This is a genomic window from Paenibacillus nuruki (assembly GCF_963311185.1).
GTDB lineage: Bacteria > Bacillota > Bacilli > Paenibacillales > Paenibacillaceae > Saccharibacillus > Saccharibacillus nuruki.
In genome coordinates this window covers 150,001-265,343 of record NZ_OY725677.1, presented here as the reverse complement: position 1 = coordinate 265,343, position 115,343 = coordinate 150,001, and the positions used below count along the sequence as shown (strand labels likewise).

Genomic DNA, 115,343 nt, shown 5'->3' with positions numbered 1-115,343 from the left:
CCGATCAGGCTTAATATTCACAATCGATTCTCCATCCAGTTCGATATTACCTTTGTCCGGTACATATATGCCTGTAATCATATTGAAAAAAGTGGTTTTCCCTGCGCCATTGGGTCCGATCACTGCTGAAATCTGCCCTTTAGGAAAATCAAAATTCACTCCGTTTACAGCTGTCAATCCACCAAAGCGCTTCATCAGATTAGTCACTTTCAACACATTATGTTCTTGGTGATCACTCATTCATATGCTCCTTTCTAATTGAATATTGCCCGATTGATTCGCTATTTCCCTTAGTCCGATCGACTTTAATCGGGTTGTACCTCTGGCTTGGATAACGGTGGAGATTGATCTTTGACTGCTTCTGGAGGAAGTCTACGATTTCTAGCAGCAATCAATCCATGAGGACGGAAAACAGCGACTAGAATTAAGATCATACCGAAAATAAAGCGTTGCATTTTAGAAGGAGATAACGCATTCGGCACTTCAAAAATCCCCTGCTGAGACAATTGATTAAGCCAGCTTGTAAATTCAGTTAATACCTGCAAATTCAGAATCGTCACTAGACTTGCTCCTAAGATCACACCGGGTACACTACCCATTCCGCCCAATACGACCATCACTAGAATCGTAATTGACTCAATTAAAGTAAAGCTGGTCGGATCAATAAAGGTCTGCTTCGCTGCAAATACCACACCCATCATCCCTGAAAAAGAAGCACCAATTGCAAAAGCCATCAACTTGGTACGGATTAGCGGAATACCCATCGACTGAGCAGCAATTTCATTTTCACGCACTGCTTTCCATGAACGACCAAGACGTGAATGTTCTAATCGCCTTACAGCAAAGATCACAATTAACAATATCCCGATCACAATAAAATAAAATTGATGCGGAAAGGTGAATTGAAAGCCAAACAAATCAGGCGGTTGAATCGAAGATAAGCCCATCGCGCCGTTTGTAATATTGACCGGCTTTTCTAAATTATTAAAAATAATACGAATGATCTCCCCGAAGCCCAGTGTCACAATCGCTAAATAATCACCTTTGACACGTAGCACAGGCAGACCGAGCAATATGCCGAAGATCCCTGCAATAAAGCCCCCAATAAGAATAAAAATCCAGAAGCTTCCACCGGATAACGGAAAGAGTTCACCCGAGATAAAATTATTGGCTTGCCCTGTCGCAAAAATGCCGTATGTATAAGCCCCTACAGCGAAAAAAGCAATAAATCCCATATCCAACAATCCTGCAAATCCTACTACAATATTCAGCCCGAGTGCCATCGCTACATAGATACCGCACTGGGTCGCCACTTCCATATACGATTCACGTGAGGTGCCGCCTGAAGTGGCAAATGGAATTACAATCACCAATAAAAAAGCAGCAATACTCCATTTCATCCCGTTACTAAAAGACGTATAGTACAACAGCAACAGCGAAGCCAGCATCAAAAGAAAGGCAGTGACCGAACGATCGATCAGATAGACAGCGCCTGCGGTTACAAGTATAAATGCAGCTAATAATAATCCTTGTGCAAGTTTATTCGCTTGCAATATCGTTTGTATCTTTCCCATCGGTGTCACCTACACTTTCTCTTTGATTGCTTTGCCGAATATACCCTCCGGTTTGAAAATCAATACGATGATCAAAATCATAAAGGCAAAAACATCTTTGTACTCTGCTCCAAAGTTACCACCTGTCAAAATGCCCAGATTCGATGAAGCAAACATTTCAAGTACACCCAGCACGATCCCGCCGAACATCGCACCCCGAATATTTCCAATACCTCCAAGCACAGCGGCTGTAAATGCTTTGAGCCCTAGAATAAATCCAATATACGGATCAATCGTTCCATATTGTTGTGCAAATAACACCCCTGTTGATCCACCCAGAGCAGAACCGATAAAAAAGGTTAATACAATTACTTTATTCACATTAATAGACATCAGCGAAGCTGTTTCTCGATCTTGCGCAACTGCACGCATCGCTCCGCCCCATTTGGTACGATTCACAAAAATATCAAGCCCAATCATTAATACAATCGCAATAGCAAAAATAAACAAAGTATTCGCTTTGACGGAAGCATCAGTAAACCAGCTGGATATCGAAGAAAGAGGTAATTGATAACGTTGATCAAATAATTGCGGAGTACTGATAATATAGTTACCTGTTTTGAGTTCAGCAATAAATCGAATCACATCTTGCAAAACGAACGAGACACCGAATGCAGAGATCAATAAGATTAACTTGGGCGCTTTGCGTAACGGTCGATAAGCTACCCTTTCAATCCCGACACCAAGCGCACCGGTGACCAGCATAGCAATCAGAATAATCAGTACATACGATAACCATGCCGGCATGCCGGTTAACCATCCTGCTCCTTGAAAAATAAAAAGCACCGCTGTCCCTACAAATGCACCGGTCATAAAAATCTCACCATGCGCAAAGTTAATTAATTCGAGAATACCGTATACCATCGTATAACCGAGTGCTACAACCGCATAGATTGCGCCTAGCGCCAGACCATCAATCAATACTTGAGGTAAAGTTTGCAAAATACTTGAGAACATTCAGTTACTCCCTTCATACGTTCATCGTCATTTAGCTATAGGATGATTTTGCAAAAATTCTCTAAAACAAAAGCCAAAAGATGTGTATATCACAGCACATACCTTTTGGCTTTTGGTGTACATCAAAGTTCTTATTTGGCAGGTTGAGCAATCTCTGCTTCTAGTGACCCTGGATAAGTGGCATCTGCGAATTTGTAAATAAAGACTTTCGCATACGCATTGTCTCCAATATCATCAAAGCTCACTTTAGTCGCGACACCTTCAAAATCTTTGGTCGCACGCACAGCATCTCGTACCGCATCACGAGCAGGTGCTTCTGTTCCTGAACCCATCGCTGTTTTGATTGCATCTAACATGACCGTCATCGAATCATAAGCATAGACAGAGTACCCTTCTGGATTTTTACCAAAAGCTTCTTTATAACGTGCTGTCCATTCTTGTCCATCTGGCAATTTACTGATATCTCCTGCTACTGAACTGTACAATGCCCCTTTAACATCTGCGCCAGCAATATCCACTAACCCTGAAGAATCCAGCGCATCTCCGCCCATAATAGGAGCCATAATCCCTTTATCTCGTGCTTGCTTAATCAATAGACCTGCTTCTGCATACAATCCACCGAAAAATATAAAATCGGGCTTTTGGGTAGCCGCAATATTAAGTACACCATTGAAATCTTTTTCACCGACGGTGATTCCTTCATAACCAGAAATAGTTGCTCCTTGCGCTTGAGCCGCATCACGAAAAGCTTCCGCCAATCCCTGACCGTAAGCTGTTTTGTCCTGTATAATAAAAATGTTTTTGGCACCTACTGTTTTGACAGCATATTCAGCTGCCGCAGGGCCTTGAAAATCATCACGTGCCACAACACGGTTTACCACTTTGAGTTTGCGATCTGTAAGTTCTGTAGCGGTACTTGCAGGGGAGATCATCGGAATGTTGTATTTTTCGTAGACAACCGAAGAAGGGATAGATACACCGGAGTTCAAATGTCCAATAACGCCTAGTACTTGTTGATCTGCACCGATCAATTCAGCATTGGCTACCCCTTTTTTGGGATCACCTTGATCATCATAAGGAACCAATTCAAGCGAGTATCCTAATTTGCTAAACTCTTCTTTGTGATCTTCCATCGACATCTGAGCGCCAAGCTTAATCGCTTCGCCTTGGATAGAGCTACCACCGGATAATGGGGATTGCGTAGCAATTTTGATCACTTTATCACCTGTGCTTGCAGTCGAACCACCAGCTGAACCCGAAGAACTTGTTGCTCCATTTCCACACCCTGCCAGTAATCCTGTAATCAATGCTGCGACCATCAACCCACTCCACTTGCTTCTCATCATAATCCCCCTTTAATAATGTTAACTTTAGTAACACATTAAATTAACTATGTTGCTTATTTCTTACATCAGTATAACGATATCCATTATATTATTCAATTAGAATTTATTTCTTCTTATCCCAAATAATATAATTAATATTGATTATTAACTGATTTATGCTTATTATACTGTGAAATTTTAGGTTATCAATACTTATTTTATTCTTTTTAACTGATTTATGAATTAAAAGGTTATTATTTTATAAGACCTCGCTACCCTTTTATCAATGTGAGCTTATTGCACATAATCCTTTAATATCTTTATAAATAAAGCTTAAATAGCTTTTTATGTTATTTTATGTAACATTTATTTCAGAAAGAAAAAGCCAGAATATGATCTTATCTTCGTGGTATCCAAAGATAAAATAAATTCTGGCTTCACTACAGAATAACTTTAAAAATAACAACCTCAGTCACACAACAACTTGAGTTTTTTCACATTTGGCAACTTACTTATTATCGATCTGTTCAACCGTACAACCTAATCCACGCAGAATATAAACAATCAGTTCTTCTAGCGGATCGCCTTGTTCTACAAGCTGAATATCTAATAATGTTACTATCGTTAATGACTTGGCTTCATTACTGCCAAATAAAATACTGCCCATCACCTGCAAAAAGGTATGATCTAGCGAATGAAAATGGAATACACCTTGTTCCCGACCTGCTTCTAGGTAATGGCGAAGTAACAACCATACCGGAAGAGTATACTTTTGAATGATATCGATCCGCTCCGAATGTAACGTAAATTCCTGATGTACAATATCCGAAATCTCAGGATCAGATTTACAAAAGCGATACATCTGTTCAATCAATCGCTTCATACCTTGAATCGGATTCATTTCTTCATGGCGAAGCTGTTCTGAAAATACGGGAATCGGGATAAATTCCTGTAACATCGCTTCGAATAAAGGCTCTTTCCCACCATAATAGTAGGACACTAGAGAGATATTCGCATTTGCTTCTTTGCAGATTTCTCGTACCGAAGTCGCTTCAAATCCTTTAGTTGCTGCTAATTTTTTGGTTGCTTGTAAAATTCGCATTTTAACATGGTCTTCACCTTTATCCACCACGTTCACTTCCCTGCCTCTAATTCCTTAAAGCCGAAAATAAATCCATTTGCAATAACACTCTGCAATGTTAACGATTTCCAGCTCATATTCTCTCTATAATACCATCAAGATTCGGCAACCGCTACCAATGGTGAGACAGGCATCTTATCTTTGCGTAATGACGTTGCAATAGCGATCACAATAAGAGCAAAGACCATAATTAGTATAAGTGCCAGACAATCTTTGCCTACACCGGTGCCACCGAATAATAGATTCATTAACCCTTGTACAGCATAGGTCGCTGGAAAAGCAGACCCGATCCACTGGTAAAAGTCAGGTAGTAATTCGCGCGGCATCATCGCTCCCGAAGACACCAATTGTACGGACAAAATCAAAATATTAAATAACATTCCTGCCATATCAAATACAAATAAAAACATCTGTGCAACCAGCATAAATGTTAATAAGAATAGCGCTTGGAAACCCCATAACGCCATAAACCCATGCCCCAATTGCCCACCGAACAAGGCGACGAGAGAAGTCCCTACCAGTGACACTACAATCGAAGCGCCTGCGGTAACTAACAAACGAACCGACATGCGTGACCAACGTCCGAACCGACTTGCCAGTGCTTTGGATGAAATTTGGAAATTCTGTCCCATAATCATTGCTCCTACATAGGAAGCCAGGATCATCATCATTGGAACCATCTGGTTATTCATGCCTTGTACAGGATTAACTGATTGAATATCCGAGACAACACGCTGAGACATCATCGTTGCCGCTGTTTGTGCTTGATCATCGGCAAGTTGTCCAGCAAATACACCTTTAAGCCCACTTTCAACAGCCGCTCGATTAACAGTGGCTGTCACTTTGTCCGCAATCGAAGTCATCATATTTTTGATCATAATTGGATTCGATTCATTGATAAAATAATGCAATTGCGCAGGAGTCTGAGATTGAACAGTTGATGAGAAATCAGCTGGAATCTCAATAATCATCTGTACATCACGTTGTTGCAATTGTTGCTGAGCTTCAGCTAACGTCATTCCTGTCTGCACGCCAACAGGTAGTGAAGATTGTAGATTGGTAATCAACTGCTCTCCGTACACTTTATCTTCATTAACAACAGCTACCTTCAATTGATCCAACCGATCTGTTATCCCGTGATAACCTGTCATCCATACAATTGTAAAAATAAGCTGAAACAAAATCGCTGTGGCAATCCCTACTTTGGTTGTAGGTAATTTCATAAATGCTGCAAAAATAGATTTCATATTTCCCCCTGTATCGGCTATGTCTACCGTTCACTTTATTTTATATATTTAAACAATCGTTTTAAACGACTGTTTGATAACTATAGATTTTGAAAACGATTACTGTCAATCTTTATTTTAAATTTTACATATGTATGGTGTTCGGACAATAAAAAAGGCATCTAGCAACTTGCACCAGATGCTTAGAAAATATGTAATTCTATATAAAAAATATACATATCCTATACTACTTTAATCTGTACTGACCTTAACGTTCTCCTTTTAACATGTCTATCATCAATTCTCCACCTAATCGAAATCCATATGTAAACGAACCTGCACGATCCATACTATTTAACTGGTAATACAAGTCCCACATGGTTTCCAGTTCTAACCATTCTTCTGGAGAAAGCTTCACTTTCCACTCTGCCATTTTCGCTGATATTTGCTCACTGATCTGTGTATACTCTGCGTTCTGAGATACTGTTTTTTCATCAGGACGTAAGTTTCCGTAATAGATACTTTCTAACAGACTGCTCATGGTTTTGTATCCTTTCTGTAGTTGATATCTAATCATCTACAATTTATTTCCAAATACATCTAACTCTAATTTTATTTTATGCGAAAAACGCATAAAAATCAATATGCGGTTTCTGCATAATCTAAAATAACTTTGGGTGATACAAATGTATGTAAGAATTAGAAACTTACGAGAAGATAAAGATTTGACTCAACAACACATGGCAGAGCTATTAAACGTAACTCAAACTACTTATTCCCGATACGAACGTGGTGAATTAGATATTCCAACTGCTGTGCTGATAAAATTGTCTAAATTTCATGAAGTGAGTATAGATTATTTATTAGATCAAACAGATAATCCTAAATTAAAAACAAAATGAATACAATTAAGTTACAAATTTTGGTGATTTATAAAAAGGATTGTAAGATGAAGTGAGGCAAATACTTCATCTTACAATCCTTCAATTATAAATTAACTCTTTCAATAAAAAAATAATTATTTAGCCTTAAATTCTTCTTTTAACAATTCAATGTTGCATGAGTTTACATCAAAAAGAACTACATTATAACCAGTAGATATCAAAGAACTAGGATATTTCACACCATCATATTGTAAATAATCTTTAATATATAATGCAATTAATTGAGTAGGTAGATATTCAAATATTTTTTCAGATATAGTAACCGGAAGCGAAAAATTTTCACTTATTATTTTTCTAAAATCATTAGTTTGCTTCTTAAGATTTTGCTCATGGGTTAGATCTAATAAAGTTAAGTCCTTCTTAGGTGTGAATTTACCAACAGTAATTCTAGTATCTGGTTCCTGATGTACTTCATAAAGACAAGTATTAATATCACTTGCTATATAAAGCATAGGTAACCCAACAGGATTTAATCTTCCTCCTTTAGCATTTTCAGCAGGAGGTGCTTTGATTTCTTCAATTTTACTATGAACTCCTGGTCTACCTCGATAAAAAATATCATTAATATTGATTTCACATGTATGCATAGATTTTATATAGTCATTAAGAGTTACGTCAATAAATTTAATATATTGATTCCATTCAGTCTGTACAAAAGCATCATTAACAACTTTAAATGTAGTACTTAGATCTGTAAAATTATCATCTTTATTAGGTAATTCAGATGAAATCCATTTATTATATATAATTTCATCACTCATTATTATTACCTCCCAAAAAATTCGATATAATTTATGATTCAAATACTAATTAGAATTAGAATATAAATTCATTTAACAAGTCTTATACGAGGTTTATTTAATGAGTAAATCTCTTTAAATTCTAATTTATTTAAAAATGTTGCTGTGCTCAAATCATCAGTTGAATAGTTCAAATCAACATGGTGAACCTCAAGTATCTCTTCAATTACGGAAGGCTTTTCGAATGGTAAATCTAATTCTATTGGTTCTCTAGTTCTATAGCCTGCTTTGCTCATTTGAGTCCATAAATATCTTGATTGTCTTTCAGTAATTTTATTTAAATCAATAGCTTTTTTAAGTAAAGCGTTCATGGAAACTCTCCAGTAAGGTTTTAGAGCAGCTAATTTAGGTAAATTTATTCCAGTGAGTGAATGTGCAATTTCTTTAGTAGGAATCAAAAATTCAGAAGCAAATCTATCTGCTTGATTCTCAATATCTATATTTTCACTTGGAGGTTTACGATGCATAATTATATGTCCAAGTTCGTGACAAAGAGTAAATCTTATTCTATCCATAGTTCTATCATAATTAGTAAATATAAGAGGAGGTACTCCTGGATTATTCAAACAAATTGCATCAATATTAGCACCTTCAAAATCAAAAGGGATTACTATTGCTCCAGCGTCTTCTAATATGTCTACTACATTGCGTATCGGACCGTTTGGTATTCTTAAGCTTGCACGAGTAATTTGTGCTATTTTTTCTATATCATTATCATATTGTTCAGGATCAATATGGAATAGTGCAGGTTCATCAAGTTCTACAGATTTTAATAATGTCTGGATTTCCATTCTTCTCAACTCAAGACGAGCATAAACAGTACTCAATTTGCGTTGTGGTACAGCTTGTTTCTTTCTATGAAAAAATTCACTTATACCCACTCCATAAATTTTCTCATCTCTCTGAAAAAATTTATTCGGGTAATTTAAAGCATTAGAAATTTTATCTAACTCTTCTTGCGTTATAGCAATTAAACCATTCTCGATTTTTGAAAGTTTACCTTGAGAAAACCCTAACTTTTTAGCCAGTTCACTTTGACTAATTGTCCTTGACTCTCGCCCAAGTACAATCAACTGACTATTATAATTAACATTATTTATTAATTGCATTTTCATCACCAGCGTTAATAGATTTGTCTTTAGCTCGTACTCTTTTCTTTCTTGTTGAAGTTTCAGAAGCTGCAGGAAGAGGGAACAATGCTGGTTGTAAGTCTGTTGCTATTCCTTCGTCAGTAATATTCCAATCCCAAATATTTACTGATCCATATTTATAAGTAATAAATATTCTATCAACATTAGACTGTAAGTCATTCAATGTATAACCAGCAAAAAGTAAACCATCTGGAGGCATGTCATCTAAATCTAACTGTAAAGGATCCTGGTAATCATAAGCTATAGCTTGTTTAGTTGATATACCACTTGAATTAAGTTTTTCATCAAACTTTTTAAACCTAATAACAATAATACCTTCAATAATCAGCATATACAGGCCTTTACTCTTCTTAATCAAAACATTAGGTTGATTTTCAAAACGTTGTTTTATTTCTTCAATTATATTGTCATGACAAATCGAAGCTGCCGTACGAGATGAATGTTTATGTCTTATAGCTGCATAGTCTTCACCTATGTAATAGTCTTTCACACCTTTGTTTATTGCCTCCTTAACCTGAATAATATACGGATCAAGAATTTGCATTGCTTTACTTTTTAACAAAGGTTCCACTATAATCGCCTCCTTAGTAATTATACTATACTAACAATCTAATACTTTGTCAAAACGGACGTAAATTATTCCTATAAATATTTCTAAAACAAAAAAGATATATGTTTTTATTAATTAATTTTATACTTAGTTAGAAGAAAATTAGTAAACAACTATCTTTTTATTGATATTTTAAATTATAATAGCAATATTTTTCTCTAATATTTTTTAAAAATTTATTGACTATAAGACTCTAAAGTCCTCATACTACTTTAAATTCTACAATTAGTTGAAAGGCTAGTAATTTAATAAAATTTTTTATATTTAAAAAGAATTTTCACTTTTATATACATAAAAAAGAGCTACCATCGCATAATGATGGTAACTCTATCTTCTATTTACTTCATCCTCAATTCAGCGCCGCAAATGTCTCTACCAATGCCTCATTCACATCCACATGCGTATATCCCAAATCTCTTGCCACCGCCGCATACGTCATTCGACCCGCCGCTGTGTTCACTCCTAATTTCAAAGCAGGATTACTTTCCAGTGCTACTCTTAATCCTTGCTTCGCAATCTGTACAACATAAGGTAGCGTTGCATTGGTGAGTGCCATTGTCGATGTTCTTGGCACAGCACCCGGCATATTTGCTACAGCATAGTGTACAACACCATGCTTCACATAAGTCGGTTCGTTATGCGTCGTAATCCGATCAATCGTCTCCACAATGCCGCCCTGATCGATTGCTACGTCGACAATCACAGAGCTAGGCGACATGGATTGTACCATCGCTTCTGTTACCAATTTCGGTGCTTTTGCTCCAGGAATGAGTACTGCTCCAATCACTAGATCTGAAGCGGCTACCGCTTCTGCAATATTGTAAGGGTTGGAGATTAACGTCTGGATCGATGAGCCAAAGATATCTTCTAATTGACGCAATCGGTCTGGGTTCAAGTCCATAATGGTGACATCCGCTCCCAAGCCAATAGCCATTTTAGCAGCATTGGTTCCGACAACTCCACCACCAATAATCGTTACTTTTCCTTTTTTCACACCCGGTACACCACTGAGCAAGATACCTTTCCCTCCATGAGGGCTTTCAAGGAACTGTGCACCGATCTGACTTGCCATACGTCCAGCCACTTCGCTCATTGGCGTGAGTAATGGTAAGGTACGGTTCACTTCTACCGTCTCATAAGCAATCCCGATCACTTTGTGCTCAATTAGAGCAGTCGCCAGCTTCGGTTCTGCGGCGAGATGGAGATACGTGAATAGAATTAAGCCTTCACGAAAATAACCATATTCGGAGGGTAACGGTTCTTTCACCTTTAACACCATATCTGCGGTAGCCCACACTTGAGAAGCTTCGTCCAGCATCTGTGCTCCTGCTTGTTCGTAGACACTATCGGTAAATCCACTACCTGTGCCTGCTCCAGATTGAATATAGACCTCGTGCCCTGCTCCGCTCAATGTTGCTACACCCGCAGGGGTGATGGCTACCCGATTCTCGTTATTTTTAATTTCTTTCGGGACTCCAATTCTCATGCCAGTTCCTCCTTTAAGGTACGTGCTTGCTCTACCTCATCATTATAGGATAGATAAAATGTCATGTAATCGTCTAATTATCCAAATTTGAAGGTTTTGGTTTGTGTAAAAATACAAAAGATTATCTAAGATGTCATATAATCTAACTCGATCATTTTCAATACGCAAAAATACTAAAAACTTAATCAGAAATTTCACATGATAAGACAATCTTTATACTACATATATACCCTTATTGAGATTCTTCTAATAGCAAAAGCTTGATTTCCAAATATAAAGTTACTTTTTGCGCCATACTGTTCAGATCGATCTTGCCTACTTCAGCGATTCGTTTAAGTCGATAATTTAAGGTGTTGGTATGCACATGCAATTGTTGTGCGGCTAATTTGGCATCACTATTGTGATCTAAAAATACAGCTAATGTATGCAGTAAGTGACTATGATGCTCTTGATCATAAGCGGTTAGCGTATCCAGTGGCGAAGTATATGCTGGAAATTGCTCGGCTTCTTGCTTCATTGCATACAGATAACGGTAAAACCCTGCCTGCGGATAATATAAGATCGAAGATGTCTCAGGTAATCGGCGGTGTAACATCAATAGATGCTGTGCTTCGTTATAACTACGACTGATCTCTAGCAATGATTGCACCACACTACCTGCTCCATACTCAATAGAAGAATGTGGCAGTAAGGTATAGAGACGATCTATTAACGGAATAATCGTTTTTTCGACAGCAAGAACTGAAGGAGCTGTTTTGGCTGTACTACATAATAGAATCAATCGATGTTGTTCCCGTACATGAAGAACAATGCGTACAGCATGTTCGTTAGCGGCTTGAGATGCTTTTTCTAACCAATCGTTTATTGGCGCGCCATCCTCTTGTTCGATCATAAGAATGTATGAATACGCAGGCATTTGAATACCGACTTCACGGGCTTGGATGAGAGCTTCTTGTTCTGAAGTAAACCGACCTTTTAATAAACGATTGAAAAAGTCGATACTTTGTTTACGCTTTTGCATTTGAATCATTTTGGATGCGGCGAGGTTAGCACTATATTTTAATTGTTGGATTTGCTCGGGGGTAAACGAACCGTTATTTTCAAGCAACCAGATATAACCGATCACTTCATCATAGTGTCGGATTGCGATTGCCATTCGATTATTGAGACCCACCTGACTCATCCCCTGCACATGTACCGGTTCCCATGTGTCTAGTAGTTGTTGCATAGCTCCTGATTCGTACAAGGCTTGCACCACATCTGCTGGTACTTTGCGACCTACAATCGTAGCGATACGTGCAGGATCGGAATTAGGATCATGAGAACTATATGCCAGCAGGCGATGTTCTGCATCTTCTATCGTTACAGGGGTATCCATCACTTCGCTTATTTTTTCGACCAATGTTTGTAAATTATCAATATCCACTTCGTTGATTTTTGGGATCATAGTACACCACCTGTAGTCAGCAATTTTACCCGTTCGATACATGATAGGCTTTATTGAATATACTGTTTTTTTCTGGAATTTACAATTCTGGATAATTCAATTGACATTCAGTGCAAAAAAACCTGTTGCTCCTGATCCACCACATGAAGAGTAGCAGATCGAACAACAGGTTTTAGATAGAAATCATATCATTAGATGATTATTAATAATCGTGGAAGAAAGTTCGACATAAGATATTTTTCCTGACAAAAATCACTTTTTGATTATGTCAGAAGAAGTCTTGCTTATAGTGACAAGCACTGAATGTTAATCAAATTCGGCCTCAGCTTCAATATCTTTAAGCCATTTGCGATTTAGTGAACGGCGATAAAGCCAGACAGCCACTAAGCCTGCGATAAATGTAAGAATCATACGCACCGGATCGCCTGCGCTTGCAAGTGGTAACCACAGTAGAAGCGTGATCCATACTTGTGTCTGTGTGATCAATTTCACCGTTTCCAGACGTTGCGATTCAGGGGGAATCGGATAGATCGACAACCAGAGCGTATCGGTATGTTGCTTACGCAAACTGGTCATCTGCATACCTGCTAATAGAATAAATAGCAGATAGACAACAATCCCGAACCACGATTCACGAGTGATCAAAACAAATACCACACCGATAATCACAAAGCGGATTAAGATCGGTAATAATTCTCCGCGCACTAATGTTTTGGAAACGAGAAAACGGAATGATTTGGCAGGCACCCATGGTACTCGATTCCCGACAAAAGATAACCAGCGACGATGGCTGACTTTACGCTCCCCATTCGGTACATCGACAAACCAACCAAGTAGACGCATCACACCTGCGGCATGATTTTTTTCAGTCGCAATCAAACGTTCCCAGGGTACCGATGCTTTGCCAGGAATACGCAATAGCACGATATAGACGAGAGCGATCACGACGACTGCAATCAGTGCAGTCATTAGTGGCAACCAGAGAAATGCCGCCAGTAATCCGATAATCAACACATAACGCAATAGACGATAACCAACACGAGCAGCCGCTGTATTCATACGCAATTCTTGCCAGCTTCCATAACTACCGAGCAATTTGGCAATAATCAGCACAATCACAAGTAGACTTAACGACTTGGCATTCATGTCTGCTCGGACGTAGAACGGAAAAGCGACCAGTGCTAGAATCAACAACCAGATCGTTTTCCCAATCACACTACTACGCCATGCTGGAGCAAAGTATTCACGCATTCGCACTTCGAGTGGCAACATAAAGACAATATCTGCTGTCCGCATATACGTACGCACACTGCCATAAATCGCTAATGGTGTAAATAAAATCAGTAATATCCAGTGTACAGGCAGACCTTGAGGTACATTTTGCAAAAACGTGGTATACCATGCTGCAAATACAATGAGCAGAAAAAAAGTGACGATTGCGAGTCCGCTTTGCATCACATAGCGTAAATAAGGAAGCACTTCTCCCCAAAAAGCTTGTTGCCTCTGCTGACGTAACTTGAGCAGATCATTCATAATTACAGTCCATCCTGAACCAGATCATAGAAAATCTGTTCGAGTGGTACGTTCTGCTGACCCGTCTGCTCACGAATCTGCTCTAATGTCCCTTGAATAATCACTTTTCCTTTGTGCAACACAATAAATCGATCACAATAATTTTCGATGGTGGACAAAATATGTGAACTCAGCAAGATCGATGATCCACTTTCTTTGGTCTGTACCATAAAATCAAGCAATGAACGAATCCCCAGCGGATCAAGTCCTAGAAAAGGTTCATCAATCACATACAATGGAGGAGCCGCTACAAAAGCACACATAATCATGACTTTCTGCTTCATTCCTTTAGATAAATGCATCGACAGACTGTCTTCTTTGTCTCCCATATTAAACAACTTGATCAAATGAGCGGAACGTTCTTCATAATCCGCTTGGCTCACATTATACGCACGAGCGGTAAATTCAAGATGTTCACGCACCGTCATTTCTTCGTACAATTGCGGAGATTCCGGTACAAAAGCAAGTGAAGCACGGTACTGCTCGGTTTCTTTTGCCAGTGTAGAACCTTGAATCCGAATCTCACCTTGTTGCGGCGTCATCAATCCCAAAATATGCTTCATGGTTGTACTTTTTCCTGCACCATTCAGACCAATCAGTCCAATCATCTCACCGCGACCGACTTCAAAGCTGATATCATGCAGGACAGGCTTACCACGACTGTATCCACCACTCAGGTGATCCACGTTAAGTATAGCTACCTGTTCCATTATTGTTACCTCACTTTTCGTCTTGAGATGCAGCCCGTTTTTCTTTTAACCATTTCGGTGCACCTTTACTTTTGGTATCTACTTTTGGTTTACGTTTCTTTTTATCTGTTTTCGGATTCACTTTAGCCGCAGGTGGTGCTGTTCTCGGTTTAGGTGAACGCTCTGCCGGGCGAGCTGTTGGTGTACTACTGTTCATATTCGATTCTGTCGTCACAGGAGATTCCACCGATGAACGAGGTTCAGCAGATTTGGTTTCTTTTTTGACCGCTGGTGTAGACGTAGGACGAACAGAACGAGCTGCCGCCGCTTCTGCACGCGAAGCACGATACGATTCTTCACGTTCTTGTTGTTGCTCCAGTGTCAGTACAGCTCCACCTTTTAATACATGCTCTTGCAGATCAATATGAAGAGCATCGGCAAATTTACGCATAATAAACCGTTCACGTTCGGTAATAATCGAAGCAGCTACCCCTTGTTTACCCATACGTCCTGTACGTCCACTACGATGTACATAATGATCAGTGTCAAACGCAGGATCAAGACTAACGACCAGATTCAAGCCTTCAATATCCAATCCTCGCGCCGCTACATCTGAAGCGACAAGCACTTTGATTTTGCCTTCTCTAAATTGAGACAATACCGTACTACGAGTTACCTTGTTTGCATCTCCATACAATACGCGCGCAGATAGACCCAGATGGTTCAGCTTCGCTTCCACTTCTGCAATATCATTGGTATCGTTCACGAATACCAGTGAACGTGGAGAATTGTAATGGCGTAATACACGTCGTAGAATTTCTAACTTATCTCGTTCTTCAGCTACAAAATACACATGTTCAATCCCTGCGGATGTACGTGTATCTGGTTCGATACCGATTTCGAGCAAGTCATTCATTTCACGATTCGCTAGTGTCAAAATCTCTTCGTTCACTGTAGCGGATAAAAACACCAGTTGACGATCTTTGCGTGTACTGCGGATAATTTTCTTCACATCTCCGCCACCACCAAGTCCAATCACTTGATCGACTTCATCGACAATCAGTGTGTTCACGAGGTGCATTTTTAACTTGCGTAGATTGATTAATTCACTAATCCGTCCAGGTGTACCGACAACGATTTGCGGATGACGTTTGAGCTTCTCGATCTGGCGCTTCATTGCTGCTCCACCGATCAGACCCAGTGTCATAATGCCGTGTTCTGCTCCATAACGCTCACTTTCACGTACGATCTGCATTGCTAATTCTTGCGTAGGCGCTAAGATCATCGCTTGTAATTGCTTGCGCTCTGGATCGACCTGTTGTAACACAGGTAACAAATAAGCCAGTGTTTTACCACTACCTGTTTGCGATTGAGCGATAGCATCTTTTCCTTCAAGCAAATGAGGAATAGCCTCCGCTTGTACCGGAGACGGCTCCGTAATTCCATAACGTTCCAGCACATCGTTCAACCATTCATGGATGCCTAGTCCGAGAAAATTCACATTTGATTCCATACATTTCATCCTTTCAAGCCCTTGAATCATTTCATAAGTACAAACTATTCAACACTTGTTTATATTCTAAAACATTGTAAACAGACAGAGTACAACACTCTACTATTATATGCGAAAACAGAGAGGACACCAAATATAATCATAACGCACCAAAAACCGGTTCTATGCGAACCGGCTGGATCACTCTTTTTAGTGTAGAATGCCTTTATTTTCGATCAAACAAACGATATGTTAACCGATCAATAAATCGTGGGAAAAGTCCGTATATACGCATAGCAGGAATCGCTATTCGTGGTAAATCCAGTTCTTCTTTGCGCTTTTCCATCACTTTCACAATATCCCGAGAAACTTTATCTGTTGTCATCATAAATTGGCTCACATTTTTGACATAATCCCCTGAAGGATCTGCACGATCAAAAAAGGCTGTCGCAATCGGCCCTGGATTAATAGACGAAATTTTGATCTTCGTTTCTCTTAATTCTTGTCGCAAGGCATTGGTAAATCCGAACACCGCATGCTTAGTTGCTGTATACGAGGTCGATTTGGCTGTCGGGAATTTACCCGCCAGTGAAGCGATATTCACAATCTGTCCTGTACCTGCGGCTAACATATGAGGAAGCACGGCTTGTGTACAACGTACAATACCTAGATAATTGACATCGATCATCGTTTGGTAATCTTCGATCGGCATTTCAGCTATCGTTTTAAATTGTCCGTAGCCAGCGTTATTAAGCAAAATATCGATCTTACCGTATTGCTTGATGACTTGTGCGACTACACGCTTCACATCCTCATCTTGCTGAACATCCATTCGAATAATCTGATGCTCACCTTTCAATTGTCTGGATAACGTCTGAAGCTTATCTTCAGAACGTGCTGTCAGAATCGGAATCGCTCCTTTTTCGACTAATAATGAGGCAACTCCTGCACCTAGCCCGCTAGAAGCACCTGTGATAAGAACAACTTTATTCGCAAGTTTTACCATATTGTCGCAGTAAACATACTGCATTCCTCCCTTTTATCACCAACCCGAAATCTATAAATTACCAGTAACCTCTATACCCTCTGCTGACTGTAACCGTTCACTAATCCATGTATGAAATTGTTGCAAAAACAGCTGTAGTTCTTCCTCTTCTACATTCTGTTGTTGCAATTCTGCTAAGATATCCATCCATATTTCTTTACCAATAGGATTATCCCAACATGGATCGAATTGATTCATCGTTTCCATCGTGTATGGATGTATCATTGGAAATCGTTTGTCCAATAACGGACGAATATAATTAAAATCTTCATTATATATAAACAACATATCTTTGAATGAAATCTCTGTTTGATTTTCTTCCTTGTTAAAAGGGGATAAATGAAATCCTATATTTCTTTTGGGCCCTTGATAACGGTAGATCAGTACAGGTATCGAATTGTTCGCTTGCTTTGCCATGTTCCTCCTCCTGCATGTCTTGATGGTAAGACTTTACAAAATTCTTTTTCATTATACTTTGATCCGTCTGAACTGCCAAATCATCTAAAGATCTATTGATTTACTTATAGGAAATTATTTCCTAAACATCAAGAAAACATGTTATATTTTAGTCAGTTATTTGGCGATTATCTTAGTGATGGAAGATGTTGTGATAATACTGCCAAGCGCTGGATGGTAAGATATTTTGCTTGGCAAAAATCATTTTTGACTGTACTAGAAGAAGTCGCGCTTATACTGCCAAGCGCTGGATGTAAGATATTTTGCTTGGCAAAAATCACTTTTTGATTCAACTAGAAGAAGTCGCGCTTAGACTGCCAAGCGCTGAAGGTAAGATATTTTGCTTGGCAAAAATCATTTTTGACTGTACTAGAAGAAGTCGCGCTTATACTGCCAAGCGCTGGATGTAAGATATTTTGCTTGGCAAAAATCATTTTTGACTGTACTAGAAAAAGTCGCGCTTATACTGCCAAGCGCTGGATGCAAGATATTTTGCTTGGCAAAAATCACTTTTGATTGTACTAGAAGAAGTCGCGCTTATACTGCCAAGCGCTTAGGAGGGGTTATATATGTATTGTAATCATTGTGGGGCAAATCAGCCGGATCATGCTGTTTTTTGCAGTCAATGCGGAGCCAAGCTTCAGACGCAATCCGAATCCACAGTACCGAGTGAGCAGGAGATAGATAAAGAGCAGACTCCTGTCGATTATTTAGATCAACTTCGTTCTGATCAATCTTCAAATCATACCGATTCCGAACCTGCTCTTCCTATTGCTAATAAACCGATTCATCGCGCAGAACCTGCATCATCGACTGTATCTGTACCACCATCAGGATCACCACCCTATCGGTCTACTTCTCCAGCCCGTCATCTTACATGGATTATACCGACTGTACTTTTGCTGGGGATTGCAGGTACTTTATTTTGGTGGTATCAACATCAACAAGATATCAATATGCAAGTCACTCAATTGCATCAAGAAGCCAGTCAGCTGGCATTGAGAGGGCAATATGAACCAGCTCTTGCCAAAATCACGCAAGCGACTACATTACGACCCACCTATGCTGTATTAACAAAAGATCAGACTATGATTGAGACAGCGAATCGTATTCATACTAAATTGGAAACGGTCTCTTCTAATCTTAAACAAAATCAACTTCAACCTGCTGAGAAATCATTAATCACTTTGCAAAAAGCGTTAGATACTCGTAAAGAATCTATATTTGAGCAAGAAAAAACACTAGCTAATCGCAATCAAGATTTGTTAGCTGTCCTCAAAGTGAAAAAAGAATTGGATCAATTAGATACGATTGATGCGCTGGCATACAAGCTAGACGAAGTGGATCGACTGAACAATCAAGAAGCCAAAGAAGTACATCAACTGATTATTAACAAAATCATCACGATCAGTATGAAAAATGCTGAAAAACTTCTCCAACAGAATGATTTTAGTCAAGCGACAGCAGCCGTCAAAGCAGGGCTACAATATTCTAGCAAAGACGAAAAATTGTTATCTTTACAAAAACGTATCACTTCTGAAAAAAAAGCTTTTGAACTGGCTGAAAAACAGCGTATTGAACGAGCGATTCAACAAGCAGAAGAAGAAGATTTGAAAAACCGAACAGCCGGCGTAGAATTATTGAATGTAGATACACAACTGAATGAATACGGTGATATTGAAATCTATGGCGAAGTTAAAAATGTAGCCACCAAACCGATCTATTCAATCACTGTCTATTATTCCGGTTATGATGCGGCAGGCAATTATCTATTCTCTTCTTCAGCCTCAGTAGAACCTTACGATCTAGAACCCGGTGCAACCGGATCTTACAGTGCTTATGAATATGATTGGTATGAAGAAGTAACTGTGCAGATTGATAATATAACATGGTATCTGGAATAAGGAGGAGCCTATATGAATAAAGCATGGATATTTAGCAGTATTGCCAGTGTCGTGATTATAGCAGCAGGTATAGGTTCCTTCTCGTATATCAATCGTACAGTGCCTACTCAATTACCGAATAAGCCTTTGTTAGCAAGTACGACTGCCCAAACAGCCAGTCAAACAAACACAGGCACTTCGACACTGAAAGATGTTATTTTTAACACTCAGAAAAAAGTAGTGATGATTGAATTGGAAGATGGATCACTAGGATCAGGATTTCTGTATAACGATCAGGGAGATGTTATTACTAATGCGCATGTCGTGGCAGGGGCACTGAATGTTAAAGTCAAAACAGCAGATGCTCGCACCCTAACAGGCAAAGTGATTGGTATCGGAACAGATACGGATATTGCAGTGGTTCGTGTACCAGAACTGGTAGGCACTGAACCTTTAAAGTTAGCTCAAAAAGGTTCGGCGGATGTAGGCGATAATGTACTGGCACTGGGTAGCCCGCTTGGCTTACAAAATACGATCACTACAGGCATTATTAGCGGAGTTGGACGTGACTTTACGATCGATCCTTATGTGTATACCAATCTGTATCAAATCTCTGCACCTATCGCTCCCGGTAATAGCGGAGGTCCACTGATTCATGCAGACACCGGTGAAGTGCTGGGTATCAACTCAGCGATGGCAAGTGAATCCAATACGATTGGATTTAGTATTCCAGTAGCCGAGATCCAAAAAACTGTACAAAACTGGTCTAAAACCCCAATGAAAGATGTACCAACTACTTCTGCATCTTCTGAAAATGTCGATGATGAGATGCCTTCTGTCCAAGATGAAGCGCAGTATATAGTCAGTTACTTTTATGAAAGTCTAAGTATGCAAGATTATGTAACTGCCTACTCTTTACTCGGCAGTCGCTGGCAAAGTAATCTATCTTATGCTGATTTTCGGCAAGGATATATCAATACAGGGGCTGTCTCTATTGATTCGATTATTGCCACCAAAGACGGAGAACAGGTGAAAGTCACTGTAGAGATCACCGCCGAAGAGCGCAAAGATTCTGGTACTGTCTACAGTTCTTATAAGCTCCATTATATTTTGGCATATGAGAATGATATTTTGAAAATATTAAGTGGTGAAGGTAAAAAAGTGAGCTCTTAACGCTATGTAGCCTATGTTATCCGTTGTTGCACCTTTTTATACTCTCATACCAAAAAACCTCTTTAACCATAGTGACTATGGTCAAAGAGGTTTTTTGATTCTCTTGTAAAGATAAGAGATCGTACTTGAATAGCTTCCCGATTAAGAGATCATTACTTGAATATCGAGTTCTCCGATTCCATCCATTAACAAAGGAATTGTTAATGCTTTGGTGGACACAAATCCAGTCATGGCACTAGTCTTCATTACCTTTGGAGGTGTAATGTCTACTGTAACGCCTTGATTAGACAAAATGGTACTTGCATTACCACTAATCATATTACCTAACTCTGAAATAGCACTTTGGCTCATCTCATCCATTTCTGTAATGACAAAGCCGCCCATCATTGCTGAAACCATACGTAACGCTACAGCTTCTTCAATTCCGAACATAATATCACCACTCATTTGCCCGGTCATTCCGATTTGAATCCAGATATAACCGTCTACTAGTTCCATATCCTTGATACCAAGGCTTCCTGTAGAAGGAGCCACTTGTACTACTTGTCCAATGACGAGTCGAGCAGCTTCCAAAAATGGATTGATTACTTCCGCTTTCATAATTCGTTTACTCCCCTTTACAATTGGGTTCATATTTAAATACAACTTTTGACCTATGATGTTAATGGATATTATACCTTATAACCTAGTTCAAATCATCTAGAATCATTGCTGTATATTCCATTTTTTAAGTTTTTTTGTAAATCTACTACTAATAATCTTATGAATCGACATTTTCTAGTAAATTTGTTGCTCTTTTTTTATGGATCTTAGGTCTTTTTAACTGTCTTTATCTATTATCGGTCGCAAGCACTGATTTATGTACATTTTATATGAATAGATTTTAAACATTTCTTAGTACATTGATGCTTTTTGTGTAATCCCCTATAATTTAAAATAGGTATCGATTGTTGAATACTTCATCGGTTAGGCAAGTATTTAACAATTTGGCATACATAAGGAGGAACTCATGAATATCAGTCAATTGGAAACCTTATTGACCATTTCGAGGACAATGAGCTTCCGTAAAGCAGGAGAACTACTTAATCTGACTCAACCTGCGGTATCTGCTCAGATCAAAAGTCTGGAAGATGAATTCAAAACGGTACTGGTCGATCGTAACCAACCGGTTACATTAACCGATCAGGGTGTTGTTTTTTTAGAGCATGCTGAACAAATGTTAGCGATTGTTGAACAATTAAAACAGCGGTTATCTGACTTGGATGAGACTCCGCAAGGGCGGATTACGCTTGGCACTCCAACTTCGATTGCAATTCAAATTTTACCGAGAGTGCTTTCGTATTTTCAGGATCAATTTCCACTGATTCAGACGATGATTCATTCGATGTCTTCTTCCCAGGTTTATCATAGTGTGGAAAATGGTCTGGTTGATGTAGGTATCAGCTACCTGATCGAACGCAATCCGAATTTGAATACTTCGATTTTGTATTATGATATGTTTGAGTTAGTCGTTTCTCCACAGCATCCTTTAGCTCGTAGTAAAAAAGCACATATTCAAGATCTACAACAGTTACCTCTTATTATGTTATCTCCAGATACGGTAGGTCGCCGATTTGTAGATGAAGTATTCAAAGAACATGGGATTGAACCTCAGATTGTGATGGAGCTGTCTAGTAGTGAAGAAGTAAAACGGATGGTTGAGATTGATCTTGGTGTCGCGATTATCTCCAGACAATCAATTACCAGTGAATTGCGTCATGGTACACTGGTGATGATTCCAATGCCAGAATTCGAGGTAAGTCATCCTGTAGGTCTAATTTATAAATCAGGTCGATATTTGAACTCAGCCATGCGTCAATTTCTAGATGATCTCAAAGGCATGCCAGCCGATCAATTTATCAGTACAGAGTAAGATATTTTGCTTTGCAAAAATCATTTTTGATTCACTATACGAAATTGCGCTTATACTGCCAAGCGCATAAGGAGCGATTTTTATGAAATTTGATCTTCATACCCACCATTATCGTTGTGGACATGCGGATGGCGATATCCGTGATTATATTGAAGCTGCGATTGCTGCGGATATTCAGGTGATCGGAATTTCAGATCATACCCCTTTTTTCGGCAGTGACAAAGAACAAGCTTTCCCGCAGACTGCTATGGGCAAAAGCGAGCTTCAACATTATGTAAAAGAAGTATTGGATCTCAAAAAAGAATACGAAGGCAAAATTGATGTGTTATTAGGAATCGAATCCGATTATTTCCCTGATTATGCTAAATTATATCAAGACATTTTGTCTCAGTATCCTTTTGATTACATTATCGGTTCGGTTCATTATAGTAGTGGTTATAGTATTTTCGATCGTTCTCGTTGGAAAGGCATGAATTCCGCCGATCAGATTGCGACCAAAGAAGAATACTTCCGAATGATCGCTGAATCTGCACGTAGTGGCATGTTCCAGATTCTTGGACATATCGATGCAATGAAAAGCAATTATCCTGACTTTACTCAAATTGAAGCTCCACAAGCGATCGACCGTACATTACAAGTGATTGCCGAATGCGGTGTAGCGATTGAAGTGAATACCTCCGGGAAGATCAAAGTCTGTGGACTCTGGCATCCTGTTGATGAAATTCTAGAGCGTGCTCATCATTTTGGCGTCGATATTTCATTTGGCTCTGATTCGCATATCCCTCAGCGTGTGGGTGATGATATTGATAAAGTCGCTCAAAAATTGCGTGAGATTGGCTTTACTGAATGGGTTTATTATAAGCAAAAGCAACGTCATGCTGTAGCGCTTTAAATATTTTCAATTCATTTTTATAGCCATTTTTGATTATCTTTTTTAAACAGGGAATGTATAGATATTAAATGATAACTGTACATGTCCGATAGATTTTCAACTTACTCCAATCTTTTGCTATATGCCGCTTAGCCGTACAAGTAGTATATCCAGTATAAAGATTGGAGTTTTTGTTATGTATTTCTTTAGTTTTTGTTTTTATTCGGCGGGATAATAATATAAAAGCGCAAAAAAAGAGACCTGCACTCACGCAGGTCCATCATATATTCAAAAAGGGGGTCTTGAGAACAATCTTACCTTTTCTCTATTGAGATTGAGTTGCAACACGATTGCAGTTGTATAACAAAATCTTACTCTTTATGTACAACACGTTCTCGATTGACCAATATAATACCGCTTGCTACTAAGATTAGAGCAAGCGCCGCCCAGATCGATAACTTTTCATCTAACCAGAGAGCCGATAACACCACTCCAAATAATGGCGTTAAAAATAGATACATCGACACTTTGCCTACTTTATTGTATTTCATCACTGTATTCCAGAGAGCGAATGCTCCAGCAGAGAGTACGACAAGGTATAGAAGCATCCCTACAGCCGCTAGATCCCAGTGGAAAGGAAAAGGATGTCCTGTTAAGGAACCGATGACAACCAAGCCTAGACCACCCCAGAACATCTGACGACCGGTAAGACTCAGTACAGGTTCAATCCCTGCTTCACGGCGTGCTAGCACATTCCCCCAGCCTCCCGTCAGGGCAGATAATAACATCAGCAGTTCACCCAGTCCAAAGCCAAAATGTACATTGCCTCCACTTTGCCCAAAGCCCATGACCGCAATCCCTGTAAATCCTAGCAACAACCCGAACCATTTGCGCATCGATAATCGTTCGGTCTGATCAATCCAACGAATCGATAACATTTGAAATAGCGATACAGAGCCAGCAATAATCGACATCGTCATGCCTGATCCCAAGCCAAGTGCTGCATATACAAAAATATACTGTAATAATGTCTGAAACATTGACAGGCTGATTAATCGCTTAGCCGGAATATGAGGAATCGGTTGCCCTTTAGGATTTAAGATTTTGGCTAATACCATCAATAATAGCCCTGCCAGTGTAAAGCGATATCCTGCAAATAACCATTGCGCAAAAATATCATGACTTTGTATCCCCAGATGAGCATAGCTTAACTTGATAAAAGGCAGTGCACTCCCCCACAAAATGGTAGCGATCAGTGAACTGCTCCAAATACCAAGCGGACGGGTGAACCACTGTTGTCCGTTCATGAAGAGGAAGCGCCTCCGCTTCTTTCCTGACTGTGTGTATGAGAAGCGGCACGTTCTTTGCGCAACAAGTATTCCGTATGAGCGATAGAATAAATCATAATGCCCATCTCTTCCCAGTAGCTCTGAATCCCTGCATTAGAAGATGGTTGTTGTGGACGCATTCCATTTTTCTCAAGCACCCGTTGAGACAGAGCATTGTCTGCATGACAACGCCCCACAATATGCGATAGGCCCATATCTTCAAAGCCAAAATCAACCATGCGACTGGACGCTTCAGCAGCATAGCCTCTTCCCCAATGACTACGACAAAGAGCAAAACCGATCTCTGCCCGTGCTGCCCGTTCATCCCATCGTTGAAAAGAACACACGCCATATAAAGTACCATCGTCTTTGGATGTGATTGCAAAATGCATAGAGCTCAGACTGCGAAAAGCTTCTTCTACTCTGCGTCCCAGACGATCTGGCTGTAATGACTGATATTCCTTACTCTCTTTCGCTCCGTACAAATATTTCATCACTTGTGGATCACTGGCACATTCCCACCAGATCTCCACATCCTGTGCAGTTAGACGGCGTAATTTGAGTCGATCTGTATACAGATCAGGAAAGCCCTTTTTCAAATCCTGTTTACTCAACATCGCCATTCCTCCTATATTTAGTCTTGCTGCATCGCACGGTATACGCCGGTGCGTAGTTCTTTGATATAGTAATCCAGTGCTGGAATATTCGCATCACGGGCATCTTGTACCGCTTGTTCGATATCATACGGCACACGAGCAAATTGTAACGAATAAGGAGCTATCTCTTCCGATAAATATTCCCCTTCTAGAATCGCATAAGAAGCTGCGGGTATATCTAGTGGATTCCCTACACTCCCTGTATTAAATAATAGTCGACCTTCTAGATGTTGCATATATGCATTATGGATATCTCCATAGCCTACGATATCGGGAATAATGGATTCTTGCGTCGTTGGATTCACTACAGGTGCAAACATACCTAAACGGCGTTCTAGATCATCCCATGGTTGCACACGATGAAATACATTTTCAGGGGATGCATGGACTAGCGATACCCATCGTCCACTTAGTAAAAATTCATGGCGAAATGGTAATTCTTCCAAATACTTGACTCGCTCCGGTCCCAATTGCTGAGCTTGCCAGCCAAATAATTCATCATCACCGCTCATCCGAGCAACAAGCTCTTCCCAATTGCCACGAATAATCACTTCACAACGTTGCGCAACTTCATCCGTAATTTTGACAGCATCAGGTCCTTTACCCACTAGATCGCCAAGACAAAAAATACGCTTAATCCCTCTTTGATCAATATCCGCTAATACCGCCTGCCATGCTGGATAATTACCATGAATATCAGACACCAAAGCAATACGTTCCATCCTTCATTCCTCCTAGCGCTTGGCATGATAAGCGCGACTTCTTCTACTTCAATCCATCATGTAGTTCAATCTATCGTGATTTTTGCTTGCAAAATATCTTTCTTTCAGCACTTCGCATATAACTGCAACTGCTTATTTTTTATTGATCTGCTCGTCTAAGCGTAAATATCGTTAATTCCGGTCGACACATCAATCGAATAGGGACTTGAGACGTTCCGATGCCTCGATTAACATAGAGTGGTAGCTGACGCTGTGGCCCTGCTTGATACCAACCCATAATATATTTACGTGAACCACGAGGAGTAATCACAGCGCCGAACCACGGTAATCGAATCTGCCCGCCGTGACTATGACCTGATAATTGTAAATGAAAACCAAAGTTAATCGGAATCTTATCCGCATAATCCGGTTCATGCATCAATAAAATGCGACAAGCATCTTCAGCAAGATCTGATGTTGCTTTGTTCACATTCGGCTTTCCTAATAACTGATCATCCAGACCAATAATAGCAAGCGTTCCGTCTGGCCGCTTAATCTGTATATTTTCGTTGGTTAACATGGTGAATCCGCCTTGTTCCATCATCTCCGAAACAAGCAGTACATCGTTTAAATAATCATGATTACCGAGGACTGCAAATTTACCTAACGGTGCAGACATTTTCTGAAGCGCTCCTACTCCTGCACGTAAAGGGTTTGGATCATCATCTACCATATCTCCAGTAAAACAGATCATATCTGGTTTCTCCGCCATAATAATATCGGCTAACTTTTCCAGATCGGCGGCTTCTTTTCCCATCCCTAAATGAACATCGCTGAATTGAATCAATTTCATTCCATTTAGACTTGGAGGAAGCTGAGGTAATGCCAGATCAATATAGACTTTATCTAACCAGTTGGGTTCTCCTAGCCAGCTGTATCCGGCTGTTCCTAGTCCAAGCGAAGCCACGACCAACGTACCTCGCTTGAGAAATTGCCGACGTGTAATTTCATATCTATGCTTAAAATAAAAAGGAATTCTTATCGGATTGTAAAATGTGTATAAAGAGCAATAGGCATTCAGGCTAAAATTCCTCCTTTGGATTCGGCTGCCCTCAGGCGGTTGAATATATTATGTTTATTGTGCCGAATCCAGCAGCTATCGTCAAATTTACGATAGTGGACTACTCTTTTTACAATCAAATACATATGTAAAAATGTATCTCTTAATAGATATATATCCTTTCTTCATCATTAAGAGATACCCCTAACAATAGATCATCAATTACGATTCAGCAGGAACAAATGTAATCGTCCATGTTTGTTTGTCAGCATCGGCAAAAGCTTGTGCTAGACCGGATTGTTGAATATGTGTTTTGCTAACTTTGCGATAGATTAATTCCAATTCAAAAGGAGCTTCAAATGGAAATGGAGCAAGGCTAATACTATGCTCATCTACCCATCGTGGCATAATCGCTTGATCGTTAGTGAACGCGAACTTTTTCCCGACTTCAAATCCTTCTTTCCACCATTCTTGCTCATTTTCTTTGCTCACTCCAGGATCATTCAAGCAGACATAGAGTGAAAGATCATCGCATAATTCCAAGATGGATCGGTGAAATTTGAGTGCTTTTTCGTTAGGATTCAACTGTGCTTTGATCCGTTCCTGACGCTCTTTCTCTTCTTGCACAAAAGCGATTCCAAATGGATCTTCTTCACCATAATGACCGACTAACGCGGCATAATGATAACTGGCAAGCATTCCTCCGTACGGAGTCATATTTTCCAATTCGTTAATTCCATATCTGTAAAAAACCAGCTTCGCCGGTTCTGGAAAATGCATAAACGAAAATGGAACTTGCTTCGCATCATCCCATAGTGGAATTTCATCTAATGGAATCCAACCACGATCATGTTGTTCACAGCCAATAAGCACTTCATCCCAGCGTTCATCTTGTTCAATATATTCAGGCTTCCAATGACGAGCAAATTCTCCCGATAGCTTCGCATGATCATGTTGACGAATCATAATAAAAGCATCTTCATTCTCTCTCCAAATCATAAGTATACCCCTTTCGATATCAGTCATTTCTATAGGATGTAACTTCTATTATTCATTATTTATCCTTAACGATGCGTTTCCAACCATCCTGCGGCATAATCGACCAGTCCACGCTGCTGAATCAACTTCGTTTGCGCTTTGGCAATCGTGCCTTGAACGAATAAATCTGGGCAATCTTGTTCAAAATCGGCTCCGATCTCATCGAAATCATCAGAGTCAAAATTCAAATCTTTGAATTTCACCCACTGTTTACCGTTATCTGTCATCATCGGTGCTTTCATCGTAATCTCTTTTTTACCATGCCATTCTGCAAAATATTCTGCTAAATGAATCGATGTATTCGTATGATAAGTCGTCCCCAACATCAATATATACCCATTTGCATTGTATAAATCTTGCAACGGAGAATGACTTCCCAATCCAAAATCCAGATCGTGATCGCTCATCCATTCTTCTGCATGTTTGCCCCATGCTGCAAAAGAGACTTGCGGATGTGCACTTCGGTATACTCCTTTTTGCTTACGGAATGTCTCCGCTATAACACCCATCCCTGTCGTCACTGTAAAATCAGGATCATAAGGCGGCATACTGTCACGAATCAGATTCCACCAACGCTGTTCAGCAGGTGGATACATCCACCCTTTGGGATCGGTTAATTGCGAAGTCTGGGTCGGCATAATTAATGTACCTGACTCTCCCAAAACAGCCTCTAACGCTAAGATAACGGTTTCAGCACTGCCGGGAATCCATCCTCCAAGACTTTTCAAAGAAGAGTGAACTAGAATATTCATCCCTGCTGTAATCCCTAATGCTTTAAATTCATCGACTAATTGATCGTAACTTATCGGTCTTTCACTGATCATCAACATCACTCCTATCGATCACCGGCTCAAGATAAAAGGCGGGTTTCCGCTTTTACACGGAACCCGCCTGATTAGTGGCTTACTATCAACCCGGTATAATCGTATATACGACTATACTATTATACACCCAACCAACGTTTGAACATATGCTTGGATGTGTCTTTATTCATTTCAGCAATCGAAGTTGTCAAAGGAATACCTTTTGGACAAGAGCGTACACAGTTCTGCGAGTTACCGCATCCCTCAATACCACCCGGCTCCATCAATGCATCTAGACGATCTTCTTTATTCATCTCACCTGTTGGATGAGCATTGAACAGACGAACCTGAGACAATGCCGCTGGGCCGATAAAGTCTGTTCTGTCATTCACATTCGGGCAAGCTTCCAGACATACGCCACAAGTCATACATTTCGACAATTCATATGCCCATTGACGTTTTTTCTCTGGCATACGTGGTCCTGCACCCAGATCATACGTACCATCAATCGGAATCCATGCTTTTACTTTTTTCAGTGCGCCGAACATACGGCTACGATCAATAACAAGATCGCGTACCACTGGGAAAGTTTTCATTGGAGCGATATGAACGGGTTGCTCTAATTTATCAACGAGAGCAGAACATGCTTGGCGTGGCTTACCATTGATCACCATCGAGCAAGCTCCACATACTTCTTCCAAACAGTTGGATTCCCAACAAACAGGTGCTGTTGCTTTACCTGTGTTGTCTACAGGATTACGTTGAATCTCCATCAGCGCACTGATAACATTCATCCCTGGACGATAAGGTAATTCAAATTCTTCTGTATATGATGGGCTATCCGGCTTATCCTGACGGGTAATAATAAACTTGACGTTTTTTTTGGCCGTTACATTAGCTGGGTGACTCTGTGTTGAGACTTCCGCCATTTCTAATGCCCCCTTAAATTAATCACTTTACTTGAGAATGCCGTCTTGGTGACTTAATCTTTAGAATAATCACGAATACGCGGTGGAATCAAGGATACATCCACATCTTCGTACGAAATCTGTGGACCATCTGGTGTCCATGTCGCTTTCGTCGTTTTGAGGAAATCTTCATCATTACGTGTTGGGAATTCAGGCTTATAGTGAGCTCCACGACTCTCATCACGCATTAATGCTCCAAGTGTCATAGCTTCAGACAATTCAAGCATATTCCACAATTGACGGGTAAACGCTACGCTAGGATTATTCCAACTGGATGAATCATTCATATTGATTTTGGTATAACGTTGCTTCAACTCTTTGATCTTGTTGATCGTAGCTTGAAGCTTATCGTTATAACGAACAACTGTCATATTATCAGTCATCCACTCGCCTAATTCTTTATGCAAAACATAAGCATTTTCATTGCCTTGCATATTCATCAGGTGATTATATTTATCTTCTTGCTGTTTGCGAACTTGATCGTACATCGTTGTTGGCATATCAGCAGCCGATTTTTTCAATCCTTTAATATATTCCACTGCTTTTGGACCTGCAACCATACCACCGTAAATCGCAGATACTAACGAGTTAGCACCTAGACGATTTGCTCCATGATATTGGTATTCGCATTCGCCAGCAGCGAATAGACCTGGAATATTGGTCATCTGATTATAATCTACCCACATACCGCCCATGGAATAATGGACTGCCGGGAAAATTTTCATCGGAATCTTACGAGGATCATCGCCCATGAATTTCTCATAGATTTCGATAATTCCACCTAATTTAACATCCAGTTCTTTTGGATCTTTATGCGAAAGATCCAGATATACCATGTTCTCACCGTTAATACCCAATTTCTCATCCACACACACTTGGAAAATCTCACGTGTTGCAATATCGCGGGGAACGAGATTACCATAGGATGGGTATTTTTCTTCTAAGAAGTACCACGGCTTACCATCTTTATACGTCCAGATTCGTCCACCTTCACCACGTGCAGATTCAGACATCAGACGCAATTTGTCATCGCCCGGAATCGCTGTTGGGTGAATTTGAATAAATTCTCCGTTCGCATAATGTACACCTTGTTGATAAACAGCACTTGCAGCTGTTCCTGTATTGATCACCGAGTTGGTTGTTTTACCGAAAATAATACCCGGGCCACCTGTTGCCAAAATAACAGCATCAGCCGCAAAAGTAACCACTTCCATATTGCGAAGATCTTGCGCACAAATTCCACGACATGCGCCTTCATCATCCAATACAGCGGAAAGGAATTCCCAGTTCTCATGCTTGGTTACCAGACCTGCCGTTTCCCAGCGACGTACTTGCTCATCAAGGGCATACAACAATTGTTGACCTGTTGTTGCACCTGCATAAGCAGTACGGTGAAACTTCGTTCCGCCAAAACGACGGAAATCAAGCAATCCTTCTGGTGTACGGTTGAACATCACGCCCATCCGATCCATCAAGTGAATAATACCAGGTGCTGCTTCACACATTGCTTTAACAGGTGGCTGATTCGCTAGAAAGTCACCGCCATATACAGTGTCATCAAAATGGACCCAAGGTGAATCGCCTTCACCTTTTGTATTTACAGCTCCATTGATCCCGCCCTGCGCACATACGGAATGTGAACGTTTGACCGGTACCAATGAGAATAAATGTACATGAACGCCTGCTTCTGCTGCTTTGACAGTAGACATCAATCCAGCCAGACCACCGCCCACGACAATAATATTGGATGTTGCCATAACGAGTTACCCTCCCCTTAGCCTACTGATCCTTAGATCCTATCTACCTTAAACGAACAGCAGAACGGTTCACTTGCCACCGTTCATTCCTTTAACTCTGTTCGACTACGAGCTGTACTGTGCATCATTTTGATCAATGAGACATCTGCTGTGCCATCCACTGTTGTATTGAACAGTGCCGCACGGATCTTGCTATATGCTTATGCTACAAAATGACGAATCGTTTGTAGCGCAACCGTTGGATCTTCGAACTCCATATTGCGGAAAGCAACAAGAGATAGAATAAACATAATTGACACAATAACGAAAAGCGTCATACACACGTATGAGGATACACGTTGTGCTCTCGGTCCTACTGTAATTCCCCAGCTTACAAGGAAAGACCATAGACCATTTGCAAAGTGGAACGAAGCTGCCAATACACCAATAGTGTAAAGAACGAAGGTTACCGGGTTGGTCACGATATTGTACATAACTCCGCCGAGCTGTTCATGAGTGACATTACCGAGTGCAACTTGGAAACGAGTCTCAAATACATGCCATACAATATACACAAACGTGATTACACCTGTAATCCGTTGAAGTGTATAACGCCAGTTACGTTCGTAACCGTAATTCGCATTGTTTGGCTTCGCTTGATAAGCGATATAGAGACCGTATACTCCATGATAAATCAGTGGTAAAAAGATGAATAAACTTTCCAAAACCAATACAAGTGGCAAGTTATTCAAAAATGCCACACTTTTATCAAAGGATTCTTTTCCGCCTTCATATGCAGAAAAATTGGTAATCATATGCTCAATAAAAAAAGCTCCGAGCGGAATGACCCCTAGCAGTGAGTGTAACCTTCTGGCGTAAAACCCTTTCATGAATGACGTTCCCCTTTCATAATAAGAGCGTTTTCATAGTGACAGTCATTGGTTAATGCTGTCCCAGACGTGGATCAACGAGAGATATTCGGACCTTCGTTAATCTCCGCGTAGGAAGTCCCCATCTTCCGTAGCTTTACAATCTGTTCACAATGCTCTAAGACTGTGAACAACTTGTGTCACTTTTTATGTTACTCTACTTTGACTTATAATGGAATTGCAATATAATTATTAATTGTTATAACTAAAACGCATAAGAGGAAAGGAGAAATTCCAGATGCTTGAAGATATTGATATATTTGCGGTCGTTGTGGAACAATCTAGCTTAAATCAGGCTTCCAAATTATTGAATTTATCTCAGCCTGCTCTTTCTCGTAAAATTTCTAAATTAGAAGAAAATCTAGGTGTCTCATTGTTCAATCGTAATGGAAAGCGACTTGAATTGACTTCAATTGGACGATTAACCTATACATTTGCATTAGAACAGCGTCAGCAGAACCTCAAGTTCTTGCAGAGCCTTAACCGCTATAAGTCTGAAGATCAGACCACAGTGACCTTTGGCGCCAGCCTGACGACCTTACAGACGACGTTGCCACCACTTGTTAGTAGCTTTACTCGTAAACACCCTTATGCAGAGCTCAAATTAATTACCGGCAAAACGCATGAAATTGTAAATGCCGTCCGTGATAAAAAAGTAGATGTCGGTATTGTAGCGTCCTCGATCCATGAATCGGGTCTTACTTGCGTTCCTTTATTTGATGATCATCTTGAATTAGTCGTCCCGAGCAATCACCCGCTTGCAGATCATCAAGAGACTACAATGCAGGATCTACAAGGTTTGGCTATGATTATTTTCTCAAAAGGCACATGGTACCGTAAATTAATAGATGATGTATTTCATCGGTATACGGTGATGCCCGACTTACGTATGGAAATTGATTCTTTTGAAGCGATTGTACGTTTATTGCCTATTTGTATGGCTGCTGCATTATTGCCCAAATCCTATGTTGGGAAACAGTTATTGTCAGGCAACGAGCTGGTCTCTCTTCATATTCCTGAACTAGAGCAGACACGCCGCACCACCTGTCTCCTTTATAGTGAAAGTTCTGATCTAGGCTCAGCAGCCAGACAATGGATTATTGATACCAAAGAACAATTTGAGACGATAAATGATCCTATTCGTTTAGATGAATAAATATGCCCTTTTAACCAATCATAATCTTACCTTCAGGATAGCGATATAGTTCTTTGTCTTGTTTGGGAGCGAGTGCCCAGACCAGTGTAATCATGCCTACCCGTCCAGCAAACATCAACAAACAGATCACTAATTTACCAGTCGTACTTAGATTGGGAGTTAATCCAAGAGACAATCCAACCGTACCGAAGGCAGAAGTGGCTTCAAATAAAACACTCATAAAGTCAGTCGCTTCTGTCATCGTAAGAACCATCGTAGCCACAATCACTAACGATAATGAAAACACTGTAATCGTTAATGCTTTATAGATCCGATCTTTGTTGATCCGAAAATAAAATAGAACCACATCTTCTTTTCCTTTGACCATACTGATGACTGCTCCAACAATCAGTAGAATCGTTGTTGTTTTGACACCACCGGCTGTTGAACCCGGCGAACCTCCAATAAACATCAGAATAATCGTCAGGAATAAAGTAGCTTGTCTTAATTGAGTTAGATCCAGCGTATTCGCGCCTGCTGTTCTTGTGGTGACCGATTGAAATAACGAACCCCATATCTTACCATCCCAACTCAAGCTTCCAATCGTTTTTAGGTTCGTAAATTCAAATATGAAAACCAGTACAAACCCTCCAACAAGCAGAATAGAAGTCATCCATAATACAGCTTTGGAGTGTATTGATAATTTACGATGTTTGCGATATTCAATCAGATCAGACAATACAACAAATCCGAGTCCGCCCAATACGATCAAAGCCATAGATATGATATTGAATGCTGGATCGGATACATATCGGGTAAAGCTACTATAATGACCGAACAAATCAAAACCTGCATTATTAAATAACGATACGGCATGAAAAGCACCATAATACATGGCTTGTCCAAGAGGAAAATCTGCCATTAAGCGTAGCGTAAATAAAAATGCAGCAATCAATTCAATAGCAAATGAATAATAAATCACTTTTTTTATTAAACGAACAATACCTTCCATATCTCCTTGATTCATGGCTTCTTGCAACACTAGACGTTCTCGTAAAGAAATACGTCTTCCAAACACCAAAGCAAATAATGTAGCAATGGTCATAAATCCGAGTCCACCGATTTGAATCAGACACATAATCACCACTTGACCAAAGGTCGAGAAAAAAGTGCCTGTATCCACAACGACTAGACCTGTTACACAAGTCGCTGAAGTCGCTGTAAAAAAGGCATTTAAAAAACTCAACCCTTCTCCACCTTGATGCGCAACAGGTAACATCAATAAAAACGTTCCTAATAAAATACAGATAGCATAGCCTAAAGCGAGAATACGAGGTGGTGTCCAAACTTTTATTGCAAAAACATTTTTCAAAATCTATTCAACCTCTCTATTCTCTAAATATGACTTATTCCAATCTGTTCACTGCTTCTGATTATAGTGGCTCTGAAGACAGACGGCTATAGCGTTTTGCAATCAAAAAAAGATTACGTTACACTAGCATTTAGTAGTATACATGCGAATAGCTTAAGTATAAAGAATTTGTGTACACCAAAATATCTTTCTCTATGCTAACTAGGTATTTTTAAAATTGAAGGAGGACATTCATGAACCCCACCGGACAACCCGTACAGCTCAAACCGAATTACAAAATTCTCAGTGTACTCGCTGCTGTCGGACTGGTATTATTTTTGCTTTTACAAGTATTCCCTTCCACTGCTTCAGATACGTTAGAAGTGCAACAAGTGAATATCATCAGTCAGGAAAAAGCGATCGAAAGCGCCAAAGCGTTTGCCAGTGACACATTAGTATTACCCGATCTTCCCGCCCCTTCAGTAACGTATCATACGAATGCTGAATTAAGCGGTTATGTAGCCAAAGAAAAATTAACACAGACGTATATGAAGGAGTTAGAAAAAGTAGCTCCTTATGATGTATTCCGTGTTCATTATCCAGATGTGGGTACTGGAGATGCACTTGATATTGATGTACATATGAATACCGGTAAAGTGGTTGCTTTTTCTATGTATGACAACCAGACAGGAGCATCACAACCGTTCAGTCTAGATCCTACGGCAACTACGGAAAAAGACGAATCTGTTACACTGGCTGAAAAGCAAGAACAAGCACAACCTATTTTAAAAGCACTAGGATTTGTTGCAGGACAATTAACATTACAGACTAAAGGTAATGAGCAAGATTTACTGTATACTGCCGCAGATGGCAAATTAGGTGATAGTCAATTACAACTCAAGTTCACCTATGAATATGGACAAATTCGTTCCTTCCAACCGGTATTGACTCCACCGGATACGTATACGGCTTATGTAAAAGAACAGACTGCTTTAGCTGGCTGGTTAACAGCTTTGGGTTATGGATTGTTCACTCTTGTACTCGGTGTACTCGCGATTGTATTCGGCGCACTCAAACGCAGACATACTTCATTTAAACGGGGTATTGTGCTAAGTGTAATCTATTGTGCAATTTCTATATTTAGCGTTGTGAATATGTGGCCTATTTTAGTAGATATTACTTTAGGTGAATCCAACAAAATCGTTTCTTATGTGATTATCGGTCTACAATTAATATTAAATATATTGATGGCAGTTTTACTCTACTTCTCTTTTGTAGGTGGAGATGGATTATGGAGAGAACGAGGAATCAATATCTGGCCACGTTCCAAAGAAATCGGTTATGGTAAATATGTATTGCATAGCGTAGCTGTAGGTTACTTGTATGCACTCATTTTACTAGGTGTACAATCCATTATTTATTTAATCTTAGAAAATGCGCTAGGTGTCTATTCTGCTACCGATGATACGAGTTCGCCTTATAATATGATCTATCCAGCCTTATTCCCATTATTAGCATGGATGGCAGGGATTGGCGAAGAAGCGGTCTACCGTCTATTCGGAATTGGCATGTTGAAGAAACTGTTACGCAATACATTTGTGGCTTGCTTTATCACGACAATGATTTGGGCGCTTGGACATACGTTATATCCAATCTATCCAATATATTCACGTCCGATCGAGTTACTATTTATCGGTTTATTGTTTAGCTTTATCTTCTTACGATATGGTTTTATTGCAGCCGTATTTGCACACGTTATATTTGATAGTATATTGATGTCGCTCAGTCTGATTAGTATGGGTGGAATCGTCAATATCTTGCTCGGTGCATTCTATATTGTTTTACCCGCTATTGTGGCTATCATCATCTATACTTTTACCAAAAATAAAGGTGTCGAAAATGCTTATCCACCTTATGTACCGCCTGCACCTATCCCTCAAGTGTATTATGATCCTACACAAGGACAGCAGCAGTATCCAGATCATCCGCAACAATTTCAACAGTATTCTAATCCAGTTCCACCGTCTGAACATGACAATAAACCAAAAGAGTAGCCATTAGGCTACTCTTTTTTTATCTATATTTTGTTGATTGTAGGGAGCTATTATAATCATTGTATTGATATTGTTGGTGCATTTATTCTTCTTTTAAAGCATCCAAAATCTGCTTCGCTAATTTGTCCCCGATACCCAACTGGCGGAAATCGTCTACACTGGCTTCTCTGATTTTTTTGAGTGAACCAAAGTGCTTCAGTAACAGCTTACGACGTTTGTCTCCGATTCCTGGGATACTGTCCAATTGCGAAGTAATCATCGATTTACCCCGTTGTTCACGGTGGAATGTAATCGCAAAGCGATGGACTTCATCTTGAATCCGTTGCAATAGATAAAATTCTTGACTATCTCTTGCTAAGTTCACCGGTTCTGCTGGATCGCCCACCATCAATTGAGAGGTACGGTGCTTAGAATCTTTGACCAATCCACAAACTGGAATAAATAGACCTAGCTCATTTTCCAATACATCGGTTGCCGCTGAAATTTGTCCTTTACCACCATCGACAACGATTAGATCAGGCATCGGTAGATTTTCTTTTACCACACGTTCGTAGCGACGGCGAATCACTTCACGCATGGTTCCGTAATCATCTGAACCTTCAACGGTACGTACTTTGTATTTACGGTATTCTTTACGAGCAGGCTTACCATCTATAAATACAACCATCGCAGATACCGGATTGGTTCCTTGAATATTCGAGTTATCGAATGCTTCAATACGTTCCAAACTTTCTAGACCAATCGCTTGTCCTAGATTACCTGCGGCTTTGGACGTACGTTCTTCATCACGTTCAATTAAGCGGAATTTTTCGTCCAGAGACACTCTAGCATTATCTTGTGCCATCGTTGTCATCTGCTTTTTGAGTCCACGACGAGGGATCAATACTTTAACCCCTAGCCATTGTTGGAGAGCGGCTGCACTGCTTGAAGGATCAGCTTGTTCGCCACTTTCTGCTTGTGCATCCTGTTGTTCATTAGTAAGTGCTTCTTCAGAAGCATTAGCAGCTTCTGCTTGCTCTACAGACTGTTCTGTCGTGTGAACAGCATAAGCGGTTCCTTCTTCTGCTACACGGTCACTCATTATTTCTGAGGTCGCTTGCTCGCTATCATCCAATCCTGCTTGTTCTGCATGATCTACAGCTTCATCCTGAACATCATTTTCTTCATCCACAATCACTTCTTCAACAGGCAACATAATCTCCTGTGGCATCGCTGGATTTTCGCTATAATACTGAGTCACATAAGACATAAAGTCATTATACGGCTCTCCATAAAAAGGGAACACAGAAGCATGACGTTCAATCATTTTACCTTGACGCATATACAGAATCTGTACACACATCCAGCCTTTATCGACAGCAAAACCAAATACATCACGATCTTTGGCATCTGCCATCGTGATTTTTTGTTTTTCCATCAGAGCGTCGATATTAATGATCTGATCACGCAATTCTTTAGCACGCTCAAAATACAAATCTTCAGCGGCTTCTTCCATTTTACGTTGCAACTCTTTTTTGATCTCTTCATGACCACCACTCAAAAACTTACTGATTTCTTGCTTAATCTCATCATAGGATTGTTGAGGCACTTCGAACTCACAAGGTGCCAGACATTGCCCCATATGATAATACAAGCAGACTTCTTTAGGCATCACTTTGCATTTACGCAACGGATACATACGGTCTAACAATTTTTTGGTCTGTTGTGCTGCAAACGCATTAGGATACGGCCCAAAATATTTGGCTTTATCTTTTAAAATACGTCGCGTGACTTCCAGACGTGGATGCGCCTCATTGGTAATTTTGATATATGGAAAAGTTTTATCATCTTTGAGCAGTACATTGTATTTAGGCTGATGCGTTTTGATCAGATTACATTCTAAAATAAGTGCTTCCATATTGCTTCCAGTCACAATATATTCAAAATCACGAATATCAGCAACAAGACGTTGCGTTTTACCATCGTGACTTCCTGTAAAATAAGAGCGAACTCGATTTTTGAGTACTTTCGCTTTTCCTACATAAATAATTGTACCTTCACGGTTTTTCATTAAATAACAACCCGACAGATCGGGCAACAATGCTAGTTTGTTACGAATATTGATCATCGCTTGTTCTTGCTCTTGAATAAGATCCATATGAGAGTCCATAAATCTCTCCTTTCTAACGATATAGAACAAATGTACCCTAATTATACAACTAAAAAACCCCCGGTGCATGACCGGAGGTTTTACATAAGCTTAGTCGTATACACTCACTTATGTCTATTGGTAATTCATATGACTTATGATAAAGACTCTTGATGAGTAAATCGGCAGGATTTACGTGTATATGGAATTACTAATTATTGGTGTTTTGCAAGAATAGATTTAAGAGCATCTTTAGAATTCAAACCTACTACTTTATCTACAGGTTGACCGTCTTTGAAGAAGATCATTGTAGGAATACTCATAACACCAAAACGTGAAGCTGTTTCAGGGTTCTCATCTACGTTTACTTTAGCGATTTTAACACTGTCGCCTACTTCTGTAGATAACTCGTCCAAGATTGGAGCAAGCATTTTACAAGGTCCACACCACGGTGCCCAGAAATCCACCAATACTGTTCCTTGTCCTTCAACTTCGTTTGTGAAAGATTGATCAGATACATTAACGATAGCCATGTGAAATATCCTCCTTGAGTAACTTTTATTTTGAATTAATATTATTTAAACATTAAACAAGTATTGTCATTGCTGACTCTTTTATTATAACACAACATTGGTCATTCCGAAACAGATGTTACGATTTATTCATAATTATCTTTCAATTAGTAAGTATTGTATCATAAATAACGAAACAGGCATACTAGCTATTGCTCATTCCGCCCCGTTTGTTTTCACCTTCAACCCGGATCACTTTTACAAAAGGACTAATTCGGTTCATCAAGCGTTCGCCTTTGTAGAACTCTTCACCATCTTTATTCGTAAAACTCAAATGCTTTTGCAGATCAGCCAATGAATAATTAGACGTGTAAAAAGTAGGTTTGCGATTCATTCGATAATTCAGAATCGAACCCAATACATGATCCCGTACCCATGAACTTAGATTTTCAGCTCCAATATCATCAAAAATCAATAGATCGGTATGCTTCATAATATCCATCGTTTCTTTCATCCGATTATTATCCTGGAACATTGACTTCAAGTCTTCTACAAAGTCAGGCATATACACAATGACACCGGTATGACCCACTTTGGCTAATTCATGTAACAGATACGAAGCCAAAAATGTTTTACCTGTTCCAAATCCACCTTCTAAATATAAGCCATGTGGCGATAATCCATTTTGCTTGGTTTCACTAATATATTGAAAAATCTGTACCACAGCAGGTACACGATTCGAATCTTTAGCTACAATTTCTTTGGGATTATACCCTTCATTCAGCGCGCGTTCATCAATATAGAAGCTATGAATACGCTGTTTGACCTGTTGCTCATGTTGTCTTGTCAATTGTTTATGACAAGGTGTTTTGCGATCGTATAACTTGGGTCCCGACTCTGAAGGCTCTACACTTAATTTGGTGTAATGTCCTTGAAAATCATTGGGACAGTTATCCAATCCCGGGCAGTTATCACAATGACCACGGTCGCCTACATATTGATACAGCTTACTAAGGTTCGTCATGAGTTCCTGATCGGTAAGCTCTGGATGCTCTGCTCTTAGTTCTAGCACAAGCGGATCACTGAGTAGACGCGCGGCAATCTTTTGTGACTCTTCCCGAAAGCGCGGACTTTTCATCTGCCGTAACAGATCACCGAGGGATTCCATGGCAGTTTGCCCCTTCCTTTTACATTCACTCAGCTATTGGTCTTTTGGACACGATCTTGTCCGGATTGCATTTGTTCAGCTAACCGCATCGCTTCTGCAATTTCTTCATCAGACACGATACTTGAACCTTCACGCGCACTTTTGACAATTGGAATCTCCGGTTTGGCATTAGGCGCTCGATTGTATGTTCGTGTATTGGTACGTTTATTACCGCCAGCGGTTCCACCTTTGGCTTGTGATTTCGCTTGATCACTGATTTTGAGATCTAGCTTATTCTGTTCTCTTACATAACGAACCGCTTTTTCATACGTATCGACTTGTTGATTAAGCATATTCGTCACGACCCAATCGACAAATTTACTACTTAATCGTTCCCCGGGTTGAGACATTTTGATTGCCAATAAATAATGGATCAGTACATTAACCACTTCTTCAGACAATTTATAATTAATATCGACATGTTCGAATATATCATTCACACTGTTAGGCACGCTACCGGGATAGAACATTTCCAGAACGCGCGTATATGGTTCATTGCGTAAAATTGTATTATATTGATGAATATCGCATTTGCTTGTAAATTGACGAGGTACTTCCAGATAATACTCCATTTCGACTGCATATTCTACAGGTAAATCTTGCGATTCTTCTTTTTTCTCTTCTCGTAATGAGATCACTTTAGCTTCGTGAATCTGGCGTTCTTCTTGACGCTTTTTCCCTTGACGGAATTGCAGATTAGCACGGCGCTGAATCTCATCTTCAGCCAGCTCACCTTTGGCATCAAAAACACCATCTTCATCTAACATCCGGCAAATATCTTGAATATCCAAACGATATTTATAAGCAATATAACTCAGTACATTCATCTGCTCTGGAAGAAAGCGTAATTTTTCTACATATATACGGTTACGAGACCCCCGCGGGAAATAACGAATAATATCTGCATAGTTAATCAGATCATCTTCACTTAGCTTCGGCTGACTGCTACGCTGTTGTGCACTCACTTCAGTTAGCGCCTGTTCTAATTCATAATCGATCACATGCGTATTTAATTCAAAAATATCATAAAACGGTTGTGAAATATTTTCTTTCTGAACCGTACTATCACCCCAGCCATCAGGCTCTTTAGCTAAAAAGCGTTCCCGTAAAGACAACACAGCGAATTTGCCGATTTTGTCCCGTAATAACAATGTTAAATGTTGTGTGCGGAAAAACTCACTTGGTGATAGCGGCTGTTGTAATTCATATTCATATATATAATCATCCTGATCGGGAAAGTATACTCGATTGGTCTGTAATAAGCCTACAGCTTCTAATAAAGAAGTCTGTTCAACCAAAAATTTACGTCCATGTTCCCCCGGTTCAAGCCCTAAAGTTAAAAATAAACGACGCTGTTGTTCTATAGGCGAATAACCGACTTGCTGTGCTTCGACATGTTCACACAATAATCGATACACACTAATCGCAAAAGCCCCTGTTAACGGTTGATAAACCAGACTGAGCATCCGTTCATCCAGCGCACCTATACCGAATTCGCGGTATACGCAATATCGATGATTTTCAGTAAAATGAAGTAGATTCTTAATGCGCATGATCCGCCCCCTCTCTTTTTGCTCCTGTGCATGCGGAATTCTATTCTAACACAAATCTTGAAATTTCAATGCTGAAAAGAAAGGTGAATTTGGAACATAAACACCCTCGATCTCCATAACAATCATCCTTTTGCGCCATTACGCTAGAAATGAATATATTTTATACAATGATCGATTGAAATAAACATAATGATGAAGTAACCATGAACAGACTGTGAAGTCAATTGCTCTGTATCGACTCCTTCGGTTACAATAGATCAAGATGTGTAAGCACGATATGACCTAAAAACGGATTCCACTAATATATAGGAGTGATTTTATGAATGAAGCAGTAGCAACGCTTGAAGGCTGGTATGCATTACATGATTTTCGCACTATTGATTGGCATGCTTGGAAAGCAGCAGATGATGAAGAACGTGCCGGTGCAATCGACGAGTTAAATGCACTGATTCATGATTGGCAAGCTGTCAGCAACGATGGCAGTGGGAGTACGGTTATTTATACTGTTGTTGGACAAAAAGCTGACTTTATGATGATGCATCTACGTGAAACGTTAGAAGATTTAAATGCGATAGAAAATGAATTTAACAAAACCACTTTCGCTAGCTTTACGAAGAAATCTTATTCATATGTAAGTATCGTAGAACTTAGCAGCTATATGGCTAGTCATGTGGAAGGCGATCCGATGGAGAATCCACATATTCTGGCTCGCTTGAAGCCAGCTCTACCTGATTCTCGTTATATCTGTTTCTATCCGATGAACAAAACGCGTAATCTAGGAGACAACTGGTATATGCTTCCGATGGATGAGCGTCGTGAAATGATCCGTAGTCATGGATTGATCGGACGTAGTTATGCAGGTAAAGTGAAGCAAATCATTACGGGTTCCGTTGGATTGGATGATTGGGAATGGGGCGTAACGTTATTCGCTGACGATGCACTTCAATTCAAAAAACTAGTATACGAAATGCGCTTTGATGAAGCAAGTGCTCGTTTTGGAGAATTTGGTTCTTTCTATGTCGGTAGTATGCTAGACACCGCTAAATTCGAAGAAATGCTCAAACTTTAAAATAATTCAGTCTGCATCACAAAATAAATACGTATAGAATTAAAAAACCTTTTTGCTATCTTTATGGATAGTAAAAAGGTTTTTTATTTGAGCATTTTTAGAATATATATCTATTTATTAGTGCTCAAGGCTTAAAAAATAAATAAAAAATCCCTAATCACAGATTTTCGTGTCGAAAAATATACATAAATGCAGATCAACTGACGATATAAGGAACAATTACAAATCAAATTTATCCAAGAAAGTCATTTTATATACGTATAGAAAAGAGGGGTACTTATGACGTTAAAAGTAAAATTGATCTTGTTAGTAATGGCTACTGCGATTCTAATCGCTGTTCCGATTGGATGGTCAGCGCTGTATATTATCAAAAATGAATCCACCAAATCTATCAATGCTACGCTTCAAAATACAGTATCCCAAGCAGTTACTCAGGTGAATGGTTGGATCAATACCAATAGCAAAGTGATCGAAACTTTGGGTTCTGTAATTAACAAAACCGTTCCTATCAATCAGATCACTTTAAAGCATCTGCAAGTCTATCAAGACCCTTCTAATGCAGGGAGTATATCTGATGTCTATTTTGGACTGGAAGATGGCACTTTCCTAGATGGAAGTGAATGGATTCCTGACGCTGGTTATGATGCAAGACAACGTCCATGGTATCAAAAAGCCAAAGAAACCAATACTTTGTCTATTAGTGACCCTTACCTTGATGCCACTACCGATGGTTATGCCATTTCGATTGCTGTTCCTTTAACCAACAATCAAGGTACATTTGCTGGCGTATTATCTGAAGATATTTTACTTTCAACAATTACCGATTATATTAACAATATTAAAGTCAGTGGTGGATTTGCGTTTTTACTCGATCAACATGGGAATGTAATGTCTCATCCTGATGCTACTTTTATCAATAAACCTCTTAAAGAACAAGCCGACTATAGTGCTATTGCCGATACATTAATCAGTCAACCGTCAGGCAGTACCGAATACAATTATAAAGGCGAGCCTCAATTATTGTATTACAGTAAAATTCCGGGTACCAACTGGATCGTTGCTTCTTCTACCTCCAAACAATTAGCTTTTGCTGAATATACACAATTACGAAATCAATATACGATTGCTATTATTGCATTGACCTTATTATTTGTAGCCTTTGCATTCTGGGTAGCAGTTCGAATCGTCAAACCGATTATTGGACTGAAAAAAAGTGCTCAACAATTAGCAGAAGGCGATCTTACTGTACATGTTCCAGTCAAAGGAAAAGATGAAGTTGCAGAACTCGCTATTGCGTTTAATACAATGTCTACAGCGCTTCGTCATTTGATTCAAACGGTGTCGCAATCGGCTCATGGAGTTAATTCTGCTTCTCATGAAATGTATAATAATGCTTCAAATTCAGGCGATATTGCCGGACAAATTTCTACCGTTATTGAAGAAATTGCTCGGGGTGCTGTTGAGCAAGCTGAATCGATTCAATCCGGTGCTGAAATGGTGATGACGATGACCGATTCACTGGAAACGGTAGCGGCAAGTGCTGATCAAGCGGCTCATATGATTAAAGAAGTCAATGAAGCGATGGATCGAGGCACGCAAGCGATAGCGCAACAGACGATGCTTTCACAAGCAGGACAAGCTTCAACCGAGCGTGTCGAACATTCCAATAGTATCTTAATTCAGAAATTAGATGAAATTGCTCAGATCACAAATGTCATTCGAGCGATTAGTAGCCAAACGAATCTACTTTCTCTGAATGCAGCGATTGAAGCAGCTCGTGCAGGGGAACAAGGCAAAGGGTTCGCTGTTGTGGCAAGCGAAGTCCGCAAACTAGCAGAACAAGCTTCTCACTCGGCTTCGGATATCGATAACCTATTGATTCAGTTAAATGAAGCAGGCAAACAAAGTTCATTAGAATTGTCTTCGTTCCGTACTACAACGACTCAACAGCAACAGTCTGTCGATGAAACTAAATATTCATTTGAACATATTCGCCAATCGGTCGATGGGATTATTGCTCGTATAGGTCATGTGTCTGAAGGGGTTACGACGCTTAAATATAGTGCTAATCAAGTATCTGATGTCATTACAGGGCTTGCAGCTGTATCAGAGCAAAGTGCAGCTTCTACAGAACAAGCAGCTTCTTCTACTTTGGATCAGACTCAGTCGATTGCAAGTATCTCTACTTCATCCAAACACTTATCTGAAAGTGCTAATCATCTATTACAAGAAATTGGACAATTCAAAATCGAAACCGATGACTCATCCTCTACTTCTTCTTCAATCCATAACAAGTAAATATAGTGTGTTCAATCAAGAGCCAAGTTCTATTAATGAACTTGGCTCTTTTATTATATGTAAATTCATGCACACTTCACCTTCTCACCATTTTTATCCATTTTAAAATTGAATCATTAATTATTAGGTATAAAGAATCATTTATGTGACAAAAATAGCAAATATGGGCAGAAATTTGTCGGAAAAGATAACCAAATGCAGTTGGAATGACGATATAAATAACAAGCAACTAGACGGTATTCATATTCGTTCATTATTTTATATACGTAGAGAAAAGAGGAGTATGTATGACTTTAAAGGTGAAATTGATTTTGCTTGTTATAGCCACTGCGATTCTTATTGCTGTTCCGGTAGGCTGGTCTGCACTGTATATCATCAAAAAACAAGCAACTCAATCTGTAGATGCAGATGTAAAGAAAACAGTAACTCAAGGGGTAACCCAGATCAATGGTTGGATTAATACCAATAGTAAAGTAGTCGAAACATTAGCTTCTGTGATTAATACTACTGTTCCTTTAGATCAAATTACATTAAAACATCTACAAGTCTTTAAAGATGAAAGCAATGCCAAAACAATCTCTGATATTTATTTCTCGTTAGAAGATGGTACTTTTCTAGATGGTAGCGATTGGGTAGCTCCTGAAGGTTACGATGCTAGAACAAGACCATGGTATCAAGAAACCAAAAAAGCTAACAAACTATTTATCAGTGCTCCTTATGAAGATGCCGGTACCAAAACGTACAAAGCTATATTTATTGGCGCTCCTCTGAAAGATCCTCAAGGTAACTTTGCTGGTGTTATTGCGGAAGATATCTTGTTATCTACAATCACCAGTTATATCAATACACTCAAAACAAATAACGGCTTCACATTTTTGATCGATCCTAATGGTAATGTAATGTCTCATCCCGATGAATCATTTGTAAACAAGCAATTGAAAGATCAACCGGATTATAGCGGTATCGCCAATACATTACTTAGTCAAAATTCAGGTAGTGTTGAATATACTTATCAAGGTGATCCTCAATTACTATATTATGAAAAAATTCCAGGAATCAATTGGGTTGTTGCTTCATCCACTTCCAAAAAATTAGCTTTTGCTGAATATACTCAATTACGCAATCAATACACAATCGTGATTATCGCCCTTACTTTATTATTTGCTTTACTTGCTTTCTGGGTAGCGGTTCGGATGGTTAAACCTATTATCTTGCTTAAGAAAAGTGCACAGCAGTTGGCTGAAGGTGATTTGACAGTTGTTGTAGCAATTAAAGGTAAAGACGAAATTGCACAGTTAGGAACTGCTTTTAATACCATGTCTGCCGCTCTTCGTAACTTAATTCAGACCGTTGCGCAATCTGCGGTAAGCGTGAACAAAGCTTCTGATGAAATGTACAATAATGCTTCTAACTCGGGGGATATCGCCGGACAAATTTCTACCGTTATTGAAGAAATTGCTCGTGGAGCAGGAGATCAAGCAGAATCGATCCAATCAGGTGCTGAGATGGTCATGGATATGACCGGATCCCTTGAAAAAGTAGCTGCAAGTGCTGATCAAGCGGCTCATATGATCACACAAGTGAACGAAGCAATGCAACGGGGAACACAAGCGATTTCACAACAGACTGCACTTGCTCAAGCAGGACAAGAATCGACACAACGGGTAGAAGCATCGAACACCATTCTATTGAAAAAATTAGACGAAATCGCACAAATCACGAATGTTATCCGTGAAATCAGTAACCAGACTAATCTATTATCCCTCAATGCAGCGATTGAAGCGGCACGTGCAGGTGAACATGGAGCAGGATTTGCGGTTGTTGCAAGTGAAGTGCGTAAGCTAGCAGAACAAGCTTCTCACTCGGCTTCGGATATTGATGCGCTATTGATTCAGTTAAATGAAGCAGGTAAACAAAGCTCGTTGGAACTTTCTTCATTCCGTGATACTACCGTTCAACAACAACAATCGGTAAATGAAACGAAAGATTCATTTGAACACATTCGTTATTCTGTAGACGATATTATTTCTCAAATTGGTCATGTATCTGATGGTGTGACTTCTCTCAAATCAAGCGCAAATCAAGTATCCGATGTTATTACAGGGCTTGCTGCGGTATCCGAAGAAAGTGCAGCTGCTACCGAAGAAGCTGCTTCATCCACTATCGAACAGACTCAATCGATTGCAAGTATCTCTACTGCATCCAAAAATCTGTCTGAAAGTGCGAATCACTTATTAAAAGAAGTGGGACAATTCAAAATTGAGAGCGATTCTACTCCATCTTCTTCAGCACCAACTTCAAATCAATAAGTTAGATAAAAAACAAAAAAAGCGAGGTTCCTCAACAGGAACCTCGCTTTTTAGTTAGCATTTCAAATCAGACTTCTTCAGACAAATCCTGATCACGTTCTAATGATGCCATATATTCCTGATCATCACGATCTCGTGCACGGCTTTTGTCTTTCAAACGTTCGATCGCTGGTAAGATTAGAATATCGATTTCTTTTTGAACAGGATAAGCAAGATCATAACGACCCTGCTCTTCCAAAAATCCACCTACTTCTATTAATCCGTTATAACGATCCAGCTCTTCACGCGTAAGAAGCCCACGTACCTGAACGCTACAATGACGCATCTTATAAGAATTTTCCTTTTTTCATAACAAGCGATACGCCGCCAATGATAAACAAGTAACGGATATCGATTACTTTTTTCAATTGAGCTGCTACAAAACCTTTAAGTTTGCGATCTCCAACAACACCTACTGCTTCGCCTTTACCAAGCGATGCTACAGTACCTTTGTTGCTGAATACGAATGCTTTTGGTTTTTGTCCACGAATAGCTGCTACGATGTTTTGTGCACAAAGTACACCTTGTTGCATCGAAATTTGAGCTGTTGGTGGGTAAGGACGACCTTCTTCATTGAACATCAATGAGCTATCGCCAATGATGTATACATTTTCGTGTCCTGGTGCACGCAAGTATTCGTCAATTTTAACACGTCCGCGCATTGCTTCGAATCCAGCTTGTTCTACTAGACGGTTACCACGGATACCACCTGTCCATACGACAGTGTTTGCATGGATTTTTTCAGAATTTTCACCAACGATAACACCGTCAGTTAGACATTCTTTGATCGCAACACCAATTTTGAATGTTACGCCTTTGTTTTGTAGAACTTTCATAGCATATTCAACCAATTCAGGATCGAAACCTGGCAATGCTGTTGGAGCTGCTTCTACATTGTACAATTTAACTTCAGAACGGCTAATGCCATGAGTTCTGCACAATTCTTGTAGACGATCAGCCAATTCACCGATAAATTCGATACCTGTGAAACCTGCGCCACCGACTACGAAAGTCAAACGCTCTGGTTTTTTATCTACTTTGTAAGCTGTAAATTGAGCTTCAATGTGATCACGGATTTTACGTACAGAGTTGATACTGCGAATAGTCATCGCATTTTCAAGCATACCCGGGATACCGAAAGTTTCTGGTTCGCCACCTAGGCAAATGATCAAGTGATCATAAGACAAAGTTCCGTCTTCCAAAATAACTTTTTTCTCTTGTGGGATGATTTCTTGTACGTTTGATTTTACAACATCAATTTTGAACTCATCCACCAATTTGGAAATTTGCTCACGCGCGTTATCCAATTTGTCTGTACCTGCTGCTGGCATGTGCAAGTGTGTTGTAAAGTAATGATAGTCATGGCGGTTAACCAAAGTTACGTCAGCCTCATTATAATTTAGATCTTTTTGCAAACGTTGTGCAGCAAGAATACCTGCATAACCTGCGCCCAAAATAACAATTTTAGGAATGCTACTCATATTCATTTTCCCCTTCCAATGATTCACTTAGAATGTATTTCATTGAAGTACATCGCCTACATTAATACTTGGTAAAGATCATTAATAATAGACTTTGCACTGAAACGATAAAATCAGTTAAAATAGTTAATACCCATATATAACCATGATTGCTCCGTATACCTTCATAAAATTGTGAAAATATACACAACAGTAGACAAATGATTATATTCACCTATAAAAGTGCAATAGGATATGTCACATTATATTGTACTCTTTCTAGCGAATATGTTCAAAAAAATTTATGTTTTCTGAAAAAAATGTTTTATTTTCGTCACAAAACATCATTAGCCCAACTGAAATGATATCTATTTTTCTTTGAAATATCAAGAGTAAATTTAATTTTTTATCTATCTTTTTATATATTTTTGTGCATACGAAAGATATTTTTTGTTTACTTTGCGCGTTCCAATAAAAAGGATATGAGCTGTTTTGAGAATTGTCGTTTTAAAAATATTCTCTTTATGATATATAATTGGGTGAGATCGAACTAATTTACGGAGGTGCTTGTGAAGTGTCATCTACAACAAACAACGAACTAAGCGATATTATTATTATTGGTGGAGGGCCTGCCGGGATGTTTGCTGCTTTTTATGGCGGTATGCGTCAAGCGTCAGTGAAACTAATCGAAAGTATGCCTCAACTAGGCGGACAATTAGCTGCCCTTTATCCTGAAAAATATATTTATGATGTAGCTGGATTCCCGAAAATTACAGCGCAAGAACTGGTAAACAACTTACAACAACAAATGAATCATTTTGATTCTGATATTCGTTTGGAAGAAAAAGTACTTAATGTAGAAAAGAAAGCAGATCGTCATTTTGTAGTGACTACTGATAAAGGTACACACGAAAGTAAAGCAGTGATTATTACAGCAGGCGTAGGTGCATTTGAACCTCGCCGTCTTGATTTACCGAACGCAAGTCATTTTGAGAAAACAAATCTACACTACTTTGTCAGCGACTTGAGCCGTTTTGCAGGTAAAAAAGTATTGATCAGTGGTGGAGGCGACTCCGCAGTTGACTGGGCATTGATGATCGAACCGATCGCTGCTGAAGTATACTTGATCCATCGCCGTGACAAATTCCGTGCCCACGAACACAGTGTAGAAAACTTGAATGCTTCTGGCGTCAAAATCATTACACCTACAGAAATTACTGAACTACACGGTGAAGATACGATTGAACGTGTTACTCTTTCTCATGTAAAAACCAAAGAAGCACAAGAAATCGAAGTCGATGATGTTATCGTCAACTTTGGCTTTATCTCTTCATTGGGTCCGATCGCTGAATGGGGCATTGAGATCAATAGTAACTCTATCGTGGTCGATTCTCGTATGGAGACCAATGTAGAAGGCATCTTCGCTGCTGGCGATATCACGACTTACCCTGGTAAGCTCAAATTGATCGCTGTCGGTTTTGGTGAAGCGCCTACCGCTATTAACAATGCTAAAGTCTATGTAGATCCTGATGCGAAATTGTCTCCAGGACACAGTAGTAATATGAAAATGTAGTTCCGTTTTATCCCTGCTCTTTTCTTCACTGGATCAAGAATCCATGGGGAAAAGAGCATTTTTTTGTGGTTTTGCGAAATGTTCACCTTTTACTTGGATTACACCTCTCAATATGTCGTATAGTAAACATAAGATTATTTAAAATTTGCAGGAGGTGCCTTTCGTGAGTGTTGGTGTGTTTATTTTTCTTCGTATTATTATCGTGCTCGTATTATTAGCCATTGCTGGACTTGTATTTGCATTGAGTCGCAAATTTTTCAAAGAAAGTCGTAAAGGAGCAGGAATCGGCTTTTCTATTTTTGGACTACTGATTATTTCATTGATTGTACAAACGATATTTAACTTTAGTCTGATGAAGTAAATTAAAGGAGGTATGCCTGTGCAGTGGTTAGCGATGATCACGATGCTAACCGATCATTTGGGGTATGCTTTCTTTCCCGATGAACGGTATTTGCGTGTTTTTGGTAGAATAGCTTTTCCGATCTATTGTTATTTTCTAGTACTCGGTTATCAACGTACACGAAATGTACGCAAATATACGATTCGGTTACTCCTAATTGCAGCTTTATCACAACTTCCTTTTATGTACGCTTTTGATATTACTAATTTAAATGTGGTCTGTACATTATTTATTTCCTTGCTTTTAATGATTGTAATTGATAAACTATCCCTGAAATATTTTCCGGTTTCGCTTCTTCTAATTCTTATTGTAGGTTGGTTGGCAGATCAGCTACATATGGATTATGGGATGTACGGCGTTCTGCTTGTATTGGTATTTCGTTACACGACCGGGTATTGGGTGATTGTCGCTCATTTGGCACTCACTGTTGTTTTTGTCCTGTTTGGAGGGTTTTCAGATATTCAGGTATTTAGTGTGCTGGCTACGGCTTTAATTGCTATTCATCTAAATTTGTATCCAAAAACAAAGCTTTATTCACCTCCACGCTGGATATGGCGTTCTTTTTATCCCGCACATTTAGCTATTATTGCGATCATACGTTTGGTATTTTAACAAATACAAATCGGGAATATATCACTTCCCGATTTTTTTCTGTCTTTTCGTAAAAAACCATCGCCTTATGAGTGCATCTTAGAGTATAATCGTTAGCGGAAGTCATCTGTCGGCTATAGGCAGTTTTAAATATAGGAAGGGGAACCCCCATGAAATCGAACAAGAAACACACACTTACTGAAGATATGGACTTTTTCACCGCTGGACTGTCTGGCAGTCTTATTACAGTATGGCAGGAAGATCCTGCTGGCGTATATTGTGAAATTGGACGTGGTTATGTAGAAGCTTATACGAACGAAGCTGTTCGCGTGCGTAACTTACAATCTGGAACCAAAAGCTTGTATTCTCGTGAATCAACAATGTTTCAAACCGATTGATTCATACTTAATATGATATCCAAAAGCCAGTTGTCTGCTTTTTCTTTATGAAGAGGAAGCGAGAAACTGGCTTTTTTGTGTTCTTAAAGTGAATGTTCATTTGCAGTTCATATTCTCCTTTTATACTACGTGAAGAGGCATAAGATATCGTCTGAATCGTTTATCTAATGCTCATTCACTTTAGGAGGAATCTATTGTATGAAAACATTAAAAGTACTTTCGAGTGTCGCTTTGTCCGCAGCTTTATTGGTGGGATCGATATCTATAGGAGCAACAACTCATGCCGCTACAACGACCCCATCGACCACGGCTGCTCCCAAAGATGCCAAAGCCATGAACAATGTATTGATCGGTAAAATAAAATCAATCAGCGGTAGCAAAATTACATTGTACAAATCCTCCACTCAACCGGATATACCCACAGGAACAGCAGGATCAAAAGCTCCAGTAGCAGGAGAAGCTCCTCCAAGTGGAACAGTGCCAGCCGCGCCGCCTACAGGTTCCGCTCCAACAGCAGGAACAGGTACTACTCCACCTGCTCAGACGTTTAGCACAACAACGACAAGTGTGACTGTAAGTAGTGCTACAAGTATCGTAAGTGTGACACGTTCTGCGGGTAGCACCAAAGCCACTCCAACGAAAAAAGCATTATCCAGTCTTAAAGCAGGTGATATTATTTTCGTTACACTCGCTTCTGGTACTACCAAAGCCACCAAAATTGAAGTTATGCCTGCTACCACTAGCAAATAATCGATATATTGATTCATTTAAAATATTTTTCATCTCTATTTTCCCACAAAATGTAAAGAGTATCTTGTTGAAACAAGCAGGCAGTGAACCGTTGAAGTCAGCGGCTCGCTGCCTTTTTCTTTGATTTACTCTTGTTTAGACAATAATGTGGAATATCTTACTTTTTAAGGTTTCATTCATTTTTAGTTCACATTGAGTTCACAATCGCTCTCTATACTTCCGTTTATAGGACGTGCCTTTTGAAATGTCCTTCCAATCCAAAGGAGGTTTCTTTATGAAGACACTTAAAGTATTATCTAACGTCGCTTTTTCAGCAGCTCTCATTGCAGGTGCTGTAGCAGCCCCATCGGCATTTGCAGCATCTTCTTCCGAACAATCTACATCAGTACAATCTCAACAACGTCAGGTACTTGCAGATGCACCTACACTACCAGATGGAACCACTCCAGTCCTTCCCGCTCCACCTGCACCAGGTAAACTAGATGGCCCAGGACTTAAAGGAGAAAGAGCCGATGTTATCGGTGAAATTAAATCAATCAATGGCAATCAAATTACGATCACTGCACCTGAAAAACCACCACTACCTGCAACTGATCGCAAAGCGAACTATAAATCGGGTTCTAAAAATACGAAATCTTCTAGTCGCTCATCGGTTAGTAAAGATACGTATAGCAAACCACAAGGTCTTTTGCCAGAAGGAACAAGCGTCACGATCAATGTCTACAGTGGTACCGATATTGTGAAAACTTCGCACAGTCCAGAAAAAGGACATGTGGAAACGACCATCTCCTTATCGGCTCTTAATGTTGGAGATCATATCGCTGTGACACTTGCATCCGATACAAGTAAACAAGCGACTAAAATTGAAATTCATGAAGCTCCGCAACCACCAGCAAATGGCGGAACTCCACCGACACCTCCTGCACCTAAAGACGGAAGCACTCCGCCAGTTCCACCTGTACCAGCAGATGGAAGTACGCCTCCTACACCACCTGCTCCACCTATAGATGGAAGTACACCACCGACTCCACCGGCAAATGCTTCTGCTCCAGTAGCTACCCAAGAATCGTCTTCATAACGTAAAAATAATGATCTAGATTTAGTTGTATAGCAAAAAGAGTGAACCATCGTGTTCACTCTTTTTTGCTGTATTATGAATGATCTGTAGATGTTGTATCTGAGGAAGTATCTTGACTCGAAATATCACCTTTCATCTGACCACTATGCATACCGCCCATACCAATAAATAGTTGAATCTGATCGGCTACGGAAGAATCTTCTGTATTTAACCAAACGTTGATGACATCATCTGCTTTGAGATCGGAAAGGGCTTTGGTCGTTGTCGTCATTTCATTATTCTCCATCGCCATTGTAGAGAACGTTGTACTGTCGGATACTGTAATCGTAACAGTCTCGTCCGAGAACATATCTTTCCCACCCGTGCTCGCTTGTTCAGAAGAGGCTGGAGCTTGTGAACCTTCATTGACGGGTGCTTGAGCAGACTCTCCGTCTGGCGTAGCTGGAGGGGATTGTCCGCCATCTGCTGGGGAAGCACCTCCATCACCGGGTTGTCCTTCTGGTGGAGCATTCATACCTTTGCTTCCACCTTGCCCCATCTGAGAAGGATCTATTGTAGACTTGTAGATGGTAATCGTATTACCGTCAATAGATTTGATTTTGCCCATTAGATCAGCATTCGCTTGTGCCGTGCTATCTCCCGAAGAAGATGACGTGTTGGTAGATGTCGCTGTTGCAGAAGCATCTGCTGTATTGGTTGTTGGCTCTGCTGTTGATGACGTTTCACTATTTGTACTGCATCCCGCTAACAGAGCGATCGCCATCGTGGTTCCTAAAAGGAATGTCCATTTCTTCATATGAATTGCCTCCTTGTGTGTAGCCTGCCATCTGATCATGATGTGTAGGCTGTAAAACTATTGTAAAAGAGGCATGTGAACTTCTTATGAATAGTTGCTAAATAGATGTTAACGTTTCTTTTCATGTATAATTTATATACGATCTATCAATTCTATACATAACGATGCAGAATGGAGTGTTAACGATGTTAAACGTATTGAGTCCTACCAATATTGCAGAAGAATTAGCCAAAATTACAGAACACTGGTCGCCACGAGTGATCGGGCAAGTAAACGATCAATATGTCAAAGTGGCAAAAGTTAAAGGAGAACTGGTCTGGCATCAACATGATCATGAAGATGAATTATTTCTAGTTGTTTATGGAAAGGTTATTATTCGTCTACAAGATGCTGAAGATATCACTTTAGAAAAAGGAGAATTTTATGTTGTTCCCAAAGGAACGATGCATAACCCGTTCGCTGAAGAAGAATGTGGATTAGTCTTGATCGAGTCGGTAAGTACCAAGCATACCGGCGATGTAGAATCTCCGTTAACCAAGTCGATCGAAGATCAATTATAAGATCAATAAAGATATCTATACACACATCAAGGAGCTGTTGCATATGTGGAGTAAAGACGGAAGTATTGCACTGATTGGAACGTTTTTATCGATTATTGGCAATATTATGATCATTGCTGAACATCCTTATGGCAGAACCGTATTGCTTGTGAGTATTTATGTAATGATAGCAGGATGGATTTTCTTAATGATTCAGAAATACCGTAAACGAAAAACTATGATGTAAATACAAAAAGCGAAGCCTATGAAGATTAGGTTTCGCTTTTTTCGTATCTATTGCTAGCTATACATCTTGTATACAAAAAAAAGACCCTGAAATACGTAAATGTACGCTTTCGGGGTCTTCTCATTTAATAATTATTTACGAAATGATCTTAATCTTCACAAGGTTGAGCCAATACTTCGTCTTCTTCGCGTGTACGGAAACTTGATCCGCAACCACAAGTTGCTACAGCATTTGGATTATGAATGGTAAATCCACCACTCATACCGGATTCTTCAAAATCCACTTCCAAACCGTTCAAGTATTTCAGGTCTTCTTTATCCACAACGACTTTCATCTCTTGAATAGTCATATATATATCTTTATCCGTTTCTTCGCTATCAAAGCCCATGGCATAAGAGAATCCACTGCAACCACCAGGGTTTACGCCGATGCGTACGAATAGACCGGGTATGTCTTGATCTTCCATAATGCCTTTCATACGTGAAGCTGCTGAATCACTAATTGTAATCAATGATATCCCCTCCTTTTCTTTTTCATTATACTCTTCTGTTCCACTGCACTCAAGGCTTATTCATTATGCACAATCTCTCATTTTTTAAGTAATTGTATTGCCCGCGTTACATGAGAGGTTTATAATGGGTAAGTGAAGGATGACAGGAAATGTCGAAATTCTGTCAAAAACCAAACATCGTTACACCTTATGTGCCGTTGTAACTTTTTTCACATTAATTCTTCAAATCAGGTGACTATGTTATGTAATTTGTTGTATATTATATAGTATGCGTTCAAAGATGAAGTTATTTTGGCATTTTTATTGTTAGGATTGACAGCATATATGGTGTGCTTTTTTTAATTGCTATTATTCATTGACTCCTTATTGGTGTAAGACAATGACAAGCACGTCTTACAAGATTCGGACATCACAGAAGATAGACAGAAGTTTTAAGGAGAACAGGAGGAACCTAGCATGTCTACTATTATTACACCACAAACCGATACCCGTATGGCAGAAATTTTCCATAAAGTACGTACAGGTGAGCGTTTATCTATTGAAGATGGGGTATATCTATATGAGAGTGATGATATCCTCACCATCGGACAAATGGCAAATGAAGTGAACTTACGCAAAAATGGTAAAAAGGTTTATTTTATCGAAAATATGAGTCTATATTTTACCAATGTATGTGAAGCTCATTGCGCATTTTGTAACTTCCGTAAAGACGAAGGCGAAGAAGGTTCATACACATTAAGTGGTCAGGAAATGGTTGATTATGTACAACAACATTACCATCCTGGCGTTCGTGAATTCCATATTGTAGGTGGACATAACAACAATGTACCTTTCCAATATTATGTTGATTCTCTTCAAGCGCTCAAAGAAGCTTTTCCAGAAGTGGTACTCAAAGCATATACAGCAGCTGAGATTGACTTCTTTACTCGGATCAGCGGATTGAATATTGAACAAGTACTCACAAAGCTACGTGAAGCAGGTTTGCAATCGTTGACCGGTGGTGGCGCAGAGATCTTATCTGATGAGTATCGTAAAAAAATGCGTGTCGACAAAGCAAACGTTGACCGTTATCTAGAAGTGCATCGTACTGCTCATAATATGGGTATGCGTACACACACCACCATGTTATACGGTTCGATTGAAAGTTACGAAGACCGTGTACGTCATATGGTACAAATTCGTGAGTTGCAAGACGAAACAAATGGATTCCTTGTATTTATTCCATTGTCTATGCAACCGAAAAGTAAAAATGCAAGTATTATGCGTCGTAACTCGGCTTATGAAGATTTGAAAACAATCGCAATCAGTCGTCTGATGCTTGACAATATCGATCATATTAAAGCGTACTTTATCAATATTGGTACTCAATTGACTCAAATGGCTCTAACTTTCGGTGCTTCTGATGCTCACGGTACGATTATCAAAGAACGTATTAGTCATGCAGCAGGTGCTTTGACTCCAGAAGGTTTGACTCGTAAAGAGTTGATCTGGTTGATTAAAGGCGCAGGTCGTATTCCTGTAGAACGCGATACATTCTACAACGAAATTAAAGTATACGAATAGTCTTTAGATCTATTCAACATCTCATCATACCCCGGGCTTTACTTAATCATACAGTGGATTCGTTTTAGATATCCTATCGCTGTATCTTAGAAGTAAAGCCCGTTTATACGCCTGTAAGCTGGCAATATGTGGCTTTTTGGGCAAAAAAGGCATCACCCGGCTCACCGCTTTGCCTTCTCTGCGCCGGATGACTTGCCTCTATGTTTATGATTTTTGAAATCATTATGACTACGGGGATCATGTACGATTCTCATCTATTTATTATCTACCAGAAGGAGAAGATATCATGAAAAATTTAGTTATACTCGGTGCAGGTTACGGCGGCGTTACATTAGCCCACGAATTATTGGATCATAAGATTCCAGCAGACACACAGATTATTTTAGTAGATCGTATGCCTTTCCAGGGGCTTAAAACAGAATATTATGCTTTAGCAGCAGGAACAGCTTCTGATCTTGAGTTGCGCGTTAAATTTCCTACACATGCTAAAATGACCACTAGATATGGTGATGTAACAGGCATTAATTTAGAAGATAAAGTGATTTCATTTGAAGATGGCGAACCGTTGAATTACGATCAAATGGTGATCGCTTTAGGTTGTACCGATAATTTCCATGGTGTACCCGGTGCTGCTGAATACACAAGTACTATTCAATCATTCACAGCTACTCGTGATACGTACTTAAAAATAAATAATTTACCTCCTCAAGCTACAGTGAATATTGTTGGCGGAGGATTAAGTGGAATTGAGATTGCGGCTGAAATTCGTGAAAGTCGTGAAGATTTGAATGTGCGTATTCTGGATCGTGGTGAGCGTCTATTGTCTTCATCTCCTCCACGCCTATCTAAATATGTAGAAGAATGGTTCCGTGAGCATAATGTAGAAGTACGTAACCATATCAATATTAGCCGTGTAGAAGGACATTGTGTCTATAACGGTGAGTCTGAGCGCATTTCAGCAGATGTAACGGTCTGGACAGCAGGTATTCGCCCTGTACCATTGATCGATGAGTTAAATGTCAATCAGGATAACTCTGGACGTGTCATTTTGGACGAACTGTATCGTATTCCAGGTCGCCCGGAAGTATTTGTATGTGGAGATTGTGCTTCCCTTCCTTTCGCAGCTAGTGCACAAGCAGCAGAAGCTCAAGCAGAACAGATTGCTAATGTAATTGTAGCCGGTTGGAAAGGGGAACAACCGAAAGTGCAACCACTGAAACTTAAAGGAACTTTAGGAGCATTAGGTAAAAAATCCGGTTTTGGTACAGGATTTGGATTCGGTGGTAAAAGCTCTGTTACCGGTAAAGTACCTCGTCTACTGAAAAGTGGCGTGCTCTGGATGTCCAAACATCATTTCGGTTAGAATCCTATCTTCGTGATTTCCTTTGTGATGATGAACTATTCATTGGTGCTTGAGCATAAAAAAAAGCTGATCTCAGTCTAAATCGAGATCAGCCCAAGCATCAGCTTCATTAACCTTTTCTAAAATTAACGTATATAGTGTATCCGCATCTTCCGATGCAACGATTTCTCCGTTGACTAAAGCATAAGGCATTGCATAACATTGACCACAATTGCCCAGACAACCGTATTCTATAATATCATAATCAGGATCTGCTTCTAATTTCTTCATTACCTGATCTGTACCGGTATGCATATTACTCTGGCAAAACTCTATAATCGGTCTCATATGTGTATTCCTCCAATCGTTGTACCTTGAACATCATACACTAAAATGTGTCTGAATATGCACCTATATTGTCATTTTTATAAAGAAATTTGAAATGAGTATAAAAATCATTGCGTAAATGCTGAAATTTTGGTGTATTTATACTATAATATAGTTACGAAAGGAGTTGAACAATATGAGTGAAAGTGTACAGGTTGAAATGTACGATGAAGTATTGGAAGTTCTGGACAAATTGCGTCCATTCTTGCAACGCGATGGCGGCGACGTTGAGTTGGTAGACGTTGAGGATGGTATCGTTAAGCTTAAGTTGATGGGAGCTTGCGGTAGTTGCCCAAGTTCGACAATCACGCTAAAAGCGGGTATCGAGCGCGCCCTTTTCGAAGAAGTTGAAGGTGTGCAAGAGGTTGTCCAAGTATTCTAATTCAGACTTTTTTATACAGAGGCAACGATTGATTGCCTTCGCTTCATAACAAAAAGCGTCTTGTCTTCCTTTGGGAAGCAGGACGCTTTTTTTGTGCTTATACATGTATTCACTTTTTACTGTAAGCCCTATCTATTCGGTTCATCCTTTGATATATGGACGAATCGGATCAAGTCCACCCGAGATATCCATGATATTACCTGTAATAAAGTCAGAATCGGAATGACATAGATAAGAAATAACACGCGAAATGTCTTCTCCACTACCCGGTCGACCTCGCGGCGTTTCTTCATCAACAAGATGTAGGACATCGGCGATCCGTTTTTCTTTGTTATCCCCACGAATATCACCCGGACAGATCATATTAACAGTAATCGCATTTTCTGCTTCTTCTACAGCCAATGTTTTGGTAAACGAAACCAATCCTACTTTGGCTGCGGCATATACAGCACGATGAGGCCATGATCTCGATTCAGCCGCATGTCCAAAACCAAAATGAATAATGCGTCCCCATTTCTGCTGACGCATATGAGGTAATACACGGTGATCTAGCAACATCGCACCGATCAGATTTCCTTGCATTAACGACATGATTTCTGCACGCTCATAATCAGCAAATAGACGGCGTTCCCGGATAAAAGGGCCTGCGTTATTGACTAAAATATCAATACCGCCCAGCTGTTGTTCCACTTCGTCTACAAGGCGATCTATATCGGCTTCAAGCGAAATATCAGCTTGTACAACAATACAGCGTACTCCCATTTTTTCAATACGAGACTGTAAATGTATAGCTTCTTCATGACTATTCATATAATTTAGAGCGATATCACAGCCTTGACCCGCTAGCGTAAGCGCCGTCATTTTACCTAATCCTTTGGCACTGCCTGTAATCAGGGCAATTTTACGATCCAAAAAAGTTCCTCCTCTAGAACATCTATTACATCTTTTCGATTGTTATGATCTTTTATAATGGTATACGTTGGAATCATAGCTTTTGGATGATACCCATTCTTATATAGTGTACAGACCCTAACCTATAGATGTCAAAAGGTTCAGTACATCAAGCTTTGCCCCACTCTACGAAATCTCAAAAGATCGTTTATAATAGTAGTATTCAGCTTATGAAGTAGGAGGTATTTGAATGAATACAAGTAAGACCAATGCGATGCGCATTTTAGACAAAGCCCATATTCCATACACCATTATTGAATATGATAATAAAGACGGCAAAATTCACGGTAATGCGGTTGCCGTCAAAATCAATAAGCCACCTGAAATGGTGTTTAAAACCTTAGTGACTCAAAGTAAAGATAACTTATTTATTTTTGTTATTCCGGTTGGCGCTGAATTAGATCTTAAAAAGGCAGCCAAAGCAGCTGGAGAAAAGAAATTAGAGTTATTGCCTGTGAATGAGTTGCAGAAATGGACAGGTTATATTCGAGGAGGCTGTTCTCCAGTAGGTATGAAGAAATTGTATCCTACCTTTATCGATCAAGATGCGATGTCACTTGAAACGATGATCGTTAGCGCAGGCAAAATAGGCATGCAAGTAGAGCTTTCTCCATCACAACTTGTGGAAGTGACACGTGCGATATCTACATCTTTAGTTCATGATACGGAGAACGTAGACGATCATGGAGATACGATATAAGTTTTTTTTACAATAAATATACATTTCTAAAAATACAAAAAAGAGCCTAACTTCTGGAGTGAAGTTAAGCTCTTTCTGTATACTTTCAGTGAGGATATGGACTTAAAATGCTGGAATAACAGCACCGTTGTACGTATCTTCAATGAATTTTTTTGTATCATCAGATGTTAAAGCTTTTTTCAATTTTTCGATAGCCGCATCGTTTTGGTTATCTTCACGAGTTACCAAGTAGTTAGCATAAGGTGCGCTACTTGTTTCTGTCAACAATGCTGTTTTAGGATCGATTTTAGCTTCTAATACATAGTTCATGTTGATCATACCCAAGTCCACTTGACCCAATTGTCGAGTGATAAAAGCTGCATCCATCGGTGTGAATTTAAAGTTTTTTGGATTCGATGTGATATCTTTGACAGAAGAAGTGATGTTTGTTTTGTCTTTCAATTCAATCAATCCGTTGTTCGCAAGCAAAATCAAAGCACGTGCTCCATTGGATACTTCGTTAGGAATAGCGATATTTGCGCCATCTGGCAATTCATCGATAGATTTATACTTTGTAGAATAGGCACCAAAAGGTTCGATGTGTACAGGTTGTACTGCTTTAAGTGTCATACCACGTGATTTATTTTGTTCTTCAAGGTAAGGCAATGTTTGAAAATAGTTAGCATCTAGTTGTTTACCGTTCAATTGAACGTTAGGTTGGATATAATCTGTAAATTCAACAACTTGTAAATTAACGCCTTCTTTAGCAAGTGCAGGTTGAATATGCTTCAAGATTTCAGCATGAGGTACAGCTGTAGCACCGACTTTCAATGTCACTGCCTCTGCTCCACCTTCAGTGGTTCCTGTAGCTGCTGTGTTATCAGCGGCTTTATTACCACAAGCCGATATAATAGCTACCAACATAATACTTAGTACAATTAGAGTCCATTTTTTCATCTTCTCTACCCCTTTATTGGTTTGGTATTTTAATTCATGCTATTGATATGCTGAACATCTTATTGTTGTCGATCTGACTACCTGAATATTCAGCAGAATTACCATATATAGACGATTCTTTATCTATATTTATCTTCTAGAGAAATGAACCACTAGACGATCGCCAAGCATTTGTAGAATCTGAACAATAATGACCATGATGACTACAGCCACTAACATAATCGCCGTATCATAGCGATAATAACCATAGTTGATCGCAAGTGTTCCGAGTCCTCCAGCACCAATCATTCCTGCCATCGCTGTATTTGATACTAGAGCAACGACAGTCACTGTCAATCCAGCAAGTAGTCCTGGCATAGCTTCGCGTACAAGTACACGTGTGACGATCTGCCAGAGAGAAGCTCCCATAGCATTGGCTGCTTCAATCACGCCACGATCCACTTCGCGCAGTGCTGTTTCTACCAATCTGGCAAAAAACGGGGCAGCTGCAATGACTAATGGAGGAATCGTTCCCAGTACTCCGATTGTTGTACCTACTAGAATTTGCGTTAATGGCAATATGGCTACGATCAAAATGATAAACGGAACCGAGCGCAAAATATTAACGATAAATGCAATCACCGCATAGAAATAACGTACCCATGCTACCGTAGAACGTCCTGTAATAAATAGTAATATACCTAGAGGCAATCCTAAAATTAAAGTAAATAACCCGGAAGCACCTACCATTTTGAGTGTATCTAGCGTTGCTGTACCGAATTCATTCCAATCGATTTGTGAAAAATCCAATTCACCCATCAGTTGATCACCTCCACATCCAGACCTTCAGCAGTCAATCCATCGAGTGTACGCTTAATGTCTCCTTCTGTTCCTTCAAAGCGAACAATCAGTTGTCCATAAGGTACATTTTTTAATGTTGAAATCGTTCCTTGCAAAATAGCAAAATCGACACCTGTGTGACGTACCGTTTGCGAAAGAATCGATTGATACGTTTTGTCACCTAAAAACGAAACTTTAACAGTTAAAGAATTGGGAACATTCGGCGCTGTCCAAGACGTGTTCAATAGTTCAGCATTATTGGATTCATTTAAAATAAAATCACGTGTCACTTCATGCTGTGGCTTCAAAAAAACGTCAGTAACAGGACCCTGTTCTACAATTCCACCACGATGAATAACAGCTACTTTATCGCAAATGCTCTGAATCACATGCATTTCATGTGTAATCAAAATGATTGTTAAATTAAACCGCTCATTGATATCAACTAATAATTTGAGAATCGAATTGGTGGTCTGAGGATCAAGTGCCGAGGTAGCTTCATCACAAAGTAATACATCAGGGTCACTTGCTAGTGAACGGGCAATCCCTACACGTTGTTTCTGTCCGCCAGATAATTGCGCAGGATATTTACTTGCATGATTCTCAAGTCCAACCAGAGCTAATAATTCTTTCACTTTTTCTTTAATTTTACGTTCTGGTGTTTTGACCAAGCGTAAAGGAAAAGCGATATTCTCATACACCGTTGCTGAAGATAATAGATTGAAATGCTGAAAAATCATTCCTATTTTACGTCGTCTCACTTGCAACCGTGCTTTGTTAAGCTTGGTCATATCAACGCCATCGATCCATACTTCACCGGAAGTTGGACGTTCAAGTAAGTTGATACATCGGATTAACGTACTTTTACCTGCACCCGAATGTCCAATCACACCGAAAATCTCACCTTTTTCGATCTTCAAATCGATACCGCTTAACGCAGGACTTAGATTTTTACCTTTGCCATACGTTTTAGTTATATTTTTTAACTCAATCACAGATGGGTGCTCCTTCCTTCTATCTCTTCATTCCTCAAGCGATATTACATTAATCATATATAAACCATCGAATAAGTCGGATATATTTTCATTATAATATATGTCGGTATTCGCTTCTCTCTTCTTTATACAAAAAAAGAACCCTTTCGCAGAAAAGGGTTCTCTATTATTAGAGATACTTCCTTCTCATCTGCCAAAATCACATTGCATTGACTGCACATGCCATTTTGAAGGAATTAGCACCATGACATTTTGGAAAATAGATTGCTACATTCACTGCAATCTATTTTCTAAAATCGGTTGCCGGGTTTCATCGGGCCAGTCCCTCCACCACTCTCGATAAGAAAATATGAAAAATTCGAATGAAAATGAAAATCTTTTCTCAGTATATTGAACTTCACACGCTTTGTCAAAGCAAAAATAAACATTTCCTAAGGAAATTAGAAATCTTTTATTATTTAATAAAGTCGTTATACACAATCAGTATTGATTTTAAAGTATCCAGAAGCATATTAATAGTGTTGCTTTTATAGATTCTGTCCTATTTTGCTACGTGTACCACGACTTAATTGCCATACTCGTACACTCATATAACATAACACACCGAACAAAATCTGAATCAATAGCGTATGCAACATACTGGAGAAGAAATACCATTCAGGTACTTTCATCGTTACAATATTCAACATTCCGCTTAGAATCTGCATAATGATAAAGACGATAGCTGTTACACCTAGCTTACGAATACCCGGATTATACGGATGACGACGGTAAGCATAGTGTGCTAGAACCGCAATTACGATTAACAGACTATATGCTGCTACACGATGGAAAAAGGCTACAGCTACCCCGCCGGATAATTCCGGTAAGATTGAACCGTTACACAGTAGTACTCCTGAACAACCACCTCTAGAATTGGTATGAGTTACAAAAGCACCTGTATACACTACCATATACGTATAGATCGTAGCAAACCACGTCAGATTACGCATCCCTTTACTCACCGGTGGTTCATCAGGAATCGGTAAATCTCCTTTTTGCTGATCCATCCGTCTTGCTCCAAGTGCCATCATCGACGAACTTGCAAAAGCAATCATCGCAAATCCAAAGTGGAGCGCCATAATAGGAGCAGATTGTGAGAATACAACAGCCAATGCGCCCATTACTGCTTGAACTAACACAAATAGTAATGTTAATGATGCATATACTTTAAGCTCACGATGCTTATTAAAAAAGATAAATCCGATAAAAGAAAATAATGCTGTTAAGCCCGCTAAAGCACTAATTGCCCGATGCGAATACTCGATAAGTGAAGAAATCGTATACGCTGGTACAAATTTGCCATGACATAGCGGCCATTCTGTTCCGCAACCGAGCCCTGAACCTGATTTCGTTACTACAAGTCCCCCCATTGTTGCTAAAAACATAACAACACAGGTGATAAAGCTCAACCATTTTAGATGTGTAGTTGTTATTCTGAACTTTCTTGCCATTTAGAGAATCACCCGCTATTTTATAATAGTGACATTGTTTATAGTCACTATCTATTATAACGAATCACCAGTAATTACTACCGCATCCTTTGTGACAAAAAATGATCAATATCTACACAATACTATGTAACTAACTTTTATAGATATAATGTGTTCTATCTAAGATAGAATTATAGACTATTCATGTTATTTTACTTGATGAGATGCTTGGAAGTATTTCCACTATATCCTTCTTGAGCAATATGCCCATCTTTAAAAATAGCATAAGAATATGTGGTGTTAGGTTCATCTTTAAAAACTACATTAGCACCATAAGGCGCATTGGATGATGTAAATGAATATGTACCTTCAACTTTTTCAATGTTGTATCCTTTATCATAAACTAAATAAGCTTCAATTTTTTGTCCTGCTTCTTTTTTTGTAAAAGGATTGCCATGTAAACCTAAATAAACAGCGGCTACTCCAACAATAACAATTACTATTAAAAAACTGGTAATAATCATTCCTTTTTTTGACATGATATCCACCTCCTGAATGTATCGTAACAAATGAAAAGTCAGGTAAGCAAATATTGACATAATTTATAAACCAGTTCGCACTAAAAATCAATATACAGTCAAAATAAAAAGACGTACAACGATAGCTGTTCAAAGCATATCTTTGTACGTCTTTACTTATAAATATAGATGTACTTATAGCAACATATAGTTATTATATATTTCTATTTCAACAAAATCTTTTTATTCTGCTGTTGTTGTAGCCAATGTCTCATACACAGCGACAGCACGATCTAGAAATTGTTCAATTTCCTCACGAGATTTGCGTGCTTTGTTAACGAAACGGACTAATTCTTTGCCATTCGCATACGTGACAAAGCTAGGGATACCAAGGATATTCTGTTCTTGGCTCACATCACCTGTTGCTTCTACATCCACTTCAACAAGCGTTAGACGATCCGCATATTTACTTTCTACTTCAGGCATAAATGGATCAATATATCGGCAATCTCCACACCAGTCTGCTTTAAATACAGCGACAGTTAATTGAGAAGAATGAGTGACAGTTATAAAATCTTCTTTGCTATTAATCATTTGCATAATGATATTCCTCCTAATTCTTTTGTAGACGCATTAATGGACGGAAAACTTTTCGTAATACTTTAGGGTATGAATCCAATTCATTAGCTTTAACCACTCTTAGTAAAACAAGCATGACTGGATATACCAATAGTATCGCTATTCCTACCATACAACAACCGATAAAAAATGCAACTCGATCATTCATATAACCTGTTAATAAAATACCTACTTGGTTAAGCAATAGACCGATTCCGCCAAGCACTACTACAGTGACGATAAATCCGATCCAACGATTGCCTAATACAGAGAAAGTCACAATTTGGCGTAATGAACGAATATTCAACCATGTAATCGTAATAAAACATAATGCTGTTCCTGCAATAATACCGTAGATTCCAATAAACGGAGCCAATGCAAAACTAACAATTAATTTGACAACAATACCGATCATCACATGTACCATTGATTGATTTGCTTTATTAATACCGATTAACATTGAATTGGTCGTCATCATCGTAATCTGGAAAATTGTCCCCAGTGTCAAAGCAGCAATAATGCCTGCTCCTTCTTGAGTACTAAATAATAATCCATTTACCGAATACGCTGCTGTACTAAAAATTAATACAATCGGCACACCTGTAAGTACAGAAATTCGTAATGCTAATGTAATTTGATTTTTCAAATGTTCCATTTTGCGACTAGCAAACGCAGCTGAAATAATAGGAATCAGCGATTGACTCAGTGCAATCGCTAGAATCGGTGGAATACCTGCTACACTTTGTGCTCTAGCTCCCAAAATCGCCAGCACATTGGTAGCCATAGCATCTCCTAATTGTCCAATCAATAAAGGTTTTACTAATATACTATCAATAAAATAAACGGCTGGAATCGTCAATGAAGATAGAACGATAGGAATCGATAATTTGAAAATATCACCATAGATTTGTGTTAATGGAATAACGGCATGATCTTTATCTGATCTAGCATCGATACCTTCTAATTTATCTTGTTTACGCATTTTGAAAGCATAATAGATCATTACTGCAAACGCACCTATACTCCCGAGCACACTACCAAAAGAAGCACCGGCAGAAGCTTCTACACCACCATACCCTAATTTTAAAATAATATAGGCTAACAAAATGGCTGTAAACACGCGCGCGATCTGCTCAACAATTTGAGAAATACCGCCTGCAATCATTAAGTTACGTCCCTGAAAATATCCGCGCATCATTGCAATCATCGGAAATAGTAATAATGATGGAGCAATAGCTCGAATAGCTAAAATCGCTTCAGGCACTTTAGAGCTGTATACAGCAAAAAATGGTGCAAAAATATACAATCCTACTGTCATAATGACACCAATCACACCTGCAAATAACAACGCTGCAAAGTAAATGCGTTGTGCTTCCGCAGGTCTACCTAGCGCATAACGCTCAGATACCATTTTACTCAGTGTACTTGGAATACCTGCTGTTGCTACAGCAAGTAACATCAAGTATAAATTGTTAGCTACCGTAAATGATGCATTACCTGTTACACCTAACATATGCTCTAACGGTACACGTTGTACCAAACCCAGTACACGTGCAATTAAAGCGGCTGCTGCCAAAATCACGGTTCCTCTGACAAATGACTCTGTTTTAGACAAAACGGCTCCCCTTTTCTCACGCCCGATCTCAACCATACCAAAAAACCGGAAGGCTGAAAGGCCTTCCGGTCTTGGGCTTTTTCAACAACCTCTATTATAGACAACCTATAGTCATCTAAGCAATGCGGGTTATTTTTTTAAAATACAAAAATCCAGAGAAAGAAGATAACGATCATCGCTACTTGTAAAATAATCTTCACAACCATGCTGGTGAATAATCCAAGCATCGTGCCCCATGCAGCTTTGAGCGATTGCTGAAAATCTTTACCTGAAATCAACTCACCGAGAATTGCACCGATCAATGGACCCAAAATCAGACCAAAAGCAGGAATAACAAACGGTCCAACAATCAATCCAATCGTTGATAAAATGACGGTGAGCTTGGTTCCTCCGAACTTTTTGGTTCCATAAGCACCGACGACGTAATCGGCTACAAACAGCACAATCACAATTAACGTCTGAATAATCCAGAACCAGACATTATATTCAGCGAATGAGAAAAACCATCCGTACACGAAAAATCCAAAATAAATAGCTAATGCGCCAGGTAATACAGGATAAACCGCTCCTGCGATCCCGACTAAAAATAAAATAATGACTAAACTCCAACCGAGAATTTCCATCGGTGTGGTTCACTCCTCCCAGTAATCTTCTATACCTATATACTCGAAGAGAGCCTGATCCGTTGCAACTTTTTTTAGATCAGAATATAATCGCGAATGACTTCAACAATTCCATCATCATTATTAGAGCCTACAACCAAATCTGCCGATTCTTTCACAGGTTCTTGAGCATTACCCATCGCTACACCTAATCCAACAGCTTGAATGACAGCGAGATCGTTTAAGCTATCGCCTACAGCAACCACTTCAGACATGTCAATATTAAGCAATTGGCATACTTCGTTGATCCCTGCTGCTTTGTTAATTCCAAGTGGATTGATCTCTAGATTATGTGGAGACGAATTGGAAATCTCAAGTCCACCCATATCTTGTAATGCCATAAGAATCTGGTAACGCAATTCATCGTTTTCGGTATTATAGCCAAATTTGAGCCATTCAATACTCGTAAGGTCTGTACCTTCTTCTAGCCAGTTATCACGATTGTGTAAACCGTTCACTGTATATGCCCAGAACCAGACATCTTTTTCGATTGCCAATTCGTACATTTGACGAATGAGATCAGGATCAACCAGTGTACGTCGATGTAGCTCATGAGGAGCTTTCCAGACCTCACTACCATTTACAGTGACCATAGGAGTATCTAAGCCTAATTGCTCGGCATAAGGCATTGCACTATGAGCTGCACGTCCTGTAGACAGACACACATGAATACCCTCATCCATCGCTTTATTAATCCATTTAATCGTTTCGAGTGTAATCTCATGATTATCGTTTAATAATGTTCCATCCATATCTAAAGCTAATAACTTATATTTACGTGTTGTCATCTTGTCGTATCGTTCCTTTCCTGTTCCTATTTCTATAGTGGTGTTTATTGAATCTACTGTAGCCAGTCAGTGAGCTCATTGCGATAACAGGCTCATTTTATCATAGATGTTACATCGGTCACAAAAGCTTTTGTAAATTGCATGTGAAAAATAATCAAAACACCCTGCAAGATTACAGGATGTTTTGCAAATGGTTTACATTCATGTGTAGACCTATCATGTTGTTTCACTTTCAACAAAGACAAGATGGTTAGAAAGTATATATTTATACTTTTCTGGTAGGATTCTTATTCAGCGATTGCTGTTCCTTGAGAACGACGTTGACGCAGACGGCGAATCAATACACCATGCTTTGGAGAAAATACAAAAGCAATTCCAAACAATATACCTGCTACTGTAACAATACTGCCTGCAATCGAAGCATTAAGTATACATGCTGTATAATAACCAATAATAGAACTAACGACTCCTGTTAGTACACTATACATTAGCATTCTGCCTAGACGATCTGTTAACAAGTAAGCAGTAGATGCTGGAATAATCAACATACCGACCACTAGAATAGCTCCTACACTTTCAAAAGAAGCCACCGAAGTCATCGACACCATCCCCATTAATAAATAATGGAATAACATCACTGGAATCCCACAAGCTACTGCCATCGCTGGATCAAATGCTGAAATTTTGAATTGTTTATAAAATAATGCAAGTAACAGTAAAATAATCAACAATGCCGATCCTAACATCCAGACCGAACGTGGTCCCATATCTATCCCGTTCGCTGTCCATGTATCCCACTGTACATAAGCAATCTCACCGAACAATACACAGTCGAGATCCAGATCAATATTACGAGCATTGAGACTGATAATAATAACGCCAATCGCAAATAATGCTGTAAAAATAATGCCGATTGACGCATCCGATTGGATACCTGAATTTTGTAACCATTGAATTAGAAATACAGCAAGCAATCCAAGAGCAGTTGCTCCAATCATCATCGCTAACGAATCTCGTGTGCCACTCAGTAGAAAAGCAATCGCAATGCCGGGTAATACGGCATGACTAATCGCGTCCCCAATCAGTGCCATTTTGCGCAAAATAAGAAAACAACCCAGTAATCCACAAGCGGCTGACATCAGACAAGCTGTTAAAATAATCCAAAAATCACTACTCATGGCTTATTCCTCCTTGACGCTGCCACTGATCTTTGGTCTGCTTACGCGACCATAACTTGGCTAACCATCCACGACGCGGAGCACATAGTGCCGAGATTGCAAAGAATACAGTAGCCGCAAGTACTGTCACCGGACCTGTTGGCAATTGAGACACCATTCCACTCCACAATGTTCCGATCAGACCACTTAACGCTCCGAATATACCGGATACCATTACCATAATATGCAGACGATCTGTCCAGAAACGTGCTGCAATAGCAGGTGTAATCAACAATGCAGACATCAATACTACGCCTACTGCTTGAATTCCTGCGACTACAATAATAACCGTCAATAGTAGAAGAAGTTGCTCCAAAAAGGCGACAGGCAAGCCCATACCTTTGGCAAATCCAGGATCAAAACTGATTAGTTTGAATAATCGGAATAAAGCCACACAGATAACGATCATCAATAGACTAATGCCGGCAAGAACATAGACATCACTTTGCATCATAGAAGCCGCTTGTCCAAATAGGTACTTGTCTAACCCACTTTGTCCACCGTCTCCGCTATGTTGAATATGAGTTAGTAACAATACGCCTACTCCGAAAAAGAAAGATAAAATAATGCCCATTGCCGCATCTTGTTTGATTCGTGAATATTGTGTAATCCATCGAATCCCAAAGGTGGCGAGTACGCCTGCAACTAAAGCTCCAATAAAAAATCCACCTGTTGATTTGACACCACTCAACATAAAAGCAATACAAATCCCCGGTAATGCCGCATGAGCCAGTGCATCTCCTATCAAACTTTGCTTCCGCAAAACCATAAACGAACCAATCACTCCACTACTTAATCCGAGTAACATACAACCGACAATAATCCAGCGTACATTCGGATCAAGTATCAAAGCCCCTATCGTATTCCACATATACTCTCCTCACCCCCAGCACTTGGCACTATAAGTGCGATTTCTTCTATTCCAATCAACCATGATTTTTGTATAGCAAAATATCTTACGTTCAGCGCTTGGCACTATAAGCGCGATTTCTTCTATCAGCACTTGGTACTATAAGTGCTTATTTCCCTGCAAGTACAATGCCTTCTTTACCTTGTAACACCGCCATTTTGCCACCATATGTCTGCTGTAACATGTCAGCATTAAATATATCTTTGACTGCCCCTGCACCGATCAGTGTACGGTTTAGCAGTAGGACATCATCAAAATACGCTTCTACGGTAGACAGATCATGGTGAACGACCAGAACTGTTTTACCTTCTGCTTTGAGTTGTTCAAGCAATGAAATAATGGCTTTCTCTGTCGTCGCATCGACCCCTGCAAAAGGTTCATCCATCAAATACAATTGAGCTTGTTGCGCTAACGCTCTAGCTAAAAAAATACGTTGTTGTTGTCCACCAGACAATTGGCTAATCTGCCGTTGTGCATAATCTGCCATCCCTACTTTGCGTAGACATTCCATCGCTGTTTCATGTTCATGTTTGCCAGGGCGACGGAACCAGCCTAATCGTCCATAGGTGCCCATTAATACCACGTCTAAAGCATTCGTAGGGAAATCCCAATCTACTGATTCTCGTTGTGGTACATACCCTATTTTTTTCGGTGTTGTTGATAAGTTTTTCCATAGACTTTGACATCCCCTGCGATCGAAGGGACTAATCCAAGTGAAGCTTTAAGTAAAGTGGATTTCCCTGCACCATTCGGGCCGATTAATCCAATCAGTCTTCCAGGCGCTAAAGTGAATGATACGTCCTGTACAACTGGTTTTTTATGATAGGCTACAGTCAGCCCTGATACTTGCAGAGGCATAGCCATCGCGTTGTTGTCTGTAACGGCTATAGGATCAGATAAAGATAAATGGGTCATAAATAAACCTCCTTGTATAATGTATGATGAACAAGTGTATGCAATCATTTATTATTTCAGCGCTTCTACAATCGTATCTGTATTGTGACGTACCATTCCGATATACGTTCCCTCTGTTGTTCCTGCTTCACCCATAGCATCCGAGAACAATTCTCCACCAATGCGAACCGTGTGTCCCATTGACCGAGCACCTGCGATAATAGCTTCCATCGATCTGGAAGGCACACTAGACTCTACAAATACCGCTTTGATTCCCCGCTCGACTAATTCATTCCGTAGATCACTTACGTCTTTAGAACCGTATTCTGCGGCTGTGCTGATCCCTTGTAACCCTTTAACTTCAATATTATAAGCATCACCATAGTATCCAAAAGCATCATGAGCTGTAATCAACACTCGACCAGACTCTGGAATGCTCGTTATTTTACTCTGTACTTCTTGATGTAACGTATTCAGCTCTGCTATATAAACAGAAGCATTTTGGCGATAATCTGCTTCGTGTGCAGGATCAGCTTCAATCAATGCCGCTTCAATCGTTTGAGTCACATTCACCCAAAGACTCACATCGAACCAGATATGAGGATCATATTCGGTTGCTCCATCTTCACTGTAACGAAGCTTGTTAGGATCAATATTTTCAGCTACAGCCACCACATGGCGAGATTTGCTCATTTTCTCCATAATCTTGGTCATACTACCTTCCAAATGCAGTCCGTTATACAACACTAGATCTGCATCGTCTAACTTACGAATATCTCCTTGCGAAGCTTTATACATATGCGGATCAACACCAGGACCCATTAATCCTACAACGGATACATGCTCCCCACCGACTTCCTGAGCGGCATCAGCAATCATACCGGTAGTTGCCGTTATTCGTAATGCTCCCCCTTCTGCAAACGAAGGCGATTCGTCGGTTGCCCCTTGAATAGTTGTACATCCACTAAGAATAAGAACAATCACAGCGATACTAATGCTATACAGCATGCGTTGATATAACGGAGACGATGTTGCGGGTTTACGGTTATGTTTATTAATAAGATATGCTTTTGCCCATGTTGATTTGGAACGATAAATCGACATATATGATCCTCCTGTACTTTCAAAATAGTCTGTTTCTGTATACCAATAATCTACACTTTAAATATTACATTGAAGCAATTATTTTTCTCATATGACTATATTTTTATATTAGGAAATAATGTTTCCCTAGTGCAAATTTTAAAGTAGAAGGCAAAAAAAAGCAAGGGGCTATTTTACCCCTTGCTTGATGTTATATTTAGACTCATTTATTTAATCATTTACTGTATATTACTCTGCACTATTTTCAGTAGCGGGTTTCTTTTTGGGTACACCATCTAATCCATATTGCTGATCATAGGCTTCAAAAATCTGACGTGCAATTGGAGCGGCACCTTGAGCACCATATCCACCTTCAGGTACAACAACAGCCACAGCTAGTTTAGGATTTTGTGCAGGAGCATACGCGATAAAGACAGCATTCTCAATCGTTTTACCTGTAGCCATGCGCTGTTGTGAAGTTCCTGTTTTGCGACGATAATCATAAGGGAATCCTTTGAACGCATCCACTTTACTTTGCATTCCTTGTTGTACAGCATCCCAATACTCTGAAGGAAAATCTACTTTATTCAGCACTTCTTTTTTAAATTTCTTGGTTACTTGTCCATCTGCATTACGAATCTCATTCACAAATTGTGGCTTCAAACGTTCTCCACGATTCGCTAACATCGTTGTATATTGTGCTAGTTGTAGAGTTGTATATTTCCCTTGTTGTCCAAAAGAAGCATATGCTAGAGCAGATTGAGCACTTCCTGATTCCATTTCATGTATATACTCTTTGTATCCTATATATTCTGCGGCAAGTCCACTTTCTGTAGATACTCCTAATCCAAATTGCTCCATATATTTATCCCATACATCTACACCAGGTTTACCTTCATACTTCTGATATAACCGTTTACCAACCATATCCACCATAAAGGTATTCGATGAATGAGAAATAGCGTCAACCGGATTAAGCATTCCATAAGCATGACTACTCGCATTTCTTACTTTAGTACCATATCCTTCTTTACCAAGTGTAGTCACACCACGATCATTATAATAATCATATCTTGTAAATAGATGTTCATTTAAGCCGAGCAATACAGATAAAGGTTTCATCGTTGAACCTAGCAAGACAACCGAAGAAGGATGATCTCCACCACCCGGACGATTCACCGAACGAATAGCTCCGTTCATATAATAAGGCTCTATATTTTTCCATTCACTTTCAGTACGTGTGTCTTTACTCCAAATATTACTGTCATAATCAGGCATGCTAGCCATGGTAATGACTTTACCTGTATCTACTTCCATTGCTACTGCATACCCTGTTACAGCATTAGGAGCACTAACTCCGCGTGTGCCTGAATAACGTATTTTGGCTGTATGTTCTGTAATCGCTTTTTCAGTAGCTACTTGTATCTCTTTATTGATTGTTAATACTAGATCAGACCCTTTAACAGGTGGAATCAGCTCTGTCGGTCCAGAAGCCATATTTTTGGGATTGATCGGCACTCTACGATAACCGCTTTTCCCTCTGAGTTCATCTTGATATAACAGTTCTAATCCATCAAATCCTACATTTTCGATAGCCGAATATTTCATAGCTGGATCTTCACTTGAATTGCGTTGAATATTTTTATATTTATTTCGACTCATAGAAGATACGAAAGGACGCAAATATCCTACCGTCTGAACAGCAACCGTATCTGTATCATAATGTCGTATATTTTCTTCTACGATTTCTATACCTTCAAATTCATCTCTACGCTCTAAAAAATAGGCAATTTCTTTATCAGATAATCCTGTTTTGATACGTCGAGGTGTGTAGCCATTTCCTTTAGCATATGTAGTATCCATTGCTTTAAAAATATCGACTGTTGTTAACTTCTTAGTATTTGGATCGCCATATTGATCAAATATCTTCTGTAACTTTCTTGCTAACTGCTTCGCTTCTTGAATACGATCTGCTCGATTATAATCTTTATCTAGTGTCAAATATAAAGACTGGGTAGGTTCTGAATAAGCAATCGGATGCATACTTGAATCGTAAATCGTTCCTCGTGTCGGTAAAAGAGGGACTTCTTTAACAATATCGCCTTCTGCTACTTTACGTAATTCTGGCCCTTCAACAAATTGAATAATAGCTAATCTAACAACAATCACTGAAAATACAGCAAACGTTATAAAGAAAAAAATATTGAGTCGAATAGCGAACTGTTTACGGTGTTTTTCCTGCTCATTTTCATGAGCAGGACTTTTGTTCAAATTCATAGATATCCACCTTTTATCAATTGTGTTTATTCTGTTGTTGTTTCTTCAGTTACAGCTTTACCTTTAGGGACTCCATCCAAACCATAGTATTGATCATACGCATCAAATATTTTTTTAGCGACTGGAGCTGCACTTCGAGAACCAAAGCCACCTTCAGGAATCATTACAGCAATAGCTAATTTCGGATTATTACGAGGAGCAAAAGAAATAAATACACCATTATCGACTAATTTTCCATAAATGGATTGCTGGGATGTACCTGTTTTACGTGCTACATCATAACGATAATTTTCAAATACAGGTACTTTACTTCTCATCCCTTGAATAACAGTATTCCAATATTCGTCTGGGAAGTTTACAGTATTTAATACTTCAGGCTCGATCTTTTTCACTAGATTTCCTTGAGCATCTGTAATTTTACTCACAAATTGAGGTTTGAGACGTTTACCACGATTGGCGAGTGTTGTTGCATACTGTGCTAATTGAAGTGTAGTATAACGACCTTGCTGTCCAAAAGAAGCATAAGCCATCGCTGCCTGCGCACTACCTGCGGCTTCCAGATTTAGATATTCTCCCCGACCTTCATTCTCGTAAGGAAGTCCGCTTCCTGTAGTTACACCTAACCCAAATTCTTTCATATATTTGTCCCAGACGTTGACGGATTCGGCACCATATTTGTTATACAAACGCTTGCCGACCATATCGACCATAAAAGCATTGGAGGATTTTCGAATCCCTTCAGTCGGTGTTAAATAGCCTAGAACTTCACCTAATGCATTACGTACACGAGTCTCATGACCTGCTTTACCAAATTCAGCATATCCGCGGTCAGAGTATCCTGCATACGGCGTAAATAGTCCTTCTTCCATTCCGATCAATACACTTAAAGGCTTAATAACAGAACCCATCAAGACCATAGATGAAGCTCCTTTACCCCGGTATACTTCTCGAATCGTACCATTAGCAGAGCGAGATAGGATCTCGTTGATTTGGTCTTGACTAGGTGCATTTCCCCAGATATTGGAATCGTAATCTGGCATACTTGCGATAGCCACTACATTGCCTGTTTCGACTTCCATCGCTACTGCATAACCCGTTTGAGCATTAGGTGCATAAGCATTACCACTACTATAAGAATGCAAGTATGAAAGCTGATCAGTGATTGCTTGTTGAGCAACCAACTGTAGATTTTTATCAATCGTCATCCAGAGATTGTTCCCTTTAACTGGTGGTGTTAAAGTAGCACGTCCATTCACACGATTTAACGCATTGATTGGTGTTTTCTTCACACCATTTTTTCCACGAAGTTCGTCTTGATACGTATATTCAAGACCATCGACACCGACTAGTTCGGTATCAATATAACGAGATTCCTCATCTGATAGTCGAGCACGATTTATATATTTATTCATTGAAGTTTTCACACCATAAAAGGCTTTCAAATAACCTACCGTCTGTACAGCTAACTGATCTTTACTGTACTCACGCACACTTTCTTCTCTAACTTCAATCCCTTGGAATTGATCTTTATGTTCAAGAAAATAAGCAATCTCGCTGTTACTCAAATCTTTTTTGATTCGACGCGGTGTAAAGCCATAGTTTTTAATATATTTAATATCCATTTCTTTTTCAATTTCTGCGGCTGTCATTTTACGATCAGAATCACCATATTTATTAAATACACGCTTGAGATCACCAATAATTTGGTATAATTCTGGTTTGTTTTTATCTAAGCGATAATCTTTACTCAATGTAAAATATAACGATTGCATCGAAAGGGAGTACGCAACTTTGGTTCCTGTAGCATCATAAATATTCCCACGGGTCGGTACAATCGGAGTGATATCGTTGGCAACATAGGCTTCTTTTTCTTTCAACGTTGGACCTTCTACAAATTGTAAAATAGCCAAACGTACAATAAGCACGCTAAAAATAACAAATACAGAAAAAAAGAATATATTCAAACGCACCGAAAATTGCTTACGATGACTGACTTCGAGGTCCTCTGATGATTGTTCATTCCACTTTTTCATTCGGGTTGTTGAACCTCCTATGTAGTTTGTTCCATATAATGTTGTTCTTTCTTCATTTTAACATATGTAAGCGCTATGTAGACTACAAAAAGATAACAAAAAAGCAGGTTCCTTATCGAAAGGAACCTGCTGACACATATTTGGAACATACACATCTACTTTTACAATTAATTATTACTTGTAGCTGCGGTTTGATCTGTTGTTTTTGCTTCAGATACTTTTTTCGGAATACCATCTAAGCCATATTCTTGATCATAAGCATCAAAGATTTTACGAGCTACTGGAGCTGCACTTTGCGCACCGAATCCACCTTCTGGAATCACTACGGCAACAGCCAATTTCGGATTATCTCGTGGAGCATAAGCGATAAATACACCATTATCCACAAGATGACCATATACTGATTGCTGAGATGTACCTGTTTTACGAGCATAGTCGTACGGGAATCCATCAAATCCAGATACTTTACTCTTCATTCCTGACTTGATCGCAGACCAGTAGGAATCAGGGAAATCAATTTGATTAACTACTTGTGCCTTGGTTTTCTGTACAATATTACCTTCTGAATCTGTAATTTTGCTTACCAATTGAGGTTTAAGACGTGTACCTTTATTAGCTAGCGTCGCTACATACTGCGCTAATTGCAATGTGGTATATTTCCCCTGTTGTCCAAAAGAAGCATACGCCATAGCTGCTTGCGCACTACCAGCGGCTTTAAGATTCATATACTCCCCTGAACCATCACTCTCGTAAGGAAGCCCACTTTTCGTAGAAACACCCAGACCGAATTCTTTCATATATTTATCCCAAACATTGATCGATTCCCCACCGTATTTGGTGTATAACTTTTTGCCGACCATATCGACCATAAAAGCATTTGATGAATGTTCGATCGCTGTAGAAGGAGTTAAATAGCCATATACATGATTACTGGAATTACGTACTTTGGTCTCGTATCCTGCTTTACCAAACTGTGCAAATCCAATATCTTGATAACCACTATAAGGTGTAAACAATCCTTCTTTAAGCCCTACTAGAACACTCAAAGGCTTAATAACAGAACCCATCAACACCATTGAAGAAGCATGCCCTTCACGATACACTTCACGAATGGCTCCGTTCGCATAATAATGCTGAATGTCTTTATATTTATCGTCTGTCATACTTTCCCATACATTGGAATCATAATCAGGCATACTTGCCATAGCGACAATATTTCCTGTATCGACTTCCATCGCTACTGCATATCCTGTTTGTGCATTAGGCGCATAGGATGAACCGCTACGGTAGGAATGAAGAAATGACAATTGATCGGTAATCGCTTGTTGCGTTGTTTTTTGTACATTTTTATCAATCGTCATCCAGACGTTGTTCCCTTTTTCAGGAGCAGTCAATTCAGTACGCCCGCTTGCAATATTCATTGCATTAACAGGGGTTGTTTTAAGACCATTTTTACCGCGTAGATCATCTTGATACGCATACTCAATACCATCGACACCGACAAACTCTGTATCTAGATATTTTTCTTGAGCATCTTCTAATCTTGCTTTGTTTTTATAATGATCCATCGTATTACGTACACCGGCAAAAGAAGACAAGTAGCCGACAGTCTGCACAGCGACACGATCCGTATCATAATGTCGAACACTTTCCTCTACAATCTCAATCCCTGGAAATTGATCTTTATGTTCAAGGAAATAAGCAATTTCTTCATTGGTTAAATCTTTTTTGACACGGCGCGGAGTGTAGCCAAAATTTTTGCGATACGTAATATCCATCGCTTCAATAATCTGATCCGCTGTCATTGTTTCATCTTTACTTCCATATTGATTGAATACTTTTTTGAGTTTGCTTACGATGCCGTACAATTCATCTTTATTTTTAGCTAAAGAATAATTTTTTTCCAATGTAAAATAAAGTGACTGAGACGACGTAGAATAAGCAATTTTTTCACCGGAAGCATCCATAATATTGCCACGGATCGGTGGAATCGGGGTACTTTTACTAGAAATACTTGCTTCTTTTTCTTTCAACGTTGGACCTTCAACAAACTGCAAGACCGCCAGACGAACAATTAACACACTAAAAATGACAAAGGTCGCGAAAAAAAATACATTCAGTCGAATCGAAAACTGACGCTGATTTTTAATCTCGCGCTTTGACGGATCGTCCATACCCGATTTATTCATGTTGTAACATTTCCCTTTCTCTTACGGCACTACATGAGGCCTGTCATTCTGTACATCAACTATAAAACGAGACGACTTTTGAACTTTTTTTATCATACCATAGACAACCTGCTGTTGAATATTTTCGCTCTTTTACAACACGCTTTGCTCGATATGTGTTTCTGCAAATTTGGGAGGATTAAACCAATCACCCGCTGAAGCCCATGTTGGATCAAGTGGAACCCATTGCTCTGAATCTGGCAAATACACTTGATTCCAAGCATGCGGACCATAACCACCTTGTCCGTTATAACCAAGCCCTGTGACGACTCTTACATCTATACCTTGAGAACGAGCCATCACAGCATATAAGCGGGCATAATCAATACATACCCCTTTACGAGTCGCAAAGGTTTCTTCAGGATTCTGCTCATGCCAGATTCCACGCTGTTCATAATTTTCGACTTTACTATAGTCATAAGTTACTCGAGATCCTACCCATTCGTAGAGCAGACGAGCTTTACTTTCTGTACTGGTTCCTTTGGCTACAATCGCTGCCGCCGCATCTTCGATATCAGACGGGATACTGCGATCGACTACATCATATTTACGTTGAAAAATACCGGTCAGCTCTTTTTCCACTGCACTGGTGAATACAGGTAAAGTATCCGCTACAAACGAACCGGTTAACGGCTTAATCACAGTAGACACACTTTTTTGATACAGAGAGGAACCTTCTACATAAGCAGTGACCGTTGTACTTGGATACAGGCTGACTACTATAAATAAAATTAAAATCACTATTACGGATCGAATCGCTCCATTCAGAAGCCCAATTCCTCCACCTGCTAGACGATTGATCCATGAAGAACGCTTCTCATTCACCACGATTGTTCCTCTGCGCCATTTTTCAGGTAAAAGCAATACGGTTAGCAATGAAAAAGCAATACTAGCTACTACATAACTCAGTACAAATAGCACAATAAAACGCAATAATGAAAATTCAGAAATTAAATAAATGGCTGAATAATACATTTCAGTCCACCATTTCAATTCACCTTCTGGTGTAACCGAAGATACACTTTGCGCCCATGCTTGAACATGAGGCGATGCCCACAAAGCAAACGGAGCGGCTAGTACAAGTGCAAGTACTGTTAATAACGTACGACCCGCCCACGAAAATAATCTTCCTGCTGAACGTACAGCTCCATGACGTATTCCCTGAATAATCGAAAATAAAACAATCACATAAATCAAAACCGATACTGGACTGCTATCGAAAAACGTGGACAGCTCATTGAATGTCATACAGGTCCCCCTACATTTTGATCACACGGTTTAAGAAGGGTTACCTGATGTGCCAGCGTTCGATTTAGCTTCATCAATAAAAGATTTCATCGTTCCCTTCACATCCCATTCCCCTAAAGACACACCACGGAAAGTAACACCCACTGTATTTTTGCCAGGCGTTCCTAGCACTTGAAGATTAGTGGTACGAATCGTATAGCTACCATCTTGATTTTTTTCAAACTTCGCATCAGCGGCTTCTTTTTTCATCACTTCTGTTGCTTCTTGTTGTAATGCTGAAATCGTCTGTTCCGTTACTCCAGATACCGTATCTTTAATTTGATCCATTGAAATCCCGCTGTATATAAATAAAGCTACAGCAATAATAATAACAATCAACCATTTGATCACCGTTTTGACCAGATTGATAACGAGAAAGAGTATAATTAAGGCAACCAAAATGATTAGCCAATTTTGTTTAAAAAACTCGCCCCATACTTGCCAATCCATACATATAACCTCCAACTTTCATTTTTCATGATGAATCCATTTGTGTAATAATACATACCTTACCTGATAACCTTTGTTCATTATACAAGATGTATAGACGATATGTCAGCAAGCGCCCGATATCATGACTTTTATAACATCCACTTCGAATATATTATAATAAATGGAAGGAGAATGAGGCGATGTATATTATTGTTGAAGGTAAAAATGATCGTAGTCGATTACGCCGATTGTTAAAAGAAGATGTAAAGATCGAATGCACATTTGGAACACTTAACGCCTTAAAATTAGAAAAACTTCGCAAACAAATCGGGCATGATGAAGTTTACTTATTTATGGACAATGACCCCGCAGGCAAAAAAATTCGTGGTGTGTTACGTGATACTTTCCCGGATGCTGTTCATATGTATACCCGGCGAGGTTATGCAGGGGTTGAAGGCACACCGGATGAATATCTAGTGGCTCAATTAGAGAAAGCAGGCTTAGAAGAATACATTATTTATCCCATCCTATATTAAAAGAACACCGCATAGAGATATTCCTCTTGTGGTGTTCTTTTTTATGATTTTAATACATGCTTAGGAGTGATGAACGGTATCTATAATCATCATAATAAAGCTAATCGTCAAATAATTAATGGAAAAAATAAAAGCCGTTTTCGCCCATTTATCATTATCTTGTTTTCTAAATCCTGCGACTGCCATCCCGAACCATAGTACCGATAAAACAAGCGAGACGATCATAAAAATAATACCTGTATAATTGTAGACATACATCAAGATAGGAATAGGAATCAACAGTGCAATATAAGGAAGCATTTGATACTTTGTGCGTTTAATACCTTTGACAACAGGTAAAAGTGGAAATCCTGCGGCACGGTATTCTTCTACACGACGAATCCCGAGTGCCCAGAAATGAGGAGGTTGCCATAAGAATAACATTGCAAATAACAACCATGCTCCTAGATCCACTTGATGTGTAACGGCTACATAACCAATAACAGGTGGCATTGCTCCTGATATACCACCAAGTGAGGTGCTCCATGTCGATGAACGTTTTAACCACAACGTATAGATCACCACATAGACAAACATTCCAAGTATACCGAATGCTACTGCCAGTAATCCTGCAAATAATGTCAGTACAGCAATTCCAAGTACGCCTAATATGATCGCATACCAGAGCACGATATGAGGCGAGACGCGGCGTGTTGCTAGTACACGATCTTGGGTACGTGTCATTTTGGTATCGAGGTCACGATCAAAATAATTGTTAAATACACAGGAAGATGCCATGACCAACATGGTTCCCAGCAATGTCCATATTAAATGAATATAATTGACATTCCAGCCGGACGCTAACCAAAACCCACCAAATGTAGCGATCAGATTAGATCTTAAAATCCCGGGCTTCGCTAACGTCACAAAGTCTTTCCAAGTCACTGGTTGATCTGGAAGAGCAGGTTCTGTAGAGACCGTTGTAGCCTCTGAAGGAGTAGGTTGACTGAATCGATTGTCCACGTTGATAAGTTCCTCCCCAGCGCTCACTATGGCAAGCGCATTTTGTTATCAAATGAGCTAACTAAGATTCATCTTTTTGCAATTGGTTTATCATAATCTGAACAGGCAATTATTACGTATATCATGTAAAATAGCTATAATCCATTCGATAATGTTGCCGATATCAATAAAAGATGGATCTTTTTTACCGCACTAGAAGATGTCGCGCTTTAATTGCCAAGCGCTTATCGTAAGATATTTTGCTTTGCAAAAATCACTTTTGACTGCACTAGAAGATGTCGCGCTTTAATTGCCAAGCGCTAAAGGAGAGAATTTGTAATGGATACTGCTACCCATTTTGCTATGGGATTCGGGCTTGCCGGGCTTGCTTATGTTGATCCCGTTGTCGCTTCTGATCCAAGATTAGCTATCGCGGTTATGGTGGCGACGATTGTAGGTTCACAAGCACCCGATTTTGATACGGTTTTGAGATTTAAAGACAATGCTACTTATATTCGTAATCATCGGGGAATGTCACACTCCCTTCCTTTTATGGCGTTATGGATATTATTGATTGGTGTAGGTACATCCTTGCTGATTCATCCCGCAGGTATGGGGCACATTCTGCTCTGGACGGCTATTGCGGTGATGGTTCATGTGTTTACCGATCTATTTAATACGTATGGTACACAAGCGGTCAGACCGTTTAGTGATAAGTGGATATCGTGGAATATTATTAATATTTTTGATCCGTTTATCTTCAGTACGCATATCCTTGCTCTGTTATTGTGGATCACAGGTTTAGTTGCACCTGCTCCATTGTTTATTACCCTTTATGTAGTGATTGCACTCTATTATGTATGGCGTACAGCTACTCATTTTATTTTAACGAAAAAAGTAGAAGAATTAGATATCGAAAATGGACGTTCTCCTGAACCGGATGGACATTATATATTGATTCCGACGATTTCTTTACGTCGCTGGCATGTGGTTCATGCCAAAAAAGATGGCAGTTATCGAATGGGATGGTACAGTCCCGACCGTTTGATCTGGGCAGACTATATTGAGTCAATGGATCACCCGGCTATTGAAGCTTCTCGCAAACATCGTGATATTAAGGCATTGCTTTATTTTTCATCATATACCGTTTCTGAAGTAGAAGAAACAGCAACGGGTTATATTGTACGTTGGGCAGATGTTCGTTATCGTCACCGTCGTCAATATCCGTTTGTCGGTGTGGTTGTGATGGATCATCATTACAATGCCATCGATTCTTATGTAGGCTGGTTAAGCCCTGACAAAATGAATGATCGTCTAGGTCTGCATATCAGTTAATGAAATCCAAACCTATATTACTTTAACAAAAAGAACCCTTGATCAGGTGTATAGAGACATCAGCCGAACATACTGTGTACTCTATACCGATCAGGGGTTTCTTTTATACTTTTTTATAAACTATATCTGCTCATTATTTACTAAATAGTTGAGTGGCATCTTCAAGCGCCATTTGCTGACCGAGAGAAGAATAATCGAGCCACTTCTGTCCATCCAATACATAGACATGTTTATTTTTCACAGCTTTAAGATTAAGCCACAATGGATTTTTTTCCAATTCATCAAAGTTCGTCTGAGCATCATTACCTTTACTAATAATAACGAAGATCGCATCAGCATTGAAATCAGGTAATACTTCTTTGGAAATGACTTGATACGGCTCGTCTTTGGAGATTTTATCGATTCCATCTGCCATCTGAAGCTTTAGATCTTCGAACATAATCGGTCCGAGTGGACGTACTGTACTCATCACACGCAATTCTTTAGGAGTCATTCGAATCGCCATCACTTTTGCATCTGCTCCTAATCGGCTATGAATCAATGTGCTGACTTGTTCTGCTTTTGTATCGTAGTCTGCAATAAACATATCTGCTTTTTTCTCAAGCCCTACATGAGTAGCTATTTCTTTCAATTGATCTTGCCATGTTCCTTGATCCATATCGATCACAATAGTGGGTGCAATTTGCTCAAATTTGGTAAGATCTTTACTTGAATATTCTTTATCGATATAGATCACATCCGGTTGAAGCGCAAGCAGTGCTTCCATATCTGGATCAGTCACCACACCTAACTTTTGAGTTCCTTTTAATTGATCAGCAACATGCGGTAAAAAGTCTTTCACATCTCCACCGATTACTGAACCTACAGGTTGAATCCCCAAAGCGAGCAAGTTATTGGTAATATGAATCGACATCGAAGCAACTTTGGCTTTGGAATCATGTACAATCACACCATTTTCTTCTTTGACCATACCTGAGGAAGATGATGTAGATAATGTAGACGTTGTTGAAGCCGCAGGTTGTCCACATGCTACTAAGAAAATGATCATAAATGCTAAGCTCATCATAACTAAACTATTTTTTATTTTCATACTGTATTGCCTCCGTTATATCATTCAGACTGTTTTTTTGAATAAAATATAAATAAAATAAGGTCCACCAATCAATGCTACCACCACACCTGCGGGTACAAAGTTTGGTTGGAAAATCGAGCGCCCTATCGTATCGGCACTAAGCAACATGATCATCCCGATCATTGCCGCTACCGGAACAAAGTGTTGATGACGAGCACCTACTAACTGTCTTGCAATATGCGGAGCAATTAATCCGATAAATCCAATCGAACCTACCATAGCAACACTGGAACTAGCCAACCCAACAGCCAATAATAGAAGGACTATTCGGCTTCTGGTGGTAGAGTTCCCTAGACTGGCTGCAATCTCATCACCCAGAACGAACATATCTAATGTTCTGGATCGTAGATACACCCATGGGACAAATAATGCGATCCATGGAAGTAACGCCCACACATTCACCCATTCTCTGCCCCATACACTTCCAGCTAACCATGTCGCTGCAAAAGCATAGGTATCTGGATCTAATTTCAAAGACAATAATAATGTAATCGCACTTACGCCAGCGGCAACAGCTATTCCTACTAAAATTAAGCGAATTGGAAGTAATCCTCGCTGTCTGTCATACGATAACATAAAGATCACTAGCGCAATCAATACACCTCCTCCAAATGTGAACAGAGGAATCAATAAAGCTATTGGCCCTTCCATCGTACGAAAAAAAGAGACAAAAATGATCAATCCAAATCCTGCTCCTGCATTAATACCTAATATCCCGGGATCAGCCAGAGAATTACGAGAGACTCCTTGAAGAACAGCTCCAGCAACACCAAGACCAATACCTGCTAGAATCGTAATCAGAATACGTGGCAGACGATACTGAAACATAATCAAATTTTCGACGGTTGATCCTTGTCCTAGCCATGTCCACATCACACGTAACGGGGATAATCTAATAGAGCCTGTATTGAGACTAATTAAGACGATTACGATCGCTATGACCACCATCAAACCTGTGATCCAGATCGCACGACGTTGTTTGCGAACATTTAACTGCTGAATATCCATCCTTATAACCCCCTTCCTTCTTTACGTGCTAAATAAAGAAAGAACGGCACACCAACCAAAGCCACCATAGCACCAATCGCAAATTCTTGCGGAGGACTTACCATTCGTGAAGCAAAATCTGCCCATACCAGCAAAATCGCTCCTAACAAAGCAGATAACGGAATCACCAATCGGTAATCTACCCCTATCCAGCGCCGTGCTATATGAGGAATCACTAATCCTACAAAACTAATCGACCCTGCAACAGCTACAGAAGAACCCGCTAATATAACAGCTGCGATCATCGTCATGACTTTTACAGATGTCGTACGTATCCCTAGATTCGTAGCGGTCTCATCCCCAAGTGCTAGAAAGCTAATCGAACGTCCCATTGTGATACTCCAGATCATCATAACCAATACAATCGGAATCAATAGATGAAGATGTTCCCATGTTACACCGGACACACCCCCTGCATACCAGAAAGCCAGATCTTGACTCAATCCAAAATAAAGCGCAATTCCTGTACTTAATGAATGCAGCATCGCCGCTATCACTGCACCTGCAACCGTAAGCTTTAATGAGTTCAGTCCCCCTGGTGTAAATGAAGCCAACACTACAATCAGTAGGGTAGTTATTGCTGCTCCTACAAACGAAAATAACATCAGATACGAATACGATAATTGAGGTAAAAAAGCAAAACATAATGCCACTACAAACGCTGCACCAGCATTTACTCCCAGTATCCCCGTATCGGCCATCGGATTACGTGTGACCCCTTGCATCAAAGCACCAGCAACAGCAAAAGCTATCCCTGCAAACACAGCGCCCAATACACGTGGCAATCGGATATCATACACAATTTGGTGAGCAGTAACGGTTGTATCATAATGAAATACAGCATCCCAGACTGTTCCCATCGTTAATTCTTTAGCTCCATAAGATACAGCGATAAATATCGATAGCACCAACACAATCAGTGCGAGTAGAAACGAGAAACTGGCACGTACGCTTTTCATGTTATTCATAATCGTATCTGCACAAACCTCCTATACGGCATAAATCATTGGTTTATCCTCCATAACACTTTCTTATTTCAACACAATTGAGAATAATAATCAATTAGAAATTAAAAAAGCCTGTTGTTCGACATTTCTATCGAAACACAGGCTTTTACAAGTATGACTTTATCTGACTATTGGTAATATATTGTATTTCATTTCAGAATGAGACTTGACCCTTATAGTATGCTCAGGCACAATAGAAAGTAGTAATTATTTAAGCATATGTCCGCTTGATCGGACCATATCATTCAGGAGGCTATCCATCATGAGTAAAGGTCTTTCGCTGTGGTTTGCCGTCTCTTCTATTGTTTTGTTAATGTTTTGTGCAATCGCTATCTCTTATTCAGCATGGTTAGCGATATTGCTTGGTGTTGTCGCTATCGGTAATATCGGCTGGGGATTTGTTACCAAAGCCAAACGTCAACGTCAATCAGGAACACCTACTATTTAGCTGATCTATAAAGCATCCTCAGATGTGCCTGTATATTAACGCTGAGCTGGTAAAAAGCCCATGCGTTCTTTTACAGCTATCAATGTTTTCTCCGCTGCGGCTTGTGCATTTTCTGCACCCTGGCGGAGAACTTGATGAACTTCTCCCGACTCACGAATATCATGATAACGTTGTTGCAACGGTTCTAGACCTGCAACCACGACCTCTGCTAATTCTTTTTTGAATCCGCCATACATTTGTCCTTCATATTTAGCTGTTATTTCATCCAGACTAAGTCCCGAGAATTGAGAATAAATACTCATTAGATTGCTGATCTCCGGTTTATTCTGCGGATCATACATCACTTCACGACCCGAATCGGTTGTGGCCCGACTGAGCTTTTTGCGAATCACATCCGGTGGATCAAGCAAAGCAATAAAGCTACCTGCATTGGGATTACTTTTACTCATTTTTTTCGTACCATCATCCAGTGACATGATCCGTGCACCCACTTTAGGAATAAACGGTTCTGGCACTGTAAAATATTCACCAAATCGGTGATTAAATCGTCCTGCTAAATCACGTGTTAATTCCAAATGTTGCTTCTGATCGTCACCCACAGGAACTAAATCTGCATTATATAGCAAAATATCAGCCGCCATCAGTGCTGGATATACAAATAATCCTGCGCCCACTGAATCTTTACCTTCGGATTTATCTTTGAATTGAGTCATTCGCTCTAATTCGCCCATCGCTACAAGCGTAGTCATAATCCATCCCAATTCAGCATGTTGAGGAACATGAGATTGTAAGAAAATATTAGCTTTTGCCGGATCAAGTCCTGCGGCTAAGTATAATGCGGCTACAGATTCTGAAGCTTCACGTAGTGCAGCTGGTTCTTGTGCTACTGTAATCGCATGTAGATCAACCACCATAAAGTAACTGTTGTAATCTTCTTGTAGGGCAACAAAATTTTTCATCGCTCCAATATAGTTACCAATTGTTAATGAACCACTGGGTTGAATACCCGATAATACTGTTTTCATCTATTGTTCCTCCTTTTTTAGAAAACAAAAAAAGCCCACATCCTGCAAGGGACGTGTGACCGTGGTGCCACCCTTATTCATCGAAATAACATAGAGCATCTTCGTACACTCTATTTTCCTTATTCCAATCTTGAATGTGTTCGGATAACGGCGAACCACCGACCTACCTACTACAGACGCATCCTACATATCACAGATGTCTGGTTGGGCACAGCACTCCAGAGTCCATTCGGCAAAAGTTCTACGCTGATTCTCATCATCCATCAGCTTTCTGAAGAAGCTCTTTTTGCTTACTACTCTCTGTCATCGTATTCTTGAATCTCATCATAATTGGCAAATGTAACATTGTCAAATCCCAATTGGACTCAAAATCTGTTATCATGGATGTATATTTCGATGCAGAAAGAGGGAGCAGCGCCATGAAAGTAACCAAAGGAACATGGAACGGTTATGACACATATATTTTGAAAAGTCAGCAGTTAGAAGTTACGTTGCTGCCAAGACTCGGTAACAATGTGATCGGCATTCGCGACTTACAAGAAGATCGTGAGATTTTGCGTCGTCCAGAAGAAAGCGATCTTGATTTTTATTTGCAAAAACCTTATCACTTTGGGATGCCTATGTTGATGCCACCTGGACGAATTCGTCGTGGACATTTCGAATACAGTGGAACGACCTATCAATTCGATCAAAATACAGCCAACGATAATCATATTCATGGATTACATCGTACGCAAGCATGGCGTGTATCTGATATTGATGAAAATGATGAAGGTTGCACGATTACGACCGAATTATTAACAGCAGATGATCCGAACTGGATGCGTCAATATCCGATTCCACTTCAATTAGAAATGACCTTACAATTACAAGGTACTTCACTGATGCAACGTATGAAAATTACCAATCTAGGAGATACATCTGCTCCCTTTGGATTCGGGTTACATACGTGGTTCTTACTAGATGGTGAACCACAACGATGGACCTTAAATATTCCAGTGAGCGATCAACTGCTTCAAGATGCAGAACAGATTCCTACTGGCGAAGTGGTTCCTTTAGAAGAATGGGAAGAACTCAATACGGGTATGAATATGGCAAATCGTAACTGGGATAATCTGCTTCGGATCGGAGATAAGCGTCCGGTAAGTGCAGAATTAACACGTGATGATGGTTATGGTATTCGTTATTCAGCTGATCCGGATTATTTCAAATATTGGGTACTCTATACCAAAGGTGAAAGTGATCAGTATCTATGTATTGAACCGTATACGACGCTACCAGATGCAGCTAATTCTACGCATTCACAAGATTTCACAGGTCTGATTGATGTTGCTCCAGAACAACCTGTTGAATTCAGTCTACAAATCGATGTGATCGAAAAATATACCCAACTGAAATAAAGGCAAATATTTGGATGACATTAACCACTTTGCCACAACTTTGTAATAACGAAAAAACGTGCAGATGTCATATCCTGAGATACACATCTACACGCCTAGGTGACTCTTATCGGAGTCATCTTTTTTCGTTTTGCTATTAGATTGCTATTCCTTCTTACTTAAGATTCATCGTAAATATAGTGACGTGCAGATTCACGTCGTGGTGCTTAAGAGTTCGATATAAAAATATAAGGTATGAGTGCAGTAAACAGATGATCTACATAAAAATGGGAATATATTGCTGTAATCTTGCTTTGTCTATACTTAGGATAACTCTGATTGTACTTCGCTGTATGTAGCTCTTGGATAGCGAATCATATGGTTAGCCATATTATAGTTCGATTCAATCGTGGTATCGACCGCAATCATTCCTTTACGAATAGCAAATTCGTAACTGATTTCCCCATGCGTCCAATGGTTTTTGAATTTTAGCGATTCAATTGCCATTTGTCGAAACGATTTGATCTGAATCATGTTCAATCCTTCTTCTGGACCGTTCCACTCCCCATTTCTTCCTGCGATTGGATTGTGTTTAATACCAAATTTCCCCACTGTGTTGTTACGAATCTGAATAAATACTGTTCCAGAATCCAAATGGGTTAACTCGTTTTCAAGCTCCTTGAACACAATGTCGAGTTGTCTCGTAAGAGAAACTAGATCATTCTTAGGCATTTTTTCCCCTTCCTCTCTCTAAAAAACATATTAAATTAGGACTTATGACTCATTATAGAACCTATTTAGTGTCTGATCAATACTATTTTTAACAATTAGGTACTTTTTACTACTATTCGACAAATTTCGATTATTATTCCTATATTTACCTACGCTTTCATTCGCTATTTAATAGAATAATTGGATTTTACTAGGTTTATTTAAAAATTTAAAAAAACGATATCCACTTGCATTCTGAGAGTAAGAATACAAAATGAATATCGTTTTTAATAGATCAATGAGGATCGATTACGTATATATTGTTAACCGATTATTTTTTCACTTGTTCTACAGTCATATTCATAAATAATTCGACATCCGCAATACTTACATCCATAGCATTTTGCCAGAAATCAGGCTGAGTCAAATCGACACCTAGATGTTTTTGAGCCAATTCTTCTACAGACATCCGTCCGGTATCTTGCAACAACGCATCATATTTTGCAGCAAAGCTTGCACCTTCTTGTTGTGCTAACGCATAGATACCTGTACTGAACATATAACCGAATGTGTACGGATAGTTATAGAAAGGAACACCTGTAATATAAAAATGTAGCTTAGACGCCCAGAAATGCGGGTGGTATGAAGATAGTGTATCGCAATAGGCTTCACGTTGCGCTTCTTCCATAAGGCGGTTAAGCTCGTCTGTTCCTACTGTTCCTGTCCGACGTTGCTCATAAAAACGAGTTTCAAATAAGAAGCGAGAATGAATATTCATAAAGAATGCAATACTACGTTGAATCTTATCTTCTAACAAAGAAACTTTTTCTTCGTCATTTTGGGCTTGTTTGACTAAAGAATCAGCTACGATCATTTCAGCAAATGTAGATGCTGTCTCTGCCACATTCATCGCATATCCTTGACTAAAAGCAGGCAAATCATTCATCACATGTTGATGATATCCATGTCCTAGCTCATGCGCTAACGTGGATACATTGGATGCTGTGCCACTGTAAGTCATAAAGATACGTGTTTCTTTACTCATAGGTAACGACGTACAGAATCCACCTGGACGCTTACCAGCACGATCCTCAGCTTCGATCCAGCGCTGTTCAAAAGCATGTTCTGCAAAGTCAGCCATCTCAGGATTAAATTTGCGGAATTGATCCACGATAATCTTGGCAGCATCATCATAATCAACATGACTATCTACCGTACTGATCGGTGCATCTACATCATTCCAGCTTAATTGATCAACACCTAGAATTTGTGCTTTGCGGTTCAAATAATCGACGAATACCGGTTTATTTTTAACGATAACATCCCACATTGCATTCAACGTCTGATCAGACATGCGGTTAATGGCAAGAGGTTCTTTTAAGACTTGATCCCAGCCACGACTTTCATACAATTTGAGACGGAATCCTGCAAGGTGGTTAAGCGTATCTGCGCAATAATCTTCAGCATTGCCCCACGCTTCTTCCCATTTGCGGAACATCTCTTCACGTACTTCACGATTCGTATCATTCATTTTATTAGCTGCTTGTCCTGCGGATAAAAGGATCGTTTCACCATCTTGTTCAAAAGGAATCTGGATATGGCTTACAATCGTATCATACATTTTACTCCAACCGTGATAACCATCGACACCAAGGTCTAGAGCTAATCCTTCCAGTTCAGGAGTCATTTTCTCACGGGCCAGTGAACGATTTTCAGTCAGATAGAATGCGATCGGAACAATCTCAGGACGACTAATCCATTGCTCAAATATATCATCTGCTGTAGTCGCCAATAGGCTATGGAAACGTACAAATAATCCCTGTAAATTAGCAGACATTGTTGAAATCAATGACCCTAAACGATTCGCTTCTTTATCACTTTGATCTTGCGCGCTCAGACAACCGACAAAAGAAGACGCTTCGCGCAAACGAATACGTGTATCTTGCAATTGATCCAGTAATACATCATATCGTTCCGTTTCAGTAACATGTTGAGGTGCTTCCATCGTATTCAATTGTTGCGATAGGGTTTGAATATCTTGGGATAACGTTTGTAAAAAAGATTGCAGTTCTTCAGAACTGGAACCTCCAGCAAAAATCGTTTCTAAATTCCATGTAGGTTGAATAGGATGGTTCATCATAGCACACCTTTCTGTATCTGCCTGTAAATAGACATATGTTGGAATGATTAATTATTTTGCTTGTAGCTACAAGTATGCCGATTATTGATTATAATTTCAAATGGATGCATCAACAATCATGAATTTTCGTTCCATTGTCCCATTCATGATTAGCTGCCCCATCGTCAAGTGGGTATAAGTATAGTATACTCTAAATCATCATATTCCAAGATAGGAGGGAAGCTTTATGCAACCACTACAGATCTCGGCAGATACCGCAGTTAAGCTAGCGGAAAAGCTAAATGTACCATTAGAACAACTGATGCATATGCCCAAGCATATCCTGCTTCAAAAAATTGCTGAACTGGCAAAAGAAGACGACAAAGGCGGCAACGAATAATTATGATTCCTTTTAATCAGACCTGGCCATACGACATTATTATGAATGATATTTATGTTCATGAATGTCCGTTTTGTCAGGCAGAAAATATAATTTTACCACTCAAACCGAAAGAATTAATTTCGATTCGAGAAGGCAAAAAAAAATTACTGGTGTTCCCTTGTTGCAGTAATCGAGTCACTTTATTAGATACCGATTCAGATTATTTGCTAGCAGACACGATTCTTCGTCATTAATTACTGCTTATCGGCAGTATGCTCAATAATATAATAATAGCGGATCACTCTATATCTACTTAGAGTGCCCGCTATTTTTTATATTAAGATTCTTTCATTTCGTCTGGTAGGGCCATATTTTTAGATAACATTTGTTCCCGAAGCAGTGCCCACTGTTCACGAGAAGCTCGGATCATAGCTGAATCTGTAATGCGTTTATCATGAATAACACGTGAGAACCATTTCACCGCTTCATTAAATTCCCCAAGTCGGCGATGAAGTTCACCAATCAGATATAGCAATTTGGCATCCCCACCACTCACACTTTCAATCTGATACACTTTGATATATGAATCCAGGCAATAGCGAAGAAAGCGAAGTTCTTGCTCGGTTTCACCACCATACCGGTGAATCCAGGCAATATGCTGAAGAAAGCTAGCAATAATACGTTCCCGGTCTCCGATCGCTTGTGCACACATCAAAGCAAATTTGTAAGCTTCCAGTGCTTGTTCTCTCGTACGATGTCCACCCATATCACGTTTGATTAACCGATTGCCAATCTGCTCCATATAGAGATCACGTTGACGATCTGTCAGTGTAGCCTGCGAATTCTCAGTTGAAGCAAACCCGCAATGTGGACACATGCGTACAACGTAAAAGTCAGGATTCTCCTGCTGATAATAAGCACAAAAGTCAGAGTCACGCCGTGAAGCTCTTTTCATACTTGGGCGTACACGACTGGTTTTAAATTCTGCATCACACTGCGGACAGGTGATTTTTATCGTATATAACGGCTCTAACTCTGTTGTCCCCTCCATCTAACCCACTTCCCCCAAATCAAATTAATGCGTATTTACAAAATGATGAGCCGGTCCTGATAAACGATCTACTACAAACACACGCAATTCGTCTTCAATCTCAAGCTCTTTTAAAGCTTCATTCATACAGGCTAACCAGGCATCTGCTTTTTCGTCGGTAATCTCAAAACCCATATGACGTGCTCGCATCATCGGATGACCATAAGCTTCAGAGAAAAGCGCTGGGCCTCCAAAAAATTGCGAAAGAAACATATATTGTTTCTCCATCACAGGATTGATATCTTCTGGAAAAAGCGGACCAATTAACGGATCACGCTGTACTTTTGGATAAAAGGCTTCAACTAAGCGTCTAACTCCATCTGCTTCGCCTAGCAATACATACAAAGATTGATCAAATTTCACTATCGCTCGCCAACTTTCTTTCGATACGTCATGCCTCAAATTATATCATAAAAAAGACGCTAAAGATTTCTTTAGCGTCTCTAATCAATGTATATAGTGTAAAAAAAGTAATGTAAAAATACATGCGGTCTAAGTCAATACATGCTTCGATCCTCTTCACCAGATTGAACAAAGGAAGCACGAATGACGTACACGAATAGACATACGAGAATACCGGCAAGAATGCTTGTAGTCATGTTCATCACTCCATTCTAATTGTGTACTAACAATCATTGACAATTCCGACGACCATTTATATCCTTATTTTAGCACACCTTTTCCGAGAATATAACCCTTTTTGCAAGCGCTTACTTTAACAATTAGATTACAAACTCTTTACAGAAGCCTACATTATGTCGGTTATGTATCAGTAAGATGACCAAACGCTATTTATTTTAAAATAGATTTACCTTTAAACATTGTGTTCCGCTCAAGAATTGATTATCATCGAAGGTGAGTATATTTACAAAGGATTTAACGATAAAGGACAAAGGAGCTTTCCAAACTTGAGATACTATGTGCTTGATCGTGGAGATCAATTATCTATCGAACTTAGTGAGCAATTTCATAAGCTTGCTGCCGAACGCGGATTTCAGCTAGATGCTGAATCACCAGAGATCGTTGTATCTATTGGTGGAGACGGAACCATGCTTCATGCTTTTCACACATTTATTGATCATATTCCAGATGTAGCGTTTGTCGGTATTCATACCGGACATTTAGGATTTTATGCAGACTGGAAAGCAGATGAACTTGCAGATTTGGTTACATTTATGGCGGGCGAGTCTTCTACATCAGATCGTCATCCCAAAATCGTAAAATATCCATTAATTGAATTGGATATTCAGACCAAAAGCGGCACCACTCACCATACCGTGCTTAACGAATTCACTTTAAAAGGAACCGATGGTACAACTGTCGTGGTTCAAGTGGATATCAATGATGAGATTTTTGAAATGTTCCGTGGAGATGGAATTTGTGTATCGACCCCTTCAGGAAGTACTGCGTATAACAAAGCGCTTGGTGGGGCTATGGTACATCCGACGATTGAAGCTCTTCAGATTGCTGAGATTGCTTCGATCAATAACCGGATTTATCGTACACTTGGATCTTCTTTAATGTTACCAAAACATCATCATTGTGATATTCATTCACGCAAACCGCAAAAACTACAATTGACAATGGATCATTTGAATATGTCATTTGATGATCTGATTTCGATTCGTTGTCAGGTGTCCAAACATCAAGTTAGTTTTGCCCGTTATCGCCCTTATCCATTTTGGAATCGAGTACGTCAATCGTTTTTGGGATAACGGATGCAATCAGAAGTCTAACCACTTAGCCATATTCAAAAAAAGCTTCCAAATGCCACTATGATAGTGGACTTGGAAGCTTTTTGATATACATAAAAGAGTTAAGATTTAGAACTTTCTTCACTTGGTTTCACTTCAACCTCTGTCGGATGCGGTTCTACAGGTGAAGGTTGAACAGGCTCTATAGAAGGCTCTACCGGACTTATTGTCGTTGGTGCTTCTGTAGGTTGTACAACAGGGACTACTGGAGCTACAGGCGTTGGAGCAGACGCAGGAACTGCTTTGGAAGCTGCTGTTTTATCCTGTTTGTCTTTTTTGGAATGATTTCCTTGTCCTCTTGACGATTTCTCGGATTTCTCAGGCTTTTCTGCTTTTTCTCCATTCGCTGGCTTTGGTGGTTCTGCGACTTCTTTTGTTTTTTGTAATACAAAATAAGCACAGCCAAAGTTACAGTATTCATTAATATATTCAGTCAAGCTGGATAAAGAAGTATCTTTACCTGCTTTGGGATGTCCATCACGATAAAATCCTTTGAGACGCAATTGATTATAACCCCAGTCACCTAGAATATAATCATACCGATCCAACACTTCACTATATCGTTCACGGAATATTTCTGCATTCCAACCATCACGATGCTGTTTAATAATCTCGTATGTTTTACCGCCGATTTGAATCAAGGTTCTCCCGCCTTTCAGCATTTAGACCGTCGAGGTTTCCTTCGACTTCGATGCGGATTGAACCTGTTCATGCGCATGATAGGAACTACGGACAAGCGGACCAGACTCAACATGACTGAATCCACGCTTTAATCCTTCTTCTTTTAAAATAGCGAATTCATCAGGAGTATAATATTTAGCCACATCCAAATGTTTTGGAGAAGGTTGTAAATATTGTCCAATCGTCATAATATCGCAATCCATGGCACGAAGGTCATCCATTGTTTTTAAAATTTCATCCCATTCTTCCCCTACACCTAGCATAATACTAGACTTGGTTGGAATCGAAGGTTGTAGTATTTTAGAGTTACGTAACAATTCCATAGAACGAGGATATTTGGCTCTGGCTCGAACACGGTCAGACATCCGTTCCACTGTTTCAATATTATGATTCAGAATATCTGGTTTAGCATCCATTACAATTTTTAGTGAATCGATATCTCCCATAAAGTCAGGGATCAATACTTCGACACTACAAAGTGGCAAACGCTTGCGAACCGCACGAATCGTCTCCGCAAAAATATTTGCTCCACCATCTTTCAAATCATCACGAGCTACACTGGTAATTACACAATGTTGAAGCCCCATATTTTCAGCCGCTTCCGCAACCCGATCTGGTTCTTGTAAATCAAGCTCCGTAGGCATCCCCGTATTGACTGCGCAAAAACGGCAAGCACGTGTACAAATATCTCCCAAAATCATAAAAGTCGCTGTACGATTTGCCCAGCACTCATAAATATTGGGACAACGCGCTTCCTCACAGACGGTATGAAGAGTTTTGGAACGCATCATACTTTTAATTTCCTGATAGTTACTGTCATTGGTCATCTTGATTTTGATCCATTCAGGTTTCGGTTGTTTGGCTTTAGTGGACAAGATAGTTGACCTTCCTTCCTCGGGTGTAATTGGATTCCAGGATTGTTACAATCTTTTGGGATTTATTATAACACGAATTGGTGCAGACCGAAATATTAGGCTTTCCAGCTGTACTTTATTCGGTTACACTAAATACGGTTGTGCTGATTGAAGAGACATAGTTGTCTGAACATCAATCAAGTAAGATCCAAATAAAGTCACGTATACAGCTTAACGATCTACCAGAAAGGAATGAACGTATTCATGAACAAATCTTCATCTCATGCACCTTTAACTGCGGATTCTCTAACTCGTTCTAAACGGTTATGGATCGCTTTAATTTTAGGTTCATTATCTGCATTTGCTCCATTATCGATCGATATGTATTTACCTGCACTGCCTACGCTAGCAGAGCATCTACATACCAATGCTTCTCTTGCACAGCTTAGTCTAACTGCTTGTCTGCTAGGTCTAGCATTCGGACAGTTAGTGGTTGGACCTCTTAGTGATGTCAAAGGTAGACGCACACCGCTTATCATTTCATTGATTTTATATACGGTGGCATCGCTGTGTTGTGCTTTAACTCAAAGTATCGGGCTACTTATTGTTCTACGCTTTATACAAGGGGTTACAGGAGCTGCTGGTATCGTAATTTCGCGTGCTGTCGTACGTGACCTCTACTCGGGGCATGAATTAACCAAATTTTTCTCGCTGCTGATGTTGATTAATGGAGTGGCTCCGATCGCTGCTCCGATTATCGGTGGTGCTTTACTCAAATTTGTACCGTGGCAAGGCATCTTTGTCGTACTTGCGGTCATCGGCGCTATCATGTTATTTATGGTGTTGTTTGGTTTACCGGAGACATTATCCAATGAACGAAAAGCTTCTGGTGGACTGAGTTCAACATTACGTACATTTGGACGATTGATAAAAGATCGTCATTTTATCGGTTTCGCCTTATCCCAAGCATTTATCACTGCGGCGATGTTTGCTTATATTGCAGGTTCTCCTTTTGTCGTGCAGACGATATTCGATGTATCTGCCCAAGGCTTTAGTTTATTTTTTGCTTTGAATGGTCTGGGCATTATTATTTTCGCTCAATTGGCAGGTCGTTTATCTGGTAAATACGGCGAATTGGCTATCTTGAAAATCAGTCTAGGAATTGCTTTTACCGCGGCTCTATTGTTATTAATTATTGCTCTAGCAGGCGGTGGATTGTTACCGATTGCGATGATGTTGTTCTTTGTTGTATCTTGTGTAGGCTCTGTAGGCGCTACGTCGACTTCTCTGGCGATGCAAAGTCAAGGTAATGCCGCAGGAAGTGCTTCGGCTCTACTCGGCTTACTTCCGCTTCTGTTAGGTGGTGCCGCTTCTCCATTAGTGGGACTCGGTAGTGGACTCACTGCTGTACCGATGAGTGTTGTTATTTTGGTCGCAGAAGTGTTCGCAGTACTCTGCTTTATCGGCTTGGTGAGAAAACCTACAAAAGTATAGTTGTTAGACTTACACAGTCTTTACTAGAAGTATCTCCATCAGATCTAACACAAAAACATAGTTATAACAAAAAGGAACTTCATCGTATAAGAGAAGTTCCTTTTTGTTATAGCCTATATATCTGATTACTAAGATATCCGCTGACGCATCGCTTCAAATAAAAGGATCGTCGATGCCATCGCCGCATTCAGCGACTCTGCTTGCCCTTGCATCGGAATCAAAATATGTTGATCCACTAACTCTGATACTTCCGCCGATATCCCTTTACCTTCGTTACCAATCACGATCCAAGCTCCTGTTGTAAAATCAAACTCATAACAAGATTGACTCGCTTGTAACGATGTACTTAGCACTAGATGCCCTTTTTGCTTGGCAACAGGTAATAGTTCACTGAGATCACTTTCAATCACAGGCAAATGAAATAACGAACCCATCGTCGAACGAATCGTTTTGGGATTATATAGATCCGCGCAACCTTTACCGAGTACAATACCGGTTGCTCCTGCCGCATCACTACTACGAATAATCGTTCCTACATTGCCCGGGTCTTGAACATTGTCCAATACCATCACCAGACTGTGATTGACTTCAAGTAAACGCTCAGTAAGTGAATTTCGTTTGTATACAATTGCAAAAACAGATTGTGGTGTCTTTGTATCGGTACATTTAGACAGTACTGCTTCGGATACAGCGATATACTGTGCTCCACCTGAATAATGATCAATATCTTCACGCAATTCAGCAGGAATCCCTTTTTCTGTATCATAGACAATACAGTCGATATCCCAATCACTACGAAGAACTTCACTAACGAGATGAATACCTTCTACTATAAATTTTCCTTGCTTATCCCGATGCTTTTTCTCAAGCAACTGCGCCCATTCCTTGACTTTCGCATTCTGGGTCGATAGAATTTCGGTCATTCTTCCAGACCTAATTCCATTTTAAGCAGATCATTCTTTTGTCCAACAATCACAAGAATATCATCCGGTTTGAGACGTTCATCCGGTGAAGGCGCAATATTCATTTGGTTTCCTCGTTTGATAGCCATCACATTACAACTATATCGAACACGAATATCAAGTTCTTTTAAGTTAGAGCCGATCATAGCTTCGGATGCTTTCATTTCCACAATACTGTATTCTTCTGAAATTTCAATATAATCCAGTACATTAGGTGATGTTAAATGATGAGCTACCCGTACCCCCATATCACGTTCAGGGAAAATGACTTTATCTGCACCGATCCGTGTTAATACTTTACCGTGCAGTTCATTTTGTGCTTTAACCAGAATCGTTGGAATATCCATTTCTTTGAGAATCAATGTGGTCAGAATACTCGATTGAATATCTTCTCCAATCGCTACAACTACTACATCAAAGTTACGTAATCCCAGTGAGCGCAAAGCTTCTTCATCTGTTGAATCAGCTGTTACGGCTTGAGTTACAATTTTGGATACTTCTTGAATACGGTGTTCATCTGAGTCAATAGCTAATACGTCAAAGCCCATTTCACTCAATGTTTTGGCAATGCTAGAACCAAAGCGTCCGATGCCGATAATGGCATACTGCTTTCTAGGCATATTGTAACCTCCAAGCTTTTCATAAGCATATACTGTATTTGATATTAAGGAGCCATTTCCAAAAATTGAGCATCTGGATTTTTATCGATTGCTGTACGCATCGCATACTCATTTTCAAACAGAACCACATGATTTTCTTTTTTATCTTTAACCAGTGTAGAGTTGATACGGAATTTGGAAGCATCCACTTTATCAGTAACAATCCAACGCGCAAATTGATATGGCATCCGTTGAAGCTGTACATCTACACCATACTCATTTTTCATCCGATATTCAAATACTTCAAATTGCAGTTGTCCAACTACACCCAGAATCGTTTCATCAAAGCTTACTGTATTAAATACTTGAATCGTACCCTCTTCAGTTAATTGATCGATTCCTTTTTGATATTGTTTGTGTTTAAGCGCATTTTTCACGGTAACTTTAGCAAATATTTCAGGTGAGAAGGTAGGCAATTCGTCAAAGACAATATCAGAACCCTGACTTAAAGAATCACCAATACGGAAAATACCCGGATCGAACAATCCGACAATATCGCCAGGATAAGCGGTTTGTACAATATCACGATCCTGTGCCAAAAATTGCTGTGGTTGTGCTAATTTGATCTCTTTACCTGCACGTACATGGCGTACACTCATCCCACGTTCGAACTTACCTGATACTACACGTAAAAAGGCAATCCGATCACGGTGAGCAGGATTCATATTCGCTTGAATTTTAAATACATATCCACTGAACTTATCATTCATCGGATCAATCATACCGACTGTACTGCGGCGTGGTTCAGGTTTTGGCGCAAGTTCTAAGAAGTTTTCCAAGAACGTCTGTACACCAAAGTTATTGACTGCACTACCGAAGAAGATCGGTGTTAATTCACCACGTAATACTTTGTCATAATCAAAAGGATCACCCGCTACATCCAACAACTCAATATCCTGACAAAGCTGATCATATAAAAATTCGCCTGCCATTTCTTTGATAATTGGATCACGATAATCTTCTACTTTTTGCACTTGAATCGTAGAATGATCTTTACCATTAAATAATTCAACCTGTGTTTTCATCCGATCATAGACACCGGATAGTTCGCGTCCCATTCCGATCGGCCAGTTCATAGGTACAGAACGAATACCTAACACTTGCTCCAATTCTTCCATCAATTCGAATGGACTTTGTCCTTCACGGTCTAATTTATTAATAAAAGTAAAAATCGGAATTCCACGTTGAGCACATACTTTAAACAGTTTAATCGTCTGTGCTTCTACACCTTTAGCGACATCAATCAACATGACTGCTGCATCTGCTGCAGTTAAAGTACGATACGTATCTTCACTAAAATCTTGGTGACCCGGTGTATCCAGTATATTAATACGATGTCCATTATAATCAAATTGCATTACTGAAGAAGTTACCGAAATTCCCCGTTGCTTCTCAATCGCCATCCAGTCACTTGTCGCGTGTTTGTTCGCTTTACGAGCTTTAACCGAACCTGCTTCACGGATAGCGCCCCCGAATAGCAATAGCTTTTCTGTTAACGTTGTTTTCCCGGCATCCGGGTGAGATATAATCGCAAATGTTCTGCGTTTGTCCACTTCATTTTGTAAAGCTTGATCTATCGTTTTACTCATTATCATTTTCCCTTCATCACTTAAAATAGGCTTTATCCATTGTATCATATTCACGACAAAAACACTCTTATGTAATGCTCTCATAAGAGTGTTTTATGCTCAATAATGATATTTAATTGCTACTTCCAACCTGCCAGATCACATCATCTTCATCCTGACCATTTACCGGCCACCAATGATATCCATCTTGTTGAAGTAATAAATGAGTTTCATCAGGTCCCCACGAACCCGCAGGATATGATTTAACATCCGTAGGATTCTGTGCCCAAGCATCCGCAATATGATCAATAAAGCTCCAAGCTGCTGATACTTCATCCCAACGGGTAAAGTAGGTTGAATCTCCTTGTGCAGCGTCTTCGATCAAACTTTCATAAGCTTCAGGGGAGTTAATTCCGATCATACAACTTTGACAGAAGTCCATTGCCAAAGGCTGGATTTCAGAATCAGAACCTGGTTTTTTAGCATTAATTTTGATATAGATACCTTCCATTGGATTTACACGAATAACCAATAGATTAGGTTCTAGATTATGACGTTGCCCTAGATATACATTCGTAGGGGTACGCTTGAATTCGACAATGATTTCAGTCGTTTTCACAGGTAGACGTTTACCCGTACGAATATAGAAAGGTACACCTGACCAGCGGAAGTTATCTACAAATAGTCTTGCAGCAAAATACGTTTCAGTATTAGACGCAGGATCTACTTTGTCTTCCTGACGGTAACCCGGTAATGTTTTACCTTTGGATTCACCTTCACCATATTGAGCACGTACTACATTTTTATCCACTTCTTCAGGTGTCATATAAGCACGTAGTGAACGAAGTACTTTTACTTTCTCATCATGAATATCTTCAGGAAGCAGACGACTTGGCGGTTCCATAGCAATCATCGCTAACATTTGTAGCATATGATTCTGTCCCATATCGCGTAAAGCCCCTGAATGATCATAATATCCACCACGTTCTTCTACACCAACCGTTTCACTAAGTGTAATTTGAATATTAGAAATGTGTTGATTATTCCATAACGGCTCAAAGAACGCATTGGCAAATCGAATCACTTCGATATTTTGCACCATTTCTTTACCTAAATAATGATCGATGCGGTAAATTTCATCTTCTTTAAATACTTCATTAATCTCTGCATTGAGCTTACGAGCAGATTCAAGATCATAACCGAAAGGCTTCTCGATCACAAGACGATTCCAACCTGTTCCATCCATCATGCCGCCTGCACGTAAGTTAAGGGATACACTACCGAATAACTCAGGTGCTAGCGCTAGGAAAAAGAAGCGGTTGCTCGGAATACCATACTTGGTCTCAATCACTTCAGTTTGCTCTTTCAACTCTTGAAAACCTGCAACATTGTTAATATCTAACGATTTATATTCAAAATGTTCTGCAAAACGGTTCCAATCTTCTTCGGCTCCGATCTTGTAGCGACAAAACTCTATGATAGACTGATGGAGATCTTCCCGAAATTCTTCATTGGTACGCGGTCGACGCGCGACACCAATGACTGCAAAATCCTCTGCAAGTTTACCTTCACGATACAAACTATAAATAGCAGGAAACAATTTACGTCTTGCCAAATCCCCGGTTGCTCCAAAAATGAAAAATACCGCACTTGGTGTCTGCAATGTCTCAAGATTTTGTTTTTCAGTCATAGCTCCTCAACTTTCTATGTAAAATCTGTAATGTGGTAAACGTATTCTACCATAATTACCCTATCTATCGCTATCTGACCACTATAAGAAGTACTTATATCTTTGCCAAATAAAATTGATACGTTAAATCCACAGGTGAATTACTCGGCTAGTCCATTTTTATAAGCATAGATTGCCGCTTGTGTACGATCTTCTACGCCTAACTTGGCTAGCAAATTAGTCACATGAAACTTCACCGTTTTGATCCCAATAATCAATTCATCCGCAATATCCTGATTGGATTTCCCTTTGGCTAATAGACGTAGTACATCCATTTCACGATCTGTTAATTCTTCGTGTAATGCACGTTCAAGAGGTTCACGAAAACGACTCATCATTTTAGAAGCCACTTGCGATTCTAACACCGATTGTCCTCTGGCAGCAGCACGAATAGCATCTGCTATTTCACTAGCACGGGATGTTTTGAGCAAATAACTAAATGCGCCTGCTTCAATCACAGGATACATTTTTTCGTCATCCAAATAACTAGTCAATACAATCACTTTACAGTCGGAATTAATCTGCAATACACGCCTTGTGGTCTCAATACCGTCCATACCGTCCATGACCAGATCCATTAAGATCACATCAGGCTTATATTCTTGAGCCAGACGAATACCTTCTTCTCCGTTACTTGCTTCACCAACAACCTCAATCCCATCTTCTGTATCTAATACAGCTGCAAGTCCAATCCGGACCATCTCATGATCATCGACTAATAATACTTTGATTGATTGTTCATCGTTTTCCATTGTATTATGCCCACCTGCTTTCTTCCGTATTTAAAGTCACAATCGGAATGACAATCTCAATACGTGTTCCTTTTCCAGGAGCTGTTATGTATTGAATCGTACCTCCCAATTCATTCGTTCGTTCTCTCATCGTAGATAAGCCATAAGAAGCTTGTTTCGTTTCATTTAATTCGAACCCGATGCCATCATCTTTTAACGTTACACGCACAGAATCTATTTTTTGAATAATACGAATTTCCATCCGTTCTGCTTTGGCATGACGAAGTGTATTGGATAACGACTCTTGTACAATCCGGAAAATATGATTTTCGACACCCTTTAATAATCTGAGATCATCATCCATATCTAGCGTAATTTCCATCGGGATTTTGGCTTGCAATTCACGAATCAATTCTCGCAATCCTTGAGACAAGCGTTTTCCTTCCAGATAAACAGGACGAAGATGTAATAGTAGCGCTCTCATCTCTGATTGAGCAACAGATGACATTTCTTCAATTAACTCCACCTGACGTTTGGCACGTGCAGGATTATTATCAAATGTACGTCCGATAGCTGTTGCAGTCATTGATATGGCAAACAATTGCTGAGAAACGGCATCATGAAGTTCACGAGCTAACCGCTGACGTTCTTCGATAATAGCTGTAATTCTAGCCTGCTCTGCTAACTGCGCATTATTGGTGGATAATCGTTGAAGACTACTAATCTGATCTTCCCATTTTTTACCGATTCGATCAATTTGTTCACCTAGCCTTGACCATTCATCACTTCCCCATTGCGGAGCAGCTTGTGACCAATTCCCTTTTTCCCACATTAATAACGTATCTCGCAATTTATCCAAACGCATTTTGAGCCGGAGTGCATGATACAACCCATATAGACTACCTACAACAATAACCGGAACACATAATGCTGCTCCAGTCTGTAATAAAGAAGGCCATGATAATTCTATACTCAAGTGACCTGACGTATAGAGTACATAGATAATAATAACTAGTAATAAGAAGGCTAATAAAATACCTTCACCCATACTGCGGACAATCAAGTCAGCAGGTTTTCTCTTTTTCACGTATCAAGTCCTCCTGCTTATCTGACTTTAATGTATACACACCTGTACTAAGAAGATAAACGAACATTCAGATCACCAGCAATATACGAAATAACCAACTTCACTTTTTGCGTACTTGTAAGATAATTAGCGGATCTCCATTGCAGACGATTCTGTATGCCTTGTTGACGTTCAGCAACAGAATAGCCATTCGATTCGAAGCCAATCTGACCAACTAATAAATAAGCTTCAATCTCTACTCCGTAATCTTCCGGTATAGAGAAGTCTAAGTCTCCTAATATCCCTTGAAAATACAGAACAGTTTCTGTTTCATCCGGTATCGCTAGCGCAAGATCACAATCAATATCTCCGATAGCATGCCATGAACTGGAACTTTGCATCATCCACGGTTCCCGATCATAACGAACATTTGTGATAAATCCTTGTTTCAGACGATATGGCTGCCCCCGATGTGCTTTATTAGCATGTACATAAAACCATCCTAATGATATCAAAGTAATTCCAATCACAACCATCAAGTGATCTAACAGCAACAAGCCTAATCCGATACCACCCAAAATATACCCTTGTCTCATAGCACCACTACGTAAACGCATCATTCCGATTAGCAACAAAAGAAGTGCGGCAATCGTAAAGAAGCCAAACAACGGTCCTAATAAAACTTGTAATCCAATTCCGATCAATAACACAGCAAACACTTTTCGTTTTCTTCCCATAACCGCACCTCCTTTATTTCTAATAAGAGAAAAGCCATACCCGCATGATGACACATACGCTGTATGGCTTCGCCTGTTCTAGCATATCATATTGTCATTTTAATAACTATAATTTACATCGATGATTAGCTATATTGTATTAATCCACACTTATCTACTAAAATCAATTAGTGTTGTGGACCTTCATCTTTAGAAAGAGATGGACCTTCAGACGAATTAGATTCAATTGTTTTAGGTGCTAATTTGCTTTTCAACAAATTCAATTGCTCATCCACTCTAAGTTGTTTTTCTGCATCTTCTCCACTGATATAAGCATTGGATCCATATCCAGAACGGTAAGGAGCACGCATTACATCTGCTTCTGCTTCCATTTGCATGATTTTTTCTTCCATGCGGTTAAATCCTAGAGAAGCGCCACCTTTATCGATGGAATTCACAGAACTCACTTGAGCCATTTGTTTTTTAGCTTTTGCCATTTGAGCACGAGACACCAGTTCATTACGTTTGTTACGCATTTTGTAGAACTCGTCTTTCATTTCGTGCAATTGGTTCATCATATCAGTTACTTGTTCTTTAGCTTGGCTGTGCATTTCAGAATACTCAGTGAATTTTTGGTCAAAATACAACTTTTCTTCTAGCAATTTACGAGCCACTTCTTCTTGACCATTTTTAAGTGCAGCTGTTGCTTGGCTTTCACGTTGCATACCTACACGTGCAGCTTCATCAAAACGTTGCTTCATACGACGTTCATTTGCCATTTGTTTAGCAACAGTAACCTCTGCTTGATGAATCTCTGCTTCCATATCACGTAGATACTGGTTAAGCATTACAATTGGATCTTCTACCTTATCTAGTAAATCATTCACCGATGCCTTAGTCATATCTTTCAATCTTTTAAAAACTCCCATATTATAAATCTCCCTTCTCATATTGAGCGACTTTTTTTCTTAATTGTTCTACTTCTTTACGTAGTGCTTTATTTTCAATACCTTCCATCATTGAATCGAGATCACCTTTTGATTTGGATGTCTGATCAGGTGCTTGTTGTGGAGGGCGATTTTTACCAAAGTAACGAGAATTGCTTTGATGTGGAGCATCATACGTATTAGGTTCATACGCATTTTGCGATGTTCCCCAATATCCACCATAGGTTTGGCGTGGGCCATAACGATCTTCTTGATGTTCCTCATGAAAAGGATTCTGTTCAAAAGGACGATAAACTGGCGGTTGCTTAGGTACAATGAGTGCTGCAATAAGATAGATTAGCACTGTAGTTGTTCCTGTAAAAGGAATACTTAATATTAACAGAACCCGTAACAACGTTGGATTGATCTGAAAATACTCAGCAAGACCTCCACTCAGGCCACTCAGAATCCGATCATGATTGGAACGATATAACTTCGGGCGCATACTACTCCTCCTTACGATCTGGATCAAGCTTACGTCTTAAACGCTCTAATTCTTCATCTAACGATACACCATTAGTTGTATGTGAAGAAGACGAATAAGAATCACCGTTTCTCAAATCCCGTAAAGCTTTGGCTTCAATCTCCCAATCGGAGATTTTATCTTCCAAACGTCCAAATGCTTGCGGTGTACCTTGAACAGCATTACCAAAACGGCGATTCATTTGTTGTTGCAGACGAAGTGTCTCCATACGAGCATAATAATACTCACGTTTACTGTAGACTGCTTGGTACTCGGATTTTAATGTATTGAGTTGAAGCTGTACTTCTCGTAAAGCTTCAGTATTTTGATCCAACAATTCAGTATACTGATTTTCTTTTTCTTCATACATTACTTTTTCTTGCAAAGCCATGCGAGCCAATTCTTCCTCTTCTGCTTGTAGAGCTAACATCGCTTGTTCTTCACGTTTTTGACGCATTGCTGATGCTTGATCTACATGTTGTTTCAATTGACGTGTGTGTTGAGTCACATGATGCTGTAATTGCTCAGCTTCTGTAATAGCACGCCGTGTCTCTAAAAGAAATTGGTCAATCATTCTCACAGGGTCTTGACTCTGTTCTAATCTTTCATTTAAAGTAGCCACTGTAATATCACGTACACGTTTAAAAACGTTCATGAATAATTGCTCCCTCCCTTGCTTGATCACAAGTGATCTTTTTTGATATCTACGTATATCTTACTTTCATTCTATCGAAAAAGTATGAATAACAGATGAAATCGAAGATCAACGATATCCTATTATTTTGTAGTGTAATAGATGACTATACTTGTAATGAACCACACTACTTTATAATAACGTCTTACTATATTTATATCGTAACATTCCAACTGCTTTATTAGAATGTTACCCATTCACAACCTCTACACCAACAAGATTCGATGATTTAAATAAAGAATGTATCTATATTTAGAACATTCGATCTTGTCGTTGCTGATGATGACGATTCTTCAACATCGAATAACCCCACCATACCAACGCGATTCCAACTACAGGGCCAATAATCCAAGATAACTTAGCAAATAGAATACAAGCACCTATAACCGATAATGTAATCCCCAAAAATCGACGTCCACTTTGTAATGCATAATAACCAAGTACAAGTAATGCGATTGGGATTAATAGTCCAATGAGATAACCGAGCAGACTATGTAACACCGGTACAAATTTGCCGAAAACCATTAATACACCAATGATAATCAATGCAAAAGCAGCTATACTTTTACGATTCATGCGCAAATGCTCCACCTCCTTTACTTAGATATTTGTATTCAGCATTTTTAATATTCATATTCTTAGATGTTAATACGTGACGAGATGTTCAATACCTCAAGACTGCAAAGCATCTAACGTGTTACTTTCATATCTGGCTGTAGCAAATGTTGTGTTTGCCTTATATACACATTGTAAAGTAGAAATCGATTCTGCAAAATGGACTACAGGTGGTTTTTTATCCTAGACCTTAGACGGGGACTACTTGTGCATTATCGAATTAACCTACAAATAAATCAATGTAATAGGAATTAAGCACATACTTCATACTAATTGTGAGGATCTATTTTAAAAGACAATAAAAAAAGCACCAGATCAAATGATCTAGTGCTTTTCTTTGTGTATGCCGGTGAAGGGACTCGAACCCCCACGGTTTCCCTCACGATTTTGAGTCGCGCGCGTCTGCCAATTCCGCCACACCGGCTAATTAAAAATGATACTATTTTGTTGTTGCTTCCATTTAGAACATAAGAGCTAAAATGGCGCGCCCTAAGAGATTCGAACTCCTGGCCTTTTGATTCGTAGTCAAACGCTCTATCCAGCTGAGCTAAGGGCGCAAGAATTTTAAAAAATAACTGGAGGCGCCACCCAGATTCGAACTGGGGATAGAGCTTTTGCAGAGCTGTGCCTTACCACTTGGCTATGGCGCCATATTATATTATAAAAGATGGAGCGGACGATGGGAATCGAACCCACGACCCTCGCCTTGGCAAGGCGATGCTCTACCGCTGAGCCACGTCCGCTTACACTTGATTGAAGTAGAAGTAAATAATGGCTGGGGATATAGGATTTGAACCTATGCATGACGGAGTCAAAGTCCGTTGCCTTACCGCTTGGCTAATCCCCAATAAAAAGGGCGACCGATGGGACTTGAACCCACGAATGCCGGAGTCACAGTCCGGTGCGTTAACCCCTTCGCCACGATCGCCATGCTATAAAATGAATCATTAATGTTATATTGGCAGGGGCAGCAGGAATTGAACCCACACTAACGGTTTTGGAGACCGTTGTTCTACCTTTAAACTATGCCCCTTCAAAACTGGTGGAGGCTGATGGATTCGAACCACCGAACTCGGAGAGAACAGATTTACAGTCTGCTGCGTTTGGCCACTTCGCTAAGCCTCCACATTAAATAAAAAAAAGATGGTGCCGGCGAGAGGATTTGAACCCCCGACCTACTGATTACAAGTCAGTTGCTCTACCAACTGAGCTACACCGGCAAGTGTTATACATTAATCTAAATGGTGGCTCGGGACGGAATCGAACCGCCGACACGAGGATTTTCAGTCCTCTGCTCTACCGACTGAGCTACCGAGCCGTAGTCTAATGTATTGCTGTGTGTCGACTCTTCTACTCAATCATGATGAGAACCATCTATTAATGTAGTGAGTTGATACTAGTTATTAAGCAATTAATGGCGGAACCGACGGGATTTGAACCCGCGATCTCCTGCGTGACAGGCAGGCATGTTAACCCCTACACCACGGTTCCAGATTAATTGCGGGGACAGGATTTGAACCTGTGACCTTCGGGTTATGAGCCCGACGAGCTACCGGACTGCTCCACCCCGCGTCATTGTTCTTACTATAAAATTCTATGGTGGAGGTTGACGGGATCGAACCGCCGACCCTCTGCTTGTAAGGCAGATGCTCTCCCAGCTGAGCTAAACCTCCATTGTGACACAAAACATATTATATCATTTTCTGATTACTTTTGTCAAGTCTTTTTTATAAGCAATGTTACTAAACTTAACAATATAATGATAGAAAAGATATGACCCGTAGGGGACTCGAACCCCTGTTACCTCCGTGAAAGGGAGGTGTCTTAACCACTTGACCAACGGGCCGTACATTGTGGCGGAGAGAGAGGGATTCGAACCCTCGAGACGCTTGTGACGCCTACACGATTTCCAATCGTGCTCCTTCGGCCAGCTCGGACACCTCTCCATATGGCTCCCCGAACAGGACTCGAACCTGTGACAACTCGATTAACAGTCGAGTGCTCTACCAACTGAGCTATCAGGGAATAGTCACCGTCTCCTCGGATTGCTCCTTGAAACGGTCAATCTGTACTGCTCTGCTTGGCAACGTCCTACTCTCCCAGGACCCTGCGGTCCAAGTACCATCGGCGCTGGAGGGCTTAACGGTCGTGTTCGGGATGGGTACGTGTGGAACCCCTCCGCCATCATTACCAAACAGTCAGGCTGTGTTGCTCCCTGAAAACTGAATCCGAAAACTGAAACACCGCGTTTGTAGATTTGGATAAGCCCTCGACCGATTAGTATTGGTCAGCTCCATGCCTTACGGCACTTCCACCCCCAACCTATCAACCTCGTCGTCTACAAGGGGTCTTACATACTGGGAAATCTCATCTTGAGGGGGGCTTCACGCTTAGATGCTTTCAGCGCTTATCCCTTCCGCACGTAGCTACCCAGCGATGCTCCTGGCGGAACAACTGGTACACCAGCGGTGCGTCCATCCCGGTCCTCTCGTACTAAGGACAGCTCCTCTCAAATTTCCTACGCCCACGACAGATAGGGACCGAACTGTCTCACGACGTTCTGAACCCAGCTCGCGTACCGCTTTAATGGGCGAACAGCCCAACCCTTGGGACCTACTTCAGCCCCAGGATGCGATGAGCCGACATCGAGGTGCCAAACCTCCCCGTCGATGTGGACTCTTGGGGGAGATAAGCCTGTTATCCCCAGGGTAGCTTTTATCCGTTGAGCGATGGCCCTTCCATGCGGTACCACCGGATCACTAAGCCCGACTTTCGTCCCTGCTCGACGTGTCTGTCTCGCAGTCAAGCTCCCTTATGCCTTTACACTCTTCGAATGATTTCCAACCATTCTGAGGGAACCTTAGGGCGCCTCCGTTACACTTTAGGAGGCGACCGCCCCAGTCAAACTGCCCACCTGACACGGTCCCTGTACCGGATCACGGTACGAGGTTAGAACTCAAATGCGATCAGGGTGGTATCCCAACGGCGCCTCAACCGAAGCTTGCGCTCCGGTTTCTACGGCTCCCACCTATCCTGTACAAATCGCACCCCAGTTCAATATCAAGTTGCAGTAAAGCTCCATGGGGTCTTTCCGTCTTGTCGCGGGTAACCTGCATCTTCACAGGTATTAAAATTTCACCGGATCTCTCGTTGAGACAGCGCCCAAATCGTTACGCCATTCGTGCGGGTCAGAATTTACCTGACAAGGAATTTCGCTACCTTAGGACCGTTATAGTTACGGCCGCCGTTTACTGGGGCTTCGGTTCATAGCTTCGCTTGCGCTAACCACTCCCCTTAACCTTCCAGCACCGGGCAGGCGTCAGCCCGTATACTTCGCCTTGCGGCTTCGCACAGACCTGTGTTTTTGCTAAACAGTCGCTTGGGCCTTTTCACTGCGGCCCCCTCGTGCTATTCACACTACCGGGGCACCCCTTCTCCCGAAGTTACGGGGTCATTTTGCCGAGTTCCTTAACGAGAGTTCTTCCGCGCGCCTTAGAATTCTCTTCTCACCCACCTGTGTCGGTTTACGGTACGGGCACCTGCTTCCTGGCTAGAGACTTTTCTTGGCAGTGTGAAATCATGACCTTCGCTACTACAATTTTCGCTCCTCATCACAGCCTGGCCTTGCGGTATGCGGATTTGCCTACATACCAGCCTCACTGCTTGAACGGACATCCATCAGTCCGCGTCACTATCCTCCTGCGTCATCCCATTGCTCATAACGGCTTTCGGTGGTACAGGAATTTCAACCTGTTGTCCGTCGACTACGCCTTTCGGCCTCGCCTTAGGTCCCGACTTACCCTGAGAGGACGAGCCTTCCTCAGGAATCCTTGGGTTTTCGGCGGATCAGATTCTCACTGATCTTTTCGTTACTCATACCGGCATTCTCACTTGAATGAGGTCCAGCGCTCCTTGCGGTACACCTTCAATCTTCATTCAACGCTCCCCTACCCCTGATACAAAGTATCAAGCCATAGCTTCGGTGGTGTGTTTAGCCCCGTTACATTTTCGGCGCAAAGTCACTCGACCAGTGAGCTATTACGCACTCTTTCAATGGTGG

At 39.9% G+C, this 115,343-nt stretch carries 107 protein-coding genes, 16 tRNA genes, 2 rRNA genes, 1 pseudogene, 1 riboswitch and 1 other annotated feature (2 of these 128 only partly in view); of the genes and pseudogenes, 30 read left to right on the top strand and 96 right to left on the bottom strand.

What is annotated here, in order from left to right; translation table 11 throughout:
* From RCP16_RS01365 to RCP16_RS01335, 7 genes are all read right to left on the bottom strand, one after another.
* Positions 1 to 240, bottom strand: the beginning of a protein-coding gene (locus RCP16_RS01365) for an ABC transporter ATP-binding protein (RefSeq protein WP_308641479.1). 564 nt of this gene lie to the left of the window's left edge; only the first 240 of its 804 coding nucleotides appear in the window; it begins with the start codon at positions 238 to 240; its stop codon lies off the left edge, out of view.
* A 65-nt stretch (positions 241 to 305) separates the two neighbouring features.
* Positions 306 to 1,574 carry a branched-chain amino acid ABC transporter permease gene (locus RCP16_RS01360; protein WP_308641478.1) on the bottom strand — a complete coding sequence of 423 codons (1,269 nt, stop codon included), beginning with the start codon at positions 1,572 to 1,574 and terminating at the stop codon, positions 306 to 308.
* 9 nt (positions 1,575 to 1,583) lie between these two features.
* Positions 1,584 to 2,570, bottom strand: coding sequence for a branched-chain amino acid ABC transporter permease (locus RCP16_RS01355; protein ID WP_137223714.1), 987 nt, complete (start codon positions 2,568 to 2,570; stop codon positions 1,584 to 1,586).
* A 131-nt stretch (positions 2,571 to 2,701) separates the two neighbouring features.
* The gene (locus RCP16_RS01350; protein ID WP_308641477.1) at positions 2,702 to 3,913 is read right to left on the bottom strand and encodes a branched-chain amino acid ABC transporter substrate-binding protein; all 1,212 of its coding nucleotides are present in this window, start codon (positions 3,911 to 3,913) and stop codon (positions 2,702 to 2,704) included.
* Between the two features lie 490 nt (positions 3,914 to 4,403).
* Positions 4,404 to 5,024 (bottom strand): TetR/AcrR family transcriptional regulator, encoded by a 621-nt coding sequence (locus RCP16_RS01345; protein WP_069326267.1) that lies wholly within the window; start codon positions 5,022 to 5,024, stop codon positions 4,404 to 4,406.
* Positions 5,025 to 5,131: 107 nt separating this feature from the next.
* Positions 5,132 to 6,283, bottom strand: coding sequence for a YhgE/Pip domain-containing protein (locus tag RCP16_RS01340; protein WP_137223717.1), 1,152 nt, complete (start codon positions 6,281 to 6,283; stop codon positions 5,132 to 5,134).
* A 247-nt stretch (positions 6,284 to 6,530) separates the two neighbouring features.
* Positions 6,531 to 6,839 (bottom strand): DUF6809 family protein, encoded by a 309-nt coding sequence (locus RCP16_RS01335; RefSeq protein WP_308641476.1) that lies wholly within the window; start codon positions 6,837 to 6,839, stop codon positions 6,531 to 6,533.
* A gap of 109 nt (positions 6,840 to 6,948) precedes the next feature.
* Between RCP16_RS01335 and RCP16_RS01330 the strand changes: the two genes are divergently transcribed.
* Entirely contained in the window at positions 6,949 to 7,164 is a 216-nt protein-coding gene (locus RCP16_RS01330; protein ID WP_308641475.1) for a helix-turn-helix domain-containing protein, read from the top strand.
* Positions 7,165 to 7,280: 116 nt separating this feature from the next.
* On the opposite strand, the gene RCP16_RS01325 is transcribed toward RCP16_RS01330, so the two are convergent.
* From RCP16_RS01325 to RCP16_RS01280, 10 genes are all read right to left on the bottom strand, one after another.
* Positions 7,281 to 7,967, bottom strand: coding sequence for an RES family NAD+ phosphorylase (locus RCP16_RS01325; RefSeq protein WP_308641474.1), 687 nt, complete (start codon positions 7,965 to 7,967; stop codon positions 7,281 to 7,283).
* A 68-nt stretch (positions 7,968 to 8,035) separates the two neighbouring features.
* Complete coding sequence (locus RCP16_RS01320; RefSeq protein WP_308641473.1) at positions 8,036 to 9,121, bottom strand: XRE family transcriptional regulator; 1,086 nt, start codon at positions 9,119 to 9,121, stop codon at positions 8,036 to 8,038.
* On the bottom strand, positions 9,099 to 9,728 hold the full coding sequence (locus RCP16_RS01315; RefSeq protein ID WP_308641472.1) for a hypothetical protein: 630 nt from the start codon (positions 9,726 to 9,728) through the stop codon (positions 9,099 to 9,101). Before RCP16_RS01315 ends, RCP16_RS01320 begins: the two co-directional genes overlap by 23 nt.
* 388 nt (positions 9,729 to 10,116) lie before the next feature.
* Positions 10,117 to 11,253 carry an alanine dehydrogenase gene (gene ald / locus RCP16_RS01310; RefSeq protein ID WP_308641471.1) on the bottom strand — a complete coding sequence of 379 codons (1,137 nt, stop codon included), beginning with the start codon at positions 11,251 to 11,253 and terminating at the stop codon, positions 10,117 to 10,119.
* Positions 11,254 to 11,485: 232 nt separating this feature from the next.
* Positions 11,486 to 12,700, bottom strand: coding sequence for a PucR family transcriptional regulator (locus RCP16_RS01305; protein WP_308641470.1), 1,215 nt, complete (start codon positions 12,698 to 12,700; stop codon positions 11,486 to 11,488).
* Positions 12,701 to 13,006: 306 nt separating this feature from the next.
* Complete coding sequence (locus tag RCP16_RS01300) at positions 13,007 to 14,233, bottom strand: ABC transporter permease (RefSeq protein ID WP_308641469.1); 1,227 nt, start codon at positions 14,231 to 14,233, stop codon at positions 13,007 to 13,009.
* A gap of 2 nt (positions 14,234 to 14,235) precedes the next feature.
* On the bottom strand, positions 14,236 to 14,982 hold the full coding sequence (locus RCP16_RS01295) for an ABC transporter ATP-binding protein (RefSeq protein WP_069326259.1): 747 nt from the start codon (positions 14,980 to 14,982) through the stop codon (positions 14,236 to 14,238).
* Positions 14,983 to 14,992: 10 nt separating this feature from the next.
* Positions 14,993 to 16,474 carry a DEAD/DEAH box helicase gene (locus RCP16_RS01290; protein WP_069326258.1) on the bottom strand — a complete coding sequence of 494 codons (1,482 nt, stop codon included), beginning with the start codon at positions 16,472 to 16,474 and terminating at the stop codon, positions 14,993 to 14,995.
* A 205-nt stretch (positions 16,475 to 16,679) separates the two neighbouring features.
* Positions 16,680 to 17,459, bottom strand: coding sequence for an SDR family NAD(P)-dependent oxidoreductase (locus RCP16_RS01285; protein WP_069326257.1), 780 nt, complete (start codon positions 17,457 to 17,459; stop codon positions 16,680 to 16,682).
* A 51-nt stretch (positions 17,460 to 17,510) separates the two neighbouring features.
* Complete coding sequence (locus RCP16_RS01280; RefSeq protein ID WP_308641468.1) at positions 17,511 to 17,915, bottom strand: hypothetical protein; 405 nt, start codon at positions 17,913 to 17,915, stop codon at positions 17,511 to 17,513.
* A gap of 608 nt (positions 17,916 to 18,523) precedes the next feature.
* Here RCP16_RS01280 and RCP16_RS01275 point away from each other — a divergent pair.
* Positions 18,524 to 19,858 (top strand): FxLYD domain-containing protein, encoded by a 1,335-nt coding sequence (locus tag RCP16_RS01275; protein WP_308641467.1) that lies wholly within the window; start codon positions 18,524 to 18,526, stop codon positions 19,856 to 19,858.
* 12 nt (positions 19,859 to 19,870) lie between these two features.
* Complete coding sequence (locus RCP16_RS01270; protein WP_308641466.1) at positions 19,871 to 21,010, top strand: S1C family serine protease; 1,140 nt, start codon at positions 19,871 to 19,873, stop codon at positions 21,008 to 21,010.
* Between the two features lie 141 nt (positions 21,011 to 21,151).
* Here the strand turns inward: RCP16_RS01270 and RCP16_RS01265 are convergent, their stop codons facing one another.
* Positions 21,152 to 21,610 (bottom strand): chemotaxis protein CheX, encoded by a 459-nt coding sequence (locus RCP16_RS01265; protein ID WP_069326253.1) that lies wholly within the window; start codon positions 21,608 to 21,610, stop codon positions 21,152 to 21,154.
* Between the two features lie 409 nt (positions 21,611 to 22,019).
* Between RCP16_RS01265 and RCP16_RS01260 the strand changes: the two genes are divergently transcribed.
* Together RCP16_RS01260 and RCP16_RS01255 are read left to right on the top strand one after the other, a co-directional pair.
* Positions 22,020 to 22,922, top strand: a complete 903-nt coding sequence (locus RCP16_RS01260) for a LysR family transcriptional regulator (RefSeq protein WP_308641465.1) — start codon at positions 22,020 to 22,022, stop codon at positions 22,920 to 22,922.
* Between the two features lie 82 nt (positions 22,923 to 23,004).
* On the top strand, positions 23,005 to 23,814 hold the full coding sequence (locus RCP16_RS01255; RefSeq protein WP_308641464.1) for a histidinol-phosphatase: 810 nt from the start codon (positions 23,005 to 23,007) through the stop codon (positions 23,812 to 23,814).
* Positions 23,815 to 24,164: 350 nt separating this feature from the next.
* Here RCP16_RS01255 and RCP16_RS01250 read toward each other — a convergent pair whose 3' ends face one another.
* The 9 genes from RCP16_RS01250 to RCP16_RS01210 all read right to left on the bottom strand — a co-directional run bounded on the left by RCP16_RS01250 (position 24,165) and on the right by RCP16_RS01210 (position 32,973).
* Positions 24,165 to 25,100: a DMT family transporter gene (locus RCP16_RS01250; protein ID WP_273592377.1), complete on the bottom strand. Its 936-nt coding sequence runs from the start codon at positions 25,098 to 25,100 to the stop codon at positions 24,165 to 24,167.
* Positions 25,097 to 25,738 carry a GNAT family N-acetyltransferase gene (locus RCP16_RS01245; protein WP_069326249.1) on the bottom strand — a complete coding sequence of 214 codons (642 nt, stop codon included), beginning with the start codon at positions 25,736 to 25,738 and terminating at the stop codon, positions 25,097 to 25,099. Before RCP16_RS01245 ends, RCP16_RS01250 begins: the two co-directional genes overlap by 4 nt.
* Positions 25,739 to 25,755: 17 nt before the next feature.
* The gene (locus tag RCP16_RS01240) at positions 25,756 to 26,499 is read right to left on the bottom strand and encodes a metallophosphoesterase family protein (RefSeq protein ID WP_069326248.1); all 744 of its coding nucleotides are present in this window, start codon (positions 26,497 to 26,499) and stop codon (positions 25,756 to 25,758) included.
* Positions 26,500 to 26,638: 139 nt separating this feature from the next.
* Entirely contained in the window at positions 26,639 to 27,484 is an 846-nt protein-coding gene (locus RCP16_RS01235) for a metallophosphoesterase (protein WP_308642428.1), read from the bottom strand.
* 276 nt (positions 27,485 to 27,760) lie between these two features.
* Positions 27,761 to 28,537 (bottom strand): DUF3891 family protein, encoded by a 777-nt coding sequence (locus RCP16_RS01230; protein WP_161594271.1) that lies wholly within the window; start codon positions 28,535 to 28,537, stop codon positions 27,761 to 27,763.
* A 65-nt stretch (positions 28,538 to 28,602) separates the two neighbouring features.
* Positions 28,603 to 29,400, bottom strand: coding sequence for an AAC(3) family N-acetyltransferase (locus RCP16_RS01225; protein ID WP_308641463.1), 798 nt, complete (start codon positions 29,398 to 29,400; stop codon positions 28,603 to 28,605).
* 119 nt (positions 29,401 to 29,519) lie between these two features.
* Positions 29,520 to 30,308: a succinate dehydrogenase iron-sulfur subunit gene (gene sdhB, locus RCP16_RS01220; protein WP_069326244.1), complete on the bottom strand. Its 789-nt coding sequence runs from the start codon at positions 30,306 to 30,308 to the stop codon at positions 29,520 to 29,522.
* A gap of 53 nt (positions 30,309 to 30,361) precedes the next feature.
* Positions 30,362 to 32,104, bottom strand: a complete 1,743-nt coding sequence (gene sdhA / locus RCP16_RS01215) for a succinate dehydrogenase flavoprotein subunit (RefSeq protein WP_069326243.1) — start codon at positions 32,102 to 32,104, stop codon at positions 30,362 to 30,364.
* Positions 32,105 to 32,304: 200 nt separating this feature from the next.
* Positions 32,305 to 32,973, bottom strand: coding sequence for a succinate dehydrogenase cytochrome b558 subunit (locus tag RCP16_RS01210; RefSeq protein WP_069326242.1), 669 nt, complete (start codon positions 32,971 to 32,973; stop codon positions 32,305 to 32,307).
* A gap of 277 nt (positions 32,974 to 33,250) precedes the next feature.
* Here RCP16_RS01210 and RCP16_RS01205 point away from each other — a divergent pair, with 277 nt between their 5' ends.
* A complete protein-coding gene (locus RCP16_RS01205; RefSeq protein ID WP_069326241.1) occupies positions 33,251 to 34,168 on the top strand; it encodes a LysR family transcriptional regulator in 918 nt (305 codons plus the stop codon).
* Positions 34,169 to 34,178: 10 nt separating this feature from the next.
* Here the strand turns inward: RCP16_RS01205 and RCP16_RS01200 are convergent, their stop codons facing one another.
* The gene (locus tag RCP16_RS01200; protein ID WP_069326240.1) at positions 34,179 to 35,519 is read right to left on the bottom strand and encodes a TrkH family potassium uptake protein; all 1,341 of its coding nucleotides are present in this window, start codon (positions 35,517 to 35,519) and stop codon (positions 34,179 to 34,181) included.
* A 233-nt stretch (positions 35,520 to 35,752) separates the two neighbouring features.
* On the opposite strand from RCP16_RS01200, the gene RCP16_RS01195 reads away from it, so the two are divergent.
* Positions 35,753 to 37,552 carry a CPBP family glutamic-type intramembrane protease gene (locus tag RCP16_RS01195; protein ID WP_308641462.1) on the top strand — a complete coding sequence of 600 codons (1,800 nt, stop codon included), beginning with the start codon at positions 35,753 to 35,755 and terminating at the stop codon, positions 37,550 to 37,552.
* 82 nt (positions 37,553 to 37,634) lie between these two features.
* Here RCP16_RS01195 and uvrC read toward each other — a convergent pair whose 3' ends face one another.
* From uvrC to RCP16_RS01175, 4 genes are all read right to left on the bottom strand, one after another.
* Positions 37,635 to 39,701, bottom strand: coding sequence for an excinuclease ABC subunit UvrC (uvrC, locus tag RCP16_RS01190; protein ID WP_308641461.1), 2,067 nt, complete (start codon positions 39,699 to 39,701; stop codon positions 37,635 to 37,637).
* 194 nt (positions 39,702 to 39,895) lie between these two features.
* The gene (trxA, locus tag RCP16_RS01185) at positions 39,896 to 40,222 is read right to left on the bottom strand and encodes a thioredoxin (RefSeq protein WP_465264549.1); all 327 of its coding nucleotides are present in this window, start codon (positions 40,220 to 40,222) and stop codon (positions 39,896 to 39,898) included.
* Positions 40,223 to 40,397: 175 nt separating this feature from the next.
* Positions 40,398 to 41,360, bottom strand: coding sequence for a primosomal protein DnaI (gene dnaI, locus RCP16_RS01180; protein WP_137223743.1), 963 nt, complete (start codon positions 41,358 to 41,360; stop codon positions 40,398 to 40,400).
* A gap of 29 nt (positions 41,361 to 41,389) precedes the next feature.
* Positions 41,390 to 42,952, bottom strand: coding sequence for a replication initiation and membrane attachment family protein (locus RCP16_RS01175; RefSeq protein ID WP_069326235.1), 1,563 nt, complete (start codon positions 42,950 to 42,952; stop codon positions 41,390 to 41,392).
* A 319-nt stretch (positions 42,953 to 43,271) separates the two neighbouring features.
* Here RCP16_RS01175 and hemQ point away from each other — a divergent pair, with 319 nt between their 5' ends.
* The 3 genes from hemQ (at position 43,272) to RCP16_RS01160 (ending at position 48,628) form a co-directional block, all read left to right on the top strand.
* Entirely contained in the window at positions 43,272 to 44,021 is a 750-nt protein-coding gene (gene hemQ / locus RCP16_RS01170) for a hydrogen peroxide-dependent heme synthase (protein WP_069326234.1), read from the top strand.
* 279 nt (positions 44,022 to 44,300) lie between these two features.
* Positions 44,301 to 46,319 carry a methyl-accepting chemotaxis protein gene (locus RCP16_RS01165; protein ID WP_308641460.1) on the top strand — a complete coding sequence of 673 codons (2,019 nt, stop codon included), beginning with the start codon at positions 44,301 to 44,303 and terminating at the stop codon, positions 46,317 to 46,319.
* Between the two features lie 287 nt (positions 46,320 to 46,606).
* Complete coding sequence (locus RCP16_RS01160; protein ID WP_069326232.1) at positions 46,607 to 48,628, top strand: methyl-accepting chemotaxis protein; 2,022 nt, start codon at positions 46,607 to 46,609, stop codon at positions 48,626 to 48,628.
* Between the two features lie 67 nt (positions 48,629 to 48,695).
* On the opposite strand, the gene RCP16_RS01155 is transcribed toward RCP16_RS01160, so the two are convergent.
* Both RCP16_RS01155 and RCP16_RS01150 read right to left on the bottom strand, forming a co-directional pair.
* Entirely contained in the window at positions 48,696 to 48,953 is a 258-nt protein-coding gene (locus RCP16_RS01155; protein ID WP_069326231.1) for a hypothetical protein, read from the bottom strand.
* A gap of 1 nt (position 48,954) precedes the next feature.
* Entirely contained in the window at positions 48,955 to 50,148 is a 1,194-nt protein-coding gene (locus tag RCP16_RS01150; protein WP_308641459.1) for an NAD(P)/FAD-dependent oxidoreductase, read from the bottom strand.
* A gap of 553 nt (positions 50,149 to 50,701) precedes the next feature.
* On the opposite strand from RCP16_RS01150, the gene RCP16_RS01145 reads away from it, so the two are divergent.
* The 6 genes from RCP16_RS01145 to RCP16_RS01120 all read left to right on the top strand — a co-directional run bounded on the left by RCP16_RS01145 (position 50,702) and on the right by RCP16_RS01120 (position 54,917).
* Positions 50,702 to 51,700, top strand: a complete 999-nt coding sequence (locus RCP16_RS01145; protein ID WP_308641458.1) for an NAD(P)/FAD-dependent oxidoreductase — start codon at positions 50,702 to 50,704, stop codon at positions 51,698 to 51,700.
* A 163-nt stretch (positions 51,701 to 51,863) separates the two neighbouring features.
* On the top strand, positions 51,864 to 52,061 hold the full coding sequence (locus RCP16_RS01140; protein WP_069326228.1) for a hypothetical protein: 198 nt from the start codon (positions 51,864 to 51,866) through the stop codon (positions 52,059 to 52,061).
* An 18-nt stretch (positions 52,062 to 52,079) separates the two neighbouring features.
* On the top strand, positions 52,080 to 52,712 hold the full coding sequence (locus tag RCP16_RS01135) for a TraX family protein (protein ID WP_308641457.1): 633 nt from the start codon (positions 52,080 to 52,082) through the stop codon (positions 52,710 to 52,712).
* Positions 52,713 to 52,861: 149 nt separating this feature from the next.
* A complete protein-coding gene (locus RCP16_RS01130) occupies positions 52,862 to 53,089 on the top strand; it encodes a hypothetical protein (protein ID WP_069326226.1) in 228 nt (75 codons plus the stop codon).
* Positions 53,090 to 53,287: 198 nt separating this feature from the next.
* Positions 53,288 to 53,839 (top strand): hypothetical protein, encoded by a 552-nt coding sequence (locus tag RCP16_RS01125; protein WP_308641456.1) that lies wholly within the window; start codon positions 53,288 to 53,290, stop codon positions 53,837 to 53,839.
* 274 nt (positions 53,840 to 54,113) lie between these two features.
* Positions 54,114 to 54,917, top strand: a complete 804-nt coding sequence (locus tag RCP16_RS01120; RefSeq protein ID WP_308641455.1) for a hypothetical protein — start codon at positions 54,114 to 54,116, stop codon at positions 54,915 to 54,917.
* A gap of 73 nt (positions 54,918 to 54,990) precedes the next feature.
* On the opposite strand, the gene RCP16_RS01115 is transcribed toward RCP16_RS01120, so the two are convergent.
* Positions 54,991 to 55,713 carry a hypothetical protein gene (locus tag RCP16_RS01115; protein WP_308641454.1) on the bottom strand — a complete coding sequence of 241 codons (723 nt, stop codon included), beginning with the start codon at positions 55,711 to 55,713 and terminating at the stop codon, positions 54,991 to 54,993.
* Between the two features lie 185 nt (positions 55,714 to 55,898).
* On the opposite strand from RCP16_RS01115, the gene RCP16_RS01110 reads away from it, so the two are divergent.
* Both RCP16_RS01110 and RCP16_RS01105 read left to right on the top strand, forming a co-directional pair.
* Positions 55,899 to 56,273, top strand: a complete 375-nt coding sequence (locus RCP16_RS01110) for a cupin domain-containing protein (protein ID WP_069326222.1) — start codon at positions 55,899 to 55,901, stop codon at positions 56,271 to 56,273.
* A gap of 43 nt (positions 56,274 to 56,316) precedes the next feature.
* Positions 56,317 to 56,499 carry a hypothetical protein gene (locus RCP16_RS01105; protein WP_308641453.1) on the top strand — a complete coding sequence of 61 codons (183 nt, stop codon included), beginning with the start codon at positions 56,317 to 56,319 and terminating at the stop codon, positions 56,497 to 56,499.
* A gap of 148 nt (positions 56,500 to 56,647) precedes the next feature.
* Here the strand turns inward: RCP16_RS01105 and RCP16_RS01100 are convergent, their stop codons facing one another.
* Positions 56,648 to 57,010 carry a HesB/IscA family protein gene (locus RCP16_RS01100; RefSeq protein WP_137223761.1) on the bottom strand — a complete coding sequence of 121 codons (363 nt, stop codon included), beginning with the start codon at positions 57,008 to 57,010 and terminating at the stop codon, positions 56,648 to 56,650.
* 456 nt (positions 57,011 to 57,466) lie between these two features.
* On the opposite strand from RCP16_RS01100, the gene mqnE reads away from it, so the two are divergent.
* Together mqnE and RCP16_RS01090 are read left to right on the top strand one after the other, a co-directional pair.
* On the top strand, positions 57,467 to 58,573 hold the full coding sequence (gene mqnE, locus RCP16_RS01095) for an aminofutalosine synthase MqnE (RefSeq protein WP_069326219.1): 1,107 nt from the start codon (positions 57,467 to 57,469) through the stop codon (positions 58,571 to 58,573).
* A 286-nt stretch (positions 58,574 to 58,859) separates the two neighbouring features.
* Entirely contained in the window at positions 58,860 to 59,936 is a 1,077-nt protein-coding gene (locus RCP16_RS01090; RefSeq protein ID WP_069326218.1) for an NAD(P)/FAD-dependent oxidoreductase, read from the top strand.
* Positions 59,937 to 60,008: 72 nt separating this feature from the next.
* On the opposite strand, the gene RCP16_RS01085 is transcribed toward RCP16_RS01090, so the two are convergent.
* On the bottom strand, positions 60,009 to 60,263 hold the full coding sequence (locus tag RCP16_RS01085; protein WP_069326217.1) for a YuzB family protein: 255 nt from the start codon (positions 60,261 to 60,263) through the stop codon (positions 60,009 to 60,011).
* A 175-nt stretch (positions 60,264 to 60,438) separates the two neighbouring features.
* On the opposite strand from RCP16_RS01085, the gene RCP16_RS01080 reads away from it, so the two are divergent.
* A complete protein-coding gene (locus RCP16_RS01080) occupies positions 60,439 to 60,684 on the top strand; it encodes a NifU family protein (protein WP_069326216.1) in 246 nt (81 codons plus the stop codon).
* Positions 60,685 to 60,825: 141 nt separating this feature from the next.
* Here the strand turns inward: RCP16_RS01080 and RCP16_RS01075 are convergent, their stop codons facing one another.
* On the bottom strand, positions 60,826 to 61,596 hold the full coding sequence (locus RCP16_RS01075) for an SDR family oxidoreductase (RefSeq protein ID WP_137223763.1): 771 nt from the start codon (positions 61,594 to 61,596) through the stop codon (positions 60,826 to 60,828).
* A 229-nt stretch (positions 61,597 to 61,825) separates the two neighbouring features.
* On the opposite strand from RCP16_RS01075, the gene ybaK reads away from it, so the two are divergent.
* Positions 61,826 to 62,335, top strand: a complete 510-nt coding sequence (gene ybaK, locus RCP16_RS01070) for a Cys-tRNA(Pro) deacylase (protein ID WP_273592390.1) — start codon at positions 61,826 to 61,828, stop codon at positions 62,333 to 62,335.
* Positions 62,336 to 62,437: 102 nt separating this feature from the next.
* Here ybaK and RCP16_RS01065 read toward each other — a convergent pair whose 3' ends face one another.
* The 18 genes and pseudogenes from RCP16_RS01065 to RCP16_RS00980 all read right to left on the bottom strand — a co-directional run bounded on the left by RCP16_RS01065 (position 62,438) and on the right by RCP16_RS00980 (position 83,137).
* The gene (locus RCP16_RS01065; RefSeq protein ID WP_069326214.1) at positions 62,438 to 63,271 is read right to left on the bottom strand and encodes a MetQ/NlpA family ABC transporter substrate-binding protein; all 834 of its coding nucleotides are present in this window, start codon (positions 63,269 to 63,271) and stop codon (positions 62,438 to 62,440) included.
* Positions 63,272 to 63,400: 129 nt separating this feature from the next.
* The gene (locus RCP16_RS01060; RefSeq protein ID WP_069326213.1) at positions 63,401 to 64,069 is read right to left on the bottom strand and encodes a methionine ABC transporter permease; all 669 of its coding nucleotides are present in this window, start codon (positions 64,067 to 64,069) and stop codon (positions 63,401 to 63,403) included.
* The gene (locus tag RCP16_RS01055) at positions 64,069 to 65,085 is read right to left on the bottom strand and encodes a methionine ABC transporter ATP-binding protein (RefSeq protein ID WP_137223779.1); all 1,017 of its coding nucleotides are present in this window, start codon (positions 65,083 to 65,085) and stop codon (positions 64,069 to 64,071) included. Before RCP16_RS01055 ends, RCP16_RS01060 begins: the two co-directional genes overlap by 1 nt.
* A 183-nt stretch (positions 65,086 to 65,268) precedes the next feature.
* Positions 65,269 to 65,431, bottom strand: a riboswitch (SAM riboswitch).
* Between the two features lie 181 nt (positions 65,432 to 65,612).
* Entirely contained in the window at positions 65,613 to 66,578 is a 966-nt protein-coding gene (locus tag RCP16_RS01050) for a COX15/CtaA family protein (RefSeq protein ID WP_308641452.1), read from the bottom strand.
* Between the two features lie 191 nt (positions 66,579 to 66,769).
* Positions 66,770 to 67,096 carry a DUF3139 domain-containing protein gene (locus RCP16_RS01045; protein ID WP_069326210.1) on the bottom strand — a complete coding sequence of 109 codons (327 nt, stop codon included), beginning with the start codon at positions 67,094 to 67,096 and terminating at the stop codon, positions 66,770 to 66,772.
* A 222-nt stretch (positions 67,097 to 67,318) separates the two neighbouring features.
* Positions 67,319 to 67,675 carry a thioredoxin family protein gene (locus RCP16_RS01040; protein ID WP_308641451.1) on the bottom strand — a complete coding sequence of 119 codons (357 nt, stop codon included), beginning with the start codon at positions 67,673 to 67,675 and terminating at the stop codon, positions 67,319 to 67,321.
* A gap of 13 nt (positions 67,676 to 67,688) precedes the next feature.
* A complete protein-coding gene (locus RCP16_RS01035; RefSeq protein WP_308641450.1) occupies positions 67,689 to 69,308 on the bottom strand; it encodes a putative polysaccharide biosynthesis protein in 1,620 nt (539 codons plus the stop codon).
* Positions 69,309 to 69,445: 137 nt separating this feature from the next.
* Complete coding sequence (locus tag RCP16_RS01030) at positions 69,446 to 69,931, bottom strand: DUF456 domain-containing protein (RefSeq protein WP_069326207.1); 486 nt, start codon at positions 69,929 to 69,931, stop codon at positions 69,446 to 69,448.
* Positions 69,932 to 70,005: 74 nt separating this feature from the next.
* A complete protein-coding gene (locus tag RCP16_RS01025) occupies positions 70,006 to 70,758 on the bottom strand; it encodes a Cof-type HAD-IIB family hydrolase (protein ID WP_069326206.1) in 753 nt (250 codons plus the stop codon).
* A gap of 287 nt (positions 70,759 to 71,045) precedes the next feature.
* Complete coding sequence (locus tag RCP16_RS01020) at positions 71,046 to 71,936, bottom strand: metal ABC transporter permease (protein WP_308641449.1); 891 nt, start codon at positions 71,934 to 71,936, stop codon at positions 71,046 to 71,048.
* Positions 71,929 to 72,846 carry a metal ABC transporter permease gene (locus tag RCP16_RS01015; protein WP_308641448.1) on the bottom strand — a complete coding sequence of 306 codons (918 nt, stop codon included), beginning with the start codon at positions 72,844 to 72,846 and terminating at the stop codon, positions 71,929 to 71,931. Before RCP16_RS01015 ends, RCP16_RS01020 begins: the two co-directional genes overlap by 8 nt.
* A 148-nt stretch (positions 72,847 to 72,994) precedes the next feature.
* A pseudogene (locus RCP16_RS01010) lies at positions 72,995 to 73,749 on the bottom strand (metal ABC transporter ATP-binding protein).
* 102 nt (positions 73,750 to 73,851) lie between these two features.
* Positions 73,852 to 74,883, bottom strand: a complete 1,032-nt coding sequence (locus RCP16_RS01005; protein WP_308641447.1) for a metal ABC transporter solute-binding protein, Zn/Mn family — start codon at positions 74,881 to 74,883, stop codon at positions 73,852 to 73,854.
* A gap of 228 nt (positions 74,884 to 75,111) precedes the next feature.
* Positions 75,112 to 77,139 (bottom strand): peptidoglycan D,D-transpeptidase FtsI family protein, encoded by a 2,028-nt coding sequence (locus RCP16_RS01000; RefSeq protein WP_308641446.1) that lies wholly within the window; start codon positions 77,137 to 77,139, stop codon positions 75,112 to 75,114.
* Positions 77,140 to 77,165: 26 nt separating this feature from the next.
* Positions 77,166 to 79,172, bottom strand: a complete 2,007-nt coding sequence (locus tag RCP16_RS00995) for a peptidoglycan D,D-transpeptidase FtsI family protein (RefSeq protein WP_308641445.1) — start codon at positions 79,170 to 79,172, stop codon at positions 77,166 to 77,168.
* A gap of 167 nt (positions 79,173 to 79,339) precedes the next feature.
* A complete protein-coding gene (locus tag RCP16_RS00990) occupies positions 79,340 to 81,361 on the bottom strand; it encodes a peptidoglycan D,D-transpeptidase FtsI family protein (RefSeq protein ID WP_069326201.1) in 2,022 nt (673 codons plus the stop codon).
* A 132-nt stretch (positions 81,362 to 81,493) separates the two neighbouring features.
* Positions 81,494 to 82,648 carry a transglutaminase domain-containing protein gene (locus RCP16_RS00985; RefSeq protein WP_137223795.1) on the bottom strand — a complete coding sequence of 385 codons (1,155 nt, stop codon included), beginning with the start codon at positions 82,646 to 82,648 and terminating at the stop codon, positions 81,494 to 81,496.
* A gap of 30 nt (positions 82,649 to 82,678) precedes the next feature.
* Positions 82,679 to 83,137, bottom strand: coding sequence for an ATPase (locus tag RCP16_RS00980; protein ID WP_069326199.1), 459 nt, complete (start codon positions 83,135 to 83,137; stop codon positions 82,679 to 82,681).
* A 182-nt stretch (positions 83,138 to 83,319) separates the two neighbouring features.
* On the opposite strand from RCP16_RS00980, the gene RCP16_RS00975 reads away from it, so the two are divergent.
* Positions 83,320 to 83,655, top strand: coding sequence for a toprim domain-containing protein (locus tag RCP16_RS00975; protein WP_273592398.1), 336 nt, complete (start codon positions 83,320 to 83,322; stop codon positions 83,653 to 83,655).
* A gap of 60 nt (positions 83,656 to 83,715) precedes the next feature.
* Here RCP16_RS00975 and cyoE read toward each other — a convergent pair whose 3' ends face one another.
* On the bottom strand, positions 83,716 to 84,657 hold the full coding sequence (cyoE, locus tag RCP16_RS00970; RefSeq protein WP_308641444.1) for a heme o synthase: 942 nt from the start codon (positions 84,655 to 84,657) through the stop codon (positions 83,716 to 83,718).
* A gap of 318 nt (positions 84,658 to 84,975) precedes the next feature.
* Here cyoE and RCP16_RS00965 point away from each other — a divergent pair, with 318 nt between their 5' ends.
* Positions 84,976 to 85,971, top strand: coding sequence for a metal-dependent hydrolase (locus RCP16_RS00965; RefSeq protein WP_069328905.1), 996 nt, complete (start codon positions 84,976 to 84,978; stop codon positions 85,969 to 85,971).
* 133 nt (positions 85,972 to 86,104) lie between these two features.
* Here RCP16_RS00965 and RCP16_RS00960 read toward each other — a convergent pair whose 3' ends face one another.
* The 3 genes from RCP16_RS00960 to RCP16_RS00950 are packed head-to-tail and all read right to left on the bottom strand — an operon-like array spanning position 86,105 to position 89,118.
* Positions 86,105 to 87,055, bottom strand: coding sequence for an ABC transporter substrate-binding protein (locus tag RCP16_RS00960; protein ID WP_371748220.1), 951 nt, complete (start codon positions 87,053 to 87,055; stop codon positions 86,105 to 86,107).
* 30 nt (positions 87,056 to 87,085) lie between these two features.
* Positions 87,086 to 88,111 carry a FecCD family ABC transporter permease gene (locus RCP16_RS00955; RefSeq protein ID WP_137223803.1) on the bottom strand — a complete coding sequence of 342 codons (1,026 nt, stop codon included), beginning with the start codon at positions 88,109 to 88,111 and terminating at the stop codon, positions 87,086 to 87,088.
* Between the two features lie 2 nt (positions 88,112 to 88,113).
* The gene (locus tag RCP16_RS00950; protein ID WP_308641443.1) at positions 88,114 to 89,118 is read right to left on the bottom strand and encodes a FecCD family ABC transporter permease; all 1,005 of its coding nucleotides are present in this window, start codon (positions 89,116 to 89,118) and stop codon (positions 88,114 to 88,116) included.
* A gap of 301 nt (positions 89,119 to 89,419) precedes the next feature.
* Between RCP16_RS00950 and RCP16_RS00945 the strand changes: the two genes are divergently transcribed.
* Entirely contained in the window at positions 89,420 to 89,605 is a 186-nt protein-coding gene (locus RCP16_RS00945) for a hypothetical protein (protein WP_069328901.1), read from the top strand.
* Positions 89,606 to 89,640: 35 nt separating this feature from the next.
* Here the strand turns inward: RCP16_RS00945 and trpS are convergent, their stop codons facing one another.
* On the bottom strand, positions 89,641 to 90,630 hold the full coding sequence (gene trpS / locus RCP16_RS00940; protein WP_069328900.1) for a tryptophan--tRNA ligase: 990 nt from the start codon (positions 90,628 to 90,630) through the stop codon (positions 89,641 to 89,643).
* A 44-nt stretch (positions 90,631 to 90,674) separates the two neighbouring features.
* Positions 90,675 to 90,946 (bottom strand) — a binding site (T-box leader).
* 103 nt (positions 90,947 to 91,049) lie between these two features.
* On the opposite strand from trpS, the gene RCP16_RS00935 reads away from it, so the two are divergent.
* Positions 91,050 to 92,030, top strand: a complete 981-nt coding sequence (locus RCP16_RS00935) for an aldose 1-epimerase (RefSeq protein WP_137223807.1) — start codon at positions 91,050 to 91,052, stop codon at positions 92,028 to 92,030.
* A 303-nt stretch (positions 92,031 to 92,333) separates the two neighbouring features.
* On the opposite strand, the gene RCP16_RS00930 is transcribed toward RCP16_RS00935, so the two are convergent.
* Both RCP16_RS00930 and RCP16_RS00925 read right to left on the bottom strand, forming a co-directional pair.
* Positions 92,334 to 92,741: an O-methyltransferase gene (locus tag RCP16_RS00930; protein ID WP_069328898.1), complete on the bottom strand. Its 408-nt coding sequence runs from the start codon at positions 92,739 to 92,741 to the stop codon at positions 92,334 to 92,336.
* 310 nt (positions 92,742 to 93,051) lie between these two features.
* On the bottom strand, positions 93,052 to 94,857 hold the full coding sequence (locus RCP16_RS00925; RefSeq protein WP_308642427.1) for a M3 family oligoendopeptidase: 1,806 nt from the start codon (positions 94,855 to 94,857) through the stop codon (positions 93,052 to 93,054).
* A gap of 229 nt (positions 94,858 to 95,086) precedes the next feature.
* On the opposite strand from RCP16_RS00925, the gene RCP16_RS00920 reads away from it, so the two are divergent.
* Positions 95,087 to 95,239, top strand: a complete 153-nt coding sequence (locus RCP16_RS00920) for a YycC family protein (protein WP_069328896.1) — start codon at positions 95,087 to 95,089, stop codon at positions 95,237 to 95,239.
* 2 nt (positions 95,240 to 95,241) lie between these two features.
* Entirely contained in the window at positions 95,242 to 95,475 is a 234-nt protein-coding gene (locus RCP16_RS00915) for a hypothetical protein (protein ID WP_069328895.1), read from the top strand.
* 83 nt (positions 95,476 to 95,558) lie between these two features.
* Here RCP16_RS00915 and RCP16_RS00910 read toward each other — a convergent pair whose 3' ends face one another.
* Both RCP16_RS00910 and RCP16_RS00905 read right to left on the bottom strand, forming a co-directional pair.
* Positions 95,559 to 96,272, bottom strand: coding sequence for a DUF2225 domain-containing protein (locus RCP16_RS00910; RefSeq protein WP_069328894.1), 714 nt, complete (start codon positions 96,270 to 96,272; stop codon positions 95,559 to 95,561).
* A 24-nt stretch (positions 96,273 to 96,296) separates the two neighbouring features.
* Complete coding sequence (locus tag RCP16_RS00905) at positions 96,297 to 96,674, bottom strand: globin domain-containing protein (protein ID WP_069328893.1); 378 nt, start codon at positions 96,672 to 96,674, stop codon at positions 96,297 to 96,299.
* Positions 96,675 to 97,219: 545 nt separating this feature from the next.
* Here RCP16_RS00905 and RCP16_RS00900 point away from each other — a divergent pair.
* Positions 97,220 to 98,026, top strand: a complete 807-nt coding sequence (locus RCP16_RS00900; protein WP_069328892.1) for an NAD kinase — start codon at positions 97,220 to 97,222, stop codon at positions 98,024 to 98,026.
* A gap of 101 nt (positions 98,027 to 98,127) precedes the next feature.
* On the opposite strand, the gene RCP16_RS00895 is transcribed toward RCP16_RS00900, so the two are convergent.
* Positions 98,128 to 98,706: a YutD family protein gene (locus RCP16_RS00895; RefSeq protein ID WP_273592404.1), complete on the bottom strand. Its 579-nt coding sequence runs from the start codon at positions 98,704 to 98,706 to the stop codon at positions 98,128 to 98,130.
* A 21-nt stretch (positions 98,707 to 98,727) separates the two neighbouring features.
* Positions 98,728 to 99,621 (bottom strand): lipoyl synthase, encoded by an 894-nt coding sequence (gene lipA / locus RCP16_RS00890; protein ID WP_083243598.1) that lies wholly within the window; start codon positions 99,619 to 99,621, stop codon positions 98,728 to 98,730.
* A gap of 243 nt (positions 99,622 to 99,864) precedes the next feature.
* Here lipA and RCP16_RS00885 point away from each other — a divergent pair, with 243 nt between their 5' ends.
* Positions 99,865 to 101,094, top strand: coding sequence for a multidrug effflux MFS transporter (locus RCP16_RS00885; protein ID WP_308641442.1), 1,230 nt, complete (start codon positions 99,865 to 99,867; stop codon positions 101,092 to 101,094).
* A gap of 128 nt (positions 101,095 to 101,222) precedes the next feature.
* Here the strand turns inward: RCP16_RS00885 and RCP16_RS00880 are convergent, their stop codons facing one another.
* The 29 genes from RCP16_RS00880 to RCP16_RS00740 form a co-directional block, all read right to left on the bottom strand.
* Positions 101,223 to 102,017 (bottom strand): TrmH family RNA methyltransferase, encoded by a 795-nt coding sequence (locus RCP16_RS00880; RefSeq protein WP_308641441.1) that lies wholly within the window; start codon positions 102,015 to 102,017, stop codon positions 101,223 to 101,225.
* On the bottom strand, positions 102,014 to 102,721 hold the full coding sequence (locus RCP16_RS00875; RefSeq protein WP_273594607.1) for a potassium channel family protein: 708 nt from the start codon (positions 102,719 to 102,721) through the stop codon (positions 102,014 to 102,016). The genes RCP16_RS00880 and RCP16_RS00875 overlap by 4 nt, the downstream gene beginning before the upstream one ends.
* Positions 102,721 to 104,304 (bottom strand): peptide chain release factor 3, encoded by a 1,584-nt coding sequence (locus RCP16_RS00870; RefSeq protein ID WP_069328888.1) that lies wholly within the window; start codon positions 104,302 to 104,304, stop codon positions 102,721 to 102,723. Before RCP16_RS00870 ends, RCP16_RS00875 begins: the two co-directional genes overlap by 1 nt.
* A gap of 112 nt (positions 104,305 to 104,416) precedes the next feature.
* Positions 104,417 to 105,973 carry a glucose-6-phosphate dehydrogenase gene (gene zwf, locus RCP16_RS00865; RefSeq protein ID WP_308641440.1) on the bottom strand — a complete coding sequence of 519 codons (1,557 nt, stop codon included), beginning with the start codon at positions 105,971 to 105,973 and terminating at the stop codon, positions 104,417 to 104,419.
* A 140-nt stretch (positions 105,974 to 106,113) separates the two neighbouring features.
* Positions 106,114 to 106,764 (bottom strand): response regulator, encoded by a 651-nt coding sequence (locus RCP16_RS00860; RefSeq protein ID WP_069328886.1) that lies wholly within the window; start codon positions 106,762 to 106,764, stop codon positions 106,114 to 106,116.
* 4 nt (positions 106,765 to 106,768) lie between these two features.
* Positions 106,769 to 107,830 (bottom strand): sensor histidine kinase, encoded by a 1,062-nt coding sequence (locus tag RCP16_RS00855; RefSeq protein ID WP_308641439.1) that lies wholly within the window; start codon positions 107,828 to 107,830, stop codon positions 106,769 to 106,771.
* Positions 107,831 to 107,877: 47 nt separating this feature from the next.
* Positions 107,878 to 108,546 carry a cell wall-active antibiotics response protein LiaF gene (gene liaF, locus RCP16_RS00850; RefSeq protein WP_308641438.1) on the bottom strand — a complete coding sequence of 223 codons (669 nt, stop codon included), beginning with the start codon at positions 108,544 to 108,546 and terminating at the stop codon, positions 107,878 to 107,880.
* 167 nt (positions 108,547 to 108,713) lie between these two features.
* A complete protein-coding gene (locus tag RCP16_RS00845; RefSeq protein ID WP_069328883.1) occupies positions 108,714 to 109,454 on the bottom strand; it encodes a PspA/IM30 family protein in 741 nt (246 codons plus the stop codon).
* Between the two features lies 1 nt (position 109,455).
* Positions 109,456 to 109,956, bottom strand: coding sequence for a PspC domain-containing protein (locus RCP16_RS00840; RefSeq protein ID WP_069328882.1), 501 nt, complete (start codon positions 109,954 to 109,956; stop codon positions 109,456 to 109,458).
* 1 nt (position 109,957) lies between these two features.
* Positions 109,958 to 110,629, bottom strand: coding sequence for a PspA/IM30 family protein (locus RCP16_RS00835; protein ID WP_137223823.1), 672 nt, complete (start codon positions 110,627 to 110,629; stop codon positions 109,958 to 109,960).
* A 291-nt stretch (positions 110,630 to 110,920) separates the two neighbouring features.
* Positions 110,921 to 111,244 (bottom strand): hypothetical protein, encoded by a 324-nt coding sequence (locus RCP16_RS00830; RefSeq protein WP_308642426.1) that lies wholly within the window; start codon positions 111,242 to 111,244, stop codon positions 110,921 to 110,923.
* A 383-nt stretch (positions 111,245 to 111,627) separates the two neighbouring features.
* Positions 111,628 to 111,707 (bottom strand) — tRNA-Leu (locus tag RCP16_RS00825).
* Between the two features lie 56 nt (positions 111,708 to 111,763).
* Positions 111,764 to 111,840 (bottom strand) — tRNA-Arg (locus RCP16_RS00820).
* A 19-nt stretch (positions 111,841 to 111,859) separates the two neighbouring features.
* Positions 111,860 to 111,933: transfer RNA gene (locus tag RCP16_RS00815), tRNA-Cys, on the bottom strand.
* An 18-nt stretch (positions 111,934 to 111,951) separates the two neighbouring features.
* Positions 111,952 to 112,026, bottom strand: a tRNA-Gly gene (locus RCP16_RS00810).
* A gap of 29 nt (positions 112,027 to 112,055) precedes the next feature.
* A tRNA-Gln gene (locus RCP16_RS00805) sits at positions 112,056 to 112,130 on the bottom strand.
* Positions 112,131 to 112,138: 8 nt separating this feature from the next.
* Positions 112,139 to 112,211 (bottom strand) — tRNA-His (locus RCP16_RS00800).
* Between the two features lie 31 nt (positions 112,212 to 112,242).
* Positions 112,243 to 112,316 (bottom strand) — tRNA-Trp (locus RCP16_RS00795).
* Between the two features lie 7 nt (positions 112,317 to 112,323).
* A tRNA-Tyr gene (locus RCP16_RS00790) sits at positions 112,324 to 112,408 on the bottom strand.
* Positions 112,409 to 112,427: 19 nt separating this feature from the next.
* Positions 112,428 to 112,503, bottom strand: a tRNA-Thr gene (locus tag RCP16_RS00785).
* 22 nt (positions 112,504 to 112,525) lie between these two features.
* Positions 112,526 to 112,601: transfer RNA gene (locus RCP16_RS00780), tRNA-Phe, on the bottom strand.
* A 97-nt stretch (positions 112,602 to 112,698) separates the two neighbouring features.
* A tRNA-Asp gene (locus RCP16_RS00775) sits at positions 112,699 to 112,774 on the bottom strand.
* Positions 112,775 to 112,781: 7 nt separating this feature from the next.
* A tRNA-Met gene (locus RCP16_RS00770) sits at positions 112,782 to 112,855 on the bottom strand.
* Between the two features lie 25 nt (positions 112,856 to 112,880).
* Positions 112,881 to 112,956 (bottom strand) — tRNA-Val (locus RCP16_RS00765).
* 101 nt (positions 112,957 to 113,057) lie between these two features.
* Positions 113,058 to 113,129, bottom strand: a tRNA-Glu gene (locus RCP16_RS00760).
* An 8-nt stretch (positions 113,130 to 113,137) separates the two neighbouring features.
* Positions 113,138 to 113,229: transfer RNA gene (locus RCP16_RS00755), tRNA-Ser, on the bottom strand.
* A gap of 3 nt (positions 113,230 to 113,232) precedes the next feature.
* Positions 113,233 to 113,308 (bottom strand) — tRNA-Asn (locus RCP16_RS00750).
* Positions 113,309 to 113,361: 53 nt separating this feature from the next.
* Positions 113,362 to 113,478: ribosomal RNA gene (rrf, locus tag RCP16_RS00745) — 5S ribosomal RNA — on the bottom strand.
* A gap of 62 nt (positions 113,479 to 113,540) precedes the next feature.
* Positions 113,541 to 115,343: ribosomal RNA gene (locus RCP16_RS00740) — 23S ribosomal RNA — on the bottom strand; it runs 1,120 nt beyond the window's last position.

Coding starts and splice junctions, on each gene's coding strand:
- RCP16_RS01105 (WP_308641453.1), top strand. CDS start 56,317: ATGTGGAGTAAAGACGGAAGTATTGCACTGATTGGAACGTTTTTATCG.
- RCP16_RS01240 (WP_069326248.1), bottom strand. CDS start 26,499: ATGGAACGTATTGCTTTGGTGTCTGATATTCATGGTAATTATCCAGCA.
- RCP16_RS01280 (WP_308641468.1), bottom strand. CDS start 17,915: ATGGCAAAGCAAGCGAACAATTCGATACCTGTACTGATCTACCGTTAT.
- RCP16_RS00990 (WP_069326201.1), bottom strand. CDS start 81,361: ATGAATAAATCGGGTATGGACGATCCGTCAAAGCGCGAGATTAAAAAT.
- RCP16_RS00830 (WP_308642426.1), bottom strand. CDS start 111,244: ATGAATCGTAAAAGTATAGCTGCTTTTGCATTGATTATCATTGGTGTA.
- RCP16_RS00935 (WP_137223807.1), top strand. CDS start 91,050: ATGAAAGTAACCAAAGGAACATGGAACGGTTATGACACATATATTTTG.
- RCP16_RS00880 (WP_308641441.1), bottom strand. CDS start 102,017: ATGACCGAAATTCTATCGACCCAGAATGCGAAAGTCAAGGAATGGGCG.
- mqnE (WP_069326219.1), top strand. CDS start 57,467: ATGTCTACTATTATTACACCACAAACCGATACCCGTATGGCAGAAATT.
- RCP16_RS00985 (WP_137223795.1), bottom strand. CDS start 82,648: ATGACATTCAATGAGCTGTCCACGTTTTTCGATAGCAGTCCAGTATCG.
- RCP16_RS01025 (WP_069326206.1), bottom strand. CDS start 70,758: ATGACAACACGTAAATATAAGTTATTAGCTTTAGATATGGATGGAACA.
- RCP16_RS01020 (WP_308641449.1), bottom strand. CDS start 71,936: ATGAGTAGTGATTTTTGGATTATTTTAACAGCTTGTCTGATGTCAGCC.
- RCP16_RS01320 (WP_308641473.1), bottom strand. CDS start 9,121: ATGAAAATGCAATTAATAAATAATGTTAATTATAATAGTCAGTTGATT.
- RCP16_RS01300 (WP_308641469.1), bottom strand. CDS start 14,233: ATGAATGATCTGCTCAAGTTACGTCAGCAGAGGCAACAAGCTTTTTGG.
- RCP16_RS00840 (WP_069328882.1), bottom strand. CDS start 109,956: ATGCGCCCGAAGTTATATCGTTCCAATCATGATCGGATTCTGAGTGGC.
- RCP16_RS01065 (WP_069326214.1), bottom strand. CDS start 63,271: ATGAAAAAATGGACTCTAATTGTACTAAGTATTATGTTGGTAGCTATT.
- RCP16_RS01230 (WP_161594271.1), bottom strand. CDS start 28,537: ATGATTTGGAGAGAGAATGAAGATGCTTTTATTATGATTCGTCAACAT.
- uvrC (WP_308641461.1), bottom strand. CDS start 39,701: ATGGACTCTCATATGGATCTTATTCAAGAGCAAGAACAAGCGATGATC.
- trpS (WP_069328900.1), bottom strand. CDS start 90,630: ATGAAAACAGTATTATCGGGTATTCAACCCAGTGGTTCATTAACAATT.
- RCP16_RS01160 (WP_069326232.1), top strand. CDS start 46,607: ATGACTTTAAAGGTGAAATTGATTTTGCTTGTTATAGCCACTGCGATT.
- RCP16_RS00885 (WP_308641442.1), top strand. CDS start 99,865: ATGAACAAATCTTCATCTCATGCACCTTTAACTGCGGATTCTCTAACT.
- RCP16_RS00910 (WP_069328894.1), bottom strand. CDS start 96,272: ATGGAGGGGACAACAGAGTTAGAGCCGTTATATACGATAAAAATCACC.
- ybaK (WP_273592390.1), top strand. CDS start 61,826: ATGAATACAAGTAAGACCAATGCGATGCGCATTTTAGACAAAGCCCAT.
- RCP16_RS01120 (WP_308641455.1), top strand. CDS start 54,114: ATGAAGACACTTAAAGTATTATCTAACGTCGCTTTTTCAGCAGCTCTC.
- RCP16_RS00930 (WP_069328898.1), bottom strand. CDS start 92,741: ATGCCTAAGAATGATCTAGTTTCTCTTACGAGACAACTCGACATTGTG.
- RCP16_RS00995 (WP_308641445.1), bottom strand. CDS start 79,172: ATGAAAAAGTGGAATGAACAATCATCAGAGGACCTCGAAGTCAGTCAT.
- RCP16_RS01335 (WP_308641476.1), bottom strand. CDS start 6,839: ATGATTAGATATCAACTACAGAAAGGATACAAAACCATGAGCAGTCTG.
- liaF (WP_308641438.1), bottom strand. CDS start 108,546: ATGGGAAGAAAACGAAAAGTGTTTGCTGTGTTATTGATCGGAATTGGA.
- RCP16_RS01295 (WP_069326259.1), bottom strand. CDS start 14,982: ATGGAACAGGTAGCTATACTTAACGTGGATCACCTGAGTGGTGGATAC.
- RCP16_RS00835 (WP_137223823.1), bottom strand. CDS start 110,629: ATGAACGTTTTTAAACGTGTACGTGATATTACAGTGGCTACTTTAAAT.
- RCP16_RS01060 (WP_069326213.1), bottom strand. CDS start 64,069: ATGGGTGAATTGGATTTTTCACAAATCGATTGGAATGAATTCGGTACA.
- RCP16_RS01155 (WP_069326231.1), bottom strand. CDS start 48,953: ATGCGTCATTGTAGCGTTCAGGTACGTGGGCTTCTTACGCGTGAAGAG.
- RCP16_RS01305 (WP_308641470.1), bottom strand. CDS start 12,700: ATGATCCCAAAAATCAACGAAGTGGATATTGATAATTTACAAACATTG.
- RCP16_RS00870 (WP_069328888.1), bottom strand. CDS start 104,304: ATGAGTAAAACGATAGATCAAGCTTTACAAAATGAAGTGGACAAACGC.
- RCP16_RS01005 (WP_308641447.1), bottom strand. CDS start 74,883: ATGTCGATTTATCGTTCCAAATCAACATGGGCAAAAGCATATCTTATT.
- RCP16_RS00965 (WP_069328905.1), top strand. CDS start 84,976: ATGGATACTGCTACCCATTTTGCTATGGGATTCGGGCTTGCCGGGCTT.
- RCP16_RS01015 (WP_308641448.1), bottom strand. CDS start 72,846: ATGTGGAATACGATAGGGGCTTTGATACTTGATCCGAATGTACGCTGG.
- RCP16_RS00915 (WP_069328895.1), top strand. CDS start 95,242: ATGATTCCTTTTAATCAGACCTGGCCATACGACATTATTATGAATGAT.
- RCP16_RS01195 (WP_308641462.1), top strand. CDS start 35,753: ATGAACCCCACCGGACAACCCGTACAGCTCAAACCGAATTACAAAATT.
- RCP16_RS01325 (WP_308641474.1), bottom strand. CDS start 7,967: ATGAGTGATGAAATTATATATAATAAATGGATTTCATCTGAATTACCT.
- RCP16_RS00920 (WP_069328896.1), top strand. CDS start 95,087: ATGCAACCACTACAGATCTCGGCAGATACCGCAGTTAAGCTAGCGGAA.
- RCP16_RS01080 (WP_069326216.1), top strand. CDS start 60,439: ATGAGTGAAAGTGTACAGGTTGAAATGTACGATGAAGTATTGGAAGTT.
- RCP16_RS01150 (WP_308641459.1), bottom strand. CDS start 50,148: ATGAGTAGCATTCCTAAAATTGTTATTTTGGGCGCAGGTTATGCAGGT.
- RCP16_RS01225 (WP_308641463.1), bottom strand. CDS start 29,400: ATGATCAGTGAAAGACCGATAAGTTACGATCAATTAGTCGATGAATTT.
- RCP16_RS01355 (WP_137223714.1), bottom strand. CDS start 2,570: ATGTTCTCAAGTATTTTGCAAACTTTACCTCAAGTATTGATTGATGGT.
- RCP16_RS01045 (WP_069326210.1), bottom strand. CDS start 67,096: ATGTCAAAAAAAGGAATGATTATTACCAGTTTTTTAATAGTAATTGTT.
- RCP16_RS01265 (WP_069326253.1), bottom strand. CDS start 21,610: ATGAAAGCGGAAGTAATCAATCCATTTTTGGAAGCTGCTCGACTCGTC.
- zwf (WP_308641440.1), bottom strand. CDS start 105,973: ATGACTGAAAAACAAAATCTTGAGACATTGCAGACACCAAGTGCGGTA.
- sdhB (WP_069326244.1), bottom strand. CDS start 30,308: ATGGCGGAAGTCTCAACACAGAGTCACCCAGCTAATGTAACGGCCAAA.
- RCP16_RS01245 (WP_069326249.1), bottom strand. CDS start 25,738: ATGTTGAGTAAACAGGATTTGAAAAAGGGCTTTCCTGATCTGTATACA.
- RCP16_RS00980 (WP_069326199.1), bottom strand. CDS start 83,137: ATGGATTGGCAAGTATGGGGCGAGTTTTTTAAACAAAATTGGCTAATC.
- sdhA (WP_069326243.1), bottom strand. CDS start 32,104: ATGGCAACATCCAATATTATTGTCGTGGGCGGTGGTCTGGCTGGATTG.
- RCP16_RS01255 (WP_308641464.1), top strand. CDS start 23,005: ATGAAATTTGATCTTCATACCCACCATTATCGTTGTGGACATGCGGAT.
- RCP16_RS01250 (WP_273592377.1), bottom strand. CDS start 25,100: ATGAACGGACAACAGTGGTTCACCCGTCCGCTTGGTATTTGGAGCAGT.
- RCP16_RS01085 (WP_069326217.1), bottom strand. CDS start 60,263: ATGAGACCGATTATAGAGTTTTGCCAGAGTAATATGCATACCGGTACA.
- RCP16_RS01290 (WP_069326258.1), bottom strand. CDS start 16,474: ATGGAATCAAATGTGAATTTTCTCGGACTAGGCATCCATGAATGGTTG.
- RCP16_RS00945 (WP_069328901.1), top strand. CDS start 89,420: ATGAGTAAAGGTCTTTCGCTGTGGTTTGCCGTCTCTTCTATTGTTTTG.
- RCP16_RS01110 (WP_069326222.1), top strand. CDS start 55,899: ATGTTAAACGTATTGAGTCCTACCAATATTGCAGAAGAATTAGCCAAA.
- RCP16_RS00845 (WP_069328883.1), bottom strand. CDS start 109,454: ATGGGAGTTTTTAAAAGATTGAAAGATATGACTAAGGCATCGGTGAAT.
- RCP16_RS01175 (WP_069326235.1), bottom strand. CDS start 42,952: ATGCGCATTAAGAATCTACTTCATTTTACTGAAAATCATCGATATTGC.
- dnaI (WP_137223743.1), bottom strand. CDS start 41,360: ATGGAATCCCTCGGTGATCTGTTACGGCAGATGAAAAGTCCGCGCTTT.
- RCP16_RS00975 (WP_273592398.1), top strand. CDS start 83,320: ATGTATATTATTGTTGAAGGTAAAAATGATCGTAGTCGATTACGCCGA.
- RCP16_RS01330 (WP_308641475.1), top strand. CDS start 6,949: ATGTATGTAAGAATTAGAAACTTACGAGAAGATAAAGATTTGACTCAA.
- RCP16_RS01130 (WP_069326226.1), top strand. CDS start 52,862: ATGAAATCGAACAAGAAACACACACTTACTGAAGATATGGACTTTTTC.
- RCP16_RS01115 (WP_308641454.1), bottom strand. CDS start 55,713: ATGAAGAAATGGACATTCCTTTTAGGAACCACGATGGCGATCGCTCTG.
- RCP16_RS01340 (WP_137223717.1), bottom strand. CDS start 6,283: ATGAAATCTATTTTTGCAGCATTTATGAAATTACCTACAACCAAAGTA.
- RCP16_RS00955 (WP_137223803.1), bottom strand. CDS start 88,111: ATGGATATTCAGCAGTTAAATGTTCGCAAACAACGTCGTGCGATCTGG.
- RCP16_RS01275 (WP_308641467.1), top strand. CDS start 18,524: ATGTATTGTAATCATTGTGGGGCAAATCAGCCGGATCATGCTGTTTTT.
- RCP16_RS01210 (WP_069326242.1), bottom strand. CDS start 32,973: ATGAAAGGGTTTTACGCCAGAAGGTTACACTCACTGCTAGGGGTCATT.
- hemQ (WP_069326234.1), top strand. CDS start 43,272: ATGAATGAAGCAGTAGCAACGCTTGAAGGCTGGTATGCATTACATGAT.
- RCP16_RS00950 (WP_308641443.1), bottom strand. CDS start 89,118: ATGAATAACATGAAAAGCGTACGTGCCAGTTTCTCGTTTCTACTCGCA.
- RCP16_RS01090 (WP_069326218.1), top strand. CDS start 58,860: ATGAAAAATTTAGTTATACTCGGTGCAGGTTACGGCGGCGTTACATTA.
- RCP16_RS01350 (WP_308641477.1), bottom strand. CDS start 3,913: ATGAGAAGCAAGTGGAGTGGGTTGATGGTCGCAGCATTGATTACAGGA.
- RCP16_RS01030 (WP_069326207.1), bottom strand. CDS start 69,931: ATGGAAATTCTCGGTTGGAGTTTAGTCATTATTTTATTTTTAGTCGGG.
- RCP16_RS01165 (WP_308641460.1), top strand. CDS start 44,301: ATGACGTTAAAAGTAAAATTGATCTTGTTAGTAATGGCTACTGCGATT.
- RCP16_RS01260 (WP_308641465.1), top strand. CDS start 22,020: ATGAATATCAGTCAATTGGAAACCTTATTGACCATTTCGAGGACAATG.
- RCP16_RS01000 (WP_308641446.1), bottom strand. CDS start 77,139: ATGAATTTGAACAAAAGTCCTGCTCATGAAAATGAGCAGGAAAAACAC.
- RCP16_RS01125 (WP_308641456.1), top strand. CDS start 53,288: ATGAAAACATTAAAAGTACTTTCGAGTGTCGCTTTGTCCGCAGCTTTA.
- ald (WP_308641471.1), bottom strand. CDS start 11,253: ATGAGAATTGGAGTCCCGAAAGAAATTAAAAATAACGAGAATCGGGTA.
- RCP16_RS00925 (WP_308642427.1), bottom strand. CDS start 94,857: ATGAACCATCCTATTCAACCTACATGGAATTTAGAAACGATTTTTGCT.
- RCP16_RS01040 (WP_308641451.1), bottom strand. CDS start 67,675: ATGCAAATGATTAATAGCAAAGAAGATTTTATAACTGTCACTCATTCT.
- RCP16_RS01270 (WP_308641466.1), top strand. CDS start 19,871: ATGAATAAAGCATGGATATTTAGCAGTATTGCCAGTGTCGTGATTATA.
- RCP16_RS01205 (WP_069326241.1), top strand. CDS start 33,251: ATGCTTGAAGATATTGATATATTTGCGGTCGTTGTGGAACAATCTAGC.
- RCP16_RS01285 (WP_069326257.1), bottom strand. CDS start 17,459: ATGGTAAAACTTGCGAATAAAGTTGTTCTTATCACAGGTGCTTCTAGC.
- RCP16_RS01360 (WP_308641478.1), bottom strand. CDS start 1,574: ATGGGAAAGATACAAACGATATTGCAAGCGAATAAACTTGCACAAGGA.
- RCP16_RS01050 (WP_308641452.1), bottom strand. CDS start 66,578: ATGGCAAGAAAGTTCAGAATAACAACTACACATCTAAAATGGTTGAGC.
- RCP16_RS00860 (WP_069328886.1), bottom strand. CDS start 106,764: ATGGAAAACGATGAACAATCAATCAAAGTATTATTAGTCGATGATCAT.